Source organism: Marinobacterium aestuarii (assembly GCF_001651805.1).
GTDB classification, from domain to species: Bacteria; Pseudomonadota; Gammaproteobacteria; order Pseudomonadales; family Balneatricaceae; genus Marinobacterium_A; species Marinobacterium_A aestuarii.
Genome location: NZ_CP015839.1, coordinates 4,248,350 through 4,363,692, shown reverse-complemented (window position 1 = coordinate 4,363,692; position 115,343 = coordinate 4,248,350). Strand labels below are relative to the sequence as shown.

The 115,343-nt window shown below is 58.8% G+C and carries 98 protein-coding genes (2 of these 98 running past the window's edge); 67 read left to right on the top strand and 31 right to left on the bottom strand.

The genetic code is table 11. The annotated features are described in order from the left end of the window. Positions 1 to 19, bottom strand: partial view of a tetratricopeptide repeat protein gene (locus A8C75_RS19095; protein WP_067385910.1) — the 5' portion only. 1,685 nt of this gene lie to the left of the window's left edge; the window shows 19 of its 1,704 coding nt (coding positions 1–19); the start codon lies at positions 17 to 19; the stop codon falls past the left edge of the window. A 181-nt stretch (positions 20 to 200) separates the two neighbouring features. On the opposite strand from A8C75_RS19095, the gene hemA reads away from it, so the two are divergent. From hemA to A8C75_RS19060, 7 genes are all read left to right on the top strand, one after another. Then, positions 201 to 1,469, top strand: coding sequence for a glutamyl-tRNA reductase (gene hemA / locus A8C75_RS19090; protein WP_067387524.1), 1,269 nt, complete (start codon positions 201 to 203; stop codon positions 1,467 to 1,469). Positions 1,470 to 1,579: 110 nt separating this feature from the next. Then, the gene (gene prfA, locus A8C75_RS19085) at positions 1,580 to 2,665 is read left to right on the top strand and encodes a peptide chain release factor 1 (protein ID WP_067387522.1); all 1,086 of its coding nucleotides are present in this window, start codon (positions 1,580 to 1,582) and stop codon (positions 2,663 to 2,665) included. A 6-nt stretch (positions 2,666 to 2,671) separates the two neighbouring features. Continuing rightward, entirely contained in the window at positions 2,672 to 3,556 is an 885-nt protein-coding gene (prmC, locus tag A8C75_RS19080) for a peptide chain release factor N(5)-glutamine methyltransferase (RefSeq protein ID WP_067385909.1), read from the top strand. Further along, positions 3,557 to 4,315, top strand: coding sequence for a molybdopterin-synthase adenylyltransferase MoeB (locus A8C75_RS19075; protein WP_067385907.1), 759 nt, complete (start codon positions 3,557 to 3,559; stop codon positions 4,313 to 4,315). A 5-nt stretch (positions 4,316 to 4,320) separates the two neighbouring features. Next, positions 4,321 to 4,731: a CoA-binding protein gene (locus tag A8C75_RS19070; protein WP_120785215.1), complete on the top strand. Its 411-nt coding sequence runs from the start codon at positions 4,321 to 4,323 to the stop codon at positions 4,729 to 4,731. A gap of 138 nt (positions 4,732 to 4,869) precedes the next feature. Continuing rightward, positions 4,870 to 5,223 carry a RidA family protein gene (locus tag A8C75_RS19065; protein ID WP_067385904.1) on the top strand — a complete coding sequence of 118 codons (354 nt, stop codon included), beginning with the start codon at positions 4,870 to 4,872 and terminating at the stop codon, positions 5,221 to 5,223. A gap of 59 nt (positions 5,224 to 5,282) precedes the next feature. Next, positions 5,283 to 6,500 carry an MFS transporter gene (locus A8C75_RS19060; protein ID WP_067385902.1) on the top strand — a complete coding sequence of 406 codons (1,218 nt, stop codon included), beginning with the start codon at positions 5,283 to 5,285 and terminating at the stop codon, positions 6,498 to 6,500. A gap of 29 nt (positions 6,501 to 6,529) precedes the next feature. On the opposite strand, the gene A8C75_RS19055 is transcribed toward A8C75_RS19060, so the two are convergent. Further along, entirely contained in the window at positions 6,530 to 8,239 is a 1,710-nt protein-coding gene (locus tag A8C75_RS19055; protein ID WP_067293892.1) for a potassium/proton antiporter, read from the bottom strand. 191 nt (positions 8,240 to 8,430) lie between these two features. Here A8C75_RS19055 and A8C75_RS19050 point away from each other — a divergent pair, with 191 nt between their 5' ends. Next, positions 8,431 to 8,946, top strand: coding sequence for an MOSC domain-containing protein (locus tag A8C75_RS19050; RefSeq protein ID WP_067385900.1), 516 nt, complete (start codon positions 8,431 to 8,433; stop codon positions 8,944 to 8,946). A gap of 21 nt (positions 8,947 to 8,967) precedes the next feature. Here the strand turns inward: A8C75_RS19050 and ansA are convergent, their stop codons facing one another. After that, the gene (gene ansA, locus A8C75_RS19045) at positions 8,968 to 9,978 is read right to left on the bottom strand and encodes an asparaginase (RefSeq protein WP_067385898.1); all 1,011 of its coding nucleotides are present in this window, start codon (positions 9,976 to 9,978) and stop codon (positions 8,968 to 8,970) included. Between the two features lie 96 nt (positions 9,979 to 10,074). Then, positions 10,075 to 10,707, bottom strand: a complete 633-nt coding sequence (locus tag A8C75_RS19040) for an ankyrin repeat domain-containing protein (RefSeq protein WP_067385896.1) — start codon at positions 10,705 to 10,707, stop codon at positions 10,075 to 10,077. A 106-nt stretch (positions 10,708 to 10,813) separates the two neighbouring features. Between A8C75_RS19040 and A8C75_RS19035 the strand changes: the two genes are divergently transcribed. The 21 genes from A8C75_RS19035 to A8C75_RS18935 all read left to right on the top strand — a co-directional run bounded on the left by A8C75_RS19035 (position 10,814) and on the right by A8C75_RS18935 (position 36,546). Beyond that, positions 10,814 to 11,749 (top strand): LysR family transcriptional regulator, encoded by a 936-nt coding sequence (locus A8C75_RS19035; protein WP_067293903.1) that lies wholly within the window; start codon positions 10,814 to 10,816, stop codon positions 11,747 to 11,749. Between the two features lie 363 nt (positions 11,750 to 12,112). Further along, positions 12,113 to 13,165 carry a LacI family DNA-binding transcriptional regulator gene (locus A8C75_RS19030; RefSeq protein ID WP_067385895.1) on the top strand — a complete coding sequence of 351 codons (1,053 nt, stop codon included), beginning with the start codon at positions 12,113 to 12,115 and terminating at the stop codon, positions 13,163 to 13,165. 411 nt (positions 13,166 to 13,576) lie between these two features. Next, on the top strand, positions 13,577 to 14,623 hold the full coding sequence (locus A8C75_RS19025) for a type 2 periplasmic-binding domain-containing protein (RefSeq protein ID WP_067385892.1): 1,047 nt from the start codon (positions 13,577 to 13,579) through the stop codon (positions 14,621 to 14,623). A 127-nt stretch (positions 14,624 to 14,750) separates the two neighbouring features. Continuing rightward, positions 14,751 to 15,194, top strand: a complete 444-nt coding sequence (locus tag A8C75_RS19020) for a tripartite tricarboxylate transporter TctB family protein (protein WP_067385891.1) — start codon at positions 14,751 to 14,753, stop codon at positions 15,192 to 15,194. A gap of 18 nt (positions 15,195 to 15,212) precedes the next feature. Then, the gene (locus A8C75_RS19015) at positions 15,213 to 16,724 is read left to right on the top strand and encodes a tripartite tricarboxylate transporter permease (protein WP_067385889.1); all 1,512 of its coding nucleotides are present in this window, start codon (positions 15,213 to 15,215) and stop codon (positions 16,722 to 16,724) included. A 63-nt stretch (positions 16,725 to 16,787) separates the two neighbouring features. After that, positions 16,788 to 18,365: a galactarate dehydratase gene (gene garD, locus A8C75_RS19010; RefSeq protein ID WP_067385888.1), complete on the top strand. Its 1,578-nt coding sequence runs from the start codon at positions 16,788 to 16,790 to the stop codon at positions 18,363 to 18,365. 332 nt (positions 18,366 to 18,697) lie between these two features. Then, complete coding sequence (gene kdgD, locus A8C75_RS19005) at positions 18,698 to 19,609, top strand: 5-dehydro-4-deoxyglucarate dehydratase (RefSeq protein WP_067385887.1); 912 nt, start codon at positions 18,698 to 18,700, stop codon at positions 19,607 to 19,609. A gap of 75 nt (positions 19,610 to 19,684) precedes the next feature. Continuing rightward, entirely contained in the window at positions 19,685 to 21,010 is a 1,326-nt protein-coding gene (locus A8C75_RS19000) for an enolase C-terminal domain-like protein (RefSeq protein WP_067385886.1), read from the top strand. Between the two features lie 59 nt (positions 21,011 to 21,069). Beyond that, on the top strand, positions 21,070 to 21,834 hold the full coding sequence (locus A8C75_RS18995) for a FadR/GntR family transcriptional regulator (protein ID WP_067385884.1): 765 nt from the start codon (positions 21,070 to 21,072) through the stop codon (positions 21,832 to 21,834). 136 nt (positions 21,835 to 21,970) lie between these two features. After that, on the top strand, positions 21,971 to 23,548 hold the full coding sequence (locus tag A8C75_RS18990) for an aldehyde dehydrogenase (NADP(+)) (RefSeq protein WP_067385881.1): 1,578 nt from the start codon (positions 21,971 to 21,973) through the stop codon (positions 23,546 to 23,548). Positions 23,549 to 23,751: 203 nt separating this feature from the next. Next, positions 23,752 to 24,702, top strand: coding sequence for an AEC family transporter (locus A8C75_RS18985; protein ID WP_067385879.1), 951 nt, complete (start codon positions 23,752 to 23,754; stop codon positions 24,700 to 24,702). An 849-nt stretch (positions 24,703 to 25,551) separates the two neighbouring features. After that, the gene (locus A8C75_RS18980; RefSeq protein WP_227819967.1) at positions 25,552 to 27,024 is read left to right on the top strand and encodes an ABC transporter substrate-binding protein; all 1,473 of its coding nucleotides are present in this window, start codon (positions 25,552 to 25,554) and stop codon (positions 27,022 to 27,024) included. Positions 27,025 to 27,118: 94 nt separating this feature from the next. After that, positions 27,119 to 28,033 carry an ABC transporter permease gene (locus A8C75_RS18975; protein ID WP_067385875.1) on the top strand — a complete coding sequence of 305 codons (915 nt, stop codon included), beginning with the start codon at positions 27,119 to 27,121 and terminating at the stop codon, positions 28,031 to 28,033. 3 nt (positions 28,034 to 28,036) lie between these two features. Beyond that, positions 28,037 to 28,981, top strand: coding sequence for an ABC transporter permease (locus tag A8C75_RS18970; RefSeq protein WP_227819966.1), 945 nt, complete (start codon positions 28,037 to 28,039; stop codon positions 28,979 to 28,981). Then, entirely contained in the window at positions 28,971 to 30,620 is a 1,650-nt protein-coding gene (locus A8C75_RS18965) for an ABC transporter ATP-binding protein (protein ID WP_067385871.1), read from the top strand. The genes A8C75_RS18970 and A8C75_RS18965 overlap by 11 nt, the downstream gene beginning before the upstream one ends. Positions 30,621 to 30,674: 54 nt before the next feature. Then, positions 30,675 to 31,619 carry a 2-hydroxyacid dehydrogenase gene (locus tag A8C75_RS18960; RefSeq protein ID WP_067387520.1) on the top strand — a complete coding sequence of 315 codons (945 nt, stop codon included), beginning with the start codon at positions 30,675 to 30,677 and terminating at the stop codon, positions 31,617 to 31,619. A 22-nt stretch (positions 31,620 to 31,641) separates the two neighbouring features. Further along, positions 31,642 to 32,289, top strand: coding sequence for a YjbE family putative metal transport protein (locus A8C75_RS18955; RefSeq protein WP_067385870.1), 648 nt, complete (start codon positions 31,642 to 31,644; stop codon positions 32,287 to 32,289). Positions 32,290 to 32,314: 25 nt separating this feature from the next. Continuing rightward, on the top strand, positions 32,315 to 33,052 hold the full coding sequence (locus A8C75_RS18950; protein ID WP_067385868.1) for a sulfite exporter TauE/SafE family protein: 738 nt from the start codon (positions 32,315 to 32,317) through the stop codon (positions 33,050 to 33,052). A gap of 69 nt (positions 33,053 to 33,121) precedes the next feature. Further along, on the top strand, positions 33,122 to 34,063 hold the full coding sequence (locus A8C75_RS18945; RefSeq protein WP_067385866.1) for a 2-hydroxyacid dehydrogenase: 942 nt from the start codon (positions 33,122 to 33,124) through the stop codon (positions 34,061 to 34,063). 41 nt (positions 34,064 to 34,104) lie between these two features. Next, on the top strand, positions 34,105 to 35,121 hold the full coding sequence (gene yiaK / locus A8C75_RS18940) for a 3-dehydro-L-gulonate 2-dehydrogenase (RefSeq protein ID WP_067385864.1): 1,017 nt from the start codon (positions 34,105 to 34,107) through the stop codon (positions 35,119 to 35,121). Positions 35,122 to 35,205: 84 nt separating this feature from the next. Continuing rightward, a complete protein-coding gene (locus A8C75_RS18935; protein ID WP_067385862.1) occupies positions 35,206 to 36,546 on the top strand; it encodes an enolase C-terminal domain-like protein in 1,341 nt (446 codons plus the stop codon). 119 nt (positions 36,547 to 36,665) lie between these two features. Here the strand turns inward: A8C75_RS18935 and A8C75_RS18930 are convergent, their stop codons facing one another. From A8C75_RS18930 to A8C75_RS18910, 5 genes are all read right to left on the bottom strand, one after another. Next, positions 36,666 to 37,295 carry an SGNH/GDSL hydrolase family protein gene (locus A8C75_RS18930; RefSeq protein WP_067387518.1) on the bottom strand — a complete coding sequence of 210 codons (630 nt, stop codon included), beginning with the start codon at positions 37,293 to 37,295 and terminating at the stop codon, positions 36,666 to 36,668. Between the two features lie 123 nt (positions 37,296 to 37,418). Next, on the bottom strand, positions 37,419 to 38,222 hold the full coding sequence (locus A8C75_RS18925; RefSeq protein ID WP_067385860.1) for an NAD-dependent epimerase/dehydratase family protein: 804 nt from the start codon (positions 38,220 to 38,222) through the stop codon (positions 37,419 to 37,421). Between the two features lie 8 nt (positions 38,223 to 38,230). Beyond that, positions 38,231 to 39,511 (bottom strand): TRAP transporter large permease, encoded by a 1,281-nt coding sequence (locus A8C75_RS18920; protein WP_067385859.1) that lies wholly within the window; start codon positions 39,509 to 39,511, stop codon positions 38,231 to 38,233. A gap of 1 nt (position 39,512) precedes the next feature. Next, positions 39,513 to 39,998 carry a TRAP transporter small permease gene (locus tag A8C75_RS18915; protein WP_067385857.1) on the bottom strand — a complete coding sequence of 162 codons (486 nt, stop codon included), beginning with the start codon at positions 39,996 to 39,998 and terminating at the stop codon, positions 39,513 to 39,515. Positions 39,999 to 40,080: 82 nt separating this feature from the next. Further along, a complete protein-coding gene (locus A8C75_RS18910) occupies positions 40,081 to 41,061 on the bottom strand; it encodes a TRAP transporter substrate-binding protein (RefSeq protein ID WP_067385855.1) in 981 nt (326 codons plus the stop codon). Between the two features lie 475 nt (positions 41,062 to 41,536). On the opposite strand from A8C75_RS18910, the gene A8C75_RS18905 reads away from it, so the two are divergent. Next, complete coding sequence (locus A8C75_RS18905) at positions 41,537 to 42,670, top strand: mandelate racemase/muconate lactonizing enzyme family protein (RefSeq protein ID WP_067387516.1); 1,134 nt, start codon at positions 41,537 to 41,539, stop codon at positions 42,668 to 42,670. A 48-nt stretch (positions 42,671 to 42,718) separates the two neighbouring features. Continuing rightward, positions 42,719 to 43,570 (top strand): amidohydrolase family protein, encoded by an 852-nt coding sequence (locus A8C75_RS18900; protein ID WP_067385854.1) that lies wholly within the window; start codon positions 42,719 to 42,721, stop codon positions 43,568 to 43,570. Between the two features lie 38 nt (positions 43,571 to 43,608). On the opposite strand, the gene A8C75_RS18895 is transcribed toward A8C75_RS18900, so the two are convergent. The 3 genes from A8C75_RS18895 to A8C75_RS18885 all read right to left on the bottom strand — a co-directional run bounded on the left by A8C75_RS18895 (position 43,609) and on the right by A8C75_RS18885 (position 46,068). Continuing rightward, positions 43,609 to 44,334 carry a FadR/GntR family transcriptional regulator gene (locus tag A8C75_RS18895; RefSeq protein WP_067385852.1) on the bottom strand — a complete coding sequence of 242 codons (726 nt, stop codon included), beginning with the start codon at positions 44,332 to 44,334 and terminating at the stop codon, positions 43,609 to 43,611. 194 nt (positions 44,335 to 44,528) lie between these two features. Further along, complete coding sequence (locus A8C75_RS18890; RefSeq protein WP_067385851.1) at positions 44,529 to 45,491, bottom strand: AEC family transporter; 963 nt, start codon at positions 45,489 to 45,491, stop codon at positions 44,529 to 44,531. A 76-nt stretch (positions 45,492 to 45,567) separates the two neighbouring features. Beyond that, entirely contained in the window at positions 45,568 to 46,068 is a 501-nt protein-coding gene (locus A8C75_RS18885; protein ID WP_067385850.1) for a SixA phosphatase family protein, read from the bottom strand. 298 nt (positions 46,069 to 46,366) lie between these two features. On the opposite strand from A8C75_RS18885, the gene A8C75_RS18880 reads away from it, so the two are divergent. Then, complete coding sequence (locus A8C75_RS18880) at positions 46,367 to 48,148, top strand: autotransporter assembly complex protein TamA (RefSeq protein WP_067385849.1); 1,782 nt, start codon at positions 46,367 to 46,369, stop codon at positions 48,146 to 48,148. Further along, complete coding sequence (locus tag A8C75_RS18875; protein WP_067385848.1) at positions 48,145 to 51,924, top strand: translocation/assembly module TamB domain-containing protein; 3,780 nt, start codon at positions 48,145 to 48,147, stop codon at positions 51,922 to 51,924. Before A8C75_RS18880 ends, A8C75_RS18875 begins: the two co-directional genes overlap by 4 nt. Before the next feature lie 410 nt (positions 51,925 to 52,334). Here A8C75_RS18875 and A8C75_RS18870 read toward each other — a convergent pair whose 3' ends face one another. From A8C75_RS18870 to A8C75_RS18860, 3 genes are all read right to left on the bottom strand, one after another. Further along, positions 52,335 to 54,350, bottom strand: coding sequence for a tripartite tricarboxylate transporter permease (locus tag A8C75_RS18870; RefSeq protein ID WP_067385846.1), 2,016 nt, complete (start codon positions 54,348 to 54,350; stop codon positions 52,335 to 52,337). 224 nt (positions 54,351 to 54,574) lie between these two features. Then, entirely contained in the window at positions 54,575 to 55,702 is a 1,128-nt protein-coding gene (locus A8C75_RS18865) for a tripartite tricarboxylate transporter substrate-binding protein (protein ID WP_067385845.1), read from the bottom strand. 114 nt (positions 55,703 to 55,816) lie between these two features. After that, positions 55,817 to 56,920, bottom strand: coding sequence for a 4-oxalomesaconate tautomerase (locus A8C75_RS18860; protein WP_067385843.1), 1,104 nt, complete (start codon positions 56,918 to 56,920; stop codon positions 55,817 to 55,819). Positions 56,921 to 57,494: 574 nt separating this feature from the next. Between A8C75_RS18860 and A8C75_RS18855 the strand changes: the two genes are divergently transcribed. From A8C75_RS18855 to A8C75_RS18840, 4 genes are read left to right on the top strand one after another with little or no spacing between them, the layout of a single operon-like run. Continuing rightward, positions 57,495 to 58,412: a transcriptional regulator GcvA gene (locus tag A8C75_RS18855; RefSeq protein WP_067385842.1), complete on the top strand. Its 918-nt coding sequence runs from the start codon at positions 57,495 to 57,497 to the stop codon at positions 58,410 to 58,412. A gap of 6 nt (positions 58,413 to 58,418) precedes the next feature. Then, on the top strand, positions 58,419 to 59,090 hold the full coding sequence (locus A8C75_RS18850; RefSeq protein WP_067385840.1) for a response regulator transcription factor: 672 nt from the start codon (positions 58,419 to 58,421) through the stop codon (positions 59,088 to 59,090). Next, the gene (locus A8C75_RS18845; RefSeq protein ID WP_067385839.1) at positions 59,065 to 60,489 is read left to right on the top strand and encodes a sensor histidine kinase; all 1,425 of its coding nucleotides are present in this window, start codon (positions 59,065 to 59,067) and stop codon (positions 60,487 to 60,489) included. The genes A8C75_RS18850 and A8C75_RS18845 overlap by 26 nt, the downstream gene beginning before the upstream one ends. Next, on the top strand, positions 60,489 to 61,631 hold the full coding sequence (locus tag A8C75_RS18840) for an ABC transporter substrate-binding protein (RefSeq protein WP_084784162.1): 1,143 nt from the start codon (positions 60,489 to 60,491) through the stop codon (positions 61,629 to 61,631). The genes A8C75_RS18845 and A8C75_RS18840 overlap by 1 nt, the downstream gene beginning before the upstream one ends. Here A8C75_RS18840 and A8C75_RS18835 read toward each other — a convergent pair. Beyond that, the gene (locus tag A8C75_RS18835; protein ID WP_067385837.1) at positions 61,625 to 62,371 is read right to left on the bottom strand and encodes a DUF4124 domain-containing protein; all 747 of its coding nucleotides are present in this window, start codon (positions 62,369 to 62,371) and stop codon (positions 61,625 to 61,627) included. The genes A8C75_RS18840 and A8C75_RS18835 overlap by 7 nt on opposite strands. Before the next feature lie 390 nt (positions 62,372 to 62,761). Between A8C75_RS18835 and aroE the strand changes: the two genes are divergently transcribed. Together aroE and A8C75_RS18825 are read left to right on the top strand one after the other, a co-directional pair. Beyond that, positions 62,762 to 63,619 (top strand): shikimate dehydrogenase, encoded by an 858-nt coding sequence (gene aroE, locus A8C75_RS18830; RefSeq protein WP_067385836.1) that lies wholly within the window; start codon positions 62,762 to 62,764, stop codon positions 63,617 to 63,619. 320 nt (positions 63,620 to 63,939) lie between these two features. Then, entirely contained in the window at positions 63,940 to 64,518 is a 579-nt protein-coding gene (locus A8C75_RS18825) for a DUF4124 domain-containing protein (RefSeq protein ID WP_084784161.1), read from the top strand. A gap of 80 nt (positions 64,519 to 64,598) precedes the next feature. Here A8C75_RS18825 and A8C75_RS18820 read toward each other — a convergent pair whose 3' ends face one another. Further along, entirely contained in the window at positions 64,599 to 65,162 is a 564-nt protein-coding gene (locus A8C75_RS18820) for a hypothetical protein (protein ID WP_157890333.1), read from the bottom strand. Positions 65,163 to 65,437: 275 nt separating this feature from the next. Continuing rightward, positions 65,438 to 66,094, bottom strand: a complete 657-nt coding sequence (locus A8C75_RS18815) for a peroxiredoxin (protein WP_067385831.1) — start codon at positions 66,092 to 66,094, stop codon at positions 65,438 to 65,440. A 204-nt stretch (positions 66,095 to 66,298) separates the two neighbouring features. On the opposite strand from A8C75_RS18815, the gene A8C75_RS18810 reads away from it, so the two are divergent. Together A8C75_RS18810 and A8C75_RS18805 are read left to right on the top strand one after the other, a co-directional pair. After that, positions 66,299 to 67,429: a DUF294 nucleotidyltransferase-like domain-containing protein gene (locus tag A8C75_RS18810; protein ID WP_067385830.1), complete on the top strand. Its 1,131-nt coding sequence runs from the start codon at positions 66,299 to 66,301 to the stop codon at positions 67,427 to 67,429. Between the two features lie 187 nt (positions 67,430 to 67,616). Next, on the top strand, positions 67,617 to 68,630 hold the full coding sequence (locus A8C75_RS18805) for an IS110 family RNA-guided transposase (RefSeq protein ID WP_084784160.1): 1,014 nt from the start codon (positions 67,617 to 67,619) through the stop codon (positions 68,628 to 68,630). Between the two features lie 650 nt (positions 68,631 to 69,280). On the opposite strand, the gene A8C75_RS18800 is transcribed toward A8C75_RS18805, so the two are convergent. From A8C75_RS18800 to A8C75_RS18760, 9 genes are all read right to left on the bottom strand, one after another. Next, the gene (locus A8C75_RS18800) at positions 69,281 to 72,061 is read right to left on the bottom strand and encodes an ATP-binding protein (protein ID WP_067385828.1); all 2,781 of its coding nucleotides are present in this window, start codon (positions 72,059 to 72,061) and stop codon (positions 69,281 to 69,283) included. Positions 72,062 to 72,139: 78 nt separating this feature from the next. Continuing rightward, complete coding sequence (locus A8C75_RS18795) at positions 72,140 to 72,340, bottom strand: hypothetical protein (protein ID WP_067385826.1); 201 nt, start codon at positions 72,338 to 72,340, stop codon at positions 72,140 to 72,142. Continuing rightward, positions 72,337 to 74,376, bottom strand: coding sequence for a 3'-5' exonuclease (locus A8C75_RS18790; protein ID WP_067385825.1), 2,040 nt, complete (start codon positions 74,374 to 74,376; stop codon positions 72,337 to 72,339). Before A8C75_RS18790 ends, A8C75_RS18795 begins: the two co-directional genes overlap by 4 nt. 1 nt (position 74,377) lies before the next feature. Further along, entirely contained in the window at positions 74,378 to 74,749 is a 372-nt protein-coding gene (locus A8C75_RS18785; protein WP_067385823.1) for a response regulator transcription factor, read from the bottom strand. A gap of 305 nt (positions 74,750 to 75,054) precedes the next feature. Then, positions 75,055 to 75,756, bottom strand: a complete 702-nt coding sequence (locus A8C75_RS18780) for an ABC transporter ATP-binding protein (RefSeq protein ID WP_067385821.1) — start codon at positions 75,754 to 75,756, stop codon at positions 75,055 to 75,057. A gap of 1 nt (position 75,757) precedes the next feature. Next, positions 75,758 to 76,525, bottom strand: a complete 768-nt coding sequence (livG, locus tag A8C75_RS18775; RefSeq protein WP_067385819.1) for a high-affinity branched-chain amino acid ABC transporter ATP-binding protein LivG — start codon at positions 76,523 to 76,525, stop codon at positions 75,758 to 75,760. Then, the gene (locus A8C75_RS18770; RefSeq protein WP_067387511.1) at positions 76,525 to 77,775 is read right to left on the bottom strand and encodes a high-affinity branched-chain amino acid ABC transporter permease LivM; all 1,251 of its coding nucleotides are present in this window, start codon (positions 77,773 to 77,775) and stop codon (positions 76,525 to 76,527) included. Before A8C75_RS18770 ends, livG begins: the two co-directional genes overlap by 1 nt. Then, the gene (livH, locus tag A8C75_RS18765; protein ID WP_067385817.1) at positions 77,775 to 78,701 is read right to left on the bottom strand and encodes a high-affinity branched-chain amino acid ABC transporter permease LivH; all 927 of its coding nucleotides are present in this window, start codon (positions 78,699 to 78,701) and stop codon (positions 77,775 to 77,777) included. The genes A8C75_RS18770 and livH overlap by 1 nt, the downstream gene beginning before the upstream one ends. A 132-nt stretch (positions 78,702 to 78,833) precedes the next feature. Continuing rightward, positions 78,834 to 79,955: a high-affinity branched-chain amino acid ABC transporter substrate-binding protein gene (locus A8C75_RS18760; protein WP_067385815.1), complete on the bottom strand. Its 1,122-nt coding sequence runs from the start codon at positions 79,953 to 79,955 to the stop codon at positions 78,834 to 78,836. 359 nt (positions 79,956 to 80,314) lie between these two features. Between A8C75_RS18760 and A8C75_RS18755 the strand changes: the two genes are divergently transcribed. The 11 genes from A8C75_RS18755 to fadA all read left to right on the top strand — a co-directional run bounded on the left by A8C75_RS18755 (position 80,315) and on the right by fadA (position 95,129). Next, entirely contained in the window at positions 80,315 to 81,421 is a 1,107-nt protein-coding gene (locus A8C75_RS18755) for a WD40/YVTN/BNR-like repeat-containing protein (protein ID WP_067385813.1), read from the top strand. Continuing rightward, positions 81,418 to 83,799 (top strand): efflux RND transporter permease subunit, encoded by a 2,382-nt coding sequence (locus tag A8C75_RS18750; protein ID WP_067385811.1) that lies wholly within the window; start codon positions 81,418 to 81,420, stop codon positions 83,797 to 83,799. Before A8C75_RS18755 ends, A8C75_RS18750 begins: the two co-directional genes overlap by 4 nt. 46 nt (positions 83,800 to 83,845) lie before the next feature. After that, complete coding sequence (locus tag A8C75_RS18745; RefSeq protein WP_067385809.1) at positions 83,846 to 84,679, top strand: universal stress protein; 834 nt, start codon at positions 83,846 to 83,848, stop codon at positions 84,677 to 84,679. A gap of 321 nt (positions 84,680 to 85,000) precedes the next feature. Beyond that, positions 85,001 to 86,800, top strand: a complete 1,800-nt coding sequence (locus tag A8C75_RS18740; protein WP_067385808.1) for an acyl-CoA dehydrogenase C-terminal domain-containing protein — start codon at positions 85,001 to 85,003, stop codon at positions 86,798 to 86,800. A gap of 104 nt (positions 86,801 to 86,904) precedes the next feature. Next, positions 86,905 to 87,222, top strand: a complete 318-nt coding sequence (locus tag A8C75_RS18735; RefSeq protein WP_067385806.1) for an SCP2 sterol-binding domain-containing protein — start codon at positions 86,905 to 86,907, stop codon at positions 87,220 to 87,222. A 161-nt stretch (positions 87,223 to 87,383) separates the two neighbouring features. Next, positions 87,384 to 89,048, top strand: coding sequence for an AMP-binding protein (locus A8C75_RS18730; protein WP_067385804.1), 1,665 nt, complete (start codon positions 87,384 to 87,386; stop codon positions 89,046 to 89,048). Positions 89,049 to 89,071: 23 nt separating this feature from the next. Further along, positions 89,072 to 89,626: a DUF2889 domain-containing protein gene (locus tag A8C75_RS18725; protein WP_067385802.1), complete on the top strand. Its 555-nt coding sequence runs from the start codon at positions 89,072 to 89,074 to the stop codon at positions 89,624 to 89,626. Between the two features lie 63 nt (positions 89,627 to 89,689). Continuing rightward, positions 89,690 to 90,652: an NAD(P)H-dependent flavin oxidoreductase gene (locus A8C75_RS18720; protein ID WP_067385800.1), complete on the top strand. Its 963-nt coding sequence runs from the start codon at positions 89,690 to 89,692 to the stop codon at positions 90,650 to 90,652. Between the two features lie 9 nt (positions 90,653 to 90,661). Then, positions 90,662 to 91,411, top strand: coding sequence for an enoyl-CoA hydratase (locus A8C75_RS18715; RefSeq protein ID WP_067385798.1), 750 nt, complete (start codon positions 90,662 to 90,664; stop codon positions 91,409 to 91,411). Positions 91,412 to 91,786: 375 nt separating this feature from the next. Next, positions 91,787 to 93,934: a fatty acid oxidation complex subunit alpha FadB gene (gene fadB / locus A8C75_RS18710; RefSeq protein WP_067385796.1), complete on the top strand. Its 2,148-nt coding sequence runs from the start codon at positions 91,787 to 91,789 to the stop codon at positions 93,932 to 93,934. A 16-nt stretch (positions 93,935 to 93,950) separates the two neighbouring features. Then, positions 93,951 to 95,129, top strand: a complete 1,179-nt coding sequence (gene fadA, locus A8C75_RS18705; RefSeq protein WP_067385794.1) for an acetyl-CoA C-acyltransferase FadA — start codon at positions 93,951 to 93,953, stop codon at positions 95,127 to 95,129. A gap of 189 nt (positions 95,130 to 95,318) precedes the next feature. Here fadA and A8C75_RS18700 read toward each other — a convergent pair whose 3' ends face one another. The 3 genes from A8C75_RS18700 to A8C75_RS18690 form a co-directional block, all read right to left on the bottom strand. Further along, a complete protein-coding gene (locus A8C75_RS18700; protein ID WP_067385792.1) occupies positions 95,319 to 95,831 on the bottom strand; it encodes a DUF1993 domain-containing protein in 513 nt (170 codons plus the stop codon). 224 nt (positions 95,832 to 96,055) lie between these two features. Then, entirely contained in the window at positions 96,056 to 96,865 is an 810-nt protein-coding gene (locus tag A8C75_RS18695; RefSeq protein ID WP_067385790.1) for an ABC transporter permease, read from the bottom strand. Further along, complete coding sequence (locus A8C75_RS18690) at positions 96,862 to 97,569, bottom strand: ABC transporter ATP-binding protein (RefSeq protein WP_067385788.1); 708 nt, start codon at positions 97,567 to 97,569, stop codon at positions 96,862 to 96,864. Before A8C75_RS18690 ends, A8C75_RS18695 begins: the two co-directional genes overlap by 4 nt. Before the next feature lie 206 nt (positions 97,570 to 97,775). Here A8C75_RS18690 and A8C75_RS18685 point away from each other — a divergent pair, with 206 nt between their 5' ends. The 10 genes from A8C75_RS18685 to A8C75_RS23230 all read left to right on the top strand — a co-directional run bounded on the left by A8C75_RS18685 (position 97,776) and on the right by A8C75_RS23230 (position 110,278). Next, positions 97,776 to 98,168, top strand: a complete 393-nt coding sequence (locus A8C75_RS18685; RefSeq protein WP_067385786.1) for a DUF2089 domain-containing protein — start codon at positions 97,776 to 97,778, stop codon at positions 98,166 to 98,168. Beyond that, the gene (locus tag A8C75_RS18680) at positions 98,165 to 99,118 is read left to right on the top strand and encodes a LemA family protein (RefSeq protein ID WP_084784159.1); all 954 of its coding nucleotides are present in this window, start codon (positions 98,165 to 98,167) and stop codon (positions 99,116 to 99,118) included. The genes A8C75_RS18685 and A8C75_RS18680 overlap by 4 nt, the downstream gene beginning before the upstream one ends. Positions 99,119 to 99,124: 6 nt before the next feature. Further along, positions 99,125 to 100,822, top strand: coding sequence for a TPM domain-containing protein (locus A8C75_RS18675; protein ID WP_067385783.1), 1,698 nt, complete (start codon positions 99,125 to 99,127; stop codon positions 100,820 to 100,822). Positions 100,823 to 101,006: 184 nt separating this feature from the next. After that, the gene (locus A8C75_RS18670) at positions 101,007 to 101,534 is read left to right on the top strand and encodes a DUF3750 domain-containing protein (RefSeq protein WP_067385781.1); all 528 of its coding nucleotides are present in this window, start codon (positions 101,007 to 101,009) and stop codon (positions 101,532 to 101,534) included. A gap of 237 nt (positions 101,535 to 101,771) precedes the next feature. Then, positions 101,772 to 102,419, top strand: coding sequence for a hypothetical protein (locus A8C75_RS18665; RefSeq protein WP_157890332.1), 648 nt, complete (start codon positions 101,772 to 101,774; stop codon positions 102,417 to 102,419). Between the two features lie 47 nt (positions 102,420 to 102,466). Further along, positions 102,467 to 107,566, top strand: a complete 5,100-nt coding sequence (locus A8C75_RS18660; protein ID WP_084784158.1) for an RHS repeat-associated core domain-containing protein — start codon at positions 102,467 to 102,469, stop codon at positions 107,564 to 107,566. Positions 107,567 to 107,571: 5 nt separating this feature from the next. Beyond that, on the top strand, positions 107,572 to 107,883 hold the full coding sequence (locus A8C75_RS23705) for a hypothetical protein (protein ID WP_157890331.1): 312 nt from the start codon (positions 107,572 to 107,574) through the stop codon (positions 107,881 to 107,883). A gap of 141 nt (positions 107,884 to 108,024) precedes the next feature. Then, positions 108,025 to 109,107 carry an IS630 family transposase gene (locus tag A8C75_RS18655; protein WP_067385774.1) on the top strand — a complete coding sequence of 361 codons (1,083 nt, stop codon included), beginning with the start codon at positions 108,025 to 108,027 and terminating at the stop codon, positions 109,105 to 109,107. A 238-nt stretch (positions 109,108 to 109,345) separates the two neighbouring features. Beyond that, positions 109,346 to 109,783: a hypothetical protein gene (locus A8C75_RS23700; protein WP_157890330.1), complete on the top strand. Its 438-nt coding sequence runs from the start codon at positions 109,346 to 109,348 to the stop codon at positions 109,781 to 109,783. Positions 109,784 to 109,807: 24 nt separating this feature from the next. Then, on the top strand, positions 109,808 to 110,278 hold the full coding sequence (locus A8C75_RS23230) for an RHS repeat-associated core domain-containing protein (RefSeq protein ID WP_227819965.1): 471 nt from the start codon (positions 109,808 to 109,810) through the stop codon (positions 110,276 to 110,278). Here the strand turns inward: A8C75_RS23230 and A8C75_RS18650 are convergent. Further along, complete coding sequence (locus A8C75_RS18650) at positions 110,242 to 111,276, bottom strand: IS630 family transposase (protein WP_067378797.1); 1,035 nt, start codon at positions 111,274 to 111,276, stop codon at positions 110,242 to 110,244. The genes A8C75_RS23230 and A8C75_RS18650 overlap by 37 nt on opposite strands. Positions 111,277 to 111,534: 258 nt before the next feature. On the opposite strand from A8C75_RS18650, the gene A8C75_RS23765 reads away from it, so the two are divergent. From A8C75_RS23765 to A8C75_RS23695, 5 genes are all read left to right on the top strand, one after another. Beyond that, complete coding sequence (locus A8C75_RS23765; protein ID WP_162272107.1) at positions 111,535 to 111,861, top strand: hypothetical protein; 327 nt, start codon at positions 111,535 to 111,537, stop codon at positions 111,859 to 111,861. Between the two features lie 41 nt (positions 111,862 to 111,902). Next, complete coding sequence (locus A8C75_RS24195; protein WP_084784156.1) at positions 111,903 to 112,748, top strand: RHS repeat domain-containing protein; 846 nt, start codon at positions 111,903 to 111,905, stop codon at positions 112,746 to 112,748. 563 nt (positions 112,749 to 113,311) lie between these two features. After that, positions 113,312 to 113,620, top strand: coding sequence for a hypothetical protein (locus tag A8C75_RS18640; protein ID WP_067385769.1), 309 nt, complete (start codon positions 113,312 to 113,314; stop codon positions 113,618 to 113,620). A gap of 928 nt (positions 113,621 to 114,548) precedes the next feature. Beyond that, positions 114,549 to 114,869: a hypothetical protein gene (locus A8C75_RS18635; RefSeq protein ID WP_067385767.1), complete on the top strand. Its 321-nt coding sequence runs from the start codon at positions 114,549 to 114,551 to the stop codon at positions 114,867 to 114,869. Between the two features lie 349 nt (positions 114,870 to 115,218). Further along, positions 115,219 to 115,343, top strand: the 5' portion of a protein-coding gene (locus A8C75_RS23695) for a hypothetical protein (RefSeq protein WP_157890329.1). It continues 202 nt past the right edge of the window; 125 of the gene's 327 nt are visible here — the first part of the coding sequence; the start codon lies at positions 115,219 to 115,221; the stop codon falls past the right edge of the window.

Below are 115,343 nucleotides of genomic sequence, written 5' to 3'. Positions count from 1 at the left end.
CGAGCAGGGTTTTGTTCATGGGGCTTCAGGTCAGGTCCCTTGGGGTGTTGGCTCACTATAGAGGAAGCTTGGCGCTATTGTCATGCGTCAGTTTGGCGGCTGTTTGAATGGAAAGTTCCGGCGGGCGGATTTTCTTCTTGGCGCCAAGAAGGTGTATTATGGCGCGCCTGAATATTTCGCTGAGGTTCTGCAACGTCTCCATGGCTCTATTGGCGTTAGGTATCAACCACAAAACCGCCCCGCTCGAGGTGCGCGAGAAGGTGGCATTCGCGCCGGAGCAGCTGGTTGATGCCCTGGAGCATGCCCGTGCCTCCGGCCGCCTCAGGGAAATCGCCATTCTGTCGACCTGCAATCGCACCGAGCTGTATTGCTCGACCGACACCGCGGGGCTGGAGTCTCTGCTGCAGTGGCTGGGGGACTATCACCATCTTGCCCCCGCGATGCTGGCGCAGTGCATCTATGCCCACTGGGACCAGGACGCTGCGCGCCACATGATGCGGGTGGCCAGCGGGCTGGACTCCCTGGTGCTGGGCGAACCGCAGATTCTCGGTCAGCTCAAGTCCGCTTATGTCCTGTCCCAGGGGCAGGGGCTGGCGGGGGCAGAACTCGGCCGGCTGTTCCAGCAGACCTTTGCCGTTGCCAAGCAGGTGCGCACCGATACCGCTATCGGTCAGAACCCGGTGTCGGTGGCCTATGCGGCGGTTAGCCTGGCCCAGCACATTTTTTCGGACCTTGGCAGCAGCCGGGCGCTGCTTATAGGCGCCGGTGAAACCATCGAACTGGTGGCGCGTCACCTGAGTCAGGCCGGTGTGCGTTCCATGATCGTCGCCAACCGTACGCTGGGGCGGGCCCAGGCGCTGGCGGACTCCGTCGGCGGCCGCGCCATAGTGCTGGCGGACATTCCGCAGGTGCTGGCCGAGGCCGATATTGTGATTTCCTCCACCGCCAGCCAGTTGCCGATTCTCGGCAAGGGTGCGGTGGAAGATGCGCTGAAAAAGCGCAAGCACAAGCCGGTGTTTATGGTGGATATCGCAGTCCCGCGGGATATCGAGCCCCAGGTGGGCGAGCTGGACGATGTCTATCTGTACAGCGTTGATGATCTGAAAGATGTGATCGAGGAAAATCAGCGCTCGCGTGAAACCGCAGCCCTTGAGGCGGAAGAAATTATTGCCCGCGGCGCCCTGGCCTTTATGCGCCAGCTGCGCGAACTCGATGCCGTGGATACCCTGACGGCGCTGCGTTCGCGCGGCGAAACCCTGCGGGACGAAGCGCTGGCGCAGGCCATGAAACTGCTGCGCAACGGCAAGCCCGCCGACCAGGTACTGGAGCTGCTGGCCAACCGCCTGACCAACAAGCTGCTGCACTCGCCCACCATCCAGCTGCGCAAGGCCAGCGCGGATGGGCGTGAAGAGATGCTGCAGCTGGTGCAGGAACTGTATCAGCTGTCCGACAGCGCTGACGCCAAATAACATGAACGCATTCGGGTGCTCCATGCCAGACCGGCTCACCAGGTGCCCTAACACTGATGCAGCTCGTGCAGGAGCTCTATCAACTGTCCTTACGGTTGACTCTGAATAACATGAAAACCTCTATACGCAACAAGCTGGAAAGACTCGTCGATCGCCATGAGGAAGTGGCAGCCCTGCTGAGTGATCCGGGCACGCTCGCCGATCAGAACCGTTTCCGCGAACTGTCGCGCGAATACGCCGAGCTCGAACCCGTGGTGGAAAGCTTCAATGCCTACCTGGGCGCACTGGATGACCTGGCGGAAGCCGAGCTGATGCTCGATGACAGCGATGCCGAGATGCGCGAAATGGCGCGCGAGGAGATCGGCGGGGTTCGCGGACGGATCGAAGAACTTGAGGCGCAGCTGCAGATATTGCTGCTGCCGCGGGATCCGAACGACAGCCGCAACGTCTTCCTCGAAGTGCGCGCCGGTACCGGCGGCGACGAGGCGGCTATTTTTGCCGGCGATCTGTTTCGCATGTATTCGCGCTACGCCGAGCAGCAGGGGCTGCGTATTGAAATCATCAGTGCCAGCGATGGCGAGCACGGTGGTTACAAGGAAATCATCAGCCGGGTGGTGGGGCAGGATGTGTACTCCAGGCTCAAGTTCGAATCCGGTGCGCACCGCGTGCAGCGGGTGCCGGAAACCGAGTCCCAGGGGCGCATTCATACCTCGGCCTGTACTGTGGCGGTGATGCCGGAGCAGGACGAAGTGGCCGAAATTGCCATCAACAAGGCGGACCTGCGGGTGGATACCTTCCGTGCCTCAGGCGCCGGTGGTCAGCACGTCAACAAGACCGACTCGGCCATTCGCATTACGCATATTCCCACCGGCGTGGTGGTGGAATGTCAGGACGAGCGTTCGCAACACAAGAACCGCGCCCGTGCCATGTCGCTGCTGGCGGCGCGCTTGCAGTCGGCTGAACAGGAACGCCATGCCGCCGCCCAGGCCAGTACGCGCAAGAGCTTGGTGGGCAGCGGTGACCGCTCCGAACGTATCCGTACCTACAACTATCCCCAGGGGCGGGTAACGGATCACCGTATCAACCTGACGCTCTACAAGCTGGGGGAAGTCATGAACGGCGAGCTGAATGCCATCATTGATCCGCTGCAGCTGGAGTACCAGACCGAACAGCTGGGCGCGCTCTCGGAGGAATAAGATCGGATGAATAACGCCAGATCACACGAGTCAGCACAGGTGAGTCTGACCATCGCCAAAGTGCTGCAGAGCGCCGCGCAGCTGGTGGACAGCGACAGCCCGCGGCTGGACCTGGAGCTGCTGCTGTGTCATCTGCTGGACTGCGGCCGCACCTACCTGTTCACGCACCCCGAGCGAGTGTTGTCTGTGCAGCAGGCGGCGGACTTCGATGCGTTGCTGCAACGGCGCCTGGCGGGGGAGCCGGTGGCGCACCTCACCGGCCGGCGCGGTTTCTGGACCCTGGATCTGGAGGTGAGCGCCGATACGCTGATACCGCGCCCCGATACCGAAACCCTGGTGGAGCAGGCCCTCGAGTTGCTGCCCGATGGCGATTTCCGGGTGGCGGACCTGGGCACCGGCACCGGCGCCATCGCCCTGGCGCTGGCCAGTGAACGCCCCGGCTGGACACTGCAGGGCTGTGACCGGGTGGCGGGTGCCGTGGCGCTGGCGCAACGCAACGCGAAGCGTCTGGGACTGAGCAATGCTCGCTTTGTGCAGGGCAGCTGGTTCGAGCCGCTGGACGGGCGTTTTGCGATGATTGTGAGTAATCCTCCCTACATAGACCCCGCCGACCCGCACCTGGGGCTGGGGGATGTCCGCTTTGAGCCGCGCAGTGCGCTGGTGGCAGATGACAAGGGACTGGCCGATATTCGCCATATTGCCAAGGGCGCGCGTATCGTGCTGGAGCAAGGTGGCTGGCTGCTGTTCGAACACGGCTATGATCAGGCTGAGGCGGTACGGACCTTGCTGGATGAATTGGGCTATTGCGATACTGCCACGCGGCCTGATCTGGGGGGGCGTGATCGTGTCACCCTGGGGCGCTGGCTACAGGAACCTGCAAGGAGTGACTGAATGCTGACAGATGAGCAGTTGTTGCGTTACAGCCGGCATATCATGTTGCCGGAGGTCGAAATTGATGGCCAGGAAGCCTGGCTCGGCGCCCGGGTACTGATTATCGGCCTGGGCGGGCTGGGGAGCCCCGTGGCCATGTATCTGGCGGCGGCGGGGGTGGGTGAACTGGTGCTGGTGGATGACGATGAGGTCGACCTGAGCAACCTGCAGCGCCAGATCCTGCACAGTACGCCACGTATCGGTGAGACCAAGGTCGAGTCGGCGCGCCAAACACTGATGGCACTTAATCCGGATATCCGCATCCAAGCGCTGTGCGAACGGCTTTCGGATGAGCGTCTTGACGAGCTGGTGGCCAGTGTGGATCTGGTGCTGGATTGCTGCGACAACTTTGGCACCCGCTTTGCTGTCAACCGCGCCTGTGTCCGTCACAAGCGCCCGCTGGTATCGGGTGCCGCCATCCGGATGGAAGGCCAGGTCACGGTGTTTGACGCCCGCCAGCCGGACTCGCCCTGTTATCAGTGCCTGTACCGTGATGGCGAAGATGAAAATTTGACCTGTTCAGAATCAGGCGTACTGGCACCGCTGGTGGGCATTATAGGTTCTGTGCAGGCGATGGAAGCGTTGAAGGTGCTGGCCGGTATCGGTCAGCCGCTGGTAGGTCGACTGCAGCTGCTGGATGCCCGCAGCATGGAGTGGCGTACCTTGAAATTGAAGCAGGATCCCTCATGTCCGGTCTGTGGTCAGGCCGGCAAGGAGTAAAGGTTTTGAACGACGATAAAATAATTCGAAAGATTCTTGAGAGCAGTAAAACCATCGCCCTGGTGGGTGCCAGCCCAAGGCCGCACCGCGCCAGTCATCAGGTGATGGGGTACCTAATCGCCAAGGGTTATCGAGTGATTCCGGTCAACCCGACTGAAGTTGGCGCCAGCATTCTGGGTCAGCCGGTGCGGGCTTCGTTGTCTGAAATTGATGAGCCCATCGACATGGTGGACATTTTCCGCAACTCGGTAGATGCCGGCGATGCGGTGGATGATGCCATCGCCGTGCACGCCAAATCGATCTGGATGCAACTGGGCGTGGTGAACGAGCCCGCCGCCGAGCGCGCCCATGCGGCAGGCATGGACGTCGTGATGGATCGTTGCCCGGCACTGGAAATTCCGCGGCTGAATCTGTGACCGGCGAATTTTCGCTTTTAGTGCTGTTTACGCAGCATTTGCCTGCATAAGGCGGTTTTATAGTGGATTTTGCCTGGTTGTGTATGGCCGGGGCCGTAAAATAGGGGCTTTAATTCAGCCCAACGACAGGATAGACCGATGAGCCTTACCCGTATGGAAACCGGCCAGCGCATGAGCCGTATCGTGATTCACAATGACACTGTTTACCTCTGCGGTCAGGTTGCGGCCGATGCCAATGCGGATATCCGCGAGCAGACCAGCACCATGCTGGAAAAGGTCGACACCCTGCTGGCCCAGGCTGGCAGTGACCGCGAGCACCTGCTGTCCGCTACCCTGTACATCCGCGACATGAAAGACTTCGCCGCCATGAATGAAGTCTGGGATGCCTGGGTACCGCAAGGGCAGGCCCCGGCGCGCGCCTGTGTTGAAGCACGCATGGCGCGGGCTGAACTGCTGGTTGAAATCTCGGTGGTTGCGGCCCTGAAGAAGTAATTCTTTTATCCTGATCCACTGAAAGCGCCCCAGGGCGCTTTTTCTTTTTAAGGCCCTGAATGCAGCCCTCGATCCTTCACGAACGCAATTACCTTACCTACCTGTGCGGCAGCCTGTTTTCGACCCAGGGGGTCTGGATTCAGCGCATGACGCTGGGCTGGAAGATGTGGGATATGACCCACTCGGAAACCTGGCTGGGTCTGCTGGCCTTTTTGATGTTTTTCCCGGTGGTGCTGGTGGGGCCGCTGTTCGGGGTGCTGGTGGATCGTATCAACCGGCGCCGGGCGGCGGTGGTGATCAGCTTGGTGCTCAGCAGCCTGGGGGGCGGCCTGGCCGTGCTGGTCGGGGCCGGCCTTATCGAGCCTTTGGGGGTGCTGCTGTTTGCCCTGGTGATCGGCATGACCAACAGCGCCTATCAGGCGGTGCGGCTGTCGCTGGTGCCGGAGCTGGTCAGCGTGGCCAATATGTCCAGAGCGGTGGCGATCAATGCCATTCTGTTTAACAGCGCCCGTTTTATAGGTCCTATGATCGCCGGTGTGCTGATCAACCTCTATGGCGGTGCGGCGGCGCTGGCGGTGAGTGGGGCCTGCTATCTGCCCCTGACGCTGGTGCTGCTGTGCCTCAAACTGGACGAGCAGGCCCGCAGGGATGCCCGGGGGCCGCAGCGGCGCTTTCTGGCGGATCTGCTGGCCGGCGTGCGTTACGCCCGCAGCGAGGCGCTGATTGTGCGCCTGCTGCTGGTGATCTGCTGCTCGGCGATACTGGGCCGGGGTCTGCTGGAAATTCTGCCGGCGGCGGTGGATGTGCTCTACAGCCGTGGTGTAGAGGCGCTGGCCATGCTGACCTCGGCAGCGGGGCTGGGCTCTATCGTCGCAGGGCTGATCCTGTCGGCGCTGCCCCGTGCGCGCTTGCTGTCGGCGTTACGCCTTGCCGCCATCGGCGCCGGTGTGGTGCTGGTGCTGTTTGGGCTGAATGCGCGTTTCGAGGCGGGTCTTGCGCTGGTCATGCTGCTGAGCTTTTGCGCTACCGTCTGCGGGGTGGCGACCCAGTCGCTGATACAGGTTTCACTGGATGGGGCCTATCGCGGCCGGGTGATGAGTCTGTGGGGCGCGCTCAATGTCGGCGGCGGCGCTGTGGGGGGCCTGCTGTTTGGTCTGCTGACCGAGCACGGTGGCTACGGCCTGACGCTGGTGCTGCTGGGAGCCCTGAATGTGCTGTTGGCCGGGTATGCCACCCGCGGGCTAGCTGCCCTGGCCAGTCGCCAAGACTCGCAATAGGCCTCGGCGGCAGGTCAGGACTGTACATATCAGTGCAGTTTCAGACCAACTTTGGTGACAACATCGCCTTCCACTGCCTTGACCACCAGAGTGACCGGGCCCAGCATTAGGCTGTCGCCTACGACCGGATGGCCGTGCTGGTGGCGTGCGATGCAGGCGGAGAGCGTCTGGGTCGAATCTTCCTGCTCGACCTTGATGCCGTAGGCCTGCTCGACATCGGCCAGCTGCGCCTCGCCATTGAGTACAAACTCGCCGAAGAAGGCCATTTCCGCCAGGTGTTTGGGGCCATGGGGGGCGTTGAACTGATGCCCCAGGGCATCGATCATGTCCGGGCGCGCCATTACGGCCAGCAGATCGCCATCCTGCAGGGCGGTCTTGGCCTGGGGGCGCAGATAGCGGCCTTGACGAAACACCGCCGCTATCCCGGTATCCGCCGGCATGCGCAGATCACCCAGCGGGGCAGGGCGCTGCCAGCGCTGGCCCTGCAGCCGGAACAGCAGTAACTCGTGTTCGCCTACCGCCGGTACGTCTATGGGGATGCGCCGGTGCGCCTGCTCATGCCCCGGCACTTCAAGTTTCAGCCAGCGGGCCACCGGTGCCAGGCTGCTACCCTGAATCACCAGCGACACCATGACGACGATAAAGGCGATATTGAAGAACAGCGGTGCCTGCTCCACGCCGGCCATGACCGGAAACAGCGCCAGCACTATGGGCACAGCGCCGCGCAGGCCCACCCAAGCGATAAAGCCTTGTTCACGAGGCTTGAAACCGAAGGGCCAGAGGGTACTGAAGGTCGCCAGCGGACGGGCGATCAGAATCAGTACCGCCGCCAGCAGCAGCCCCGCTGGCGCGATCAGCAGTAGCTGGGATGGATCCACCAGCAGGCCCAGTATCAGGAACAGGCACAGTTGCGCCAGCCAGGCGAGGCCGTCGTGTACCTGCAAGATGGCCGGCATCATGCGTACCCGGGCGTTGCCCAGCAATACGCCGGCCAGGTAAATCGCCAGAAAGCCACTGCCGCCCAGGGCGTTGGTGCCGGCAAATATCACCAGCCCGCTGGCCGTGACCAGCAGCGGATAGAGCGCCGTCACCAGTTCGACCTTGTTGATCAAAAGGACCAGCAGCTTGCCGCCAAACCAGCCGAAGGCGACGCCGATAACAATCTGCTGCAGCAGCATCAGCGGGGCCGACCACAGCGAGGTGCCGCCGTCCTGAGTGATCAGCTGCAACAGTATCAGGGTGAGGAATATCGCCATGGGGTCGTTGCTGCCGGACTCTATTTCCAGGGTGGCGCTGACGCGGGCGTTGAGGTTCAGGCCGCGGCCCTGCAGCAGCGCGAAGACGGCGGCGGCGTCGGTGGAGGATACGATGGTGCCGATCAGCAGGCCGTCGAGCCATGAGAGGTCAAAGATAAAGATCGCGGCCACCCCCGTGACCAGGGCGGTGATCAGGACGCCCAGGGTCGCCAGTACCAGTGCGGGCCTGAGGCCAACCCGGAAGGTTTCGCCCCGGGTGCGCATGCCGCCATCCAGCAGGATGATGGCCAGTGCCAGGTTGCCCACCAGGAAGGCGGTTTCAAAATCGTCGAACTGGATATGGCCCAGGCCGTCTTCGCCGGCGAGCATGCCAACGCCCAGAAACAGCAGCAGCACCGGCATGCCAAGCCGGTTCGACAGCGGGCTGAGCAGGATGCTGAGCATCAGCATCAGGGCGCCGACCAGCAGAAACAGGGAGGTCATGACATCGATCCTTGAAGTTGCCGTGCGAAGTCCCGGGGGCCGTCATAGCGCTGGGGGCTTTGCAGGGTTAAAGCGCTATTATAAGGGCGCCCCCGGTGGCGGCCAATGCTCATTCGCAGCTAAAGCGAGCGTTGGCCTGAAGCTCAGGGCCATAACAGGGGGCTACAGGAGACTCATCAGGAGGCAGGCGAATGCGAGGTCAGATGGCGAAACTGCTGGGCACATTACCCCAGTGCGGTGTGCTGGAGCAGATACTGCTGCGGCCTTCCCGGCAAGAGCCCATGCAAAGCGTTACTGAGGCCAGCGTAGAGCTGGGGCAGGGCTTGCTGGGTGATCGCTTTAGCGGTCGGGTCGACAGCAAGCGTCAGATCACTCTGTTTCAGGCTGAGCACCTGGCGGTGCTGGCGTCCCTGTTGCACAGGGAATCGCTGGATCCTGCGTTGCTGCGGCGTAATCTGCTGGTGCGTGGCATCAGCCTGCATGCCCTCAGCGGGCGGCGCTTTCGCATCGGCGAGGTGCTGCTGGAGGGGGCGGGGCAGTGTCACCCCTGTTCGCGCATGGAAGCGGTGCTGGGGCCCGGTGGTTTTAACGCCATGCGCGGTATAGGCGGGCTCTGCGTGCGCATTATCGAAGGTGGACGCATCCGGGTGGGAGACAGAGTGCAGGCTGAGCCAGAGCCAGAGCCAGAGCCGCTGGCCAGGCTCTGAGTCTTGCCCTGTGTTGCTGGATCAGCTTTGCTCGCCACAGATGGATGTTTGCATCAGCTCGCGTATCCGTATGGGCGACTCCCCGGTGGCGACAAGAAAATGCAGCTTGGTGAAGGCCGCCTCTACGGTGAGATCGCTGCCCGGCACTACGCCTATATCATTCAGCTTGCCACCGGTGGCATAGGCGCCCTGGCTGACCTTGCCCTGCAGGCACTGGGTCAGGTTGACTACCACCTGGCCTCGGGCCGAGGCCTGTTCCAGTGCCTGCATCAGTTCACGGTTTTCATCGGGCGGGTTGCCGACGCCAAAACTGCGGATCAGCAGCCCCTTGAGTTGCGAATCCTCCAGCAGCTGGGCGGCGATGCGCCCCGGCATGCCGGGATACAGATGCAGCAGCGAGACGGCGCCGGGGTCGAAATGCGGTGCTTCAAAGCGCGGTGCGCCGCGTTCGAGTAGCAGGTGTTCCTGCAGCTCTATATGGATGCCGGCCTGGCCAAGCCAGGGGCAGTTGGGCGTATCGAAGGCATCGAATCCAGTCGCGCGCAGCTTGCAGGCGCGGTTGCCCCGCAGCAGTCGGCCATTGAAGTAAATGCAGACTTCGGGCACCGCATAATTACCGGCCAGAATCAGCGCCGTGATGAGGTTGTCCAGGGCATCGTTGCGTGGCTCGATCAGCGGAATCTGTGAGCCGGTCAGGATCACCGGCTTGTCCAGACCCTGCAGGATGAACGACAGCGCGGACGCCGTGTAGGCCATGGTATCGGTGCCGTGCAGCACCACGAAACCCTTGTAGTCGTCGTAATGCTCCATCAGGGTTTTGCCCAGGCGGGTCCAGTCGGATGGCTGGATGTTGGAGCTATCGATCAGCTGGGCGAATTCCAGTATTTCAAAATGCGGCAGGTTCTGTTGCGCCTGCTTGCTGAGCTTTTGCTGCAGCAGTTCGTTAAAACCCGGCACCGGGACATAGCCCTGATCCGAGGGGTGCATGCCGATAGTGCCGCCGGTGTGAATGATCAGAACTTTTGATTTCATTATTGTTGGCCTTGGGCGGTCTGGATGTGGGCGGCTAGCAGCCTGTCGGGCTTGGTCGCGGTAGATCAGTGTTCAGTCCGACAGGCTGCCGGGGTTTCAGGCGCCGAGAAATTGCTGGCGGATGCGGTAATCCTGCTGGCAGCGCTGGGCATAGCGCTGCGTCTCCTCGCTGATGTCTGCTGTGAGGCTGTCCGGCAAGAGGGCGCCTGAGTGAATCAGAAACTGGATCAGCTCGCGTCTGTCGCTGCGCAACGCCAGCAGCAGGATGCTGTCTCCAGCGCCATCCAGGCTATCGATGCGGGCTCCGGCTTCCAGCAGGCGACTGAGGTGCAGCATCAGCCGGACCGGTTCGCAGTGCGCAAAGCTGGCGTGCAACAAGGGCGTACCGGCATCATTAATGCTGTTGGGGTCGGCACCTGCGCGCAGGAGGGCTGCGAGCAACTCCAGGCTTTTGCCCGCCAGGCCATGGGTTGTCAGGCTGCGCCAGCTCAGTGGCAGGCCCTGGGCGCCGACGGCATTGGCATCGCAGCCTGCATTTAGCAGCAGCGTCAGCAGTTTGGGACTTTGTGCGTCTATCGCCAGTTCCGTTGCCAGGTGGCCGCTATCCACAGGCTCTGACAGCAGCGCCGGGGTTGCCTTGCGCAGCAGCTTGGCCAGGCCATCGGCATCATCGCGTTCGATTGCCTGGGCCAGCCGGGTAGCGGGGGAGCCGGTAAATAGCTTGAGCATATCTATTCAATCTCTGGGCACAGTGGCATCTATTTTGGCATTTATTCTGGTGTCTAGTCGTTTAGAATCATAGGTTCTGGAATAATTCATTACGCAGGAGCGGCGGATGCCGGCGCAGATATCCCTGGATGCACTCAAGGTGCTGGATGCCATCGATCGTCACGGCAGTTTTGCCGCCGCCGCTGAAGCGCTGTTTCGGGTGCCCTCGGCCATCACCTATACGGTGCAGAAACTCGAGGAAGAGCACCGCATCAAGGTGTTTGAAAAGCGCGGCCGGCGCATGGTGCTGACGCCGGTGGGGCGCATGCTGTTGCAGCATGGGCGACAGATTCTGCAGGCCACCGAGTCGCTGTCCGAGATGGCGCAGCGTATGGCCCATGGCTGGGAAGCGCAGCTGACCATTGCCATCAATGCGCTCTTTCCGGTTGAAGTGATCTATCCCCTGGTGAAACGCTTTCAGCAGGTACAGCCCGATATTCACATATTGCTGCGCTACGAAACCCTGGCGGGTACCTGGGACTGCCTGCACGATGGCCGCGCTGATCTGGTGATAGGCGCGCCGGGCCTGCCGCCTGAGGGGCGCTCCTACGATCTGCTGCCGCTGCCACTGATGACGGACAACGCCTTCTGCTATGTGGCGGCACCGGAGCATCCGGTCTGTCAGCTGGAACAGCCGGTCAAGCGGGAGTCACTGCGTCGCTTCACCTCGGTGGTCATTCCCGACAGCTCCCGCCGCCTGCCGGCCCTGACCTATGGTCTGCTGGAAAGTCAGCCGCGCATTTTTGTGCCGGATACCGATGCCAAGCTCAAGGCCCATCTGGCAGGCCTGGGTATCGGTTTTCTGCCGCGCTTTCGTGCCGCGCCCTACCTGGCACGGGGGGAGCTGGTGGAGATCGAGGTTGATATCACGCGCACCGACCATACCCATCACCTGGCCTGGCACAGCAGTAACCAGGGCCGAGCACTGCACTGGTTTATCGATGCGCTGCGTGAAGAAAATCCCTTCGCTGAAATGATGGAGCAGGGTCAGGCACTGCGTTAGACGGGACTGCGGTATACGGCGCCCTGGATGAGCTGTTCTCATCCAGGCCCTCCCTGTTGCATGTCTGGTTGTATCCGCTATTGGTGCCTTGTACTCGTGAATGGCACTGGCATCATTTTGTGCTCCCTTCGCGGCCGTGTCCGGCCATTCCTGATAGAGGTAAGAGGGGTGTGCATCTTATTTTGTACGATGTATGATTATTTGCGGTCATAGTGCCGCTACATTACCGATGTAGCCAAGACATACCGGTGGACAGGCTTGCTATTGAGGCTGGCACCGAGGTTTGAGCACTTTGCGCCACACTAGTTTGGTGGTGCTTTGAGCCCTGTTTTCTTTAGCCAAAACCTGCCTGACACCTCCCCCATGCCCAGACGATCCATAGAGAAAGCTCCTGAAGCCCCGCTTGATAAAACCCGTCCGACATCGGGCTTAACACTTATCGATGTGGCCAAAGTGGCCGGCGTTTCCCCGATTACCGTATCCCGGGCGTTGAACCGACCGGAGCTGGTGTCTGATCTGACGCTGGAGAAGGTTCGGCGTGCCGTGGCACTGGTCGGCTATATCCCCAATATGCAGGCAGGCGGGCTGGCCAGCAAGCAGAGCAAGCTGGTCGCCGTTTTCGTTCCCACCATTGCGCATTCTATTTTCTCTGACATGGTTCAGGCGCTCATGGATCAGCTTGGCGAGGCCGGTTACCAATCTATCCTCGGGGTGACCGGGTACTCGCTGGAGAAGGAAGAGTCATTGCTGGGCGCGATATTGGGACGTCGACCTGATGGCATTGTACTGATGGGGACTGAGCACTCTGCGCTGACTCGCCAGCGGCTCGTCTCATCCGGTATACCCGTGGTCGAGACATGGGATTTTTGTGAAGACCCTATTGATATCCTTGTTGGATTTTCCCACGAAGCCGTCGGCAAGGCCGTCGCGGGGCACTTGCATGACAAGGGGTACCGGCGTTTTTCTGTCGTATCTGCAAGTGATGCTCGCGGGATCAAGCGTTGCAAGGGGCTTGTGAGCGAGTTGAGTGAGAGGGGTATCACGGAGGTTCCCCAGGTGATCTTTACGCCACCGGCAACGCTTAAAGAAGGGCGAGCAGGGCTGAGTCAGTTATTTTCTGCAGGCTCAAATCCTGAAGTCGTCGTGTGCAGTTCGGATACGGTCGCGCAAGGGGTGCTGGCTGAAGCCGCCTCACGCGGCCTCAGGGTTCCGGAAGATCTTGCCGTCATGGGGTTCGGCGATATGGGCAGTGCGGCGCAACTCTATCCCGCCCTGTCTTCGGTCAGACTGGATGGCGAACGCGTCGGGGGCTTGATTGCAAAGGTGCTGCTGGAGCGGTTTCGAAACCAGGGTGATCAACAGACCCAGGTGCGTATCGATACGGGCTTCACATTGATCGATCGAGTCAGTGCATGATGGTGTGGGGATGCGTCAATGCATGGAAGGTGGCGCCATCAGGTTGATGCCTGTCTGGCTTTTCGCTCGCAGGGGCCAGCAGAAAGGCCAACAGAATCGAATCCGTATCTGCGATACCCGCGACCTCTTCTGATTACGACACCACTGGGCATGACCCGGCGCTGCTGTCTGTCTGAAGCACGGGCCCGCAAAGCGTGGGGGCTCAGTTGTCGATCAGCAAATAATGATTGCGCAATCATATGTATGATGTATGATTAATTGGGTCTGCTGCAGGGCTGGATCTTTACCGAAAATTCCGGTAGCTGTCTGTCCTGCGTAACAGTCGAATGAGCGGGTAAGCAACGATGGGCGTTCATCGTGGTGAGCGCTGACTTGTCCGAGACAAAACGGGTCATACAGGAATAATAAGATATGAAAGGTTTAGTATTAGGTTTACGTCTGAGCTTATGCGCGCTCACGGCAACGCTGGCTGCGCAGAGTTTTGCGGCCGATATTCCGTCGAATATCCGCGTTGTCATCGGCTCCAAGTCCACCGGTGGTGACACCTACCAGTCCAGCAGCATTGTGGCTGAGGCTCTGTCGGCCAAGCTGGGTGCCAACTTCAAGGTCGATGCAACCGGTGCGCCTTCGGCGTACAAGGCCGTGGAGCGTGACCGCAGCGCCGATGGCAGCACCATCATGGTGTTCCACGACCAGGCCTATCTGGGCGTGCTCTATGAGCAGAAAGGCTACTCAGACCTGTTTGAGAATTACCGTGTGGGGCCGACCTTCGCCATCAATCCGGGCAATGCCTACCTGGTCAGCAAGAACTCACCGTACCAGAGCGTGGATCAGATCATCGATGCGGCGGGCAGCGGCACGACTGTACGCGTAGCTATTCAGCCGGGCGGGGTTTCGGAGATCGGTTACAGCGCGCTGAAAAATGCGGTCAAGCTGAAATACCCGGGTAAGGAAGGCAACCTCACGCCGGTCAATACGGGCTCCCAGGATTCCAAGAACCAGGCAATGTTTGACGGTCTGGCCGATGTCATCAACGGCAGTGTGCAGTCGAACGAGCAGTACACCCGTTTGCCTGCGGACGACCAGAAAGCGATGAGCTTTGTCTGGCTGACCGCGCGTGAGCAGACCATCCAGCAGGCCCACGAGGAAGGTATGGGTAAGACCAGCCGCAATGATCTGCTGAGCTTCGTCGAACCTAACGTCAAGGTGCCGATGGAAGAAGGTCAGGACTTCACCTTCGACAAGGAGTTCTTCTTTATCTACAACAAGGATATCGATCCTGCCTTCGTTGCCGCGATCGACAAGGCGCTGGGCGAGATTTACGCCGAAGGCAAAATCCAGGAAGTGCAGAAGAAATCCTTCTTCATTCCGAACTTCAAGCCCTCCAGCGAAGCTCAGATCTACCTGAAAGAGAAAAACGACCGTATCTCCAAGGTGATCAAGGCCATCAACGGCTAAGGTCCAGGCGGGCGACAGCAATACCAGAGCCGTTCGCATTCAGAGCGGCTCTTCTTCCCCATGACGGGGGTGGTGGCCGCTATATGCTAGTAGGGCCATTACCCTCACTTAACCGTTCGGTGCAGTTATGAGCCAGACACTCACTTCGTTGCTCGAGGTCTCGATCGACTTCGATCAATCGCATCTGTTTTTTCCGAGGCTTGTACTCGGTTTGCTGGCCGGGATGCTGGTACTGATTGTTGCGCTCAATTATGGGCGCCTTGTTGAGATCGTCAGGACGCGGGGCGCAGGCCTGGCGTTCTTTGAAGAAAACGCCGACAAGTTCCGCCTTTTCAGTACCCTGGCGCTGGTGGTGGCGTACTTTATAGCCATGGATTATGTCGGGCAGCTCTTTCCCAATACGGGGCTCGGGTTCCTGTTCAGCTCCATGGCGTTCATGTTTTCCCTGTCTCTGGTGTATGTCCATGAAGTGACGCGCCGGGTGCTGCTGGTTATTAGCGCCAATGCACTGATTGCGCCGCTCGTGGCCTGGTACGTACTGGGCACGCTGTTCAATATCACCTTGCCGTAACGCCCCGGAGTCACTGCGATGGATTTTATTTCCCTGTTATCTCCCGAATATTTTCTGCTGGCGGCTGCGGGCTCGCTGGTGGGTATTATTTTTGGTGCCATTCCGGGCATGACCGCCACCATGGCGGTCGCCGTCTGCCTGCCGCTGACCTATTCACTGGGGCTGCATGAAGGCCTGGCGCTGCTGCTGGGGCTCTATGTGGGTGGCATATCGGGTGGCCTGGTGCCGGCGATTCTGCTGAATATTCCCGGTACGCCCTCGTCCATTACGACCACCTTCGATGGTCACCCCATGGCCAAGCGGGGCGAGGCGGAGCGGGCGCTGAAGATCTGCATTGTCTCGTCGCTGGTGGGCGGGCTCTTCAGTGCCGTGATTCTGTTCCTGTTTGCGCCGGTGCTGTCCGATTTTGCGATCAAGTTCTCCTATGTGGAGAAGTTCCTGATTATCTTCTTTGCGCTGACGGTGATTGCGTCGCTCTCCAAGAACATGCTGATCGGCATCTTCAGCGGCCTGATCGGCGTATTTCTCAGTCTGATCGGTACCTACGATGTGGGTGTCGGTGGCAATGGCGAATACCGCCTGATGGCCGACTTCATGGTGCCTTACCTGGAAGAGGGCTTTGCGCTGTTGCCGGTGCTGATCGGCCTGTTTGGTCTGGCGACCATCTTTCAGGAGGCCGAGAAGGGCATCAAGGAAGAGCACGGCGCGAATCGCATTCAGCTGGAAAATGGCACGCCCTTCAAACTCGATGTGTTTCGTGGCCAGTGGGTCAATTTGCTCCGTTCGTCGTCCATCGGCACCTTTGTCGGCATGCTGCCGGGTATCGGTGGCAGTGCGGCTTCGGTGCTGGCCTATACGCAGCAGAAAAACTTCTCCAAGGATCCGTCGAAAATGGGCAAGGGCGCCCCCGAGGGGCTGATCGCGTCCGAGTCGTCCAACAACGCCCTGACCGGCGGTGCCCTGATACCGCTGCTGTCCCTGGGCATTCCCGGCGACAGTACTACGGCGGTGCTGATCGGAGCATTCACCCTGCAGGGGCTGCAGGTCGGGCCTTTGTTCATCGCTGAAAACCTGGATACCTGGTATTCGATGATGATCGGTCTGGTGTTTGCCAACCTGGTGATGTTCGGGGTCATGTTCTTTGCCATCAAGCATATTGCCAAGGTCGTGATGGTGCCCAAGTACATCCTCTATCCGATCATCATCATGATGTGTGTGGTCGGCGCCTATGCGATCAACTACGGCATCATGTTCGATGTCTGGACGCTGCTGATCTTCGGCCTGGTGGGCTTTGTGGCGCAGAAAATCGGTATCGAGGTCGCACCGCTGGTCATCGGTTTTATCCTGGGCGGCTCGGCCGAGGTGTACTTCGTCAAGAGTCTGGAGTCCTTCGGCACCCTGAGTATCTTCTTTACCAAGAGTCCGATCGCGATTGTGCTCTGGTTGATGATTCTGGCTTCAGTGCTGTTTTCTGTCTTTCTGGCGCTCAAGGCGCGGCGCGACAACAAGGCCCGGCTTGCTGAAGTCTGATTTTTCCTCTGGCCTGGCGGGGCGCAACGCCCCGGCAGGCACTTCGATCTGTTTGAGGGTGCCATGAATACACCAAACGAAACCGCTATCACCATTCGCATGCACGAGGCCGACAATGTGGTCATCGTTGCCAATGCCGGTGGTCTGAAAGCCGGAACCTTGCTGGATGAGGGTACGCGGCTGCTGGACGATGTACCCCTGGGTCACAAGGTGGCGCTGTGTGATATCGCGGCCGAAAGCACCGTTGTGCGTTACGGCGAAGTGATTGGCTATGCGCTGGAGCCTATAGCCCGCGGCCGCTGGATCAACGAAAGCATGGTGCGCATGCCGGATGCACGCCTGCTGAGCGAGCTGTCCACCGAGGTGCGGCCGGCGCCTGAGCTGCCGCCATTGCAGGGCTATAGCTTTGAGGGCTATCGCAATGCCGATGGCACCGTTGGCACCAAGAACGTGCTGGCACTCTCGACCAGCGTGCAGTGCGTGGCCGGTGTTACCGATCACGTGGTGCGCCGGATCAAGCAGGAGCTGCTGCCGCGTTACCCCAATGTTGACGATGTTGTGGCCCTGAATCACAGCTACGGCTGCGGCGTGGCGATCAATGCCCCGGCGGCCATAGTGCCGATTCGCACGCTGCAGAATATAGCCCGCAACCCCAATTTCGGCGGTGAAGTGATGGTGATTGGCCTGGGCTGCGAGAAGCTGCTGCCCACACGCTTGATCCCGGAGGAGCAGGTGTTGCGCCTGGCTGAAAACGCCGCCGAGGCCACCGAAATCCGACCGTCGCCGATCCTGAGTCTGCAGGACGAGGCCTTTAACGGCTTTGGCGAGATGGTGGACGGTATTCTGCAACTGGCTGAATACCATCTGGAAAAACTTAATAGGCGCACCCGCGAAACCTGCCCGGCCTCGGAGCTGGTAGTGGGCATGCAGTGCGGCGGCAGTGATGCCTTCTCCGGCGTTACCGCCAATCCGGCGCTGGGCTTTGCCGCCGATCTGATCGTGCGGGCCGGCGGTACCGTGATGTTCTCCGAGGTCACCGAGGTGCGCGATGCGATTCATCTGCTGACCTCCCGCGCCAAGAGCCCGGAGGTGGCCCAGGCGCTGATTGACCAGATGGACTGGTATGACAACTACCTGAGCCTGGGGCAGGTGGATCGCAGTGCCAATACGACGCCTGGCAACAAGAAGGGCGGCTTGAGCAATATCGTCGAGAAGGCGCTGGGTTCCATTATCAAGTCGGGTACCAGCGCTATTGTCGATGTGGTGGAGCCGGGTGAGCGGGTCCGCAAGCGCGGCCTGAATTTCGCCGCGACCCCGGCCAGCGACTTTATCTGCGGCACGCTGCAGCTGGCCGCCGGGATGAACCTGCAGGTCTTCACCACCGGGCGGGGCACCCCCTATGGCCTGTCGATGGCGCCGGTCATCAAGGTCTCTACCAACAAGACCCTGAGCCGCCGCTGGCACGACCTGATTGACCTTGATGCCGGACGTATCGCCACCGGGGAGGCCACCATCGAGGATGTGGGCTGGGAGCTGTTCCACCTGATCCTGGAGGTGGCCAGCGGCCGTCAATTGGTTGCAGCCGACCGCCTGGGGCTGCACAACGATCTGGTGCTGTTTAACCCTGCCCCTGTGACCTGAGGCCGGCACCTTGCCTTTCGAGGCTGTTGTACGCAGGCCTTGAGTGCCGTGGCGCGTGGGCTGTAGATGCTCTGCTGTCCGGCTTTTCCTGCGGTTTTCAATGCTCGGTATTTTGTACGCGAATCAGTCGATTTAAGGCTTGCGCCTTTAAAAGTATGATGTATGATGAATGACGATTAAGGCGCGCTTTGGCGGCCTTGTGGCTTAACCGGGTGCTGGCCACGACTCCCGCCGCTGCAGCCTGCAGTTCGGGGGCAGGTTGCTCTGCCCTGGTTTGGATGACTTTGCTGAAGGCCCTGCTGCGGCTTTAATGAATGATGAGGATCAACACAATGGCGTTATCTGTAGAACGTATCCGTCAGTCCCTGAGCGATGGTCTGCTCTCCTTCCCGATTACTGATCTGGATGCCAACGGCAAGTTTGATGCTGCAACATACCGTGAACGTATCGAATGGTTCGTGCAGCAGGGTGTATCCAGTGTCTTTGTCGCCGGTGGTACCGGGGAGTTCTTTTCGCTGTCCATGGATGAGTACAAAAACATCTGCCAGATAGCGGTTGATACAGTGGCGGGTCGTGTTCCCGTGATCGCCAGTGCCGGCAAGAGCATTCCGGAAGCACAGGCCTACTGCAAGGCGGCTGAAGCAGCCGGTATCGACGGCATTCTGCTGATGCCCCCGTACCTGACCGAATGCCCGGCGGATGGTGTGGTTGAATACGCCAAGACCGTGATCAACAGCACCAAGCTGCAGGTGGTTTACTACAACCGCGGCAATGGCGTGCTGGATGCCGAAAGCGTCAAGCTGCTGGCCGGGGCCTGTCCGAACCTGGTAGGCCTCAAAGACGGTGTCGGTGATATAGCCGCACTGAATGACACCATCAAGACCGTGGGCGACCGCCTGGTGTACATCGGTGGTGTACCGACCGCCGAAATTTTTGCCGAAGCCTACCTGTCGATCGGTGTAAACACCTATTCGTCGGCGGTGTTCAACTTTATGCCCGAGATGACCATGAAGTTCTACAACGCCCTGCGTGGCGGTGATCAGGCTACGGTCACGGCCATCATCAAGAATTTCTTTATTCCGTTCTGCCGTCTGCGTGATCGCAAGAAAGGCTATGCCGTCAGCCTGATCAAGGCCGGTGCCGACATCGTTGGGCGTCCTGCCGGCGATGTGCGCGCACCGCTGACCATGCCGAGCGCGGCGGAGAAGGAAGAGTTGGCCGCTCTTATCAGCGCCTGCCGCTAAACCCAGGCACCCCGGAGGCTGGGTGACAGCGTAAATGCTGTTATCTGGCCGCTGGTTTACGAATGAGGAGACACTATGTTCACCACCATTAAAAAAATGACCGTGGTGCCGGTCGCCGGTTACGACGGCTTTCTGCTGAATCTCAGTGGTGGTCATGCGCCCTGGTTTATCCGCAGCGTGGTGATTCTGGAAGATACCGCGGGCCGTATCGGTCTGGGCGAAGTGCCGGCCACCCAGGGTATCCTGAATACGCTGGAAAAATGCCGCGAGCTGGTGGAAGGCCAGAGCGTGGGTCATTACAAGGCCATTATCAGTCGTGTGCGCCAGGCCACCTCGGGTCAGGCGGAAGATGTACGCGGCAACCAGACCTTCGACCTGCGCACCGCCGTGCATGTGATCACCGGTATTGAATCGGCATTGCTGGATCTGGCCGGCCAGGCGATGGATCTGCCCGTAGCGGATCTGCTGGGGCAGTTTGGCAAGCAGCGAGATGAAGTTGAAGTGCTGGGCTACCTGTTTTTGCTGGGCGATCCGAAGAAGACGGATTTACCCTACCCAGTCTGCGACAAGCCGCAGGACGACTGGGATCGGGTGCGTACCCAGGAGGCGCTGACGCCCGAGGCTGTTGCCAGCCTGGCCAAGGCGGCTTACGCCCGTTACGGCTTTCGTGACTTCAAACTCAAGGGCGGGGTGCTGGATGGCCGGCAGGAGGCCGAGTGCATCGCGGCCCTGTACGATGTTTTCCCCGACGCACGCCTGACGCTGGACCCTAACGGTGCCTGGACGCTGAAACAGGCGGTCGAATACCTGACGCCCATCAAGCACATGCTCAGCTACGCCGAAGATCCCTGCGGTCAGGAAGGCGCCTGGTCGGGCCGTGAAATCATGTCGGAATTCAAGCGCCAGACGGGCCTGAAGACCGCCACCAACATGATTGCCACCGACTGGCAGCAGCTGCGCAATGCCGTGCGTCTGGACTCTGTTGATATTCCGCTGGCGGACTGCCATTTCTGGACCATGCAGGGCGCCGTCGCCGTGGGCGAGCTGTGCCACGAGTGGGGTCTGACCTGGGGTTCGCACAGCAACAACCATTTCGATATTTCCCTGGCCATGATGACCCATGTTGCCGCGGCCTGCCCGGGTGAGATCACCGCGATCGATAGCCACTGGATCTGGCAGGACGGACAGCGCATAACCCGCGAGCCGCTGCAGATTCGCGACGGCAAGCTGCGGGTGCCGCAAAAGCCGGGTTTGGGGATCGAGCTGGACAGAGCCAAGCTGGAAGAGGCACACAGGCTCTATAAAAGCCTCGACGTCGGTCAGCGCGACGATGCCATGGCCATGCAATACCTGATTCCTGGCTGGCAATTCGATGCCAAGAAACCGTCGCTTGTCCGTTAGCGGATGAATCGGGGATAATAAGGCGATACTTCTTTCCTTGAATGACACCGGATATAGCTATGACCATGCAAAAGCCAGCAGGCGGCAGTGACACTTTTCAGATTGAACCCGTGCGTCAGCGTGGCAGTCTGTCGAGCCACGTGGCCGAACAGCTGGAAAAAATGGTCACCCAGGGGCACATCGATATCGGCCAGAAACTGCCGACCGAAGGTAATCTCTGTGAAATGTTCGGTGTCAGTCGTACCGTTATTCGTGAAGCTATCACGCAGCTGAAGTCACTCGGTCTCGTCGAGACCAAGAGGGGCGTAGGCACCACCGTCGTGCGTAATGTGTTGGCGGAGACTTTTTACGCCCACACCATCAATCCAACCGCGATCGAGGATATCCTGCATATCCTGGAACTGCGTCTGGTAGTGGAAGCCGCAGCGGCGGAATTCGCCGCCCTGCGGCGTGATGACGACGATATGGTACGGCTGGAAAACAGCCTGAACGCCTTTCACGAGGCACGTGCCCAGCACAAGCAGGCGCGAAAAGAAGATTATGAGTTTCACCTCAGTATCGCCATTGCCAGTAAAAACCCGTTTATTCAGAGTTTTTACGAGCAGTTCAACAAGAACATTATCCCCAGAACAAAAATCATTAACGCCAATATCGACCCTGTAGCTTCAGATACTTATCTGAGGCGGGTGGAAGATGAGCACGTGGAAATATTCGAGGCCATAAAGGCTCAGAATGGCGAGGCGGCGCGTGCGGCAATGCATCAGCATTTATTCCGCGCATTTCATTTGTACGAGAAGTACAAAAAAAACCAGTCGTTCGACTGAATATTTAAAGTTTCGGCGGGGTGGAAAACACCCTGCAGTAATGCCTGCTGCCATCTTTTACCGGCGATTTAATTGCTTGCTGGGGTGTATCCGTGCATCCGCGGGGGCGCCCATCGACAATCTCAAGGGGATAATTATGCAGATTAAAGGTGAAATGCTGATCGGAGCCCGTGCTGTACGCGGCCAGGGTCGTGTGATCCGGGGTATCAACCCGGCGACCGGTGAGGCGCTGGAGCCGGCCTTTGCCGGCGGCGCTCAGGCTGACGTCGACCAGGCCTGCGCGCTGGCGGCTGAGGCGTTCGATAGCTTCCGTGAAACCGGGCTTGAGGCACGTGCTGCTTTCCTCGAAACCATTGCCGAAAACATACTGGCGCTGGGCGACGATCTGATTGTGCGTGCCATGGCCGAATCCGGCCTGCCGCGGGCTCGGCTTGAAGGTGAGCGTGGTCGTACTATGGGTCAGCTGCGGCTGTTTGCCGCCGTTGTGCGCTCCGGCAACTGGCTGGATGTTCGCCTTGATCCTGCCATGCCTGAACGTGCGCCCTTGCCCCGTGCCGACCTGCGTCAGCGCCAGATTGCGCTGGGCCCTGTGGCGGTGTTCGGTGCCAGCAACTTCCCGCTGGCGTTCTCGGTGGCAGGGGGGGATACGGCTTCTGCCCTGGCGGCCGGTTGCCCGGTGGTGGTGAAGGCGCACTCGGCGCACCCTGGTACTTCCGAGCTGGTGGGGCGTGCGATTCAGCAGGCAGTGGCCGACGCAGGACTGCCCGAGGGCGTGTTCTCGCTGCTGTTTGGCTCCGGTACCGAAGTCGGTGCCAACCTGGTAGCCCATCCCGCCATCAAGGCGGTGGGCTTTACCGGTTCGCGCAGCGGCGGTACCGCGCTGATGCAGATCGCCGCCAACAGGCCCGAGCCAATTCCGGTCTATGCCGAAATGAGCAGCATTAACCCGGTGTTCCTGCTGCCGGCGGCGCTGGCAGCCCGCGGCGAGTCCATCGCCAAGGGGTTCGTGGGGTCGCTGGCGATGGGAGCGGGGCAGTTCTGTACCAACCCTGGGCTGGTGATTGCACAGGAAGGCGCCGCGCTGGATGCCTTCGTGCAAACCGCTGCTACGGCGCTGGCCGAGGTCGCAGCCCAGACCATGCTGACGCCCGGTATCCACCAGGCCTACAGCCAGGGCACGGATCAGCTGCAGCAGCACGCTGCGGTAAACCAGGCCGGCGTCGGTATTGCGGCCGCAGGGCCGAACCAGTGTCAGGCCGGGCTTTATGTCACCAGTGCCGAGGCCTTTCTGGCGGATGAACGTCTGGCGGAGGAGATCTTTGGCGCCAGTTCGCTGTTGATCAAGTGCCGCAGCACCGATGAGTTTGCCCGCGTGGCGGAGCATCTGGAAGGTCAGCTGACCGCAACCTTGCTGCTGGATGAAGCCGATACCGAGCTGGCTCGCGGCCTGCTGCCGGTGCTGGAACGCAAGGCGGGCCGCATTCTGTGCAATGGCTACCCGACCGGTGTCGAAGTGTGCCAGGCCATGGTACACGGCGGGCCTTTCCCTGCGACCTCCGATAGCCGCACCACCTCGGTGGGCAGTGCCGCGATCCTGCGTTTCCTGCGCCCGGTCTGCTACCAGGATCTGCCACCAGCGCTGCTGCCAGAGGCTCTGCAGGATAGCAACCCGCTGGGCGTGCGCCGTCTGCTGGACGGTCGCAATGGCGGCTGAGGTGCCGGCTGTTTTGCGGCAGGCTCTGCGGCATAGTTGCGCAAAGGTGGTCGGTTAATAGCGTTTGCACGGTGCTATAGATCAGCCACGAAAAAGGCCTCGCAAATGCGGGGCCTTTTTGTCGGTGCCGTCCGACGCTGGATATACAAAGCGCATTCAGACCTGCTTGCATACTGCGAACAGAGCCAAGGAGCAGGTGCCCGATGGAAACGTCCTTTACCCTATTGAGTCAGATTTTCGCCGTTACAGGTCCCGTGTTTATCATGGTGCTGGTGGGCATGCTGCTGAAGAAAATCGACCTGATCGATGATGCCTTTATCAATACCGCCTCGACCCTGACCTTCAGGGCCACCATGCCGACGCTGCTGTTTCTGGGCATTATCAAGGCGGACCTGGCGACGGCGCTGCAACCGAGACTCATCGGCTATTTTTGCCTGGCAACCCTGCTGAGCTTTGCCGGGGCCTGGCTCTGGTCGTTGCGGTTTGTCGCCGGGGAGGATCGCGGTGTCTATGTGCAGGGAGCCTTTCGTGGCAACTGTGGCATTGTCAGTCTGGCGCTGGCCGCCAATCAGTACGGCGCCTATGGGCTGTCCACCGGCGGCGTGATGTCCGGGCTGGTGATAGTGCTGTTCAACATACTCTCGACCATAGTGTTATCCATTTACAGCAGCAGCTACGAGGCCAATCTGCGCACTGTGCTGCGGGATCTGGCGAAGAACCCGTTGATTATCAGTGTAGCGGCGGGGTTGCTGATGGCCTCGCTCGAGCTGTCGCTGCCGCCCTGGCTGATGGTGTCGGGGGAGTATTTTGGCTCGCTGACATTACCGCTGGCCCTGGTCTGCGTCGGGGGATCGCTGTCGCTGGAAGCGTTTCGAGACTCCGGGCGGGTTGCCGTCAGTGCCAGTCTGCTCAAGGTGCTCTGGCTGCCGCTGATTTTCACGGCGCTTGCCTGGGCATTGGGGTTTGAGGGCCGGGAACTGGGGCTGCTGTTTCTGTTTCTGGCGAGTCCCACTGCGGCGGTTAGCTATGTGATGGCGCGAACCAGTGGCAGCAACGCCCGCTTGGCCGCCAATATCATTGCGCTATCCACACTGCTGTCCGTCATTACCATCATGGTCGGGCTCTATCTGTTGCAATACTGGCAACTTATTTAGTTCTGCTTGCAGGGCAGTAGATATTTGTCATGCAGGCAAGCCGATTCCCTGCTCAGTGGCCTGGCATTTAACGATTAACCTGGCGTGCAAATAGGTTCCCTACCTATTTTCCCGTTATGTACAGGAAGCACTGTCCCTTCACTTTTGCTCCTGCAGCGTAACGGTTTCCGCCACCGTCTATTTAATCTAAGAAATGGACGCAGGTGGGCGGACGTGCTGGATTCTTGCGGGAGGGTAGGTGGCGTTCGCATTGGCCCCCTGGTTTCAACGAAAGGCCAATGGTGAAGTATGCATGCTTCATGTATTAACCTGGCGGATTGAACAGGTTTTTTACATGGATTAACCCACAGTTATTAATAATAGTATCGTTCAACGGCCCTTAATTTTTTGGGTTTTTTCGGCTACTGCTGTTCTTAATAATTCTTTTTAGTATATAAATATACTTATATATCAGAAGGTTATGTGTTTGTTAAGAATGATTTCCATTGTTTTAATTTATTGAGTCAAAGGCTTGTTATTATGGTTGTATGATGTAATATCTATTGGCGGGCAAGCGATATGAGCAACCCAACTTGGCCGGTAAAGCGTATCTCTGGTGGGTATGGCGACAGGGTTTATCAGCCATTAGGTGATTTTCCTGTTCTGCTGCCGGTCACTTTTTATTGTGTGAATTAATCTCGCTTAGCCGATGTTTTATTGATCGATTTACATGCATTTCCCGTTTCACTATTGAACAACCCGGACCTTGCCTTGCTGGAAAGGGCTGAACTGTGACAATAAGTTTTTATAAAAATAACTTGGGGGTTTCAAATGCGACACGTTTTTAAAACGATCATAGGCGCTTCACTTTTGAGTGCAGCTGTTTCTTCCGCATACGCCGCCGGTGAGCACGACGTGCGTATAGTGCTGAACGAAGAGCTCGATGTTGTTGAGCCCTGCATGGCAGCCAGATCCAATGTTGGCCGAGTTATTCTGCAGAATGTTAACGAGACGCTGACCGAGTTCGATGCCCAGCAGGGCGGTCTTAAGCCACGACTTGCGACGGCCTGGGAACAGGTAAACGAGTCCACCTGGCGTTTCAAGCTGCGCGAAGGCGTAAAGTTTCACAATGGCGAAGCCCTTGATGCCAACGATGTTAAATTTTCTCTCGAGCGCACCGCTGACAAGTCCATGATCTGTGAGGTTGGGGTCAAGTATTTCGGTGGCACCGAAATGACGATCAATGTTATCGATGACCAGACGCTGGAAGTCATGACATCGCCGGCGCAACCCATACTGCCGCTGCTGTTTTCTACCGTGCCCATAGTCCCGGACTCAACACCCCGCAATGAATTTACCCGCGCTCCGGTGGGTACCGGGCCCTATAGCTTTGCCCAGTGGAACGTAGGCCAGAACATTGTGCTTGAGCGTAATGGCAACTACTGGGGCGAGCAGCCTGTTGTGGATACGGCGACCTACCTGTTCCGCTCCGACTCTGCGGTGGCTGCCGCCATGGTTCAGACCGGTGAGGCGGATATAGTGCCGAATATTGCGGTCCAGGATGCGACCAACAAGGACACTGATTTCAGTTATCCCAACTCGGAAACGGCCCGCCTGCGCATTGACGTTCAGATCAGTCCGCTGGATGACCGGCGTGTGCGTGAAGCCTTGAATCTTGCCATCGACCGCCAGGCGCTGCGCGGATCCATTCTCAGCGCGGACGTGATCCCGGCCACTCAGCTGGTGGTGCCCACGACCAGCGGTTACAACAAGGATCTCCAGGTCTGGCCCTATGACCCCGAGCGGGCCAGGGCGTTGCTAGCCGCCGCCAAGGCTGACGGCGTGCCGGTTGATGCCGAAATCAAGATGATCGGCCGCACCAATGTGTACCCCAATGCGACCGAAGTGATGGAAGCGCTGATGGCCATGTTGCAGGACGCGGGCTTCAATGCATCGCTGCAGATGTACGATGTCGCGGAATGGAACGGGTTGTTTATCAAGCCCTTTCCTGAAAATCGCGGCCCGACGCTGCTGCAGGCTCAGCACGACAATGCCAAGGGCGATGCGGTCTTTACGGCCTACGGCAAATACCATTCCCAGGGTGGCCAGAGTGTACTGGACAGCGTCCGGGTGGATGCACTGATCGGGGAAGCGACAGCGGCGTCCGGTGACAACCGCACCAGCCTGTGGCAGCAGCTGTTTGCCGAAGTCAATGACACCATTATTGCGGATATTCCGCTCTTTCATATGGTGGGTTACACCCGAGTGAACCCGCGGCTTTCGTTCAAGCCAACCATTGCGACCAACAGTGAACTGCAACTTTCGCAGATTTCCTTCAAGTAATACCTCAGCCTGAAGGGGCCGCTCGGCGGCTCCTTCATAACGACAATGTATAGCCGTTGTGTCCTGTTCAGGGCATGCATGAGGAGGTTCTGCGATGAACTCATTTATCGGAAGACGCAGTCTGTCCAGCGGGATTTCCCTCATCGGGCTGATCGTGCTGATCTTTTTTCTCTCCCGTCTGACCGGGGACCCAACCGGGCTTTATTTGCCGCTGGATGCCTCGCTGGAAGCCCGGGACAATTTTCGTGTCGTTCATGGTCTCAATGATCCGCTGATTCAGCAATTCGGCCGCTACCTGGTTGATATCCTGCAATTCGACTTTGGCGATTCGATCCGCAAGGCGCGGCCGGCACTGGATGTGGTGCTCGAGGCCTTCCCCTGGACCTTGTGGCTTGCCGCGGTCACCATGATTTGTGTGACGATTGCCGCCATTGTGATCGGCTCCCTGGCGGCCTTTAACGTCGGCGGCCCCTTTGACCGCCTGTCCGGCATGCTGTCCCTGGCTGCGGCCAGTGCGCCTGATTTCTGGATCGCTATCCTCGGCATCTTTTTCTTTTCGGTGTATCTGGGCTGGGTGCCAACATCCGGTACCGGCACCCTCTGGCACTGGGTGCTGCCAGTGTCCGTGCTCTTTATTCGGCCCTTCGGGCTCATCCTGCAGGTCGTGCGGGGATCCATGATCAACGCGCTTTCCTCCGCCTACGTCAAGACCGCCCGGGCTAAGGGCGTGCGCGAACGCAGCATCATCTTCGTGCATGCACTGCGCAACGCCATGCTTCCGGTAGTGACAGTCATTGGTGATCAGGCGGCCGGCATGCTTAACGGCGCGGTGGTCGTGGAAACCATTTTCGGCTTTCCGGGCATCGGCAAGCTGATGATTGACAGCATTCTGCAACGGGATTTTGCCGTTGTGCTGGCGGCCATCATGGTGACTGCCCTGGCCATCTTTCTTATGAACCTTCTGATCGATCTGCTTTATGCAGTGCTCGATCCCCGGATCAGGTACTGAGCCATGGTTACTTCTATTCTAAAGTGCGCACAGGCCCCTGCAACGGTACTGGCTGCGCCCCGGCACCCGGCCGCGGCCATGTTGCGGATGCTCTGGGCCGACAAGTTCGCGCTGGTTGCGGCAATCTTCCTGCTGTTTGCGGTGCTCTGTTCCGTTTTCGGCGCCGGATTTATGGAAGAGGCTGCCACCAAGCTGAATCTGCGCGGCCGCAATGCCCCTCCGTTTGATCTGGAGCAAGGCTGGCTGTTTATTCTGGGCGCTGACTCGCTGGGACGCAGCATTCTGGCCCGTATCGTCGTTGCGTCACAGAACACCCTGCTGATTGCGGCGGCGTCGGTTGTGTTCGCCATGCTGGTGGGGGGCACGCTTGGGCTGATCGCGGGCTATTCGGGGCGTCGTCTGAGCGATGCGATCATGCGTTTGGCCGATGTGATCATGAGCTTTCCGTCGCTGTTACTGGCGGTGATCGTGCTCTACATGCTGGAGCCGAGCATCACCAATCTGGTTTTTGTGCTGGCGATTACCCGCATCCCTATTTATCTGCGCACCACCCGCGCCGAAGTACTGGAGATCCGTGAGCGGATGTTTATCCAGGCGGCTCAGGTCATGGGGGCCTCTTCGGCCCGCATCATACTGCGGCATATTCTGCCGATCGTCGTGCCAACACTGGTAACGATCGGCACGCTGGACTTCGCATTCGTGATGCTGGCCGAGTCCTCGCTGAGCTTTCTGGGAATCGGTATTCAACCGCCGGAGATTACCTGGGGACTGATGATCGCGCAGGGCCGCGCCTATCTGAATCAGGCCTGGTGGCTGGCGTTCTGGCCAGGCATCGCCATCATTCTGACCACCATGTCGCTGAACCTGTTATCAGGCTGGCTGCGCATCGCGCTGGATCCATTGCAGCGCTGGAGACTGGAAATGGGAGCTAACAACAATGCCAACTGAATCAGCGCACGTGCTTGAGGTAAAGGACCTGGCTGTTGAATTTCATACGGTACAGGGGCGGGTCAAGGCGGTACGGGATGTCAGCTTTTATCTCGATCGTGGCGAGACGCTGGCGATCCTGGGCGAGAGTGGCTCAGGCAAGAGTGTCTCAGCATCCGCCATCATGAATCTTATCGATACGCCGCCTGGCTATATTACCCAGGGCTCCATTCAGTACCGCGGTCAGGATCTGTTGGGTATGAGTGCCGCGAAGCGGCGCGAAATAAATGGCTGCAAGATCGCGATGATCTTCCAGGACCCGCTGGCACACCTTAACCCGGTGTACCCGGTGGGCTGGCAGATCGCCGAGTTGCTGCGGGCCCACGGCGTTGACAAGGCCACCGCCAATGCCAAGGCGCTGGAATTGATGCAGCGCGTAGGTCTGCCCAATGCAGAAGAGCGCTTTGATGCCTATCCGCATCAGTTTTCCGGTGGCCAGCGTCAGCGCCTGATGATCGCCATGGCGCTGGGTCTTGAGCCGGACATTCTTATTGCCGATGAGCCGACCACGGCGCTGGATGTCACCGTGCAGGCACAGATTCTGGAACTGCTGCAGCAACTCCAGGCTGAAACGGGCATGGGATTGCTGCTCATTACCCATGATCTTGGGGTTGTCGCGGATATCGCCGACCGGGTGGTGGTCATGAATGGCGGCGAGATTGTGGAAGCGGGTAGTACTCGCGATGTGTTCAAACATCCGCGCCACCCGTACACGCAGAAGCTGATTGCCGCCGCGCCTGGGAAGGGCGAGCTGCACACAGGGGCGCCGCTGGATACAAACCAAACGCCGCTGCTGCAGGTGGACAATGTCGTTAAGTATTATGGCGGCCTGAAAGCGCTGAAAGGTGCCAGTTTCAACCTTATGCCGGGTGAAACCCTGGCCATTGTCGGTGAGTCCGGTTCCGGCAAGTCCACCCTGGCACGCACGCTGCTTCGGCTGGAAGAGCCCAACAGCGGGCGCGCGCTATACAAGGGCCGGGACCTGTTCGCGATGTCGCCCGCTGAGCTGTTTGAAATAAGGCGCGAGATCCAGATGGTGTTTCAGGATCCGACCCAGTCACTCAATCCGCGCATGCGGGTGGAGCAGCTGATCTCCGAGGCCTGGGCCATTCACCCTGACCTGCTGCCCCGGGCGCAGTGGTCTGAGCGGGTCGCCCAACTGCTGGTGCAGGTGGGGCTTCTGCCGGAGCACGCGCAGCGCTATCCACATCAGTTCTCCGGTGGCCAGCGTCAGCGTATCGCTATCGCCAGGGCGCTGGCCATGAGCCCTGAACTGATTATCTGCGATGAGGCGGTCTCCGCGCTGGATGTGTCGATCCAGGCCCAGGTCGTTGAGCTGCTGGATGATCTGCGGCGCAACCTTAACCTCTCTTATATCTTTATCGCCCATGACCTGCCGGTGGTACGGGACTTTGCCGACCGGGTCATAGTGATGCAGAACGGTGAAATCGTCGAAATCGGCACGGTGGAGCAGATATTCAATAACCCGCAGCAGGCTTATACCCGCGATCTGCTGGCCGCGAGCCTGGAGGCGGACCCCGATATTCAGGCCGAACGCCGGGCAGAGCGTGCCGCCACCCGTGCGACCTGTGCCGTGTAACCCCGCGTTGTCCCCCTTAATCCGCCGCAGACTGCGGTCAGTTGGAGAATGATGATGGATAAGCCCGAAGTGTTGGTTGTGTGGCCGAATCGGCCGGAGCAAATGCAGATCCTGGAACAGACCTATAGCCTGCACCGGCTCGATCAGGCGGAGGATCCGGAGGCCTTGCTGCAGCAGGTCGCACCGCGTATTCGTGCGGTTGTGACGTCCCATGGTGGTGGGCTAAAGCAGAGCCTGGTGGAGCGTCTGCCGAAGCTGGAGATTGTGGCGTCGTCGGGCGTGGGGGTCGATACCCTCTGTGTTGATTTCTGTCACAGCCGCGGTATCCCGGTGACCCATACCCCGGGTGTACTGACCGAAGATGTCGCCGATATGGGGATGCTGCTGCTGCTCGCCACAGTGCGACGATTGGTGCAGGGGGAGCGCTGGGTGCGAGGCGGCCACTGGCAGAGCAAGGGCATGATGCCGCTAAACACCAGCATTCGGGGCAAGAAGCTCGGTATCGTCGGCTTTGGTCGTATCGGCAAGGCGGTTGCCCTGCGGGCCGAAACTTTCGGTCTGGAAGTGAGCTATTACGGCCGTCGCCAGCAGCAGGATATCGCCTATCCCTACTACGATAGCCTGCCTGCTCTGGCCCGGGATGTGGACATTCTGCTGCTGGCCCTGCCCGGCGGCGATGAGACCCAGGGCATATTGGATGGCGCCGTGCTTGAAGCGCTGGGGCCGCGTGGATACCTGATCAACGTGGCTCGCGGCTCGGTGGTGGATGAACCTGCGCTGGTGGCTGCGTTACAGCAGGGCACTATCGCCGGCGCTGGGCTGGATGTATTCGCCGATGAACCCCGGGTACCGCCGGCACTGCTCGACATGGAAAATGTCGTGCTACAGCCACACTGCTCCAGCGGTACGGTTGAAACCCGCGGTGCCATGGCGCAGCTGGTGGTGGATAACCTGGCGGCACACTTTGCCGGGCGGGCGTTACTGACGCCGGTGTCCTGAACGAGGCGGTGGAGGCTGCACCATGTTTGAAATGATTACCCCAGATGTAATGTCGGCGTTTTTTCAGGTCGTGATGATTGATGTGGCACTGGCCGGTGATAACGCCATCGTCATCGGCCTGGCGGCTGCAGGTTTGCCTGCGGCGCAACGGGGCAAGGCGATCCTGGTGGGCATTATTGTCGCTACGGTACTGCGTATCCTGTTTGCAACTGTCACGACCCAGCTGCTCGAAGTGATTGGACTGCTGCTGGCCGGGGGAGTGCTGCTGCTCTGGGTGTGCTGGAAAATGTGGCGCGAGCTGCAGGAAATGCGACAGGCACAGCTGCTGCAGGCAGAAACCGCGAGTGGGGTGGAAGCCCCGGCGCCGGCTGCGAGCAAAACCTTTCCCCAGGCTGCCATGCAGATCGTTATTGCGGATCTGTCAATGTCGCTGGATAACGTGCTGGCCGTGGCGGGGGCCGCCCGGGAACACCCGACCGTTCTGGTGTTCGGTCTGGCGCTGTCGATCGGTCTGATGGGGTTTGCCGCGAACTTTATTGCACGGCTGCTGCAGCGCTATCACTGGATCGCCTACCTCGGCCTGGTGATCATTCTGTATGTGTCGCTGGACATGATCTGGCGCGGCAGTCTCGATGTGCTGCCCTACGTTGCAGCGGCAACACAGGGTTAACACTGCCGAAGAAGGAGTTTGCTGCATGGACGTTAGCGTACTGATGTATCCCCCGGCGATGCTGGTGGCGATCTTCGTGATTGTCACCTTCGGCACCATAGTGCAGTCCGGGCTGGGGATGGGCTTTGGCCTGGTGGCGGCGCCTTTTCTGGCGCTGATCGATCCGGTGATGGTGCCGGTGCCGGCGTTGTTCCTGGGCATGCTGACCTCGGTCTGGGCCGCGCTGCAGGAGCGTCCCTCGATTCGCTGGAACGAAGTGGGGGTTGGGGTGGCCGGGCGCTTTACCGGGGTGCTCGCGGCAACCCTGGTGCTGACCTGCGTGGCTGACCCGAAACTCTTCATGCTGGTATTTGGTGCCCTGATTCTGGCGGCGCTGTTGCTGTCGCTCAGTGGCTGGCAGCTGGCGTTTAGTCGCCGCAACCTGTTTGGCATGGCTAATCTGTCCGGTTTCATGGCCACCATCACCTCGGTTGGCGCGCCGCCCATGGCAATGTTGTACCAGGGGCGCCTGGCAGGTGAGGCCCGACCGACGCTGTCGGCCTTCTTCGCTCTCGGCGGCATCGTCTCCCTGGCGGGGCTCTATTTCAGTGGCTGGGCGGGGTGGCGAGAAACTCAGACGGCCGCGCTGATGGTGCCACCCATGTTGCTGGGGCTCTATATAGCGCGGCGCCTGAGAGGGCGTTTTGACAGCCGCTACCGCGGGGCATTGCTCTGGATGTCTGGTTTTGCCGCCCTGCTGCTGATTTTCCGCGGACTGAGCTAGAGCGTTCCAGATTGAACCGCGGCGACGACACTTTCGCGGTAACGAAATCGCATAACTTCGAGGTGACCTATGAACAAACCCACACTGCTGCAAATGGGCCCCCTGACCGACGCTTTCAATGATCGACTGAGTTCACTGCATAGAACACACCGCATCTGGGAGCAGCAGGACCGCGATGCCTTCCTGGCTGAGAATGGGGCCGAGGTGGACATTATTGTGACCTCGGGCCGTTTTGGCTGCAGCGCCGATGTCATGGCGGCCGTGCCCAAGCTCAAGGCCATCATCAGCTTTGGCGTTGGTTACGATCCGATCGATATAGATGCGGCCCGCGCCCGCAATATCCGCGTCAGCAACACGCCGGACGTGCTGAATGACTGTGTCGCCGATCTGGCCATGGGGCTGATGATCGCGTCGGCCCGGCGCATCGCCGAAGGTGATCGCTTTGTTCGCAGCGGACACTGGGGGCAGCAGCCGTTTCCTCTGGGCAGTCGCGTCAGTGGCAAGCGACTGGGGATTCTGGGTCTGGGGCGTATCGGCAACTGTGTTGCCCGGCGCGCCTCGGGCTTTGATATGGAAATCCGCTACCACAATAGGCGCGAGGATCCGACGGTCAGTTACGGCTATGAGTCTTCCTTGATTGATCTGGCGAGTTGGGCCGATTACCTGGTGCTGACCTGTGTTGGCGGCCCCTCCACCGAGGGGCTGGTCAACCGCGAAGTGCTGCAAGCCCTGGGGCCCAAGGGCACCCTGATCAATGTCGCCCGTGGCTCAGTGGTGGATCAGCCGGCGCTGGTGGAGTTACTGCAGGCCGGGCGTCTGGGCGGCGCGGCCCTGGATGTGTTTGCCGAGGAGCCGCAGGTACCGGCCGAACTGCTGGACCTGCCACAGCTGGTGCTGTTGCCCCATATCGGCAGCGGTACCCAGGAAACGCGTCAGCAGATGGAAGCACTGGTGTTTGATAATCTGGCGAGCTTTATCAGCCGTGGCGAGCTGATGACCCCGGTGCTCTGAAAGACCGCGGCTTACATTATCCAAATCTATGGATGCAGAGAATGATCAGAATACAGTTGGACGAGCTGGAACGCACAATTGAGCAGGCTCTGTTAAGGGCCGGGCTCAGTCCGCAAAAGGCACTGCAGTGCGCCCGGGTGCATGCATCCAGCAGCTGTGATGGTGTCAATTCCCATGGCCTGAATCGCGTGCCCCGTTTTGTCGAATACGTCGGTAAGGGCTGGATTGATATAGCCGCCGAGCCAACCCCTGTCAGTACCCTGGGGGCCATCGAAGTGTATGACGGCCACCAGGGCGTTGGTGTCACCAATGCGCTTTTTGCCACAGGGCGGGCGATGGAAATGGCCCGGGCCCAGGGGGTCGGTATCGTTGCGCTGCGCAACACCACACACTGGATGCGCGGCGGCAGTTACGGCTGGCACGCAGCGCAGCAGGGCTTTGCATCCATTTGCTGGACCAATACCGAATCCTGTATGCCGGCCTGGGGCGCGGCAGATTGTCGAGTGGGGAATAACCCGCTGGTGATCGCCGTACCCCGAGCAGAAGGCCCACTGGTGCTGGATATGGCCATGTCCCAATACTCCTACGGCAAGCTGCAAAGCACCCGGTTGCAGGAGCAGCAGCTGGCCTACGCCGGGGGCTACGACAGCGCTGGGCGTCTGACGCACGATCCCGGTGCCATCGAGGTCTCGCGGCGTATTCTTCCCACGGGCTACTGGAAGGGCTCCGGCCTGACCATCATGCTCGATGCCATGGCGGCCTTACTGTCCCAGGGGATGGCAACCAATCAAATCGACCAGATAAAGCAGGGCAGCGGCACCGGCGCCAGCCAGGTGTTCATGCTGTTCGATCCGCGTCAGCTTGGCGGTGCCGCCGTTGCCGAACAGATCGCCAACAGTGTGGCTGACTATGTGCAGGCCTCGCAGCCGGCCGAGGTCGACGGCAGGGTTTTGTATCCGGGCGCCTCCACCTGGCAGCGGCGGGAAGACAACCGGCAGCACGGAGTGCCGGTGGACGAGGCTGTCTGGGCGCAGGTGCAGGCGCTGGCTGAAGCCTGAGCCGGATCCCCCCGCAGGCTGTGCCACGCCGTTTGGCAGCGGCATGCGTTAATTCGAACTCAAACAACAAGCAAGAGGTGAAGGATGGTAGCGCAATGCGAGCAGACGCCGAAGATCGTCGATGTGAAAGTGATACCGGTGGCGGGGCAGGACAGCATGCTGATGAACATAGGGGGAGCTCACGCCCCCTACTTTACCCGTAACATCCTGCTGATTACCGATAGCTCGGGCAATATCGGCGTTGGTGAGGCGCCCGGTGGCGCCACCATTTTGCGCTCCCTCGAAAGCTTTGAGCCCCAGCTGATGGGCCAGTCGATCGGGAAAATGAATGCGATGGTTACGGCGGTACAGTCGGCCAGCCAAAACGCTGATTTTGAAGCCTTTGGCAAAGGTGCCTGGACCTTCGAGCTGCGCATCAATGCGGTGGCGGCGCTTGAAGCGGCTCTGCTGGACCTGCTGGGCCAGCACCTGGGCGTGCCGGTCGCTGAATTGCTGGGTAACGGCAAGCAGCGTGACCAGGTTGAGGTGCTGGGCTATCTGTTTTTTGTGGGTGATGCGAGCAAGACGCCGATTGACTATCGCACGAGCGCGGATGGCAAGCATGAGTGGTATCGCCTGCGTAACCAGGTGGCGCTGACGCCTGCAAGCATTATCGAGCAGGCCGAAGCCACCCGTGACCTCTACGGCTTCAAGGATTTCAAGCTCAAGGGCGGGGTCTTGCCGGGTGAGCAGGAAATCGAGGCCGTTACCGCGCTGGCAAAACGTTTCCCCGACGCCAGGGTCACCCTTGACCCGAACGGCGCCTGGTCCCTGCGGGAGGCGATAGAACTCTGTTCCGGTCTCAAGGGAATACTGGCCTATGCCGAAGACCCCTGCGGCGCCGAGCAGGGCTTTTCCGGCCGGGAAATCATGTCCGAGTTTCGGCGCGAAACTGGCCTTGCGGTGGCAACCAACATGGTGGCGACAAACTGGCGTGAAATGGTCCATGCCGTGGCGCTACGCGCGGTCGATATACCCTTGGCGGATCCGCATTTCTGGACGCTGTCCGGTGCCGTGCGTGTTTCCCAGATGTGCAAGGAGTGGGGCATGACCTGGGGTTCCCATTCCAATAACCATTTCGATATTTCACTGGCCATGTTTGCCCACGTTGGGGCAGCCGCAGTGGGCAAGACCACGGCGCTGGACACGCACTGGATATGGCAGGATGGCCAGCAGCTGACGCTGGAGCCGCACCGTATCGAAGGTGGCAGGATCACCGTCAGCGATGCGCCGGGACTGGGTATAGCGGTGGATATGGAACGCATTGCCAAGGCACACGCACTCTACAAGGCGCTGCCCTCGGGCGATCGCAATGACGGTGTGGTCATGCAGCATCTGATTCCTGGCTGGAAGTTCGACCCCAAACGTTCAGCGCTTGTGCGTTAGGACTGCGCAGGCTCGGGTTTAGGCGATGCCCTGGCGCCGCTTAGTCTCTGTTGCTTCTAATGACCCCATGCCCGCGCCTCTGGCGACGGGCATTTTTGCGTGTTGTCGGCTGCAACATCTCAGCTGAGCAGGTTACGCACCTGGCCGGCGACGACTGCGCCGAGAGTTCGGTGCGCCTCCAGGTCCAGATGGATACCATCGACGGGCGAGATTTCGATATGGCGGCCTGCATCCAGGAAGTGGCACTGCAGTTCTGCCGCTACCCTGGCATAGGTAGTCTTGAATTGCTGGGACTTGTGCTGCCCGCCGCTAAAGCGGGTGCCCGTCGCGCCGACTTCCCGTATGGGGGGCGGCGCGATCAGCAGCACGGCGGGGGCGCTATCCTGTAATCCGGCGTCGCTTTGCTGTACCTGCTGCACCAGTTTGCCGGCGGCGCGGGCGATATCATCCGGCAATACGCCGAAGCGGTGTTTAAGGTCATTGGTGCCCAGCATGATGATGACCAGGTCGATCGGCTTCTGGGATGCCAGGCAGGGCGTCAGGTAGTTCAGACCATTGAGGTGTGCGCCGTCGATGGGGTCGTTGAACAGGGTGGTGCGCCCACCCAGACCTTCCACCAGAACGCGCCAGCCTGCGCCCAGTTCGGTGGCCATTACCCCGGGCCAGCGTTCATCAAGCGCATGGCGCCCGGGGCCATCCGGGCGTTGTCCCCAGGTGTTGGAGTCTCCATAGCACAGCACAGTTTTCATCAATTCGGTCTCTTCAATCATTGCGTGCCGGCTAAGCTTTACGCCTACAGACGTACGCCTGTCGCAGCAGGGTCTTGAAACGTAAAAACCCCGCCGCAGGGGGCGGCAGGAGAGAGGTGACGCTCAGCTTTTCGTAATTAGCGCAGCCGTTGCAAAGGCTCCGCCCTGAAACTGGGGCTGGCTGTCCGCTTCCCCGCCTTGCGCCGTCGCCCTGGCTTCCACTTGGGCGCGGTATGCCTCTGAACTGTCTTTTGGTTTCCAGCCGAGATGATCGATTTCATGGTTGTCCCACCAGGCGTCCCTGTTGGCGGATACGCCGTAGATCACCGGGCAGCCGAGTGTGTCTATGGTGAACACGCGTCTGATCAGCGCCAGAAAATCATCCGGGCTGAACCAGGTGCTCAGCATGCGAACATCCTGGGGCTCGGGAAAACAGGAGCCAATGCGCACTATGGCGGTTTCCTGCCCTAGCTTGTCGTAATACAGGCTCGCCACGGCTTCCCCAAAACACTTGGATACGCCGTAATAGCTGTCGGGGCGCGTCACCGAGCTGGCGTCCAAGCGTGTTGATGGCGAATGGAAACCGATGGTGTGGTTGGAACTGGCAAACAGGATGCGTGGCTGGCCGTGTTGCTGGGCGGCACTGTAGAGGTTATGCACACCAATAATATTGGCGCTGAGAATCGCCTCGAAGTGATTCTCGACCGAGACGCCGCCCAGGTGCAGTATGCCATCGCAGCCTTCGACCAGCTGGCTGACGAAGGCCGCGTCGCTCAGGTCGCCGCACATGATTTCTTCCTGTGGCGATGTCGCCTGCAGCGGGCTGATATCGCTCAGCCGCAGGTGCTGCGCCAGGTCGCCCAGGTTTTCACGTGCCAGCTGGCCCAGGCCGCCGGCGGCGCCGGTAATAAGCAGTCGCTTTAACATTGGATCTCCTACAGGAACAGATTGGGCAGAGTGAGCGAAATGGCCGGCACATAGGTGGTGAGCAGCAGGGCCACCAGAATCGCCATATAGAAAGGCCAGATCGTCTTGAGCACGCTTTCAATACGCACCTTGGCAACGGCGCAGCCGACAAAGAGGCAGCCCCCCACCGGTGGCGTCGTCAGCCCCAGCCCAAGGTTCATCATCAGCACCATGCCGAATTGGACGGGGTCCATGCCGTATTCCCGTACCACCGGCAGGAATATGGGCGTGCATATCAGTATCAGTGCCGCCATATCCATGAACATGCCCAGAATCAGCAGGGCAATATTCACCATCAGCAGAATCATGATCTTGCTGTCCGAGATCGACAGCATGAGCTCCATGATTTTTTCCGGCACCTGGTAGAGCGCCAGGAAGTAGGCAAAGGCGGTTGCGGCACCGACCAGAATCATGACCAGCGAAGTGGTGCGAATCGACTGCGTCAGGCTCGTCCTGAAGGCCTCCCAGCTGAGGGAGCGGTAGATGATCAGCGTGACCAGCAGGGCCCAGATAGCCCCGATCGCGGCCGACTCGGTTACGGTAAAGATGCCGGATAGCACACCACCGATGATCACTACAGCGGTCATGAATCCGGGCAGGGCGGATGCCGCCGAAATCAGTACCAGGCGCCATCCCGGAAACTTGCTCGACGGGTAGCCTTCACGCACGGCGATCACGTAGGCCGCGAGGGCCAGAATGACGCACATCAGTATGCCCGGCACTATGCCGGCCAGGAAGAGCGCGGGAATGGAGATACCGCCACCGGCGGCGAGGGCGTAAAGAATCATGTTGTGACTGGGCGGAATCATGATGCCGGCAATCGACGAGGTGACGGTCACATTGACCGAGTAGTCGTCTGGATAACCCTTTTCGCGCATCATCGGGATCATCACCGATCCCAGTGCCGAGGTATCTGCGACCGCCGAGCCCGAGATGCCGCCGAACAGCATCGAGCTGAGCACATTGACGACCCCAAGGCCGCCGCGCACCTGGCCTACCAGGGTTTCTGCAAAGCGAACCAGGCGCAGTGCTATGCCGCCGTGCATCATCAGTTCACCGGCGAACACAAAAAAAGGAATGGCCAGCAGGGTAAAACCGCTCATGCCGGACACCATGCGCTGAAACACGATCAGCTCAGGCAGCCCTTCCATCAGGGCGGCGGCAAAGGCGGCAATGCCCAGCGCAAAAGCGATGGGTATGCCGGTGAGCATTGCCAGCATAAACACGCCCAATAAAACCAGCAAACCCATATCAGCTTTCCTCGTTCGAAGCGCGGGCCTTGGATAAATCCGCCAGGCGCTCGAGCATAAACAGAACAATCAGGACGCCGCAGATTACCAGCGGCAGGTATTTGAGGCCTTGGGGTAATCCCAGTAGAGGGATCTGACGGTTCCAGGTGCCGATCACCAGGTCCGTCGAGTACCAGGCCATGGCGCCGCCAAAGGCACACAGAATCAGTGTGTTGCTGTATTCGACGTAGCGCTTTAATTTGGGCGAGAGCCTGTCCAGGACAAAGGAAATGCCAAGGTGAAAGTTCTCGCGCAGCCCCAGGGCCGCAACCGGCAGTGACACCATCAGTACCAGTAGCAATGCCAGGCTTTCGGCCCAGGTGGGCGAGTCGTTCAGGACGTAGCGCCCCCACACCTGGTAGCCGATCAGGCCAACAAGGCCGACCAGCGACATAGCGCCTGCCACGACCACCGCCGCGGCGATACGGTCATTGAATTTCCAGCTCATAGCGGGTCACCTCTGTGCTGAAAGGTTTGCCGGGCGGCGAAGGCTGCCCGGTAAACCAGGGAGTGAATTTTGACACAGGGCTTTATTCGACCGCCTGAATCCTGTCGAGAATGCTGCGTACCTTAGGGTCGCTGGCGAACTGCTCGTAGACCGGCTTCATGGCATCAATAAAGGCGCTCTTGTCCTCAAGCTCGACGATGGTATTACCCGCTGCACGCACGAGTTCTTCGGACTTGGCTTCGCGTTCGGCCCAGAGTGTGCGCTGCAGCTGGGCACTTTCGAGTGCCGCTGTGCGGACAATTTCCTTGTCCTCAGCACTCAGCTTGTCCCAGGTGCCTTTATTAACCACAAAGACCTCGGGCACGATGGTGTGCTGGTCGAGGATATAGTGTTTCGCCGCCTCGTAGTGGCCACTGGACTCGTAGGAGGGCCAGTTGTTTTCGGCGCCATCCACCACACCCGACTGGATCGCCGTGTAGACCTCACCGTAGGGGATGGGCGTTGCGTTGGCGCCCAGCGCTTCGACCATGGCGACGTTGACGTCGGAGTTCTGCACGCGAATCTTCACGCCCTTGAGGTCCTGAATCGAGTTCAGTGGCTTGTTGGCATAGAAGGAACGGGCGCCGCTGTCGTACCAGGCCAGCCCCACCAGGTTGGCCGACTCCATGGCTGCGGCTATATCGGCGCCAACCGGGCCATCCATAACGCGGTGCATGTGCTCAACGGATTTGAAGGCGTAGGGTAGGGTGGTCGCCTGGGTTTGCGGCACTATGTTGTTCAGCGGCACCAGGTTAAAGACAGCGAAATCGATACCCCCGAACTGAATCTGCTCGATGGCGTCATCCTGTTCGCCCAGCTGGGCCGAATGGTAGGTTTTGACGCCAATGCGTCCGTCGGTGCGCTCGGACACCAGCTTGCCGAATTGATCCATGGCAACGGACACAGGGTAATCCGGTGGATGGCCGTTCCAGCCCTTAAGGTCGGCCTGAGCCGCACTGGTGAGAAGAAGGCCGGACATCAGCGTGGTGAGGCAGACGGCTTTGCCTGCAAAGCGTTTTATCATTGTTCTTGCTCCGGGTGAGAGTCGGTCGGGAAATCCGGCGCCCAAGGGGCATTTTGGTGCCCGCTGGTTGCGCCTGATCTGTTGCCATTATGTTGTAGCATGTAGTTGTATGATGAACAACAGTTATGTGATGTCATATTAACTTTATTTTCCGACTTGTTTAATTGTAATAGAGTGTTTTTATATGTTTGTTTTTATATAACTGCATGATTTTTATTTATTTAATGGGTTTTATGATGCGTCGGCTGATGTGATCTGGCCATTGGTAGTTATATTTTTGTTGTCATACAACTATTGACTGTTATCGGTGTTGTCGTAGGATGTCGTATGTCTTTGGTCTAACTCAACAACCTGTAACAGCGAGAGAGAACAGCATGACACACCCGAATCTTTCGACATTAGGACGCCAGGTCTGCCATGGCTGCAGGGCGCTTCGCGTTGCTGGCCAGGGGCTGGAAAACCGGTGGAACCACTGATGCGTATTACCGCCATCAAAACGCACCTGCTGGAGCATCCGCTGGAGCAGCCGTTCGAATCCTCCGCCATGCGGTTTGATGTACGCCGGCATCTGCTGGTCGAGATCCGCTGTGACAATGGCCTGGTCGGCTGGGGCGAGTGTCTGGGCAATGCGCAGATCAATGCCGGCATAGTGGCGGCGATGACGCCACTGCTGCTGGGGCGCTCGGCGCTGGATATAGAGCCGATCTGGCTGGAGCTCTACAACCAGTTCCGTGATCAGGGCCAGCGCGGGGCCACCATCAATGCCATCAGCGGCATCGATATAGCCCTCTGGGATCTGAGTGGCAAGTATTACCAGGTGCCGGTCAGTCAGCTGATGGGCGGTGCCTTTCGTACCTCGGTGCCGGCCTATGCCACCGGGGGCTTCAGGCAGGTCGGGCAGGATCGCATCAGCAGCCTCAAGCGCGAGGTGCAGGGCTTTGTTGATGCAGGTTTTGGCGCCATCAAGATCAAGATCGGCTTTGGCATTGCGCTGGATATAGAGTCTATCGCCGCTGTACGTGAGCTGATTGGCCCCGATATCAAGCTGATGATCGATGCCAATCACGGCTACGATGCCGTTGCTGCCAGCCGTATTATTCAGCTCGCGCAAGGATACGGTATCGACTGGTTTGAAGAGCCGGTGGTGCCGGAAGCGCTCTCAAGCTATCGCCGCCTGCGTTCGCTTAACAGCATACCGATTGCTGGTGGCGAAACCTGGCATACCCGCTGGGGCATTGCTGAGGCGCTGCGCGAGGAAGCGGTGGATATACTGCAGCCGGATGTGGCCGGTGTCGGCGGCCTCAGCGAGGCGCGGCGGCTGCTGACGCTGTGCGATATTTACGGCGTGCGCTGCGTGCCTCATATCTGGGGAACCGACGTAGCCCTTGCGGCGGGTCTGCATTTTCACGCCATACTGCCGCCTGCGCCGCCCGCTTTTGAAGCCGAGTGTGCACTGCTGGAGTTTGATCAGAGCAGCAACCCGATGCGGGACTGCCTGCTGGTGAATCCCATCCGTCTTGAGAGTGGACGGGTGCGGATACCGGATGGGCCTGGATTGGGTATTGAGATCAATCTGGATGCGCTGGAGCGTTTTAGTGCTAAATCCTGATTTAACCCTGCCGCGCTTGTCGGCCTTTTAGCAGCAAAGGAGTTTTAAATGCCACGCCAACTTGAAGGTTGCGCACCGCTAGTCCGCCTGCCGGCGAACAGTGTTGATACGCATATGCATGTTTATTCGCCCTTATATCCACAACAGACGCCGGGCCCGTTGATTCCGGCCGATTGTCCGGGGCTTGATGACTATCGCCTGGTGCAGCGCAGGCTGGGGCTGCAACAGGTTGTGATAGTGCAGGCCAACGCCTATGGCAATGACAACCGCTGCATGCTGGATGCGCTGGATATTTTGGGGGCTCAGGCCCGCGGTGTTGTTGTGGTGACGCCCGATACGCCTGAGTCGGAACTGGTCTCCATGCATGAGCTTGGTGCGCGGGGCGCGCGCATTATGCAGCTGACCGGCGGGGCGGTCGGCCTTGAGCACCTGCTGGCGGTGAATGCCCGCATCCGTGAATTTGGCTGGCACTGCATCGTGCAGTTCGATGGACGCGAGATACTGGGTCATGTCCCCTTGCTGGCACAGGTCGATAACCCCTTCGTTATCGACCATATCGGTAAATACCTGGGGCCTGTGACGCCCGAAAGTGCCGAGTTCAAGGCGTTGCTTAAACTGCTGGACAGGGGCAATTGCTACGTGAAGATTGCGGGTTGCTATGAGTCTTCCCATACCGGCGGGCCTGACTATGCCGACACGGCGGCGCTGACCCGGGCATTGATCGCCCATGCGCCCGAGCGTGTGCTCTGGGCCAGCAACTGGCCCCATGTGAGCCAGACTGTGGAAGGGGCACCTGATGATGCCGCGCTGCTTGATACCGTTTGTGGCTGGATGGGGGATGACGAGACGCTGCAGCGCGTCTTTGTACAGAATCCAAGGGAGCTGTACGACTTCAGCTGAGGGGATTGGGCGGCGGTGGTGCGCGGCACACTGATGATTCAGGCGTCGCGCGCGCCCCGATTCAGTTTCAGAAAACGTTCGCGGCTGTTGGTCAGGTGCAGGCGCATGGCCGCCCTTGCCGCGTAGGAGTCCTTGCGCGCGATCGCCGTTACCACCTCTTCATGCTCATGGTTGACGCGATCGGTTTCGATGCGCTTGCGCGGCACCAGGGAGCCGCCCAGGTGAAGCATGATGTCGCCAAAATAATGATTCCCTGCGGCTTCGGCAATGCGCAGATGGAACTGGAAATCGGCGCTGCTGGCCCCGCTTTCGTCCTGCTGTTCGCAGTTTTGCAGTGTCTGTAGCGCTTCCCTTATTGCCGTTAGCTGTGCGTCGGTGCGACGTTCCGCCGCGAGCCCCGCGGCTTCTATTTCCAGGCTCAGGCGTAACTCCAGTATTGCTACAGCGTCACGAATCGGATCGACCGTGACATCGAGCAGGGGAGCGGATTCGCCGGGTTTGGCGATAACAAAGGTGCCAACACCGTGGCGCGTCTCAACCAGGCCTGCGGCCTGCAGGCGCTGCAATGCCTCACGCACGACTGTCCGGCTGACGCCATGCTGCGCCATGATGGCGGACTCAGTGGGCAGTTTGGTGCCCAGTTGCAGTTCCCCTGTCGCTATCTGCCCGCGCAATTGCTGCACCAGTCCCTGGGCGAGGTTACGCGAACGCTTGCGCGGTTGAGTTCTGGTATCGGCATTGTCGGGTTGTTGCGGGCTGCTCACGGTGCTGTCTCACTGCTGAATTCCTCAGAGATCGTATCACACCCGCAAGCGTCGATTACACGTGATTAGTCACAAACGCTTGATATAGCGCTGTAATTGATCAGTGTGGCAGCCTGGATGTCGCCCGAGGTGCCACGGCTGCCCTGCCTGGGTTATGCGATGACATTGCAGTCTTTGGCTGGTGGCCCGCATGCTCAGATCACCGCCAGCAGGCGCAGTACGAAAATGCCGGCGGACAGGGTCAGGATTGAGCCCAGGGTGGTGGTGAGGATGATATTGGCAGTGAGCTGGGCGTTGGCGCCCATCGCCCGGGCCATGACGAATGCGGCGGCGGCGGTGGGGCTGGAGAAGAGCACGAACAGCAGGGTCAGTTCCGTACCACTGAAACCCAGGGCGGCTGCAACGGGTACCATCAGCAGTGGCAGAATCAGCAGCTTGGTGAAGGTGGCCCAGAATGCGGTCATGGAGCTGTTGCGCAGGCTTTTCAGGTCCAGTGCGCCACCTATGGCCAGCAGTGCCAGCGGCAGGGTGAGGTTGGCGAAATACTTGCCGGTGGTATCCAGCGCCGCCGGCAGGTGCAGGCCGTAGTAGGAAAACGGCAGCGCCAGTACCACGGCGATAATCAGCGGGTTCAGTGCGATGGCGCGCAGGATGCCGAGCAGGCTGACGCCGCTTGCCGTGCCCTGGTTTGCGGTGACGGTCAGCACCACCACAGACAGCACGTTATACATGGGAATCACCAGCGCCAGTATCATAGCCGCCTGGCTCAGGCCGCTGTCGCCAAACAGGTTGTAGCTCAGCGCCATGCCGATAATGCCGAAATTGCTGCGAAAAGCGCCCTGGACAAAGGCGCCCAGGTCCGCTGGATCGGTGATGCGGCGTGCCGCCAGCCACCAGATGACGAGGAAACTCAGCAGGGTGCCAAGAAAGACGAATCCCAGCAGAGCCGGGTTGAACACCGCCTGAAAATCCGTGCTGGCGATGGACATGAACACCAGCGTCGGCAGGGCCACCATAAACACCAGCCGTGACGAGGTATTGATAAAGGCCTCGTCGATCAGGCGTTGTCGGCGCAGCAGGAAACCCAGCAGCACTATTACAAAAATGGGGGTGACGATGCCGGCGGTGAACTGCAGCGATTGCAGATAGAGTTCCACTCTAAGCTCCGGATGGGTGGCGGGGCTTTAGTGTACCTCAGCAGCCTTGTGTATATAAGTTGCTGCACCTGCGTGATCAGTGGGCTTGGTGAAGTTTGGGGTAGTCGAACAGTTCCCTTGTACCGCAGGATTCGGCCAGCTCACACCAGCGGGTAATGCTCAGGTGAATGTGCAGTACGGCAGACGTCGGGAATTTTTGCAGCGCTTCGTGGGTCAGGTAGTAGGCCAGGCTGTCGAGGCCCGGGGAGTGGCCCACCAGCATCAGATGATGACAGTGATCGGGCTGCTGTTGCAGCACATGCAGCAGGGTTTCGCTGCAGGACTCGTAGAGGTCCGGCAATTCGTACAGCGCTTCGGAATCGAGTTCCAGGGTGTCGGCCAGGGCCTCTGCGGTGGTCAGGGCGCGGAGCGCGCCGCTGGTCAGGATACGGTCGGGGAAAAGGCCGAAATCGCGCACCCGCTTGGCCATCAGCGGCAGATCGCTTTCACCGCGCTTGTTCAGCGGGCGGTCGATGTCGTTCAGCAAGGGATCGGCCCAGCTGGACTTGGAATGCCGGATCAGCGTGAGCTTTCTCATGGTGATTGCCAGGTGGCGGGACTTCGTAGCAGTATTGGTCGAAAGTGGTGGAAATACCAGTCAGCCAGGGTGGTCTGAGGCCGGCCGGGCTGCGTATGAATGCGTTCGTGTTGCTGTGCTGGCACTTATGCCTGTAATTGCGCCGGTTGTTGTGCCCTCTTTCGGGGCGGTTTTTGCACAGCAAGACCCGTCGGGCGTTACCCCCACCGGCAAAACTCGGTAAGCTTGGACTCCTGTATAGTAGGCGCGGGTTTTCGCGGCGCGGCTTGAGTGAAAGATGACGATAAAGGCTAATCGAGTGATCACTAAAAAATTGCCAGGATGGCTGCTGCATAGCCTGCTGAGCGCGCTGTTGTACACGCCTGCACTGGCGACAGCGGCCCAGCATGAACAGGTTGTGGCAGAACGCACCCTGGCTGTGGAAGTTGAGGGGCTGAACGGGGATTTGCCCGGCGAGCTGGCCGACAATATCCGTGCCTTTCTGGCGATTGAGCGTATCAAGGGTGAAGCCGCGCCCATGGCAAGCCGGCTGCAGTATCTGCACCGCCAGGCCGAAGAGCAGATTCGTACTGCTCTGCAGCCCTTTGGCTACTACCAGCCCAGCATCAAGACCGAATTGATCGATGAGCCCAAGCAGTGGCTGGCGCGCTACCAGGTGGATCCCGGCGAGCAGGTGCGACTGGAAAATGTCAACGTCGTCGTCACCGGCGAAGCCGAAACCGACCCGCAGTTTGTGCTGGCGCTGGCGGATAACCGGCTGCAAAAGGGGCAGCCGCTGCGCCATGCCGATTATGAAGCTCTAAAAAGTCGACTGCAGTCGCTGGCCTCCGAGCGGGGCTATTACGAAGCGGTGCTGAGTCGGCAGCAGTTGCTGATCAACCCCGAACTGAATCAGGCCAATATAGAGCTGGTGCTGGATTCGGGCCCGCGCTATCGCATAGGCGCGGTTAATTTTTCCGAGGCGCCGGTGGGCGAGGCCTTGCTGTCACGTTATGTTCCCTTCAAGGAGGGCGACCCTGTTTCCAGCGGCCGGCTGCTTGAGCTGCAGCGCGGGCTGACGGAGAGCGACTATTTCAGCCGGGTGGAGGTGCAGCCGAGCTGGGACAAGGCGGTTGATCAGGTGGTGCCTATTGCGGTGGATCTCGAGCCCAACAAGCGCACCGCCTACCGCTTTGGCGCCGGGTACGGTACCGATACGGGGGCGCGTCTCAGTGCCAGTATTAACCGGCGCTGGATCAACCAGCGGGGCCACAGTTTCACGGGTGTGGCACAGTTGTCGGAAGTGGAGTCCACTGCGGCGGTGCAGTACAACATCCCCGGCCAGAAGCCGCAGACCGACAGTTACAGTGCCCGTCTGGCGTGGGAAACCGAGCTGACCGATAGCACCGACAGTGAGATTCTCAGCCTGGGCGTACTGTGGAAAAAGCAGCTGGGCCCCTGGCAGCGGCTGCTGTCGGTCGACTGGGAGCAGGAACGCTTCACCCTGGATGATGAGACCAGCAGTACCAGTTTTCTGATCCCCGGCATGCGCTGGTCGACCACTAATACCGATAACCCTCTCAATCCGACGCGCGGTTACCGGCTGTCGCTGGAACTTGATGCCGCCAGCGAAGTGCTACTGTCCGAGGCGGACTTTGTGCAGGCCCAGGCCAAGGGCAAGCATGTGCTGACGCTGAATAACCGCACCCGCCTGCTCACCCGGGCAGAAATCGGTGTAACCGCCATGGATAACTTTGACCTGATGCCCTCGTCGCACCGTTTCTTTGCCGGTGGCGACAACAGCGTGCGTGGGTACGATTACAAGCAGCTGGGGCCGACGGGCAGCAATGGTGATGTTGTCGGCGGACGCTATCTGCTGGTGGGCAGTGCCGAGGTGGATTATCGGGTTGCCGAGAGCTGGCGGGTGGCGGCCTTTTACGATGCCGGCAACTCGCTGGATTCTCTGTCCGAACCGCTGAAAAACGGGGTCGGGGTCGGGGTGCGCTGGCAGTCGCCCATAGGTCCTGTGCGGGTGGATCTGGCCAAGCCGCTGGATGATTCGGGCTTTCGCATTCACTTCACCCTGGGGCCTGACCTATGAAGCGCTGGATGCTGCGTATTCTGTTAGGTCTGCTGTTAGTACTGCTGTTATTGATAGCCGCCATCGCCGCCATAGGTCTGACCGAAAAGGGGACTCGCACGTTGTTCACTCAGCTGCAGCCCCTGATTCCAGGCCAGCTGAGTTACAGCTCGCTTAATGGTGCCCTGCTGAAGCAGCTCGAAATCCGCGATCTGAAATACCAGCTGGATGAGTTGCGCGTTGCAGCGGGGCGTATCGAGTTCGCCTGGCGTCCGGCGGCGCTGCTCAGTGGCCGGGTCGAACTGAACCGCCTGGGCGTGGAGGAGCTGGATCTCTGGCTGCCAGCCCCGGCTGAAGAGGAAGCCCCGGTTGAGCCTGCGGGCCCGTTCTCCCTGCCGGATTCGGTACGGCTGCCGCTGGCGATACAGATAGGTGAGGTCTATGGCCACGGACTGCGGATTCATCCTGCAGGCAGTACCGAACCCATCCTGATCGAGGCCGTGGCGCTGGGGGCGCACAACGAACTGGAGCGCGTGATACTGGATAGTTTCAGTATCAAGGCGCCCCAGGGCGAGGTGACACTCAGTGGTGAGCTGACCGCCGCCGGCAACTATCCGCTGGCGTTTCAGCTTGACTGGAGCGCACAGATTCCCGAGCGCGGTGCGATCAGCGGCAGCGGCACCCTGGGCGGTGAGCTGCTGGGTGATGCTGCAGTGCTGACGCTGGAACAGCAGCTGCAGGGGCTGGCGGATGCTGGGCTGCAGGCCCGGGTGTCCCAGCCTTTGGGTGAGATCAGCTGGCAGCTGGCGCTGGATCTGGCCCGTTTCGATCCGGCGCCCTTTGCCGCCGAGCTTGGCGGTCATCTGGTGAGCGGTACGGTTAACCTCAAGGGTGACCTGGCCTCGGCCGGCGGTGATCTTGCCCTTGCCGGCAGCCTGCCGGATGTAGGTCCGCTGACGCTCGACAGCACGCTGGCGGCCACCACAGAACAGTTAAATCTTGCGCGGGCGCAGATACAGCTGCCGCAAAGCGGCACGGACCTGAGCCTGTCGGGCACTGTGCTGGCGTTGCAGCAAACGCCAGAGCTGGATTTGACGCTGGGCTGGACAGGCCTGCGTTATCCGCTGTCGGCGCAACTGCCGGCACAGTTTGCCAGCGAAAGCGGCACCCTGAAAATCAGCGGCCCGCTGAGTGACTACAGACTCAGGCTGGATGGCAAGGTCAGTGGCGAAGGTCTGCCGGCCACAGGCGTGGCGCTGACAGGCGAAGGCAGTCTGGAGAGCATGCCGGCCCTGGCGCTGACCCTGGATACCCTCGGTGGCCAAGTGGTATTGGAGGGCAGCGCCGGCTGGACGCCGCAACCTGTGTGGGATCTGCAGGTGCGTGCCGACAAGGTCAACCCGGGATTGCAATGGCCCGACTGGAAAGGCGCCGTTGGGCTCAACCTTAAAACCCAGGGGCAGCTGGTGGATGGCGAGCCCCGGGCGCAGCTGGATATCACTGCGCTCTCGGGCAGCCTGCGACAGCAGGCGCTCAGTGGCAGTGGCCAGGTCAAGATCAAGGGCACGGCGCTGGATATCCGTGAACTCGTGCTGGGTTGGGGTAACGCCAAATTGAACGTGCAGGGGCAGGCGGCGGATAAGCTGGCGCTGGACTGGCAGCTGCTGGCCAGCGATCTGGCGGCGCTGCTGCCCCAGGCGGCGGGTTCCATCAAGGCCGGCGGCACCCTGGGCGGTACGCCCCAGGCACCCCAGGTGAATGCCAGTGTGCAGGGCAGCCAGTTGCGTTTCAGTGAATACCAGCTGGAAAAAATCGGCGGCACAGTGGCACTGGATCTGGGCTGGAAAACACCGGCCAAAATCGACCTCAAGGCCGAGGATCTGCTGCTGGCCGGGCAGCCGGTACGCAGCCTGAGTCTGCAGGGCAGCGGGCTGGAGAAAGATCACCGCCTTACACTGGATGTGGACGCCAAAGCCGCCCAGCTCAGCCTGGCGCTTAAGGGCGGGCTGCAGGACAAGCAGCAGTGGCGCGGCAGCCTCACGCAGCTGGATCTAACCCAGCCCGATGCTGGCGCCTGGGGCTTGCAGGCACCGGTGCCGCTGGAACTTGCCGCCAACAAGGCACGCGCTCAGGCGCTCTGTCTTGCGGCTAAAAGTGGCCAGGGTCAGCTCTGTCTGGATGGGCTCTGGCTGGCCGAGGGCAACAGCGAAGGCGGGCTGACGCTGCAAGGCCTGCCGCTGACGCTGCTGGCGCCCTGGCTGCCGGCCACCACCGAGATCACCGGGCAGATCAATGCCAGGGCCAGCGGCAGCCTGTCGGCCAAGGGTGCGCTGGCCTATGACGCCCAGGTATCACTGGATCAGACCCGCCTGACCCTGCCCGATGAAGGCCTCAAGCTGAGCTTTACCGATGCCCGCGTCAGTGCCAGCGGTACGGATAAAAAAGCGGCGCTGGATCTGAACCTGCTGATGGATGAAGTCGATGGCCGCGTGCAGGGCTCGGTAACGGTGGGTGATCTGGCCGGCGCCGGTTTGATCAAGGGACAGCTAGCGCTCGCCATCGAGGATCTCAAGTTTCTCTCCCTGCTGGTGCCGGACATGAAGGTGCGCAGCGGCAAGGTGCAGGGCAACCTGGCGATCGGCGGTAACCTGGCAGCGCCGCGGATTCAGGGTGAGCTGAACCTCAACAACGGCAATATAGAACTGCCGGCGGCGGGTATCGCCCTGGCCGATCTTAGTGTGCGGTTGCGGGATGACCCGGCCCGGCCGGAATACCTGTTGCTGGATGGCAGCATGGCCTCAGGTGGCGGCACTCTTACGCTTTCGGGCGAGTTTGAACCCCTGGCCCAGACCGGCTTGATCAGCATTAACGGTGAGCGCTTCCAGGCCGTGGGTACGCCGGAAATTCAGGTGTTTATCTCCCCCGACATGCAGATCAGCATGACCGAAGGTGCTATTTCCGTGGGAGGCGAGCTGAAGGTGCCGGAAGCGCTGATCAAACCGCCCAAGCTGAGCAATGCGGTGTCCGTCTCCCCCGATGCCCTGGTGGTGAATGCCGCCGGCGTGGGCGAGGCGCCGCTGGCAGGCCCAGGGCTGGATCTCAAGCTGCGGGTCACCCTGGGCGACAAGGTGCTGGTGGATGCCTTTGGTTTCAACGGGCGTTTGACCGGCGGCCTGGCGCTGCAGGAAGACAGCCGCCGTGGCACCCGCGCGACCGGCAATATAGGTGTGGCCGCGGGCAAGTACGAGCTCTATGGTCAGGAACTGGATATCTCCCGCGGCAGCTTCATCTATACCGGCGGCCCTGTGGATAACCCGGGTCTGAATATGCGGGTACAGCGCGAGGTGGATAACGTCACTGTCGGCGCCCGGGTGACCGGTACGCTGCGCGTGCCCAAGCTGACGCTGTTTTCCGAACCCGCCATGCCGGACACCAGCCTGCTGTCCTACCTGATACTGGGGCGGGCGCCGGGTACGGCCTCGGCCAGTGAGCAGGAGATGCTGGTCAAGCTGGCCCTGGCCATGGGACGCAAGGGCGGCAATGCTGTGGGCGAGCGCCTGGCCGATGCACTCAATGTGGATGAAGTCGGCGTCGGTGGCGGCGATACGCTGGACGACACCTCCTTCTATATCGGCAAGTATCTGTCCCCCAGGCTCTATGTGAAATACGGCGTGGGCCTCTTGTCGCCAGCGTCCAGTTTCCTGCTGCGCTACAAGCTCACCGACCGCTGGTCGTTCGAGTCCAACACCGGCACCGCCGGCAGCGGCGCCGATATCTTCTATCAGCTGGAGCGGTAACGGCAGGTGAAAGGTTCAAGGACAAAGGTGCGAGCTAAACGGAGCAAGGAGCAGGTGAAAGGGGCGAGGTAAACGCCAGTGCCAGCAACCTTCAGGTGGGAAGTGAGCGAAGAAAATTCCGGCATCCGCAGGTTAGCGCCTGGAACGCACATCAACGCTGCCAGGCCTGATGCCGCTACCAATCACCAATTACGAATAGCGAATAACGGCTCTTTAGCCTCCAGCCCAGCCTGTGCCACAAATAGTTGGCCCCGCAGAAGCGGGGCCGGTGCCAATCAACAATCACTCATACAACCATTTACGTTTTCAATGCGGTTTAAGGGTGGTTTGCCTCCTTGGGTTTCAGGTTGATGGCTCTTTAGCCTTTTACTTTCACTTGTCCCTTTCAGCTTTCAGCTCGCCCCTCGCCCTTAGCTCAGCGGCCAGGGGAGCTGCACCATTTCCTGTAGCAGTCCGCGAGGCATATCCAGCACCATCAGGTGTGACAGCATCACCAGGAAGGCCAGGGCCGCACCGGTCAGTGACAGGGTTCTGATCATCGAGGTGCGGGCTTTGAGCAGCAGGAAGATGACGAAGAACAGGCCAATGGCGATCAGGTAACCGAACAGGTAGCAGCCCAGCACCAGCCCGCTCAGCCAGTAAACATAGTGGGGCAGGCTGGTGATGCTGTTGTCGGTGCTGTAGCCCGCTTCCACTTCGTTGTCGAAGTTCACCGGGTCTTCGAGTCGACCGCGCAGCAGTTTGACCAGCACGATCAGCGACATCAGGAGCATGAAGGCGCACAGACCTGCGGTGAAAACGCCGCCCAGGAATGAATGCTGCAGCGCATCGTAGAGACCGTAGCCAAAGAGGCCGACCACGGCGATGGCGAAGACGATCTGCGGGCGCAGGTTGCTGGCGCGACGACGCGGAGCTTCGGGTGTGGCCCCAGTCTCGGTGTTTGCGTCTGTGTCATCGGTTTTGTCCGCAGGCTTGGTGCGCACGGCGAAGCAGATCGAAGCGACGGTAATCGCGGCAATGATCAACACGCCGGGCTTGGTCAGGAAAGACCAGCCATCAAACTGCACCGCCTGATACAGGTAGGTTTCCATGCCGCCGGCCAGTACGAAGCCGATCAGGAAGGCCGGGCGCGGCCAGTCAAAGCGTTTCATCACGACACCCAGCACGCCAATGGCCAGCAACGCGACCAGATCGCCGAGGCTGCGTGTCGCCTGGAAGGCGGCAAAGCAGATGACCATCAGCATGAAGGGCGCCATCAGCGCATAGGGAATCAGCGTCAGGCGAGCAACCCACTTGGACAGCAGCAGGCAGGAGCCAGCGCCGATGACGTTGGCCAGCGCCAGCGACCAGACGATGGTGTAGGTGGTGCCAAGCTCGGCACCCACCATGGCGGGGCCAGGTTCCAGGCCGATCAGTACCATGCCGCCGAGGAACACCGCCATGCTGCCGGAGCCGGGGATACCGAACAGCAGAGTCGGAATCAGACCGCCACCTTCCTTGGCATTGTTAGCCGATTCAGGCGCGATAACGCCGCGCACGTCGCCGTTGCCGAACTGGGGGTTATCCTTGGCCTTGGTGGTTTGCACCGCATGGCCATAGGCAATCCAGTCCACCACGCTGCCGCCAAGGCCGGGCAGGGCGCCAACCAGGGTGCCGAGTATGGCGCAGCGGATCGACAGCCATTTGTGCTTGATCACATCCTTGAAGCCTTCAATCCAGCCACTGCCAAGAGCAGCGGTTTCGGCGATGGCGCGGTTCTGGCGCAGCAGGTCGATAATTTCGGGAATGGCAAAAATACCCAGCCCCACCACAACCAGCGGGATGCCATCCATCAGGTAGGTATTGTCGAACGACATGCGGTATTCGCCGGTGGCGGGGGCTGCACCCAGGCTGCCCAGCAGCAGACCGATACCGCAGGCGCTGATGCCTTTCACCAGGCTGTTGCCGGCCAGCACGCCCACCATACTCAGGCCCAGCAGGGTCAGCATGAAGAGTTCAGCCGAGCCAAAGGCGAGAATCAGCGGCCGTGCAATCAGCACGAATACCGTCAGCATCAGGGCGCCAAACAGGCCACCGAACAGGGAAGCGGTGAAGGCGGCCGCCAGAGCGCGGGCTGCGTGGCCGCGCTTGGCCATCGGGAAGCCATCCAGCACCGTAGCCTGGGAGGCGCTGGAGCCGGGAATACCCATCAGCACCGAGGTAAAGGTGTCGGAGGTCGGGATGACCGCCACCAGACCGACCAGCATGGCCAGCGCGGAGATGGGGTCCATGCCGTAGAGGAACGGCAGCAGCAGGGACAGGCCGGCGATACCGCCAAGGCCCGGAAAGATGCCGATCATCAGGCCGAGAAAGACACCGCCGGCGAGGTAAAGAATATGTTGCATGCTGAGTACGGTCAGCAGCGATGTAATCAGAGTGTCGAGCATGGGAGTCACCACTTGGCAGGGTGCGAAAAGGGCGGGGTTAGCCGCCCTAGCAGCCTGTCGGGTTTAACATTAATCTACTGTGGAAAAGCCGATTTTGGTCATTTTTCGCGCTCTTTTTCGTTAAATAGAACCACTATTCGTCTCAAAAGAGCTCAAAAACTGCCTCAAAACGGACTTTCCCTCGCTACGATTGGTCAAGTCCGACAGGCTGCTAGAAGGTCCGCTTATTCTTGTGCTTCAAGACCGGCGCTGTATTTGGAGTTGAGCCAGTCGATGACCCAGGTTTTGGCGGCGTCATCCATGCTCACGGCTTCGGCGAACATCATGCTGGCCTCATCGCCAACGGCCTGTTCGTAGTCACCCAGCACGTCCTGCGCCTTTTCCTTGAAACCGGGGACGGCAATCACCTTGGCGGCGGATTCGCGGTACGCCTGGACAACATCGTCTGGCGTGCCCTTGGGCAGGAACAGGCCTTTCTGGGCGGCATAGCCGGCTATGAAGAAGGATTTCCAGGCGCGGAAACGTTCGCTGTCCGGCGTCTTGCCGTGCACCATTTCATAGGCTTCCACGAAGTGCGGCAGATCCGGGAAAGAGGGGTCGCGCTGGATCTTGCCATCCTTGCCCAGCACGCCCCAGCTGAACAGCGGTACGGCCTTGCCTTCGTCGACCAGCGGCTGCACTTTCTTGATAAAGCCGGAGGTGGTCTGGTCGTCGATATTGACCTCGCCGCGCTCAAACGCCAGGCGGGCTTCGCCGCGGCCTTTCATGCCAAACACGGCTTTGACATCCAGCCCCAGTACTTCGAATGACAGCAGTGTGATCAGGTCGAGACTGGTGGCACCCTGGCTGGCGTACTTGAGATCGGCATCCTTGAGCTTGACCAGGTCGGCGACGTTTTTCACACCCAGGTCGGAGCTGATATAGACCACGCCGCCGGTAGGAGACGCCAGAATTGCGGTCCAGTCCTTGTATTCATAACGCACGCGCTTGTCGCCCAGAATGTAGGGGAACATGGTGGAGCCGGATGAGGCGAAGATATCGCGGCCGTCGCTTTTGGCGCGCATCTGAAACTGGTTGGCACCGCTGGTGGAGCCGCCGCCGGGAATGTTCTTGACCACGACTATCGGCTGACCAGGCAGCTGCTCGCCAATCAGGGGGGCGTAGAAACGGCCCCAGGTGTCGGTGCCGCCGCCTTCCTTGAAGGGCATGGTCATTTCAATGCGGGCACCATCGAACTCCACCGCCAGGGTGGGCGTCGTTACGCTCAGTGCGCTGGCACAGGCGATGGCGGCAACCAGCGGGCGAATGGCGCGGGCGGAAAGGTTGAGCAGGCTAAGGTGGGTATTTTTCATTTTTATGGTCTCTTTTATTGTGATCCCGAATCCGTGCAGGCCCGGGTTATGAGTGAATCTATGCCCCCAAACTGTCACCAAGCTGTCATGGGAGTATTTTGAAAACTGTGCGTCTCAGGAGACTCTGGCGCGGGGGATACCGCTCCAGATGAAGCTCGGTACGTACAGCTCGCCGCTGATCAGCTTGCGGGCGGTGCGGATGACACCGGCGCTGCGCACATCGATGCCTTTGGCCGCGGGCTGAATATCCAGCACGATTTCGATCTGGCCGCTGGGGTGTTCGATGTGCAGGGTCGAGTCGCCAAAGACAGTGCCCAGGAAGGGCGCTGCTACTGAGCCCGGCACCATGGCACAGGTGCTGACGCAGATTGCGCCTGTAACGGCATGGCTGGCGTGGCAGTTGTCGGGCACAAAGTAGCGCGAACAGATGCTGCCGCCCTTGCGCGGTGCCGACACCAGCGCCACCTTGGGTATGACCTTGCCGCTGGCATCGCCCAGGCCCATCTTCCAGGAGGCCGCACGGCGGATGCTTTCGATGCGCGCCATCATGTCGGTGTCGCTATCCAGTTCTGCCTTGGTTTCGGCGCCGTCCTTGCCCAAAGACTCGGCGGCGATAACCACCATGGGGACGGCGGCGTCGATGCAGGTGACCGGCACACCGTCGATCATGTCCCAAGCATTGCCGGTGGGCAGCAGGGTGCCGGTCTTGCTGCCGGCCACGTCGAGAAAGTTGAGCAGCACAGGCGCTGCGGTACCGGTGACGCCGTCGATGGCGGTGTCGCCTTCGTATTCAACCTGGCCGTTGGGGGTTTTTACCCGCACTTCGATCAGCTTGCGGGTGTTGACGTTGAACACCCGTACCACGGTTTCCTCTGCGCCGGCTTTTACCAGGCCAGACTCGATGGCGAAGGGACCTACGCCTGCCAGAATATTGCCGCAGGAGGGCGCTATATCGACGGACAGCGTATCAATGCCGACCTGGGCAAAGAGGTAGTCGACATCGGCGTCTGGCCGAGTGGAGGCCGAGATGATGGCTGTCTTGCTGGTGAGGGAGGTACCGCCGCCAATGCCGTCGATCTGCTGGGCGCTGGGGGAGCCGAGTGCCGCCAGCAACACCTTCTCCTGGGTGGGCCAGTCTTCAGGCAGACTGGTTGCCAGGAAATAGGGGCCGCGGGAGGTGCCGCCGCGCATGATGGTGCAGGGGATGGATGTCTGCATGCTTGCTCTCCTGGTGGATGAAGGGAAAGTGGATTTAATTTTTCTATGTCATTTGTTATCGAGCCAGGCTTGTCTGGCTGATTTGTGAGCAAGATACGCCCGGCAGTTTTGCGCGACAAACCATATAATTTCGATTCTTGGTATAGAAAAATTAAACCTGTTATTTTTGTTGTTTAAAAATATGGCGGAATTTCATGCAGCTTTTATCTGTTCGTACTGGTGTTAAAAGGCGTTGAATACTTTGGTGAGCTAAAAGTGTTTTTAAGTTAAATATTTGTTATTTATATTTTTTAATTTAAATCCCCGACCCTTTTGAAGACCTTGTGCGAGTCTCATCAAGCGTTGATGTCGCACAGCCAGGCTTGCTCTAAATACGACGGGGGCTGGGCTATGAACGAGGCTAAGATGCTTCAGAATTAGAATATCTAAAACTTTCAGGTGCCGATTTTTTCGTGTTTTTATACGTCGGGTGTTTTGCAGCTATTGAAATAGTCGCTATTTGATATAGATAAACTACACTAAATGGCAATTGGCTCCGCTGGAGCTTAGTACTACCGGATCCAGGATCAGCATCATGCGACGATTACCTCCCCTTAAGGCGCTGCGCGCGTTCGAAGCCGCCGGGCGCCACGAAAGCCTGAAACAGGCGGCGGACGAGCTGCATGTCACCACCGGTGCCGTGAGTCAGCAGGTCAAGTTGCTGGAGGAGTTTCTGGGGGTGGATCTGTTCAAGCGCCTGAACAAGTCCGTGCGCCTGACGGAAGCCGGCCGGGCAGCGCTACCGCTGATCGAAAGCGGCTTCGAGCTGCTGAACCAGGCAGTGACGCGGGCACAGGAATTTGGCAACCAGAACCTGATTACCATCAGTGTGGCGCCGTCCTTTGGTGCCAAGTGGCTGCTGCCGCGTCTGGAGTTGTTTCGCAAGGCGCACCCGGATATAGACCTGCGGGTGGATGCCTCGACCCGGCTGGTGGATTTTTCCTACGAGGATGTGGATCTGGCCATCCGCTACGGGCCGCCGAAGGAGCGGGGCATGCACCTTGAGGCCCTCACCGATGAAATTGTTTTTCCGGTCTGCAGCCCGCGCCTGCTGGAACGCGGCAAGGTCTTCCGGCAGCCGCAGGATCTGGCCGGCCAGACGTTGCTGCACTTCGAGGGCCGGGCGGATGACCGTGAATTTCCCGGTTGGGGGCACTGGCTGGGGGCCGCAGGTGTAGCCTCGCTGGAGGTGGTGAACGGGCCGCGTTTTAGCATGTCGAGCATGGTGCTGCAGGCGGCGATGGACGGCCAGGGCATAGCGCTGGGCAGCAGCGTGCTGGCGGCGGATGACCTGCGCGCCGGGCGCCTGGTGCGGTTGTTCGATGTCAGCGTGCAGGCGCAGCACAGCTATTATCTGATCTGCACGCGCAATACTCTGAACCGGCCCGATATTCAGCGCTTTGTGCAGTGGATCAAGCAGGAAATGACTGCCGGGCAGCGTGACAGCAAGTGAGGCAGCATGCGAATTCTGATCGTAGAAGATGATCTGACCCTGGCCGAAGCCATAGGCCGGCGCCTGCTCAAGCAGGGCCACGCCGCCGATGTGGCGCCCGACGGCCGCCAGGCGGACAGCATCCTCAGGCATCAGGCGTTTGATCTGATTATTCTGGACCTGAACCTGCCGGGGCTTGGAGGGGAGCAGGTACTGGCGCAGCTGCGCCAGCGTGGCAGCACCACACCGGTGCTGGTGTTGACCGCCCGTGGCCAGATAGAAGACCGCATCAGCCTGCTGGATCTGGGGGCGGATGACTATCTCAGCAAGCCGTTTGATTTCGGTGAGCTCGAAGCGCGCAGCCGCGCCCTGTTGCGGCGCAGTCAGGGCCAGGCGCAGGACCGGCTTTGCATCGGCAATACCGAGCTCGACCGCCACGCCTGCACTGTTACCGTTGCGGGCGCTGCGGTAGAGCTGAAGCAACGCGAGTTTCGCCTGCTGGAAATTTTCATGAGCCGCACTGGCCGGGTACTGAGCAAAGAAGAGCTGCTGGATCATCTGTATAACTTCGATGAAACGCCGGGCGCCAATGCCATCGAGCTCTATGTGGCGCGCCTGCGCAAGAAGCTGCCGCACAGTTCAGTGCAGATACGCACCCTCAGAGGCCTGGGCTATGTGGTCGAAAATACGCCTGCCTGATGTCGGGCGCTGGTCGATCCGGCGCCGGTTGCTGTGCATGACCAGCCTGCTGCTGATTGCTGTGTCGCTGCTCGGCGTGCGCGCCGCCCAGAGCTATGCCCAGCGCTCGGCGCAACTGTCCTACGACCGCCTGCTCACCGGTGCCGCGCTGCAGATTGCCGAACAGATTTCACTGCGCCAGGGCCGGGTGGTGGCAGACCTGCCCCGCGCCGCCTTTGAAACCCTGGCGCTGGCGCCGGACGACCGTGTCTATTACCGCATCATGGGGCCGGGGGATGCGCACATTACCGGTTATGACGACTTGCCGGCGCCGCCCATTGGGCAGACCGCAGACAGCCATGCTGGTGATGCCTTCAGGAAGCAGTTTTTCGATGCCGATTACCGGGGTGAAGCGGTGCGTTTTGTGCTGCTGGAGCGGCTGCTGACCGAAACAGATTTTAGCGGCTATATTCGCATCCAGATCGGTCAGACCAGGCTAGCGCGCACGAGTCTGGCTGACGAAATCAGCCTGCGGGCGCTGCAGCTGATCGGGCTGCTGTTTGGCGTTGCCCTGCTGCTGGTTTCCTTAGGCATCTGGATGACGCTGCGGCCGCTGGATCAGCTCGACCGTGCCCTGGCCCGGCGCTCCTCCGTGGACCTGAGTCCGCTGGATATGGCGGTGCCACGGGAGATCTCGAAACTGGTACACACCATCAATCATTTCATGCAGCAGCTGGGCGGCACCCTTAATGGGCTGCAGCGCTTTACCAGCGAGGCGGCGCATCAGATTCGCACGCCCCTGGCAGGCTTGCGTTCCCAGGCGCAGAACGCGCTGGACGAAGAAGACACAACCCTGCGCCAGCAACAACTGGGCCGGGTACTGGAGTCGGCCGACCGCCTCAGCGATACGGTGAACCAGCTGCTCAGCCAGGCGGTACTGGCTCATCGCCTGCGCAGTCAGCCGGCGGAATCTGTGGCACTGGATTCGCTGGTACGCGATCTTTGTCGCGAGCTGGCGTTGCCAACGCTGGAGCAGGGTGTGGAGCTGGGGTATGAGGGTGATGCCAGCGTGCAGCTGCAGGGCAATGCCTTTGCACTGCGCCAGATGGTGCAAAATATCCTCGAAAATGCCATTCGCTACAGTAATCCGGGCAGCGAGGTGCGGGTGCAGTTGCAGCAGGATGAGCGCTCTATCAGCCTGGCGGTGGCGGATAAGGGCCCCGGTATCCCGGATGCGGAAAAGCCGCTGGTGTTCGAGCGCTTTTACCGCAGCCCCGGCAACAGCCGCACCGGCTCAGGCCTTGGGCTTGCCATTGCCAAGGAGGTGGCCAGTTACCATCGCGCCTCGCTTAAACTGAGCGACAATGAGCCCGCGGGCCTGGTGGTCACGGTGCGCTTTCACCGCCGGAGGGCTACCTGATGCGGTTGTTAAAGAGGTTGCCAGGCTATTTTTTGAGTTTGTTGCTGAGTCTGCTGCTGAACCTGTTTTTGAGTGTGTTTTTGGTTGGCACAGCGACGGCGCTGCGGGCCGAAACTCTGTGGGATCTGCCGTCCCGTGGGGCTGAAACATCGGTGCTGCAGGTGTATGGCGGCGCCGACTTTGTCGCCATAGCGCCGCTGCTTGAAGCCTATCAGGCGCAGTATCCATCGGTGCGGCTGCAATACAGCGAGTTCGGTACCCGGGAGCTGTATAACCGTTTCCTCGCCGACTTGCCTAAAACGCCGGATCTGGTGATGAGTTCGGCCATGGATCTGCAGTTCAAGCTGGTCAATGATGGTTACGCCCAGGCCTACAGTTCGGCCCAGACCCAGGCGCTGCCCGACTGGGCGCGCTGGCGCAACGAGATCTTTGGCATCACCTACGAACCTGCGGTGATGGTGATCAACAGTGGCTTTCTGGATAACGAAACGCTGCCCTCGAGCCGGGCCGAGCTGATCGACCTGATCCGGCGCAAGGGGGATCAGGTGCGCGGGCGTATTGGCACCTTCGATATTGAAAAGGTCGGTATCGGTTACCTGGTCTGGTCCCACGATAATCTGCGTACCGCCAGCAACGGCCGCCTGCTGGAGTCCTTCAGCCTGCACGACGCCAGGCTGTTCTCCAGCAGCGCCGCCATGCTGCAGCAGCTGGCCCAGGGCAATATCGTTATCGCCTACAATGTGCTGGGCTCCTATGCCCACGCCTGGGCGCGGCAATATCCGGTGCTGAGCGTCATCAAGCCCAGCGACTACACCACAGTGATAATGCGCAGCGCCTTTATCCCCGCCGCCGCCGCCAATACCACCGATGCCAAGCGCTTTCTCGACTTCATGCTGTCGCTGCAGGGCCAGCAGGTACTGGCCGACCAATCGAGCCTCTACCCCATTCGTGACGAAGTCTCCGGCGAAACCAGCGCCCAGGGCCTGCGCTTGTCCAATAACAGCCCGCTGCGCCCCATCCCGCTGGGTGTCTCCCTGCTGGTGCAGACCGATGCCATGAAACGCAGCCTTATTCTGGAAGAGTGGCGCCGGGCCTTCGGAACGTCCCCTGGGGCAGAGGCATCGTCTGGAGACGATCAGTAGTCCTGCAGGGGGCGGTCATCGAAATCCGCCACCCGCAGCACGGCTGCGCTGTGGTCGAGGATGAAGACCTGATCCAGCGCAACAGGCTGGCCCAGGCCGTTCTTTGCCTGGAATCTGAGCCTGACCCGATACTCCTTCCTGGAGCTGAAATCCTGACTGTCGATTTTTATCACCTTTAGCACGGGGCCCCATTCGATCACCTCAAGCGAACCTGGGTTGTGCAGGTTTTTCTTCAGGAAAGCGGCGACCTGTTGTACCGAGGCATCGCCTGGGTTATTGCTTACCGGGTCGAAGGTGCTGCCGGGCTCAACGTCAAAGGTGAGTCCCTGTTCCATGTTCCGCACCAGTTCGCCAGCCAGTTGCTCGGCGCTGGACTCTGGCTGTGTTACTGCGCTTGCCCCGCTTAGCGGGGCCGCCGTGCGGTAGACCCGCCCGGCCAGCTTTTGCATGAGCTTGTCATACGCATTCTGCGGTGTGGCGGCTTCGCCCTGGCCCTGTGCTTCGCGTTGCTGGCGGCCCTGTGATGCCGCCGCTGCTTTTTCCTCGGCGAGGCGGCGTTGCTCCCGTTCCTCGGCGGAAAGGCGCAGGTCGATCTGCTGCTCTTGTGCCGGGCAGGGCAGGCTGGAAAAGCTGAGTCGGCCATCCGGCCCCTGGCACTTGTAGATGCCGGCCTGCGCCTCAAGGGCCAGCGTCAAAATCAGGGCAGGAATCAGAGCCGGGATCAGGTGATAGGGTTGCATAACGGAAATCCTGTTTGCAGCTATCAAACAGTGTAGTTGCCCAGAAACTTGAGCAGCCACTGCGGTGCGATATCCAGGCACAGGTTTTCTGGTCACGCGGTACGACAGGTTGGATTCCATCAACTTAAGCCGCATAGGCAGCTTAGTAATAACTCCTACATTGTTGGCGTTATTCCGGGCCACCCACACGCTGCAACAATTGAAATTGGCTTAGTCGCTGCGCTTGCTAGGATGCGAGTAGCGTTTTTTATGGATAGATAGGTGCAGCGATAGTGGCAGCGTTTTTTATGGGTTTGAGGGCCTGGTGCTCCTGTGCTGGCCCGGTATTGGCTGTCTTTTGCCGACTGTTATTTGTTGGCTGTCGTTTATCGGATAGGGGGGAGTCTGTAAATGAGTGCCAATTTTTTGAGTGAGCTGACCGGGTCTTTCTCACAGCCGTCGGCGGAGAATCCGACGGTGGCGATGGTGGAGGCGGCGTACCGTCATCATGGGCTGGACTGGCGCTATATCAATTGCGAGGTGGCGCCTGCGGATCTGGAGGATGCGGTGCGTGGTGCCAGGGCCATGGGCTGGGCGGGCTTTAACTGTTCGATTCCGCACAAGGTGGCGGTGATCGAGCATCTGGATGGGCTGGGCGAGTCGGCGCGCATTATTGGTGCGGTGAATACGGTGGTGCGTCGGGGGGATCGTTACGAGGGCGAGAATACCGATGGTCGGGGTTTTGTCGAGGCGCTGCAGCCGGTGCTGGATCTGCGTGGCAAGCAGGTGGTGCTGCTGGGTGCGGGGGGCGCTGCACGGGCGGTGGCGGTTGAGCTGGCGCTGGCGGGTGTGGCGCATGTTACGGTGCTTAATCGAGACCCCGGGCGAGGCGAGGAACTGGCGCAGCTGGTGAATGACAAGACCCAGGCCAGGGCGGACTTTGTACCCTGGGATCGCACTTTTGTGGTGCCCGCCGGCACCGATTTGCTGGTCAATGCCACCAGTATCGGACTTTACCCGGACGTGGGTGCCTGCCCGGATATTGATCTGGATTCACTGAATGCTGCCATGGTGGTGGCCGATGCGATTCCCAACCCGCCGCGCACGGCGCTGATCCGGGCCGCCGAGGCCCGTGGCTGCACAGTGCTGGATGGCCTGGGCATGCTGGTGAACCAGGGGCGTATTGCGATTCACTACTGGAGCGGCATCGAGGTGGATGCCCAGGTGATGCGTGATGCTTTGATACAGGCGCTTGAGCTGGATTGTTAGCCGCCAAACAGACGTTGCTGGACGTCCTGCACACTTTGTGTCGTGTGACTGCTTTCATGTACTAACCCGAGGGGATAATGCATGCAGCAGGAATGCTGAATCATTGAGCGTCCTTCATTTCAGGACCATGGCGATCGCCGCCCCTTTCCCTAAAAGTCCTGCATATCCGCGTATCTGCGCTTGCGTCTGTAACGTGACAGACGAAGTGGCAGGGAATCTGTTTGTCTGCCAAGTTAATAACAGGCGGCACGAATGTGGCTGAACCTGGGGCAGGCTCAAGCTGTGCCATCCGCGGCCGTCACCCGTCCGAGAATGGGAGCATGGCGATGGTTTTATGGCGATTGTGTGTCCTGTCGCTAGTGCTATGCGTGTGTACCGCAGCACTGGCTGAATCCGTGTACCGCTGGCGGGACGAGAAGGGTGTGCTGCACTTCAGCGATATCCCTCCCAAGGGAATCCAGGCTGAGCAGGTGAACCTTTCGAAAATCTCGGTAGTGTCGATGCCGAAAGTCGAAGTTCCCGATGAGGCGCTGTCACCGGAATGCGAGGAAGGGCCCGACGGTGAGCAGGTCTGTAAGGAGGCTGACAGGTCGTCTGCAGCAGCGTCTGGATCGGGCCAGCCCGGGGCCGGGCAGGATGCTGCAGCAGCGCCGGTCGTTTCGGGAAAGCAAGGCGCCGAGCGCAAGGACACGTTGGAAACCGGTTTGCAGGAAATCAAGGATTACGACAAGCGCAAGCGGATCGAAGAGATTGAAAAGGAACGCGATATTAAAAAGGTCCGACGGCTGACACCGGGTGAACGCAAACCGAAAGACCCGGATATGGATCCGGTGAGGAGGATTCCGAAAACCGTGAACGAAAAGCTACGGGAAAAAAACGTCGGGAAATCGGAAAAATAGCCTGGTGAACGACAGCCCCTGACCGACACTCAGGCATCCTGCCTGGGTGTCGGTCAGGCGACTATCAGCTGATCAGGCTGCTACATGCCGTGCTTGCGAATGGTGCGGGCAATGCGCGTCGCGTAGCGGTCGACGGAGTGTTCGACCAGGGCGGCGTTGTGGTCCAGAAAAGCCACCTTGTATTTCAGTTCCCTCAGCACGAAGGCCAGGGTGAAAAGCCCGTCGCGGCCGTTGCCGAAATCCCCGCGCTCAAATGCCTGCATGACGCGCTTGAGGCCGGGGTCTGCCGGCGTCAGCCGAAAGTCCAGCAGGGAATCGGTCTTTATAAGTAGCCTGGTAACAGCGGTCTGCACCAGCGGCATGATGATGGCGCCGGCCACGCTGAGGTTGGGAATATTCAGTGTCAGGCTACCATCATCCTGCAGGCTGATATCGTTGAGTGGGCGGTGGCCATTGGCGGTAAGGCTTTTATAGCGGTTGGCAGGACGGGCCTGGGGGCCGAAGTAGCGTTCCAGCGGTTCCTGATCACCGGACTCCAGCAGGTCGGAGAATTCGATCAGTCGATGTATATCCGTGGCGATCCAGCCAAGACTGTGCAAGTTGGCGAGATCGCCACCCAGGCAGAGACTAACGTGTTGATCCATCATGTTTCTCTAATGGTAAGCGACCTGCGATCAGGCAATGGCGAAGTGCAAGCTGGCGGTCGGGGCCTGTGCTTGAACGTTTTTGCCCTGCGTTGCATCCCGATGAACTCGGGTACGAAGTTTCTTCAGCAAGGATGAATACAATCACATTGGCTGGCTGCGGGCAACCGCTGCTGCATCTGCGTGGGGCAGGGAATGGGCAAAAGATGCGATTGTATTGGAACAGGTCCGAGGGTGCAGACACTGTTGGTCTGCACCTTTTTCGAATCAAGCTGTTATTTGGGTTGTGGCACTATGCGCAGATAGGGTTTGGGCGCTTTCCAGCCATTGGGGAATTTGGCTTTGGCGTCGGCATCGGATACGGCCGGCACTATGATCACGTCTTCGCCCTGTTTCCAGTTCACCGGTGTGGCGACCTTGTGTTTGGCGGTGAGCTGGCAGGAGTCGAGCAGGCGCAGGACTTCGTCGAAATTGCGGCCGGTGCTCATGGGATAGGTGAGCATGGCCTTGACCTTCTTGTCGGGCCCGATCAGAAACACCGAGCGGATGGTGGCGTTGTCGGCCGCGGTGCGAGCCTTGTCGCCGCTGGCATTGGGGTGAATCATGTCGTACAGCTTGGCGATATGCAGGTCCGGATCACCAATCATGGGGTAGTTCACGGCATGGCCCTGGGTCTCTTCTATATCGCCCATCCAGGCGTGGTGATCACTGACGGGGTCTATGCTCAGGCCTATGACCTTGCAGTTGCGTCGCTCGAACTCGGGTTTGAGTTTGGCCATGTAGCCAAGCTCGGTGGTGCATACAGGGGTAAAGTCCTTGGGGTGGGAAAATAGAATGGCCCAGCTGTCGCCAATCCAGGGGTGAAACTGCAGTGTGCCCTCGGTGGTGTCGGCTGTGAAGTCCGGGGCCTCGTCGCCAATTCTAACGGCCATGGTAATGCTCCTTGGCTTGGGGTTGATGGATAGGAATTGATGGGTACGGGTTTTAGTTAGCAGTGTTAGTTATAGCCGAGAGTCCGGCTGCGGCCCCGGTGCCGAAATAGGCTTTATGGTTATATCGATAGAAGTGGCGTTGCGGGGTGAGCCCGGCTCCCGGCGGCTTATACTCAGGGTACTTTGGCCGCCGGAGTGATTGGCATGCCCGATAATCCGAATGCGTCAGCCTGGCGCGAGCTCTTCGCAACCGATACCTGGCCCGATAGCCGCGCCTGGCCCGGGGTGCTGCTGCCGCTGCAACAGGCGTTTGCTGCGCTGGGTACGGACCCTGCGCCGGCACAGACCAAGGCCTGGCAGCCGCGCCTTGCCCGGGCACTGCTGCAGCTCGATCTGCCTCCCTGGCGTATCAGCCAGCTGCTCAGTGATCACAACGACTGGCTCTACAGGCGCGCCATAGGGGATGCGCTGGCGGAAATGGCGCAGCAGGGCTGGGGCGCACCGCCCTGCGGTTTCTGTGTGCTGTGCCTGGGCTCAGGGGCGCGGCATGAAAGCCTGCTGGGGCCGGATCAGGACAACGCCATGATCATCGAGGATTATCCGGATGCGCGTCATACGGCCATCGACACCTGGTTTCAGTCCCTTGGCGAGCGTTTTACGGCCCGCTTGCATGAATACGGCATCCCGCTGTGCAACGGCAATGTGATGGCGCGCTGGCCGTCGTGGCGCAAGCGCAGCCACGAGTGGCAGCAGCAACTGCAGCTCTGGACGGGCCGCCGGGTCGTCAAGCTGGTGCAACTGTCCAATATCCTGCTGGATTTTGCCCCTGTGTACGGTGATGCCGCGCTGGCGAGCGGCCTGCGCAGCCAGGCGCTGGCGCTGATGCCCCGAGCCGGGCTCTTTCTGCACGAAATGGCGACGCTGCTGGATGAAACACCGGTGGCGCTGGATCGATTTGACCGGCTGCACGGTGATGGCAGGGATGCGCCCCATGCTCGTGCACTGAACCTCAAGGCGCAGGGGTTGCTGGTGCTGCAGGGGGCGGCCCGCTTGCTGGTGCTGTTGCATGGCATCGCTGCGGTGGATACGCGCTCAAGGCTCAGGGCACTGGCCGAAGCCGGCGTACTGGATTTGGCGCAGGCGCAGCGCCTGGTCGAGGCGCTGAACCAGCTGCAGGCGCTGCTGTTGCGGGCACAGCTGGAGGCGGTGGCGGCCGGGCGGGCGCCGGATGCCTGGATCGACCAGGGGCGCTTGAATGAGGCAGATTGCAGCCGGCTGCGCCAGAGTTTGCAAGCCATTAGAGATTTTCAGCGCCAAGCTGTTGCCGCGATTTAGCAAAATCCCAAAGGGCAAGCTACAGAGCCCAATCTAACCCGTAGGAGCCCAATCTAACCCGTAGGAGATGCAATAAAGCGGCGGGTGCGTGGTCCAGCCACGTCAGGATCAGCCCCTCCAGCTGGTTGAGTGTCTAAGCACACAAGGTCGCTGAACGCGCCTTAAACCAAAAACAGGAGGGGCTGACATGAACTATTGTGGCATTGATCTGGCGAGTAGAGAAAGTGCTGTCGTCATCCTGGATAGTTCCGCTCTGGCGTTGCGTCGCGTAACTGTCGAGACGGATTTAGTAGGGTTTCGCAGAGCCTTTGAGGGGGTGGGCCCGTTAAGGGTCATTATCGAAGCCAGCCCATTGGCCGAGATGGTGGCGAACTATGTCGAGACACTGGGTCACGAGCCGGTGATCATCGACGCCCGCGCTGCGAAAAACTTGATGAATGCGAAGAAGAAAACCGACCCGCGGGATGCCCATACCCTGGCGGAGATCGGCCGCTGTGGCTGGTACATCGAAGTCCACCGCAAAAGCCCGGAAGCCCGGGAGCTGCGTAGCTTGTTGAAAGCGCGTCAGGCTTTGCAGAAGACCAGCAAGGCCCAGCTCAACAGCATCCGCGGTCTGTTGCGTGCCCAGGGGCTCCGCCTGGGCAAGGTCAGCAACGGCCAGTTTGAGGATACGGTCATGACCCTCGTTAACAGGGAGATACCCGGCTTGAGCGACGCCTTTGCCGGTATGCTGCAGGTCTGGGCGTTGGCGCGAGTAGAGGCGGCACGGCTCGAGAAGCACATCCGCCAGCGCAGTCGAACTGATCAGGTGACCCGGCGATTCGAACAGGTGTACGGGGTGGGCCCGCTGACCAGCGTGCTGTACCGGGCGACGCTGGATGATCCGCACCGGTTCCGGCACGCAGAAGAGGTGGCTGACTATCTGGGACTGGCACCGCGCGTCTCCCAGTCGGGTGATACGGCCTATCGCGGGCGGATTACCCGGGAGGGAGATCACTTGCTGCGCTGGCACCTGGTGGAATGTGCGCACGTTCTGCTCACGAAGGGCAGAGACTGCGCCCTGAAACAATGGGGCTTGCAGCTGCAGCGTCGCAAGGGCAGCGCCAAAGCCAAGGTGGCCGTGGCACGAAAACTGGCGGTTCTGCTCTGGCGGCTGTGGAAAGAGGAGAAGGACTTCGAGGCCTTCCCCCAGGCGGCATGATAGCCCGGTGTCTACCAGAGAGGCAGCATACCTGCAGCTCGGAGAACAGAATACAGAGAGGTTGAAACCTGCAACTGAGTTCGGTCACGCAGACCACGAGCGCGACTTGGGGCGAGAGTGCCGAAAGGCTCACAAGACCCCGTGTAGGAGGAGATGACAGGCTGCGTGCTCCGATTACATCCTGTCGGCGCCTTGAGCGACCCCGTAGAGAAGCCTGAAACTCAGTGGCAGTCCTACCGAGGACAACCAATTTGGTGGTTGACTTGGGATGCCGCTTTAGAGAAGGCGCGCCCCGCGACGAATGCCCCGAGGCAAATGGTTGCTGCCCCGGAGAACCCAGCCATCGTCCCAAAAGCTTCGCAGCGGGGTGCCGCTCCTACGGGCAGGGTGCCCGCCTGTCGGCTTTAACTTGCCCCTTTCACCTTTCACCTTGCCCCTTTAATCTCGCACCTCGCACCTCGCACCTCGCACCTCGCACCTCGTCTGTCGGCACGCCGCACGACGGAGCGCCGCCCGGAACAATTCGCTGTGGTAAACGGTGCGATTCGCTGCGCTCATCAGCACCCTACGGACACCCCACAGGCACCCTACAAAAGCACGTGCTCCGCACCAGTCCAGTGTCCGACAGGCTGCTGGGGCTGAGCCTGCAATTAGCTCGCGGTGAGCCACTCGTTGCCGTTATTCTGCTCCGGCGCCCGGGGCAGCTCGATCACGAAGCGGGCGCCTGTGAGGGTGCTGCCCGATTCTATCCACAGGCGTCCGCCCAGGTGGGCGATAATGCCACGGCTGATGGGCAGGCCCAGGCCCGTGCCCCGGGGGCGGCCACTGGCATCCTGACCGTTGTTTTCCAGCTGGTGAAATTTCTCGAACACCCGCTCGCGTTCCGACTCGGCAATACCCTCGCCGTTGTCCTCCACCGACAGGCGCCAGTGATCCTTGAACGGCTCCAGACAAAGCCGTGCCTGGCCCGCCTCAGGGGCGGCGAACTTGCTGGCGTTATCCAGCAGGTTGATGATGACCTGCTGCAGCCGGTCGGGATCGGCGGTGACGGCTGCGCTGTCTTCGGGCAGCTCCAGCTCCAGCTTCAGGCCCCGCTCGCTGCACAGATGACTGACGGCTTCGGCCGACTGGCGTGCCAGGCGGGTGAGATCCAGCCGCTGGGGTTTTAGCGTCATGCGGCCGGATTCGAGGCGCGCCAGATCGAGAATTTCCTCGATCAGGCGCGACAGCCGCTCGCTTTCGCGCACCACTATGGAAAGAAAATGACTGCGCTTGTCGCTGTCCATGTCTGGCGTGTCGCGCAGGATTTCGGCGAAGGCCCGGATCGAGGTCAGGGGCGTGCGCAGTTCATGACTCACCATGGCGACGAACTCGTCTTTGAGGCGATCCAGCTCGCGCAGTTGCTCGTTGGCGTGGCGCAGCTGTTCGCCAATGGCCACCAGCTCGGTGGATTTCTGCTCCAGCCGGCGGTTGTACTCCAGCGCCTGGGATGTGGTGTCCAGCAGGCTGAGCACCGCTTCCAGATCCAGGGCTTCGCCGCGCACCACCGAGTTGATCAGAATGCGGGCAGAAGCGCCCCCCAGGGCGCCTGCCAGGGCGTGTTCGGCCTGGCTGATCAACTGGGGTGATGCCGGCGTGGCGTCGTCCGCCGGGTTAGTGGCCGACGTCTCTGCCGGGCCCGGCGCACTTTGCAGTACACGCGCAGTTGCGCCGGCGCCCAGGTAGCGGTGCAGCAATCGGCGCAGCTCGCCGCGGCTGGTCTGGCCCAGCCAGAGCGGGGTCTGGATCAGGCCATCGTGCAGCGCGCCGGTAAAGAGTGCCGCCTGGGTCTGCTCCAGCCGGCTCTGGCGGCAGAACAGCGACACCAGCACCAGCAGGCCTATATTCACCAGCAGGCTCCAGAAAAGCCCGTGGCTGTAGATATCCCAGCCGTCGAGACCGAAGAGGGCATAGGGCCGCAGCCAGTGAATGCCCCAGGGGCCGTCGCTCAGCAGGCTGGCATCGAGCCAGCCGGATTGGGCAAAGCCCGGCAGCAGCAGGGTATGCAACCAGACGACAAAGCCCCCCAACATGCCGGCGGCGGCCCCCAGGCGTGCGGCGCCGCGCCAGTAGAGGCCGATCAGCAGCGCAGGGGCAAACTGGGCCGCGGCGGTGAAGGACACCAGACCTATGGTCACCAGGCTGTAGGATTCACCAATCAGGGCGTGGTAGAGGTAGCCCAGCAATAAAATCAGCACTATGGCGATGCGCCTGATGCCCAGCAGGGTGCCGCTGAAATCCTGGTAGTTTTCGATCTGCAGACGGCGCAGGTGTAGCAGGAGCGGCATGATCAGGTGGTTGCTGACCATGGTCGAGAGCGCTATGGTCTCGACAATCATCATGCCGGTGGCGGCGGAAAGACCACCGATAAAGGCCAGTGCCGGCAGCCAGCTGGAGCCGCCGACAAGCCCGACCGTGAGCACGAAGCTGTCCGGGGTCTGGGCGCTGTCACCCAACAGGGTGCCCGCCAGGGCAATCGGCAGCACGAACAGGTTGATGGCCAGCAGATAGAGCGGAAACAGCCAGCTGGCGCGCCTGATATGGCGCTCATCTACATTTTCCACCACCAGCACCTGAAACTGGCGCGGCAGCGTTAAAAAGGCCAGCGCTGCCAGCACCAGGGTGCTGACCCAGCCAATGCTGCCGCCGGGAACCGCCTCCAGCCCGAAATTGTCCGCCAGCCCCGGCACCTGTGCGGCGCGCTGCAGCATATGGCCGGGGCCATCAAACAGCCAGAACACCACAAAGAGGCCGACGGCACAGAAGGCCAGCAGCTTGATCACGGACTCGAAGGCGATGGCGGCCACCATGCCCTCGTGGCGCTCGCTGGCGTCCAGCTGGCGGGTGCCAAACAGGATAATGAATACCGACAGCACCAGCGCGACCCAGAGCGACTTGTCGGTCCAAAAGGGGGCTTCGGCCAAGTGCAACACCGGCGAGGCGGGAAACTGTGTCAGCACCGCGTAGCTGTAGGTGATGGCTTTAAGCTGCAGCGCGATATAGGGCATGATGCCGATCACGGCGATCAGTGTCACCAGGGCGCCGAGCCAGCCGCTCTTGCCGTAGCGGGCGCTGATAAAGTCGGCAATGGAGCTAATGCGCTGGGCGCGGGCGATACGCACCATGCGCCTGATCAGCAGCCAGCCCAGCAGCATCACCAGGGTCGGTCCCAGGTAGATGGTGAGAAAGGCCGGCCCGTACTGGGCGGCGCGCCCGACACTGCCGTAGAAGGTCCAGGCGGTGCAGTACACCGCGATCGACAGCGTATACACCAGCGGTGAGCCAATAACCGAACGCCCGGCCCCGGCGCGCCTGTCCGCCCAGGCGGCAATTACGAACAGCAGCCCCAGGTAGCCAAAAGCCACGGACAGCAGCACCCATTCGGACTTCATCGGTGGGCCCCGCGGCTGTGGCACGCCGGCCGACGGTGTTCGCCGCGCGTGGGCCAGCCGATCAAAAGCGCGGCGGTTTTAATCGTCATCGCTGAGCTCCAGCGTCAGCGCCGCGAGCAGAATAACAAAGGCCCAGGCCCCGAACAGGTACAGCGGCAGCCACGACAGGCCGCTGTCGCCGGCTTGATCAAACAGCCCCAGCAGCGGGGGCGTGAACAGCAGTGCGGCCAGCAGGGTAACGGCGATCAGGCGCGGTGGCAGGGGAGAGGGGCGCATCATGGGGCTGTTCTCCCGCGTTGGCCGCTGGCCTGGAACTGCAGCGCCTGCTCCAGACTGTGCACGCCGCGTGCCTGCAAACGTGGCAGCAGCTGCAACAGCAGCTCGGCGGTCACCCTGGCATCACCCAGCGCCGAGTGGCGGGTGCCGGGGGCAAAACTGAGCTGAAAGCGCTCGGCCAGGGCATCCAGACCGTGGCCCTCCAGGGTCGGGTCCAGGGCACGGGACAGCAGCAGCGTATCCAGCACCGGCATCTCAAAGCTGACACCGGCGGTTTGTGCATGCAGGTTGATGGCCAGCAGGTCGAAGGCCGCATTGTGGGCCACCAGCACGGCGTGGCCGACGAAGTCGCGAAACTGTGGCAGCACTACCGCGGCGGGCGGCGCCTCGGCCACGTCGCTATCGCCAAGGCCGTGGATCTGTGTGCTCTGGGGCGGCATGGGGCGGCCTGGGTTGATGAGCTGATCGTAGGCCTCCTGCGCCAGCAGCCGGCCATTGATAATGCGACAGGCACCTATGCTCACCAGGGTATCGCCCTGGCGCAGCTCCAGCCCGGTGGTTTCGGTGTCGAACACCACCATCTCCAGTTGTCCCAGCGGCCTGGCGCCGAGTTCTGCATCCGGTGGCGGCAGGTCGGCAATACTGAAATCGTGAAATTCGGGTCTTGTCTGGCGCGCCTTGGGCGGTGCGCCGACCCGCTCCAGCGCGGGCAGTGGCAGCCGCAGTCGGGCATGCAGGCCATCCTCGTCGGCCAGGGACCAGCAGTCGCTGTCGTGGCGGCGCAGTACATCCAGCAGGCAGGGAAAGGCACTGGCATCGGTCAGCGGTTGCTGCAGCCAGCGGGCGATGCGGCCCTGATCAATCGGCTGGCCGGGCCAGATAAGATCCAGATAAACGCGCTGATTGCCCAGGCGCAGCTCGGCCTCGAAGCGGCGCTCGCCGGTGGCTTCATGCAGCTGACCTAACAGTCGACACAGCAGTTCAAGCAGGGCGGGCCCATCGCTCCTGAGCCAGGCGGGAATGCCAATGGCCAGGAGTTCAAGCTGCTGGCGCTGCAGGCGTTCACTCAGCGCGCTCCAGAGATCGTTGGACCAGGTGTCCTGCAGCAGGCCCGGGTCCTGTTGCAGGCTGTCGAAGTGCCGGGCCAGCTGGTCTACCAGCGCGCCCAGGGCCTGGCTTTCCTCGCGCACAATGGTCTCGAGCCGGCCCTGCAGCTCGGGGGTGGCCTGGCCGCTGGCCAGCACTTCGCTGCTGCTGACAAGGCTGGCGCTGCGCCGTCGCAGATCCGGCAGCAGGTGTGCCAGCGGGGCGTGCCAGCGCTGATCCGCCGCCTGCTGCGCTGTGCTGTCCTGCAACGTGATCAGCGCCTCGCCCTGGTTGGCGGCGACACGGCGCAGATCACAGCGCAGCCAGTGTTGACCCCAGGGCAGCAGCAGCTGACGAGCGCGGCCGTCGCGGGGCAGGTCTTGCAAGGCATCCTGCAGGCCGGGCAGCGGCAGCAGCTCGGACAGGCGTCGTCCGAGGCCCAGGGCGGGCGACTGGGCAAAGAGTTGCTCTGCGGCCGGGTTAAACAGCAGCAGGCGCTGGTGCTGATCGCACAAGAGCAGCGGGGTGTGCAGCACCTGCAGCACGGCTTCCAGTTCGTGGCGAATCTGCAGGGCCTTGTGGGCGCCCTGTTCCGCAGCGTTGTGTAGCGCCTGGCGATCTTCGCGCCAGCCGTCGCGCAGGCGTTCGAAGTCCGCTGTCAGCGGGCGCAGCCAGCCTTCGGGGGCAAAATCACGGGTGGCATCGGGGTTGGCGGCCAGCCGGGCCAGCTGTACCTGCAGATGGCGCAGCGGCGTTAGCAGACGGCGCTCCAGTGCCGCACCTAGCAGCAGTATCAGTGCCCCTGGCAGCAGTGCCAGCAGCCAGAGCCCGGCGCGTTGAGCTCCAGCCGGTTGCAGCGTGCTGTCGAGCCAGAGGCCCAGAAAGATACCGCTGAAAAGGGAGGTGCCACTGAGCAGAAGCCAGCGACCCAGCAGAGACTGGAACGAAGGCACTTCAGTTGCCTTCCGTCAGCAGCGCCTGAACCTTTTCCACCAGCAGGCGGGTTGAAAAGGGCTTGGTGATATAGTCGTCGGCACCCAGTGCCAGGCCTTTCTCGCGCTCGACCTCGCGGCCGTGGGCGGTGAGCATGATAATCGGCAGGCGGGCATGTTCGGGCTGAGCTCGCAGCTGCTCGAGCACTTCAAAGCCGCTGAGGCCGGGCAGGCTGATATCCAGCAGAATCAGGTCGGGCCTTTGCTCGGCAACCCGCAGCAGCGCCGTTTCACCGTCATTGGCGGTGATCACCTCGAAGCCGGCCTGCTGCATCAAAAACTCCAGCGACAGCACTATGTTGGGTTCATCATCGACCACCAGCACAAGGGTCATAAGCGCCTCCTGATTGCTAGAGTCTGCAGGACCTGAAGTGGGTTCAGGACTGGCAAAGACCGGCAGGCTTTCAAACCGCTGTATGAGTTTAGCAGCCTGCCGGACTTAACACTGATCTGCTCGGCTTGGGCACGGCGTAACCCAACAATGAGCCGCTGCCTGTTGATGGGTTTCGCTGCGCTGCAGCGTATCCTGGGCGGTTAAAGTGGTTTGACAGGGGCGGTACAGCAGACATGAAAAAAGGGCGCTGCCGGTGGCAGCGCCCTTTTTATGGCGGCAAGTCATGTTCCTGCGGGGCTGGCGGATCAGCCGCCCAGATAGGCCTTGCGCACGTTTTCGTCGTCGAGCAGGTCGGCACCGCTGCCGCTGAGGACAACGCGGCCATTTTCCAGCACATAGCCACGGTCGGCGATTTTAAGCGCCTGGTTGGCATTCTGTTCCACCAGAAAGATGGTCACGCCATCATCACGCAGTTTTTCAATGATCTTGAAAATCTGCTGGATGATGATGGGCGCCAGGCCCAGCGAGGGTTCGTCGAGCAGGATCATGCGCGGCTTGCTCATCATGGCTCGGCCAATGGCCAGCATCTGCTGCTCGCCGCCGGACATGGTGCCGGCGCGCTGGGTAATGCGCTCGCGCAGGCGCGGGAAGAGCAGCAGCACTTCTTCCAGGGTTTCCTCGTACTCGGCCTTGGTGCGAAAGTAGGCGCCCATGTGCAGGTTTTCCTGCACCGTGAGACGGGCGAAGACCCGCCGCCCTTCTGGCACTATGGCCAGTCCCTGACGCATGATCTGCGCGGTGGGCATCCCGCTGATGGGCTGGCCATCGAACAGAATCTCGCCGCTGGTGGCCTGGGGATCACCACAGATGGTCATCATCAGGGTGGTCTTGCCGGCACCGTTGGCGCCGATCAGGGTGACAATTTCGCCCTTTTTGACCTCGACGGAGACATCATGCAACGCCTGTATGGGCCCGTAATGGGTGTTTACATTGTGGATTTGCAGCATGTCATTCCTCTCCGAGGTACGCCTTGATGACGTCGGGGTTATTCTTGATCTCATCCGCGTTGCCATCGGCCAGGGGCGTGCCCTGGGCGATAACGTAGATGTGATCGGAGATTCCCATCACCAGGCTCATGTCATGCTCGATCAGCAGCACCGAGATTTCATGTTCGTCACGCAGGCGCACGATCAGTTCATCCAGCTGCTTGGTCTCGTTGGGGTTGAGTCCGGCCGCCGGTTCATCGAGCAGCAGCAATTCGGGCTGGGTGACCATGCAGCGGGCAATTTCCAGCCGGCGCTGCTGGCCGTAGGACAGGTTGCCGGCTTCGCGGTTGGCGAAGGCCAGCATGTCGACCTCTTCGAGCCAGAAGGCGGCACGGTCCATGGACTCCTGTTCCAGCCGGCGGTAAGAGGCTGTTTTCAGCAGACCCGACAGCAGGTTGGTATTGAGGTGACGGTGCTGCGCCACCAGCATGTTTTCGATCACCGTCATGTTGGAGAACAGCCGTACATGCTGAAAGGTGCGCACCAGTCCCTTGCGGGAAATGTGGAAGTCTTTCAGCCCGGCGATCTGCTCGCCCTTGAACAGCACACTGCCATCGGAGGGAATATAAAACCCCGACAGACAGTTGAAAACGGTGGTCTTGCCGGCGCCATTGGGGCCGATCACGGATACGATCTGGCGGTTCTTGATCTTCAGATTGACGCCATTAACTGCTACCAGGCCACCAAAGCGCATGGTCAGAGCATTCACGTCCAGCAGTAACTGACTCATTACTTCAACTCCATGTGCGGACGCTTGCTCGGTAACAGACCCTGCGGGCGCCAGCGCATCATGAGCACCATCAGCAGTCCGAACAGCAGCATGCGGTATTCCTGAAATTCGCGGGCAAGCTCGGGCAGTATGGTCATCACTATGGCCGCCAGTATGACGCCAAGCTGTGAGCCCATGCCGCCGAGCACCACGATCGCAAGAATGATCGCCGACTCGATGAAGATGAAGGATTCGGGGCTGATAAAGCCCTGCCGTGCGGCAAAGAAGCAGCCGGCGAAACCGGCGGTGGAGGCGCCGATGGTAAAGGCCGAGAGCTTGATCACGGTGCGGTTCAGGCCCAGTGAACGGCAGGCGATTTCGTCTTCGCGCAGCGCTTCCCAGGCGCGGCCCACCGGCATGCGCATCAGTCGGTTGATGACATAGAGCACGGCCAGCACCAGCACCACGGCGATCAGGTAGAGGAAGATCACCTTGTAGCTGCTGGAATAGTCGATACCCATGAACTCATGGAAGGTGGTACCGCCCTCGCTGGCACGGCGGTTGAACTCCAGCCCGAACAGCGTGGGTTTGTCGATGCCGGAAATGCCGTTGGGGCCGCCGGTGATGGAGGTCCAGTTGTTCAGCAGGATACGAATGATTTCGCCGAATCCCAGCGTCACTATGGCCAGGTAGTCACCGCGCAGGCGCAGCACCGGAAACCCCAGCACAAAGCCGAAGAGCGCCGCCATCAGGGCTGCGATCGGCAGGCAGATCCAGAACGAGAGTCCGAAGTAGCTCGACAGCAGGGCGTAGGTGTAGGCGCCTATGGCGTAGAAGGCCACGTAGCCCAGATCCAGCAGGCCGGCGAGGCCGACCACTATATTGAGACCCAGCCCCAGCATGATGTAGATCAGCGTCAGGGTGGCCAGATCGACGGATCCGCGGGATACCATGAAAGGCCAGATGAGCAGACCGACAATGACCGCGGCGATCAGCCAGGGTTTGAGGCGCGTGCGCACGGACTCGGCGGGCAGTATTGCACCCAGGTTGGGGCGCGGAATGCCGGCGGTGGCGGCGCTGATCTGCTCACGGAACAGCTGCGATAGAAAAACGATGGCGATGCCACCGAATATCCAGGTCCACTGGGCGGCGGTGGCGCCGACCACGCGCAGCTCGGTGCCTTCGGAGGTGAGTTTCACGCCCACCATCAGGCAGGTGAGGATCAGGGTAATGCCGGCGGCGAAAAAGGCAGTGTAGAAATTCTGTCGCATCATACTTTCTCCACTTCCGGTTTGCCCAGCAGGCCGCTGGGGCGGAACAGCAGAATCAGTATCAGCAGACCGAACGACACCACGTCCTTGTATTCAGAGGGGAAGTAGGCGGAAGTAAGGGCTTCGGTAACGCCCAGAATCAGGCCGCCGAGCATGGCGCCGGGAATGGACCCTATACCGCCGAGCACCGCTGCCGTGAAGGCCTTGAGGCCGGCGATAAAGCCGACAAAGGGGTTTACCACACCGTAATACAGGCCCAGCAACAGGCCGGCCACGGCGGCCAGGGCCGCACCAATGATAAAGGTCATGGCGATGGTGCGGTTGGTATCAATACCCAGCAGGTTGGTCATGCCCTGGTCTTCAGAACAGGCGCGACAGGCGCGACCCATGCGCGAGCGGGATATGAACAGCGTCAGCGCGGTCATGCAGACGAGGGTCACAGCCCAGATCAGCAGCTGCATATAGGACAGCGACACTTCGAACAGCTGCGGATCACCGAAGGTCCAGCTGCCGCTGATCTGCGGTGCCAGGGCTACATCACGGGAACCCTGGGCCAGAACCACGTAGTTCTGCAGGAAAATCGACATGCCGATGGCGGAAATCAGCGGAATAAGCCGGTTGGAGCCGCGCAGTGGGCGATAGGCCACGCGTTCAACAGCCCAGCCGTAGGTGCTGGCCATGAAGACCGCAATCACCAGGGCGATAATCAGAATAACCGGGAGTGCGACCATCCCCATGCCGAGCAGGCCGGCGATGACGATGAATGAAATATAGGAGCCGATCATGTAAATCTCGCCGTGGGCGAAATTGATCATGCCGATGATGCCATAGACCATTGTGTAGCCGATGGCGATCAGGGCATAAGTGGACCCGATCGTCAGCCCGTTTATGAGCTGTTGCAGGAAATAGAGCGATGCTTCAGACATAGTAAAAACCAGGTCAAAGGATACCCGGGGCGTCGGTTAAACCATCAACAGACGCCCGACCCCGGATCGCGGAGCTGGGTATCGTGGGCAGCGACGGGCGCGGAGCCCGGGCTGCCTGATTATTGTAATTATTTACTGGGGAGCAGGTGTCTTGGAGCCATCTTTGTGCAGGCTGTAAACCAGGAAGGTGGACTCGGTCAGGTCCCCTTTCTCGTCATAGGTCACCTTGCCGATAGAGGTATCGAATTCGTTCTTGCGGATATAGTCGGCCAGTTTGACCGGATCGGTATCACCGACAGCCTTGATGGCGTCGCCCATCACCTGAACGGCGGCGTAGGCGGTAAAGACGAACGGGCCTGAGGCATCTTCGCCCTTGGCCGTAATGGCTTCAACGCGGGCCTTGTTTTCCGGGTTCTGATCGAAGCTTTTCGGTGCCGTTGCCAGCACGCCTTCGGTTGCATCGCCGGCGATCTTGGCCAGATCGGCGTTGACGATACCTTCAGGACCCATGAACTGGGCACTGAAATTTTTCTCCGAGGATTGACGCAGAATCAGCCCCAGTTCCGGGTGATAGCCACCGTAATAAACGAAATCGACGTTCTCTTTCTTCAGTTTGGCAATCAGCGCCGAGAAGTCCTTGTCGCCCGGCGTCACACCTTCAAACATCACCGCGGAAATGCCCTTGGCTTCCAGACCGTCCTTGACGGTCTGTGCCAGGCCTTCGCCGTACTGCTGCTTGTCGTGAATAATGGCCAGGGTCTTGGGCTTCACGGTGTTGGCGATGTAATCCGCCGCCATGCTGCCCTGCAGGCTGTCCAGACCTATGGTGCGGAAGATCAGCTGGTGACCTTTTTCGGTGATGGACGGGGAGGTGGAAGCGGCGGTAATCATCAGCACGCCTTCTTCTTCGTACACATCAGCCGCAGGTTCAGTGGAGCTGGAACACAGGTGACCGACCACATGGGTGATGCCGTCGTTGACGATCTTGTTGGCCACGGCCACGGCCTGTTTCGGGTCGCAGGCGTCGTCGTAAATAACGCCTTCAAGCTGCATGCCATTCACGCCGCCCGCCTTGTTGATATCGTCAATCGCCGCCATTACGCCGATTTTCTGCATGTCGCCGTACTGGGCAACCGGGCCTGTTGCCGGGCCTGCCAGTGCGATTTTGAGTGTTTCAGCCTGAACTGCAGCAGCTGAACCCAGAATGGCCAATGCGGTACCAATACTGAGCAGTGTTTTAGAAAACTGTTTCATTGCAGAGATTCCCCTTCGATTATTTTTCGTCTGGCGAGGGCCAGGTAATTCTTGTTATAGCTCGCCGCCTACGTTTACTTTGTCTGCGGCATAAAATCAATTGTAGACCGCGCAAATCGTACAGATGATCGATATTGTCAGGATATGTGGTGTCGATTGTTATTGAGCCAATGCGGGCAATCGCTGATGCTTCGATTAACTGCGGTCTAGAATGCATGGGCGACCGGGGTTGTAGTCTGGCACGTTGAACTGTCACTGCACCTGAACCTTCTGGTTCGGCTTCCCAGCATAATAAAGATAAAACGCGGAACGCTGTCAATCTGCCGCTGCGGCAGATCGGCGGACTGGAAGGGAAAACTATGGGATTCAATATTCAGGGCCGCAAGTGGCTGCTTTGTCTGCTGCTGGGTTATAGCCTTATCACGGCGCCGACATTCGCGGCGACCCCATTCGATCGTTTGCAGGTGCCGGCTCAGGTGACTGAGCGGGCGACTCAGTCGCTGCTGCTGGATATCGCCCGTGCCGGCGGGCGCCTGGTGGCGGTGGGCGAACAGGGGCTGGTGCTCTTGTCCGATGATGGCGGCGATCACTGGCGTCAGGCCGAGGTGCCGGTCAGCGTATTGCTGACCGCCCTGAGTTTCGCCGATGAGCAGCAGGGCTGGGCGGTGGGGCATGATGGCACTGTACTGCACAGCACCGATGGCGGTGCCCACTGGAGTCTGCAGCTGGATGGCAACCGCATCAATGCACTGCGGGTGGAACAGCTTGAAGCCGAGCTGGATGCCCTGAGCCTGGAGGCCGAGGCGGACCCGGTGGTGCAGGAAAATCTCGAATACGCGCTGGACGATGCACTCTTTGCGCTGGAGGATGGCCCCAACATGCCGTTGCTGGATGTCTGGTTCGCCGATCCGCTGCACGGCTTTGTGCTGGGCGCCTACGGTCAGCTGCTGCAAACCCGGGACGGTGGCAACAGTTGGCAAACCCTGGGTCACCGCCTGCCCAACCCCGATCGTTTTCATCTCAACAGTCTGCTGGCAACAAGTTCCGGTGATCTCTATATCGCCGGCGAAGCCGGGCTCTTGCTGCGCTCCAGCGACAGTGGCAATAGCTGGGAAGCGCTGGAATCCCCCTATGAGGGTTCACTCTTTGCCATGGCCGAGCTCGATGGCCTTTGGCTGATGGGGCTGCGCGGCAATCTGTTCCACAGCCCTGATGGCGAGCACTGGCAGGCGCTGGAACTGGATGCCACGGCGACCCTTAACGGCGCCCTGGCGGTGGACTACAAGTTGCTGCTGCTGGGGCAGGGTGGTCTGCTGCAGGTGGGTGGTCCCGCTGGCTTTGCGCCGCTGTTGCAGCAACGTTCGCGCCAGAGTTTGAGTGCGGCCCTGGTGGTCGGCTCGCAACTGCTGCTGGTGGGTGAAGGTGGTATTCAGCGCAAGGCCTTGCCAGCGGGAGCTGCACAATGAAAACACTGACCCTGTCGATGCTGGGCCTGGTAAAAAGCAGCGAGCATCTGATCGAGCGGGTGCTGTTTCACCGTCGTCGCACGCTGCTGGCACTCTTCGTCCTCGTCACCCTGGTGCTGGGCTGGCAGGCCAGCCAGATCAGGCCTGATGCCAGCTTCGTCAAGATGATTCCCACCGAACATCCCTACGTCGAGAACTATCTGACCTACCGCGACGACTTGGCGGGGCTGGGTAACAGCCTGCGGGTGGTGGTGGCCGCCACCGAGGGCGATATCTTCACACCGGAATTTCAGGACAGCCTGCGCAAGGTGACCGACGAGCTGTTTTTCCTGCCGGGGGTTGATCGCTCGGCGCTGGCCTCGATCTGGACGCCCAATGTGCGCTGGACCGAAGTCACCGAAGAGGGTTTTGTCGGCGGGCCTGTGATTCCCGATGACTACGACGGCTCGGCCGCCGCGCTGGAAAAGCTGCGCACCAATATCCTGCGCTCGGGGCAGCTGGGGCGGCTGGTGGCCAATGACTTCGGTTCGGCCATAGTGCAGGTGCCGCTGTTTGACCGCGACCCTGAAACCGGCGCCGGGCTGGATTATCAGCAGCTGTCTCATCTGCTTGAAAGTCTGGTGCGCCAGCCCTACGAATCCGACCAGATTAATATTCACATCACCGGTTTTGCCAAGGTGGTGGGGGATCTGATCGATGGTGCCCGTGATGTGGCCCTGTTCTTTGCGGTGGCCTTTGGCGTCACCCTGGTGCTGCTGTATCTCTACTCTGGCAGTGTCAGCGGCACCCTGATCCCGCTGGCCTGCTCGCTGGTGGCGGTGATCTGGCAGCTGGGCCTGCTGCGGCTGCTGGGTTTTGGGCTGGATCCCTACTCGATGCTGGTGCCCTTTCTGGTGTTTGCCATCGCCGTGAGTCACGGCGTGCAGATCGTCAATACCGTGGCCCAGGAAGAGGCGGAAGGTGCTGGCAGTCTGCTGGCGTCCCGCCGCGCCTTCCGTGCGCTCTATATTCCGGGCCTGACGGCGTTGCTGTCGGACGGGCTTGGCTTCGTGACCCTGATGGTGATCCAGATTCAGGTGATTCAGGATCTGGCCATAGCGGCGTCGATAGGCGTGGCCGTTATCATCCTGACCAACCTGTTGCTGCTGCCACTGCTGATGTCCTGGGCGGGCGTGGGGAAACGGGCCATCGCCCGGGCGAAGCGCAGCCAGGCGGCGGTGAGCTCGCGCTGGGCTATTCTCACGGTTTTTGCCCGTCCTCGTGGCGCTATTGTGGCGCTGCTGGTGGCGGCAGGCCTGGCACTGGCGGGGCTGCAGGCCAGTTCTGAGCTGAAGATCGGTGATTTGGATTCCGGTGCGCCTGAGCTGCGCAAGGATTCGCGTTATAACCTCGATAATGCCTTTGTTACCGGCCACTACTCGACATCCAGCGATGTGTTCGTGGTGATGGTGACCACCGAGGCCGAGCAGTGCGCCAGCTTCAGGACGCTTGAGTTGGTGGATCGCTTCCAGCAATACCTCACCAACGTGCCGGGGGTGCAGTCCAGCCTGTCGCTGGCGGATGTGTCCGAACGTGTCACGGCGGGGCTGAACGAGGGCAGCCTGAAATGGCGTTCGGTGAGTCGCAACCAGTTTGTGATCAACGCCTCCCTGGCCTATGTGCCCGGCGGGCTGATGAACGGCGACTGCTCTTTGCTGCCGCTGATCATGTTCCTGGATGATCACAAGGCGGCGACCCTTAGCCGGGTAACCGACAGCGTGAAGGCGTTCGCGGCACAGCATGACAGCGAGCAGATCCAGTTCCGCCTGGCGGCGGGCAACTCCGGCATAGAGGCGGCCACCAATGAAGTGATCAGCACCGCCCAGTACAAGATGCTGCTCTGGGTCTACGGGGTGGTGAGTTTGCTCTGCCTGCTGACCTTCCGCTCGCTGCGCACGGTGATCTGCATCATCCTGCCGCTGGCGCTGACGTCCCTGCTGTGTCAGGCGCTGATGGCCAAGATCGGCATAGGCGTAAAAGTGGCGACACTGCCGGTGATCGCACTGGGCGTCGGCATAGGGGTGGACTACGGTATTTATATCTATACCAAGTTGAACAGTTTCCTGCTGCAGGGACAGTCATTGCCTGACGCCTACCTGGCGACCCTGCGCACCACCGGCAAGTCGGTGGCCTTTACCGGCCTGACGCTGGCGATTGGCGTGGTGCTCTGGGTGCTTTCGCCCATCAAGTTCCAGGCTGATATGGGCATCCTGCTGACCTTCATGTTCCTGTGGAACATGCTGGGTGCGCTGATTCTGCTACCGGCACTGACCTGTGTGCTCTATCGCCATACCGGCTCCAAGGTGGAGCAAAAGGAAACCAGCGACCTGCTGTCCTGAGTCACTGCATAGGCGCGATTCGCGTCAACTAAAAGAGGATAGGCCAATGCCATTGGCGCCGAACAGAATACTGGTCCTGCTGGATGGCGGATCCCATTGCCTGGAGGCGTTAAATCGCGCCGGCCTGATTGCCGAGGTGACCGATGTGCCGCTTGATCTGCTGTGGTTTGGCAAGCGCCCGGCCTGGGAGGGCATGGATGATGCGCTGGCGCAACTCCACGTTGACCGCACCGTGCATCTTCTCGACCCCACGACATCGCTGTTTGACAGCCTGCGCAGCGAGTGGGCGCGTGAGCCTTACTCTCTGGTGGTCAAGGGCTGCGACCCGCGACACAGCAAGCCTGCGCTGACGGCACCGCTGGACTGGCGTCTGCTGCGCGAAGTGCCGGCGCCGGTATTGCTGGTCAAGCGCCTCGAGTCCTGGGTCGGCAAGCGGATACTGGCGGCGATCAACCCGCTGCATGATGCTGAGGTTCAGGGGGCGCTGGATGAGTCGGTGCTGCGCGCCGCCCATCTGGTCAGTTCCCTGGCGAAGGCCCAGCTGCATACGGTCATCGCCACCGAGCCCCCCATGCTGGGTGCGGCGGCAGAAGATCAGGTTGCCAGCCTGATCGACGCCAGGGCCAGTGCAGCGGCACAGGCGCTGTGTCAGCGGTTGGCGCTAAGCCCGCAGCAGCATCATATAGGCGAGGGGCCGGCCGAATTCTGGATCAGCCAGGTCAGCAATAATCTGAGTGCCGCGCTGCTGGTTATCAGTACCAGCGCCCGCGGCGGTGTTAGTGGCGCGCTCTACGGCAATATGGCCGAGGATATTCTGGATAGCACCAGTACCGATGTGCTGGTGATGCGCGCCGGTGGCGTGATGGTGGATCACAGCTAAGTATTGCTTTGTGTGCATTGGCAAGTTGTGCGCCCGTAGCCCGTGTACGGGCTTTTTATTGCCTGACTGACCGTAAATGTTATTTATTTATCAAGCTCTGATCACGGTGATATGGGTTTTCTTGTGGGGCTGGTAATTTTTGTCACTAAAACTGAGGGCATTTGTTATTGGTCGGGCGGGCGAATTCGGTGATCCTGTGGACTGCAGAATAACGAGAGCGTCCGGTGTGGCAGCCTGTCGGACTTACCACTGATCTAGTGCGGAAAAGCCCGACAGGCTGCCAGCCGGATGCCTGTGAATAGCCAGTTGAGGATAGAAATCATGCCAGAGTACAAAGCCCCGCGACGCGAGATGCACTTTGTGCTGAACGAGCTGCTGGATGCGGATGCGCATTACCAGGCGCTGACCGGTGCCGAGGATGCCACACCGGACATGATTGAAGCGATTATTGAAGAGGGCGCCAAATTTTCCGAACGCGTGCTGGCGCCACTCAATGGCGTGGGCGACCGTCAGGGTTGCCGCCTGGAAGGTGGTGAGGTGATCACGCCTGAAGGTTTCAAGCAGGCCTACAGTCAGTTCATCGACGGTGGCTGGTCTTCACTGGCGCACGACCCGCAATGGGGCGGTCAGGGTCTGCCGGAGTCCGTCGGCATTGTGATCAATGAAATGGTCGGCACCGCCAACTGGGCCTGGAGCATGTATCCCGGCCTCAGCCACGGCGCCATGAATACCCTGGAAGCCCACGGCACCCAGGAGCAGAAACAGCAGTATCTGACCAAGCTGGTGAGCGGCGAGTGGACCGGCACCATGTGCCTGACCGAATCCCATTGCGGTACAGACCTGGGGTTGCTGCGCACCCGCGCCGAACCTGAAGCCGATGGCAGCTACCGCATCAGCGGTACCAAGATCTTTATCTCCGCCGGTGAGCACGACATGGCCGAGAATATCGTCCATATAGTACTGGCGCGTCTGCCGGATGCACCCGCGGGCACCAAGGGAATTTCACTGTTTATCGTGCCCAAATTTCTGCCCGACGCCCAGGGGGCTGCCTGCGAGCGCAACAGCCTTGAGTGCGGTTCGCTGGAACACAAGATGGGCATTCACGGCAACGCCACCTGCGTGATGAATTTCGATGGCGCGACCGGCTATCTGATAGGCCCTGCCAACAAGGGTCTCAACTGCATGTTCACCTTCATGAACACGGCACGTCTGGGCACGGCGCTGCAGGGTCTGGCACACGCCGAGTGGGGCTTTCAGAACTCGCTCAGCTATGCCCGCGACCGGCTGCAGATGCGGGCGCTGTCAGGCTCCAAAAATCCGCAGGGCGCCGCTGACCCGATTATCGTGCACCCCGCGGTACGCAATATGCTGCTGACGCAGAAGGCCTTTGCCGAAGGTGGTCGGGCACTGATTTATTACTGTGCCCAGCTGGTGGATCGCGGCAAGCAGGGCGCTACTGAGGAAGATCGTTCAGAGGCCGATGCGCTGCTGGCCTTCCTGACGCCCATCGCCAAGGCCTTCCTGACGGAAGCCGGCTATGAGGCGGCCAACCACGGCATGCAGATTTACGGTGGTCATGGTTACATTGCCGAGTGGGGCATGGAACAAAACGTGCGTGATAGCCGTATCTCTATGCTCTATGAGGGTACAACCCAGATCCAGGCGCTGGATCTGCTCGGGCGCAAGGTGCTGATGACCCAGGGTGAAGCGCTCAAGGGTTTCACCAAGATAATGCACAAATTCTGCCAGTCTCAGGCCGATGATGCCGCCATGGCGCCCTTTGTGACACCGCTGGCGGAGCTGAACAAGGAATGGGGCGAGCTGACCATGAAGATCGGCATGAAAGCCATGCAGGATCGGGAGGAAGTGGGGGCCGCTGCGGTGGATTACCTGATGTACTCGGGCTACGTTGTGCTGGGTTACTTCTGGGCCCGCATGGCTCAGGTGGCACAGGCCGAACTGGCAAAGGGCACAACGGACAGCGCCTTCTACGAAGCCAAGCTGCAATGCGCCCGTTTCTACTTCGAGCGCCTGCTGCCCCGTACCCGCAGCCTGAGTGTCACCATGTTGTCCGGTGCCGACAATCTGATGTCACTGGATGCCGAGCACTTCGCTTTCTGATGTGGCTACTAAAATACAAACCGGGACGCGCTTTGGTGTCCCGCTTGCTGAAATTGCGCGCCAGGCGTTACAACAAACAGACGACAAACCCGGAGACAGGCAGCATGAGCGATATAAACGCACTTTTTTCCAAGATGGAACAGCAGTTTGATGCCACGGCGGCGGCGGGTGTAGAAGCCGTGTTCCAGTATCAGCTTGACGATGGCGGCCCCTGGTTTGTGGCCATTGCCGACGGTAGCTGCACTATTACCGAAGGTGAAAGCGCGGCCCCGACAGTCACGCTGTCGATGGACAGCCAGACCCTCGGCGAGATCATGAGCGGTGAACTGGACGGCATGAGTGCCTTTATGGGTGGGCGGGTTCGTGCCGATGGCGATATCATGGTTGCCACCCAGCTGGCGAAGCTGTTTCCGCCGGCCTGATGTTGGGAGGCAGATGGCTTACACTCACTGCATTCAGCTATTAACCCGGCGGGTTAATAGCTGAAGCATGGGGGCTTCATCATTGGGCCTTGCGTTGGATCTAAGGCCCGATGCGAATATTAGGTTAAAAACCGAAAACAATAACATTCAAAGGTAACGGCATGGCTCAGGCAAGAGGGCATTCAATTCCGCAAGAGCTCAATCCGCAGCAGCACGCAACGGTGCTGGATGTGGTGGCGCGGGCGTGCCGCGATTATCCGGAGCGTCCGGCTTTCACCAGTTTTGGTCGTACCCTTAATTATGCAGAGCTGGATCGCCTGGCGGATGCCTTTGCGGTCTATCTGCAGCGCAACACGGATCTCAAGCCCGGTGATCGTATCGCCGTGCAACTGCCCAACCTGATTCAGTACCCGGTGGTGTTGTTTGGCGCCCTGCGGGCAGGCCTGGTGGTGGTCAATACCAACCCGCTGTACACACCCAGGGAGATGGAGCACCAGTTCCGTGATTCAGGCGCAAAAGCCCTGGTGATCCACAAGAGCATGGCTCATAACGCCGAGAAGATTATCGGCAATACCGATATTAGCCATGTGTTTGTGACCCAGATCGGCGATCTGCACGGCTTTCTCAAGCGCACCCTGCTCAATGCCGCCATCAAGTACATCAAGAAGCTCGAGCCATCCTATTCGCTGCCGGGTTCCGTGTGCCTGCGTCATGCGCTGGACACGGGGCTGGGTCTCAAACCCGAGCCGGTTGAGCGGGCAACCGCAGACCCTGCGGTGCTGCAATATACCGGGGGCACCACTGGGCTTGCCAAGGGCGCGGTGTTAAGCCACGGCAATCTGGTCTCCAATATGGTGCAGGGCTGCGAGCTGATCAGCCGGGCAGACGGGCACTGGAGCCAAACGACGGTCGCGCCTCTGCCGCTCTATCACATCTACGCCTTTACCATCTCGCTGATCGTGATGGAAACCGGCGGCCATACCGTGCTGATTCCCAACCCCAGGGACATGGATGCCTTTGTGCGCGAACTCAAGCGCTGGCAGGTGTCCTGCTTTATCGGCCTCAATACGCTTTTTGTGGCGCTGTGCAACCGGGCGGATTTCCGTGCGCTGGACTTCAGTCATCTGATCGTTACCATTTCGGGCGGCATGGCCCTGACCCACGATGCCGCCGACAAGTGGCGTGAGGTGACGGGCTGCGAAATCATGGAAGGCTACGGCCTGACCGAAACCTCGCCGGCGGTCTCCATCAATCCGCCCGGGGGCGTGCGTGTGGGAACTATCGGTTGCCCGCTGGCGGGCACCGAAGTGCGCATTCTTGCCCAGGATGATACTGATGCGACACCGGGAGAGGCGGGTGAACTCTGTGTGCGCGGTCCCCAGGTGATGGTGGGATACTGGCAGCGGGAGAAGGAAACGGCGGATGCCTTTACCGCCGACGGCTACTTTCGCACCGGCGATATAGCGATTCAGGAGCCCGATGGCTATCTGCGCATCGTTGATCGTGCCAAGGACCTGATTATTGTGTCCGGTTTCAATGTCTACCCCAACGAGATCGAGGATGTGGTGGCGTCTCACCCGGACGTGGTGGAATGCGCCGCGGTGGGGGTTGCCGATGAAAAAACCGGCGAGTCGGTGCGCCTGTTCGTGGTGAGTCGCAACGATGCACTGACCGCTGCGGACATCAGGGTCTGGTGCAAGGAGCGCCTGACCGGATACAAGATTCCCCGTGAGGTCATGTTTACCCATGACCTGCCCAAATCGAACATTGGCAAGGTCCTGCGTCGCAAGCTGAAAGAAACCGACCAGGACGCCGAAGTAGCCTGAATCAAGGATTGGAGCAAGTCAGTATGCCGTTACCCAAACCCGCTCGTCGTACCCAGCAGCATCATCGCGTCGTCAATTGTGTGGGTTTCCTGCGCGCAGACGGCCTCTGGGATATAGAGGGCCGCATGACGGATATCAAGACCTGCGACGTCGACAACGAGGAGCGCGGCGGCTATGTGGCGGCGGGCGAAACCTTTCATGACATCAGCATGCGTCTGACCATCGATCAGAACTTTCTGATTCACCAGGTGGAGTGTGCCATTGATGCGGCGCCTGCACGCATGTGTGCCGGTATCGTCGGCGTGTTCAAGCGTATTGAAGGCACCCGTATAGGCCCCGGCTGGTTGCGCGAGACCCGCGAACGGGTCGGCGGCGTCAAGGGGTGTACGCACCTGAACGAGCTGCTGCAGCCACTGGCGACCACGGCGATACAGACGCTCTGGCCGGCGAAAAGCGGCGATGCAAAATCCGAGCGTCGCGGTGCCATTATCAATACCTGTCATACCTGGGCGCAGAATTCCGAGGTGGTGCAGCGTGTGTTGCCAGAATTCTATACCCCGGATCCCCCCTCGACCTGATGGCCTCCGGACGCCCGGCCTGATGGCACGGGCGGCCCATAACTATAAAGCCTGGAGAACAGCATGAGCTTACCCGAGTCCTTCCACGGGCGACTTCGCCTGCCCCTGATTGCCGCGCCCATGTTCCTGGTGTCGGGCCCGCAGCTGGTAATCGAGACCTGCAAGGCCGGTGTTATAGGCACCTTCCCGGCGCTGAATCAGCGCAGCAGCGAAGGCTTCGAGCAGTGGCTGGAGGAAATTAACGCGGCCCTGCAGGCCCATGAACGGGACAGTGGAGTGCCGGCCGCGCCCTTTGGTGTCAACCTGATCGTGCATCCCTCCAACCCGCGTCTCAAGGCCGACCTGATGCTGTGCGTGAAGCACCGGGTGCCGCTGGTGATTACTTCGCTGGGGGCGGTCAAAGAGGTGGTGGATGCCGTACACAGCTATGGCGGGCTGGTGTTTCACGACGTGACCAATATCCGCCATGCCAAAAAGGCCGCGGCGGCCGGTGTGGATGGCCTGATTGCCGTCTGCGGCGGTGCCGGCGGTCATGCCGGGACCCTGAGCCCCTTTGCCCTGGTCAACGAGATCCGCCAGTTCTTCGACGGTGTGGTGATATTGTCCGGTAGCCTTTCCAGTGGCCAGGATCTGGCTGCCGCCCGCATGCTCGGGGCGGATCTGGGGTACATGGGTACGCGCTTTATCAACACCCGCGAGAGCATGGCGGCGGATGACTACAAGGACATGATTATCGGCAGCCGTGCCGCCGACATCGTCTATACACCCAAGGTGTCCGGCATTCCCGCCAGCTTTATGCGCCAGAGCCTGGAGGCCGCCGGCCTGCTGGACACGGAGCACGATGCCTCCAAACCGGTGGATATGAGCGACGAAGCCAAGGCCTGGAAAACGGTCTGGTCGGCGGGCCAGGGCGTGGGCTCCATCGAGGATGTGCCAAGCACCGCCGAACTGGTGGCACGCCTGAAACATGAATATACCGAGGCCGGCCAGCAGTTTGCGGCCGACAGCCTGCAATATCGGGATTGAGGATTTGCCATGTCTGACTTGATTACACAACGGTGCCACGAGGGCGTGCTGGAGCTGACCCTTAACCGGCCACAGAAAAAAAATGCCCTGAACCGGGAAATGTACCTGGGCCTGACCGACATGCTGCAGCAGGCGGATAACGACGATGCCGTGCGGGTTGTGCTGCTCAATGGCGCCGGCGACAGCTTCTGTGCGGGCAACGATATCGCCGATTTTGTCAGCAGTGGCGGCAGTGCCGAGGCGGCCAGGGTGCCGCTGCGCCTGCTGCAGACCCTGGCAGGGCTCGAAAAACCGCTGGTCGCCGCGATCCATGGCCATGCGGTAGGTATAGGCACAACGCTGCTGCTGCACTGTGACCTGGTCTACGGCGCCGACAATACCCGCCTGCAGCTGCCCTTTGCGCGCCTGGGGCTGGTGCCGGAAGGCGGCAGCAGCCTGCTGTTGCCGCAACTGGCGGGGCACCGCAGGGCATTCGAACTGCTGGTGCTGGGGGAGGCCTTTGATGCCGACTGCGGCCTCAGCATAGGCCTGATCAACGAAGTGATCGCCGCCGATCAGGTGCTGGCGCGGGCGCGGGATCGAGCCTGTTCGCTGGCGGCGCTGCCGCAACAGGCGCTGCGCAAGAGCAAGCAGATGCTGCGGGCGCATCAGCAGGATTTGCTGCAGCAGGTGCTGGTGGAAGAAATTGATGCCTTCCGCGAGCGGCTGAATTCGGCCGAAGCCCAGGGCGCGCTTATGGCATTCATGCAGCGCGGTTAAATGCGCAGGCGTTCAGCCCCTAGTGCCGGCACTTGTGCCGGCCCTGTTGTATCCGGCGTTTGAACTCGCTGCCTGTTAGCTGCCGCACAGCGATGGGCAGGCGGCGGGCAGGGGGTTTCAAAAAGCTGATTTCAAACGTAGTGTTATTGAACGGTTTGTTTTTAATATTTTTAACTTATTGAAATATATAAATAAAAATTTTACTGAAATAAATTGTCAGTAATGCGGGCTGATTTTGTCATTGTTGCCAAGGCTGCTGAGACTACTATGGTCAACAGTAGCAAGATGTTTGAAGCCAGGGACTGCAACCCTGGCCCCGGCTTTCAGGCGGGACCGACTAAAGACTCCGGACAGATTCCGGTGGGGAGAACAAGAATGCAGTATGCAGGACAGGCGGTCAGCGTACGGGACGCAGGCGACGGTCTTTATGAGGTTGTTTTCGATCTCGCAGGCGATTCGGTTAACAAATTCAACCAGGCCACCCTGGCCGAGCTGCGCGATGCCGTAGCTGCAGTGCAGGGCACTGCCGGTGTGCAGGGTCTGTTGTTCAGCAGCGCCAAGGATGTCTTTATCGTCGGCGCCGATATCACCGAATTCACCCAGATGTTCGAGCGCAGCGAAGAAGAGATCGCTGCCGGCCTGCTGGAAATGAATCAGGTGTTCAACTCTATTGAGGATCTGCCGTTCCCTACCGTCAGCGCCATTAACGGCGTGGCCCTGGGTGGCGGCTTCGAGCTTTGCCTGGCCACCGATTACCGGGTGGCGAGCACGGCGGCCAAAGTTGGCCTGCCGGAAGTGAAGCTGGGTATCTATCCGGGCTGGGGCGGCACGGTACGGCTATCGCGCCTGTTGGGCGTGGATAACGCCAATGAGTGGGTCTGTGGCGGTGCTGAACACAAGGCAGAGGCGGCACTGAAAGCAGGGGCGGTGGATGCGGTGGTAGCCCCAGCCCAGCTACGCGAGGCCGGTCTGGACCTGCTGCGCAACTGCGTCGCCGGCAAGTTTGATTATCTGGCGCGCCGGGTCGAGAAGCAGAGTGCCATCAAGCTGAACCAGGTTGAGCAGATGATGGCCTTTGAGTCCGCCAAGGGCGTGATAGGCGCCCAGGCCGGGCCGCATTATCCGGCGCCCATGGCGGCACTGAAAACCATGCAGAAACACGCCAACCTCAAGCGCGATGCCGCCCAGGCGGTGGAGGCCAAAGGCTTTGCCAAACTGGTCAAAACTGATGTTTGCCGCGCGCTGATAGGCCTTTTCCTGAAAGACCAGCAGGTCAAGAAGGTGGCCCGCAAGCATGCGGCCGGTGCTGCGCCCGTGCAGCAGGCGGCGGTGCTGGGTGCGGGTATCATGGGGGGTGGCGTGGCTTATCAGTCGGCGTCCCGCGGGGTGCCGATCCTGATGAAGGACATCAACGAAAAAGCCCTGCAGCTGGGGCTGGATGAAGCCACCCAGTTGCTCGGCGGCCAGCTCAAGCGCGGTCGCCTGGATGCCGCCGGTGTTGCCAAAACCCTGACCATGATTCGCCCGACCCTGAGCTACGGCGACATCGCCAATGTCGACCTGGTGGTTGAGGCGGTGGTGGAAAACGTCAAGGTGAAGCAGGCGGTGCTGGCGGAAACCGAGCAGTACCTGAAGGACGGTGCCATTCTGGCCTCCAATACCTCGACCATCTCGATCACCGAACTGGCAAGGGCACTGAAAAAGCCGGAAAACTTCTGCGGCATGCATTTCTTCAACCCGGTGCACAAGATGCCGCTGGTGGAGGTTATCCGCGGCGAGAAAACCTCCGATGCCGCCGTGGCCCGTACCGTGGCCTATGCCCAGACCCTGGGCAAGACGCCGATCGTGGTCAACGACTGCCCGGGCTTTCTGGTGAACCGGGTGCTGTTCCCCTATTTCGGCGGCTTTAGCCTGCTGCTGCGCGATGGTGGCGATTTCCGTCGTATCGACAGGGTGATGGAAGGCTTCGGCTGGCCGATGGGGCCTGCCTACCTGCTGGATGTGGTGGGCATCGACACGGCGCACCATGCCGATGCGGTGATGGCGGCGGGTTTCCCGGATCGCATGACCCACGAAGGCGAGAATGCCATCGATCGCATGTACAGCCTGGAGCGCTTTGGCCAGAAAAACGCCAAGGGCTTTTATGCCTATGCGCCGGACCGTCGCGGCAAGTTGAAGAAGGCGCCGGATGAGACCGTAGCCGCAGCGCTGAAGGGTGTTGTGGGCGCGGCCCGGGATTTCAGTGATGAGGAAATTATCGAACGCATGATGATTCCGTTGTGCATCGAAACCGTGCGCTGCCTGGAAGACAACATAGTGGCTTCGGCCGCCGATGCCGACATGGGGCTGATATACGGCATCGGTTTCCCGCCGTTCCGTGGCGGTGCGCTTTACTACCTCGATCAGCTGGGCCTGGCGAACTTCTGCGCCATGGCGGCCAAATATGCCGACCTGGGGCCTTTGTACCAGCCCACCGAACGCATGCAACAGATGGCCGAGCGCGGCGAAACCTACTACGGCTGATAAGGAGGATACCTGGATGAGCCTGAAACCCAATGACGTGGTTATCGTCGATGCGGTGCGTACCCCCATGGGACGCTCCAAGAACGGATCCTTCCGCAATGTGCGTGCCGAAGCGCTGTCCGCTGCCGCCATGCAGGGCCTGCTGGCCCGGCATCCGCAGATCAACCCGGCCGAGATCGAAGATGTGATCTGGGGCTGTGTTAACCAGACCCTGGAGCAGGGCTTCAATGTTGGCCGCAACGCCGCCCTGCTGGCGGGTATTCCCCATACAGTCGCGGCCCAGACCGTCAACCGCCTGTGCGGTTCGTCCATGGCGGCGCTGCATACCGCCGCCCAGGCGATTTCGAGCGGCAACGGCGATCTCTTTATGGTCGGTGGCGTGGAGCACATGGGGCATGTGGCCCTGACCCACGGTGTGGATGTGAATCCGCAGATGTCCAAGCAGGTGGCCAAGGCCGCCATGATGATGGGCGTGACCGCCGAGATGCTCGGCAAGATGAACGGCGTATCGCGCGAGCAGCAGGATGCCTTTGGCGCCCGCTCGCACCAGAGGGCCCATGAGGCGACCCTGGCGGGTCGATTCAGTAACGAGATAGTGGCGGTTGAAGGTCATGATGAAAACGGCTTCAAGTCACTTCTTGAAACCGACGAAGTCATTCGCCCCGAGACCACCGCTGAATCCCTGGCGGCCTTGCCACCTGTGTTCGTACCCAAGGTCGGCACCGTGACCGCCGGCACCTCGTCCGCCTTGTCCGACGGTGCCAGCGCCATGCTGCTGATGTCCGCCGAACGCGCCCAGAGCCTGGGTCTCAAGCCCAGGGCGCGCATTGTCAGCATGGGTGTGGCGGGCTGTGATCCGTCCATCATGGGCTATGGCCCGGTGCCGGCGAGCCAGAAAGCCCTCAAGCGTGCCGGGCTTGGCATCGATGATATTGACTACTTTGAACTCAACGAAGCCTTCGCCGCCCAGGCGCTGTCGGTAATGAAGGGGCTGAAGCTGACGGACAAGATGGACCAGAAGGTCAATCTTAACGGTGGCGCCATTGCCCTGGGTCACCCGCTGGGGTGCTCCGGTGCGCGCATCACCACCACCTTGTTGAACGTGCTGGAACAGCAGAATGGCACCCTGGGCCTGGCCACCATGTGCATCGGCATGGGGCAGGGCATAGCCACTGTGATCGAACGGCTTGAATAGCTGACTGCGAAAAAGACTCTAGCGAGTAAAGCCCCTGGTTGCAGATACTGCAGCCAGGGGCTTTTTTGTGGGCTGGATGACGTACCGATGCGTTTAACTTGGACAATCATCGGGATGGGGTGCTTATCTCCCTGGACTCTCCGCTTGGAAAGCGCGTTTGTTGCGCACAGGGGCCAGCCTTAGATAAAACTACGACTTGTAGGGCAGGCTGCCCAGGTAGTCCTTTTTACCAATTTCCACGCCATTGTGGCGCAAAATGGCATAGGCGGTCGTAACGTGGAAGTAGATATTGGGAACTGCGTGCTGCAGAGCAAAATCCCGGCCGGTCAGGTACTTTTCCTTCCAGCGGGGCTGAGTGATGGTTTGGGTTTCAGCCGCGGCGAAGTCTTCGGGAGTAAAACCAGACAGATAATCCACTACAGACTGAATCCGTACCTGTAATTCCGCCAGTGTTGTTTCGTCATCTTCGTGTTTGGGGGCCGACTCTGCTTTGCCTGCCAGGCGTGCTACAGCCAGTTTGGCCGTATCGCAGGCAATCTGTACCTGACGGGTCAAGTTGAACTGATCGGGTGCCAGGCGTGAACTCAGCAGAACGGCAGGGTCAATTTTCTTTGTTTCAGCAAAGGCTTCTGCTTTATCAAGAATGGCGCTCAGGTTTTGTAGCATTTTACTGAATTGAACAACTGTTAAATCATACAGCATGGGGTATACCTCTATTAAAAACCGCTGGAAAACCCAGCTGACAGGGAGCGCATTTTCAAAATTAAACTGTCTTTTTTGCGACTAAAAAGCCATCGGGATCATCGTCAAGGGCCGGTCTTGCCGTTTCTGCTACCTGAGGGAGTCCGACAGGCTGCTAGTGTAGTCCAAAGTGATGCCACATTTTTACAAGAATTCCGTAGGCGCGGCGCCCCGCCGCGAACGGTCTAGCGCTTTATCAGCAGGTGCTTTAGAAACTGATGGCGGGCATTGAACAGGCGCCGGTACGCCAGAAGAATGGCGCCGAGCGAGCCCAGGGCCGCGGCCGAGGTAATCATGAAAATAATCACGATTTGATAACGCACCGCATCCACCGGGGCTGCGCCTGCGAGGATCTGGCCGGTCATCATGCCGGGCAGGCTGACCACGCCCATGACCAGCATGCTGTTGATGGTGGGTGTCAGGGCTGTGTTGAGCGCCTCGCGGATTTCTGTGCGTGCGGCTTCCCAGCGGGTCGCGCCCAGTGCCAGGCGGCTGTCGATCAGGGCGCTGCGATCGAACAGGCTGGTGGTGAAACGGTCGAGCCCCAGATTAATGCCATTGAGAATATTTCCCAGCACCATGCCGAGCATGGGAATCAGGTATTGCGGGTTGTACCAGGGTTCCACCTGCACTATGCCCGCCAGTGCCGCCCCGGTGACTATCATGGCGGCGCCCAGCACGGACACCAGGCTGTCCCAGTAGATACCGGCAAAGCGCAGCCGCGTGCGCCCGGCGGCGGTGATTCCGGCCAGGCTTGCCATCACCAGGGCGATACCGAGCACCGGCAGCGGCGAACTGAGCGCAAACACCCATTCCAGAATCAGCCCGACCAGCAGCAGCTGCACCGTCATGCGTGTACTGGCGATTAGCAGGGATCGGGTTAGCCCCAGCTGCAAGCCGATGGACAGCGCAACATTGACCAGTAACAGCAACGCGGCCAGCCCAACCTGGGTCATGCTCAGGGAGTAGTAGCCCTCCGTTGCCAGGCTGTTCATGGCAGTGTTATCCGGCGTGCGCACATGCGTGTGATTTGGTCGCTGTCATGGCTGCTCCACAGCCAGGCGCGGCCGGGTGTGTCCCGTTGCCAGGCGTCCAGCAGCTGTTCAACCGCGAGCGCGGCCCTGGGATCGAGTGCGGCCGTGGGCTCGTCAAGCAGCAGCAGGGCCGGCTGCAATGCAAGCAGGCGCAGCAGCGCTGTAATCTGCTGCTCACCGCCCGAGAGCGTCCCCACCGGGCGCTGCAAAAAGCCAGAATCGTGCCCCAGTTGGTGCAGTGCCTGCTCAATCAGACTGTGCGGGTAGTCTTGATTACGATGACAGCGGTAACTGAAAGGGGCGGACAGCACAGCCTGTACCGTATCACCATCACCCAGTTCCGGCCGCTGCGCCAGATAAGCGATACGGCTTCGATACTCCGGCATTGACCAGTGCTGCAGCGGGCGCTGCTCCAGCACCAGCTCCCCTTCGGTTAGTGGCACCAGGCCTGCCAGGGCCCGCATCAGGGTGGTTTTGCCACTGCCCGATGGCCCCGTCAGCGCGACCCGTTCGCCTGCGGCCATGGCCAGCTCAAGCCCGCGCCATATCCAGCGCCCCTGACCCTGTAGCCCGAGATTGCGGCCCTGCAGCAGGGCCGCTGGGCTTTTTGTTAAGGGGACTGTGTCTGCGGTGCGCGTGGCGGCGCTGGTAGCTACTGGCTTCACTCATCCTCCTTCGGGCACAGCTTTGATTGCTGTATCACTGTAGTACGCGCTTTGGATCCGCAGCGAGTAGAGCCAATAGCAGCGTCTGCGTTATTGCCCAGCGAAGGTATTCTGAGCACACAGGCATAGTTTTAATTTCTACAAGGTTTCGGCTTCAGTTTATTGACTATTCTTACCATTATTGATGGCTAGCTTGAGAATCATTGATGAAAGCAGAAGCGACGCGGGTGCTGAATCCGGCCCACTGTCTGTGCTGTGGCGGTGCTCTAAGCATCACGCGGCTGAGCTGCGCGGGCTGCGGTCTGGGGTACGAGGGTGAATTTCATCGTCCGCGCCTCGCCAGGATGGAGCCTGAGCAGCGGCGTTTCGCCGAGCAGTTTATTCTGGCCGGTGGCAACCTGCGCAAGATGGAGGAGCGCCTCGGTCTGTCCTATCCCACGGTGCGCAGCCGGCTCGACAAGCTGATGGACAGCCTGCAGCTGGAGCTGCAGCGCGACGACAGCCGCCGGCGCGAAATTCTGACTGCGATAGAGCAGGGCGATCTGAGCGCCGATCAGGGTATGCGCCTGCTGGATGCGCTGGAGGGGAGTGCCGCATGAACAGCCAGGAAGAAGACATTGCGCGCCTGTTGCGCGAGGGCAAGCTCACCCCGGCCGAGGCCGCACGACTGCGGCGGGTCTTTGCCCTGGCCGGCGATGCCGATGCAGCAAATGTGGCAGCAGGGCGCGCCGGGCGCAGTACATCGGCAGCGGGTGGCAGGCGGCGCTGGCCAAGGCTGATCTGGCTGCTGCCGGTCGTTGTGCTCTGTATCGCACTCTGGTTGATGGCGACCAACAATGCCGGCGATGTGCCCGCGGCGCTGCAAACGACCGATGTTACCAGTCGCCCGATTGATCTGGGTCAGCTCGATCAGGAAAGGAGTGAAAGCATGCAACGTACTGTTTCGGTATCTTTTGTGACATTGGGCCTGATTGTAGCGGCGCTGCTGATGGCGCTAATGGCCTGGCTGTACAACGGCCTGGTGGGGGCGAGGGAGCAGGTTAATGCCGGTTGGGCGCAGGTTGAAAATCAGTACCAGCGCAGGCTCGATCTGGTGCCGTTGCTGATCGACAGCGTTCAGGCCTATATGGACCACGAGCGCGAGACCCTCAGTGCGCTGACCGATGCGCGCGCCCGTGCCCTTGGAATTCTGGCCTCCGGCAGTTCTGCCGATACCCCGGATGAAACCGAGTTGCGGGCGCTGCAGCAGGCGCAGGGCGAAGTCCAGGCGGCCATGACGCACCTGCTGCTGGCGGTAGAAGCCTATCCGGATCTGAAGGCGTCACAGAATTTCCGCACCCTGCAGGATCAGATTGAGGGCACCGAAAACCGCGTGGCCATTGAGCGGCGCAGCTATAACGAGTTCGCCCGCTACTACAACACTCGCCTGCAGACCTTCCCCGCCAACATGGTGGGAAGCCTGGCTGGCTTTCGTTTCAAACCCTATTTCGAGGCCCAGATCCAGTCCTATGAGGGCATTCGTGATGCCTTCAAGCGCGAGCAGGAGTAAGGCGGGGTGGCCCGGCTCGCACGGCTGCGGCCATGGCTGCTACTGGTAGTGCTAACTGCAGCCCTGGGGCTGTTGTGGCAGCAACACCGCGCCGATCAGGCGGATCCGGCCTTTGCGCCGCTGGCTGAATTCAGTCTGGAAGCCAGGCCCAGGTCGGGGCAGTATCTGTTCGACTACGCCGGTCGCCTTGAGTATTACCGCGAAGGTGCCGAGCGCTACCTGGAGGCGCTGCGCCGGCAGCACGGCATTGAGGCCATGATCGTGACCTTGCCGGATCTGCCCCAGGGCTATGGCCTGGATACGCTGGCGGTCGATCTGGTGAATCGCTGGCGCATCGGCAGCGATTCCGGCGGGCGCGGCCTGCTGCTGTTGCTAATCGACAGTCGTCAGCAGGCGCGGCTGGAAGTGGGTTATGCGCTTGAACCCCTGTTTACCGATGCCTTCAGCGGCTATATCGAGGATGTGCAGCTGGGGGCCTATTACCGCGCCAATGATCTGGGCACCGGGCTGGTTGCCGTGATGGAGGAAATCGAGGCCCGGGCGCAGCTGCAGCCCATAGCCGATGAGGGCGCTACCGTTGCTCTGGCGGATAGCGCACTGCTCAGTGGCGGTGCCGGGGCACAGCGTGATCTGAATGCCTATCAGGATGATGCGAGGGTGACGCCCGCGGCGGCGACACTGGTACCGCCAGGCTCCGTGGGCGAAGCGGGTGCCGCAACACCGGATGACGCCTGGCAGTCGATGCTGCGTCAGTGGGCCGGCAAGCCCAGGGCCCGGGAGCCCGATATCTACAGCGCCATGACGCGCCTGGCGATGGGCGATCCGAAACATCCGGACCCGCGTGTCATTCAGGCTCTGGCACATTGGCAACAGGCTGACTACGAGGTGCTGCAGGACGACGACCATGCGCTGATCTGGTTTGGCCAGCGCAAGGGTTGGGACAATGCGCCTTTCCTGTTCTGTCGCGGCGCGACGGGCTGGCAGTTTGATATAGTGCATCAGCGCATTCTGGTGGTGATGGGTTCGGCCCCCGACTGGTATGTCGTAGCCGGGGACTACCCCTATCTGAACCTGTTGCCGGCGGTGAGTCTGTCGAGTCGCAAGGACATGCCGCCGCTGCCTGCGCTGCGTTATCGCTGTAGCGACGATAGCGCCATACTGTCGCAGATGGAGCAGTTGCAGCAGAGGCTGAAGCTCGCTCCCAATGATCCAGCCAGCCTGCTGGAATTGCTGCGCCTGCGCATCAGCACGGCGCAGCGACCCAACCTCGTGCAGCCCCTGCTGCAACGCCTGCTGGCGCTGGAATCGATACCGCCAGATGCGCTGCAATATGCAGCGGTTTATCAGATAAACGCCTTTCTGCAATACCGCACGGCACTGGATTTCGCCGAGCGTTATAGCGCACAACGCCCTGAGGACAGCTGGGGCTACAACATGCAGGGATTTCTGCATTATCGGCTGTCCCAGTTTGAGCAGGCTTTGCAGGCTCACCGGCAGGCGCTGGCGCTGGAACCGGCCAGCGGTTATGCCCACGCCCAGCTGGCGCGCATCTATACTCAGCTGTACCGCCGTGGCGAGACACAGGTGCAGCGCGAGCGTTATCGCCGCCTGGCCGAAGCTGCCCTCGGGCAGGCTCTGGTGACGGGGGAGGCGGGCCCTGTGGCGCGACTGAGCCGTTGGGTGCAGGCGAGACTGGGCTATTAACCTAGCGGACAAATAGGTTCCCTCCCTATTTGTCCGTCACGCCAGAAAAACGGGCACAAGTGCGTGGACATGCTGGTTTCTCTGGCGTTCGCATTGGCCTGCGGCCAATGATGAAGCATCCCTGCCTCATGCATTAACCCGCTGTGTTAATAAAACCTGGCTGAAAATACCGGAGTGCGGTTCGATGAATATCCGATACCTGCTGTTGTGCATGGTGCTTTTGACAGGCTGCAGCCAGAACGACTGGCGCAGCGCCAGCCGGGCATCCTCTGGCCTGGCACCTGATCCCGCGACCACGCCCGAGGCGGTGCTGCAGGTATACGGCGCCAGCGCCTACGGTTGGCGCGGCTGGTTTGCCATCCATACCTGGATCGCCGCCAAGCCTGCCAATGCCGAGCGCTATACGGTGTATGAGGTCATTGGCTGGCGCGAGCGTCGCGGCCTGCCGGTGCTGCGTATCGAGGCTGTCGACAGCCCCGACCGTTACTGGTTCGGTGCCAAACCCGAACTGCTGCTGGACAGGCGCGGGGCCGGCGTACAGGAACTGATCCTGGCGGTGGATCAGGCCGCCAGGGATTATCCGTGGAAAAACGAATACCGTGTCTTTCCCGGCCCCAACAGCAATACCTTCCCCGCCTGGGTGGCACAGCAGGTACCGGATCTGGAGCTGGAATTGCCCTTTAGGGCTATTGGCAGCGGCTGGGCGGATTGAATGGTTTTCTTTGTGGCCGAGGGATGAATTCAGAGTTATATCAATCCATAGGGTGGATTATTTAAAGGGTTTGTTGAAAAAAAAGACGCTAAATATTTCCAGTATTCACGGATGTTATCTATTTGACAGGGGTGTTTTCTGCGCCTATATATAATCTTTACCAAGGTTGGTAAGAACGCTAATCGTTCTTGAAGCAGGCGCCTGGTTATACACTCGTAAGGACACGAGGATAACCTTATGTATTTATTGTCATATGCGCGAGTTATCTGGCGTATCTCTATTTCATCTAAACTTCCACTGCTACTTCTATGTGGTGCATCGTCTATTGCCTCTGGCGCATCGTTTGATTGTGCAGGTAACCTCTGTGGTTTAAAGGGTGACGGCTCTTATCCGCATCTGGTGCTGGGGACCGTGAAGGCTGTGGCCAGTGATACGGATACAGAGGCTGTATATCGCTGGGCAAGGGACTACGGCTACTGGGCGGAACTTCCTGAGGATGAGTCGACATTTATTAAAACGATCCAGATAATGTCGATTGAATTTGATGGTGGAAACGGCAATGAAGAAATTACCGTTTTAATGAGTCGAACCGACTACGATGCCATTGCAATAAAACCAGGCGACCTGGTTCGTTACATCCCTCATGAATCGGACAACCCGCTACCGTCATACGCACAAGGTGTCGCTCAGCATTTCTGGAACCTGTTTGGTTGCATCGCTGTGCTCTGTCGTGAGGACGATATTAAGTGTAGAAAGCGCTATGTAACAGGTATCTATCGAGTTGCTGACGGTGTTGAACTGAATAGTCACGGGGATCAGTCTGAAGAGTTGGCTAAACGTATCGATCCCATAACCTATTTGCCACTTCAATCAAGGACGTATTGAGAGGCGAATAAAATTGGCGAGTATTAGGTTCGCAGGGAGATATTTCCATGGAATGGAAAACTTTAAGATTATTGTTGGGCGTGGTTTTTATTGTTCTGCCATCGATTTCTTATGCGAGTGAAAAATATAATAGTGATCAGAACGCTGCTGCGCCGCGCTACGGGGTTTTTCAAGAACCCCTGATAGCGTTTGAACAGGCTGCCCGCGAACAAAGTCTGACAATGGAAAAAGCGGTTACGGCCTACGCCTCTACCGGGATTCCATCAGAGATTGGGCCCTTGTCAGGCTATCTGAGCCGTTTCCCAGATTCGCCTTGGCGTGCGTCACTGCTACTCAATATGGCATTGGCCAAAGTACGGGCCGGCTACTTTTCTGATGCCCTAAGTCTGCTTGAGCAAGCTCGTGCTGCGTCTGAAAAAGCCGATAATCCGACAGAAAAAGCCGTTGCCGCTCGGGTATTGGGCGAATTACTTGAGTTACACACCCGTTTCGGTCATCGCGATGCCGTTGAGGCTCTGCTGGAGTCTGTAAGTCGATCACCGATAAATGGTTCTATCACTGAGAGCGTTACATTGGCGCGTGCCGGGCTTTGGCAGATGCAGAATGAGCCAGAGAAAGCACTGCGGTGCGGGATTGTAGCACTTGATGCACTGTTGGCGGTTTCGGTGCCAGAAGGGCAGGCAGGGCCTGGGCTCGAATACATTGACGCCGGTACCCATGGAACAACCTTGGCGCAACTGGAAGCGCTTGCTGCTGCTCATGGAACAGCGGCTGTGGCCATCCTGCGTCGCGCAGGCCAGCCGGTACCGGTGCCCTCTCTGGTTCACTGGCGCGTGGGGCACTACGCTACCATTCTCGAGAAGCAGGATGGGCGCTATCGGATTAAAGATCCGGCCTATGGTCAGGATTTTTGGATCTCACAGGCGGCGCTGGATGCTGAATCGAGCGGGTATTTTCTGGCGTTGAATGATGCGGACAGTGCTATGTCCTGGCTGCGGCTGGAGGCTGGCGAGGCCGGTCAGGTGCTTGGGAGCGGTTACACGTCTACCAACGAGCCTAACAACACCTCGAACGATGATCTTACCGAGTGCGATAACCCCTGCAGTACTCACAAAGGCATGCCGCAGTACCGTGTGCATTCGATGCTGGTCAGTCTGAATATCCGCGATACCCCGATAGGTTATACGCCGCCTGTTGGGCCAGCCGTGCCGATGACTCTTACCTATAGTCAGCGGGAGGTTAATCAACCAACGCACTTCACCTTCTCGAATTTGGGCCACAAGTGGACATTCAACTGGCTGTCCTACGTGCAGGATGATCCGCAGCGGGCCGGCAGCCGGGTGATGATCTATCTGCCCGGTGGTGGAAGTCGCAATTATGGGGGTTATAGCGCCGGTAACGGAGCCTTCTCGCCGGAACAGCGTACCGGTGCTCAGCTTGTTCGGGCATCAACGATGCCACTGCGTTACGAAAGGCGTATGCCAGATGGCAGACGCTACGTTTACGGGGAGTCTGATGGGAGTACCTACTATCCACGGCGTGTAATGCTAACCGAAGTCGTCGATCCTGCGGGAAATGCCGTTACGCTGCAGTATGATGCCCGCCAGCGCCTGATCAGCGTGACGGACGCCCTTCAACAAGTCACTCTTTTTGAATATGACCACATCTCCAATCCGCTGCTGATTACCGGTGTCGTCGACCCTTTCGGTCGCAGTGCGATCATCGGCTACGACGCAGTTGGTCGTCTGAATCGCATCACCGACAGCATCGGCATGACGTCCACATTCGCGTATGACAGTGGCACCTTTGTAAACGCAATGAACACAGAGTACGGCACCACCACGTTCAATTATGGTGAGAGCGGCACCCGCCGTTGGCTGGAAATTACCGATCCCCAGGGTGAGCGAGAGCGGGTAGAGTTTGCGCACGGTGCATCCGGGATACCGTACAGTGACGCACCGACGCCCGCGGGCATGAATCTGTTTAACCGCTACATCAATGGCCGCAATACCTTCTATTGGGACAAAGAGGCTATGAAGCGTGCTGCGGGTGATTATACGCAAGCACGCATTCGCCACTGGTATCACCTCAGGACCAACACCTCTTATACCGCTGCTGTGCTTGAAAGCGTTAAAAATCCACTCGAAAGGCGCGTCTGGTTCAATTATCCGGGGCAAAGCTGGGCTGGGGCAGAAGGTACTCTGGATAAGCCGTCCGTTGTCGGCCGGGTATTGCCGAATGGCACTACCCAATTAGTCCGCAAAAGCTATAACGTCTTTGGCAAGCTGACCCGGATTATTGACCCTGAAGGCCGTGAGCTGACATTCGATTATGCAGCTAATCAGATCGATCTGGTGAGTATCAAACGCAAGAGTGCATCGGGTTACGATGTGCTGGCGCACTTTACCTATAACGATCAGCATCAACCGGTAACCTACACGGATTCTGCTGGACAGGTGACAGAGTATGATTACAACCCGCTTGGGTTGTTGACTCAGGTGGCTAATCCGCTGGGCCATGTGCGACAGTACGAATACGATGAGCAGGGCTATCTGGTCGGCCTTATCGATCCGAATGAAAACAGGGTCTTAATTTACAGCTACGATGCCTATGGGCGCATCGCCAGCGCAACCAATGCCCAAGGGTACCGGCTGGAATATAGCTACGATGCTCTCGACCGGCGTATCCAGACCCAGTATCCGGATGGGACCGATGAGTTTTTAGACTGGGATCGTCTGGACCTGGCTCGCAGTGAAGACCGTTATGGCAATGTCACTCAATATGCCTATGATGCCGTGCGGAATTTACTCAGTGAGATCAATCCGTCCGGTCACGAAATGCAATACGGCTACTTTGCCAATGGGGCTTTGGCCAGCCGGCTAGATGGCATTGGCAATAGCATCACGATGGAGCGGGATATTCAGCGTCGCGTTACGCGTACGATACAAGCCGACGGCAGTGACAGCCGCAGGGATTTTGATTCCTCTGGGCGTTTGCTGCGAGAAATTGATGCACTGGGCGGTGAAACCGATTTCGGGTATGCAGCGGATGATCGTCTGGCAAGCGTCACCGATCCCAACGGTAATTCAACTCTATACCGCTACAGCAGCTATACCGGCGAACTGGCCGAACGAGACAGTCCGGATAGCGGCGTGACTGCATACAGCTACGACAGTGCCGGTAATCTGACTACCCAGGTTGATGCCAATGGTCAGACAACCGCCTATGCGTATGACGCGCTTAATCGCTTAACCCGAATCCTCTACGCCGACGGACAGGCAGTGGAGTATCAATACGACACTGCGCCCAATGGGATCGGGCGTCTGGCCGAAATTCGGGAAGCGGCCGGAAGCATCGTACTGGCGTATGACGTTGAGGGTAACCTTGTCAGCCGCACCCAGACATCGCCGGATGGCGTCGAGCTCAAGGTCAGTTACGCCTATAACGAGGCCAATCAGCTGGTTCGCGTGATTTATCCCTCAGGAGCTGTTGTTGACTACAGCTACGACCGAGATCGTCTGTCTGGGATAACGGCCAATGGCCAGGTCGTGCTGGATAACATTCGCTACGCTGACTTTGGTGCAATCAATGGCTGGAACTGGGGTAATGGCACAAGCAGCAGCCGAAGCTATGATGCGAAGGGCCGACTTGAGCGATTTTCCGTAGCCGCAGAAGAGCGTCAACTCGGCTATGACAAGGTGGACAATATTGTTGCCATTAATGGCGGGAGCCGCAATCGAAGTTTTGATTATGATGCTCTGGGTCGCTTGAGCGCCGCGTTGTCCAGCGACTTTGACCTTGGCTATGCCTATGATGCCAATGGCAACCGGGTGCACGAAAGCAGTGATGGAATATCTCGATACTACGAACTCGATCCTGCAAGCAACCGCCTGGCTGCAGCGGGGGAGATGTCCTATATCCACGATAACAACGGCAATATCCTGGCGGATGGCCGTCATAGTTATCAATTCGACGCCCGTAACCGACTCGAGGCCGTGGATGAGGGCTTTACCGGCTACTATCAATCCAACGCCTTTGGCCAGCGCGTCTATAAACTGGGGCAGCAGTCGTACCGGCTAACCGCCGACCTCAATGGCGACGGACAGGTTACGTCGGCGGATCTGCATGAGTTGAAGAGCTTTGTCCGCAGCGGACAGTCCCCGTTGCAGGCAGACCTGAATCAGGATGGGAATGTTGATATGCATGACAATGCCTGTATCGCTACCCAGATTGGCAGTGAAAAAGACGATCCTGGTCTGCCTAAAGATTGTCGCCTTGGTGAGTGGGTGAACGCCACAACCGAGACCCGTTTTGTCTATACCGGCCCGCAGTTACTGGGGGAGTACGATATCGACGGTTATGTCCGGCAGGAAATCATCTGGATTGGGACAATACCGGTCGCATTGTTACAGGATGGCGAGATCTATTTTATCCACAGTAATCAGATTAATGCTCCAGCAGCGTTGACCGACAGCCAGGGCACAGTGGTGTGGCGCTGGGAACCCAAGCCGTTTGGCGACAGTCTGGCCGACGAAGACCCCGATGGCGATGGTCAACGGTTTACGCTCAATTTGCGTTTTCCCGGACAGTATTTTGATGCCGAGACAGGGCTGTATTATAACTACTTCCGGGACTACGACCCGGCGACGGGGCGGTATATTGAGAGTGATCCGATAGGGCTTCAGGGTGGATTGAATACCTATTCTTATGTGTATTCAAACCCTCTAGTCAGGTTTGATGCGTTAGGGCTATGGTCGTTCAATATGGAGGCCTACTTAGGAATAGGGGGAGGAGTTAGTATCAATTATTCGGATGGGACTCTTGAAGTGCTAGGGAAGATTGGGGTTGGCATTGGAGGTGGTGCTAGCTACGACAAATACGGTATACCATCACCTCATGCAGAAGAGTGTGGATCAGGTTATATTGCACGAACGACCTTCAATGCTTCAGCAGGGGTAGGTGTCGGTCCATTTGAGCTTGGAGCGAATGCTACAGTTGCAACAGGTAATGTTGTAACTCATCCAGAAGGAGGGGGAGGATATACTTCAGTTTCTGATCCAGTGTCGCTCAACAAAGGAGCGGCAGGGGCAGGGGCTAGATTTGGAATTTCGGTAGCGGTTGAGGTTGGAAGCTATACTAACTGGTAGGTTCTATGAAAAAGCTACTAATTGTACTGTTTGTATCCACCCTGTTTATGGAGTTGTTATCTCAGGTTTTTTTTAGGTCTGATCCAATAGTATCTAATATTGAAGAATGGGCTGTTAAACAAGAAGAAGTAATATCTAATATCGGTATGAATATAATTTTTGATACTAGAGGTAAGACTACTGTAAATGCCTCTCGAACGAGACCTGAATATAGAATATATAAATTTTCTATTAGTGGGTCTAAAGGGGATGGTTTTTTGGTGGTCGAGGTGTTCGGCGAGGATAATATGGTAATTAAAAGTCTTATTGTTGATTGAAATAATAAAAATTTCATTAAATAAATAAAATAATAATGCGTACGTTTGAACAGCACTGCCTGCACACTATCCGGTTTTGGTGTGTAGGCTTAAGCTATTAACCCGGCGGACAAATAGGCATAGATAGAGTATAATCCGTGCATGAAAAAATTAGACACACGGAAAGTCTCTTCTGAGCTTCAGCAACACAACCGCGACTTGGCTATCCGGCTGTTTCAGCAAGGTCACAAAAGGGCAGAAATCGCGGAGATTATAGGTGTCCACTATACCGTTGCCTGCAGCTGGATCAGGGCCTGGAAGCTGGGCGGTGAGCAGGCGATAAAGCTTGGACAAAGAGGCCGGAGGCCCGAAGAGCAGCGGCGTCTAATCGGTGCTCAAGAGTCTATTTTGAAGAAGCTGATTTGCGACAAAAACCCGGACCAAATGAAACTGCCTTTTGCGCTCTGGAATCGCAAAGCGATACAGGCGGTAGTCAAGCAAATGTGGAATGTTCGTATTGCAATCCGCACCATCGGGGACTACCTAAAACGCTGGGGGTTCACGCCCCAGAAGCCCGCAAAACGGGCCTATGAGCGTAATCCGAAGGCGGTAAAAGACTGGTTGGATAGCACCTACCCGGGGATTAAAAAACGCGCATCTGTAGAAGGTGCAGAGATCTATTGGGGCGATGAAGCAGGTATCCGTAACGACTGCCAACACAGTCGTGGGTACGCCCCGAAAGGGGAAACCCCGGTCGTCGAAATCAACGCCAAGCGGTTTTCGACGAACATGATCTCAGCGGTCAATAACCGAGGCACCGTCCGCTTCATGATGTATGGAGAGAACATGACCGCAAAAGTGCTGCTTCGGTTTATGAAACGGCTGATTAAGGACGCTGAGCGAAAGGTCTTTCTCGTTTTGGACAATCTTCGAGTTCATCATGCGAAGCTGGTGAAGGCGTGGCTGGTTCGGCATGCAGACGAAATAGAGGTATTCTATTTGCCTACGTACTCGCCGGACCTGAATCCGGATGAGTACTTGAATGCTGACTTGAAAGCCGGGATCCGCAGTGCGGCACCCGCTAGAAATCAAGCGGATTTGGCGGGTAAGGTGCTGAGTCACATGCGGATGCTGCAAAAGATGCCAGAGCGAGTTGCGAAATACTTTGAGCATCCGGCGATCAACTACGCCTCCTGGAGGTATTTGCCCGCCGGGTTAATAGGAGGCGATGGGTTCACCCATTAGCCGACGGTGGTCAGGTCTTGTCTTTTGCGCTTTTTTCTCACCTAAGGGGCAAAAGGAAAGACTTGATAATCATCTAGCTGACTCCCCAAAACAAGTCGTATCGTTGATACGTAACCATCGGCTAACAGCCTGGAGCTCCAAATGGTAGGTTTTATTATATGATGATGAATAAAGAAAAAAATTAATTATTTGTAGAGTGAAATATTATCTTCTGGAGACGTTGACTTGGAGTATATTGATGTCAATTAGAGTATTGATACTTTACGCAATTATTGGTCTGCTAGTCACAGGTTGTGGTGGCGAGCAGTATTCTTTTCAGAAATTTGTTTATCCTGAAAAATATAAGCCACATGAATCCGGTTGGACATATGAAATAACAGTAACAGTGTCTACTAGAGATCGGGGTAGTATGCTTCGCAAAGGTAATAAGAATGTACTAATTGAATTAGTAGATTTAAATGGAGAAATTTTACTTATGGATAAGTATATATTTAACTCTTCAGGAATTAAATCTATAGTAGCGTGGGAATCAGATAAGATATTTTCTATTTCACTTATTGAATATGGTCGCTTAGAGGTTGATAATGAATTTTCAAATAAAATTTATTCTAAAGGGGAGAGGGTTATAAAGATTATTCGCTATTCTTATAATAATAAGACAGGACGATTTGAATGAACTACATATACAATATGTGAGGGGGTGCGGAATTCCGACGAAGCCCTCGATGACGATGGTCAACGGTTTACATTCAATCTGCGTTTTCCCGGACAGTATTTTTATGCGGAGACGGGGCTGTACTATAACTATTTTCGTTATTACAACCCATCAACCGGACGCTATATACTCAGTGACCAGATCGGTCTTGACGGTGGGTTGAATACCTATGGTTATTCTTATAAAAATATAATTTTTAATATTGATCCTGATGGTAATCTTGTTTGGTTTATACCTCCAGTGTATTGGGCTTCAGGTGCTGCTGCAGCGGCGGCAATAGTTTTAATTAACAATAGTATTCTTGGTAATGTCACAGATGATGTATATGTTCCAGGATTCCCTGATCCTATTGACCCGTGGAAAGATACCAGTACGGAAGAACGAGTTCCTATTATTAACCCGGCGGATAAATACATCGATCATGCGGCATACCGAATGTGTCCTGCCCGGAAATAGGTTTTTACCCGTTCTGGCCGACGTTGCAATGTGAGCATGCACGATCGAGTGCGTTTCTTCAGGTCGTCAATCGAACGAACCGCCGGACCGCTGTGCACCATGTTCTTCAAATCGCAGTTCAAGTATTCATCCGGGTTCAGTTCAGGCGAGTACGCGGGCAAAAAGAACACTTCCAGATAGCGCTTCACGGGCTTCTTTGCGAGCCAGCGCTTCACTATCTTGGCATGGTGGACGCGCAGGTTATCCAGAATCAGAAACACTTTGCCGGGCGTAGATTCGATCAGTGCCCGAAGAAATTTGATCAGAACCTTGGCGTTCATCATCGATTCGTACAGCATGAAACGCACGGTCCCCTGGTTGGTGATCGCCGAGATCATATTCAGTGATACGCGCTTGGCCGGCAGTGGCTGCACGGGCGTTTTGCCGATCGGAGCATAGCTACGGCCATGCTGGGTTGTATTCTTGATCCCGGTTTCATCACCCCAGAAAATCTGCGCGTTCTCTGCTTTGGCGCGCGCCTTGATTTGCGGATACTCCTCTTTTAGCCAAGCATCGACCCGGGCCGGGTTCTGTTCCCAGGCTTTCTTTAGCGGCTTCTGCGGCGAGAAGCCCCAGCGCTTGAGGTAGTCTCCCAGAGTCCGAACCGGAATGTCGATCCCCCAGAATTGCTTGATTAGCTGAGCGATAGCACGCCGCGTCCAGAGCGCAAAACCCAGTTTGTACTGATCCGGCATCTGGTCTTTAACCGCCTCAATGACACGCTGCTCCTGCGCCTCGGTCAGGCGACGCGGTTTGTTCTTGGGGCCCCGTTTTTGTACTGTCAAGGCCGCCTTGCCGCCGGCTTCATAACGCTGGTACCAGCGTCCAACAGTATCGGGGTGAACATTGAGCAGCTGCCCGATTTCACGGAAAGTTTTGCCTTTCAAACGGAGTCGAATGGCTTGCTGCCTGAGAAGTTCCTGTTGCTCTGTGCTGAGCTTGCGTGCGTCGGTATTCATGCGCACATTATATCAGACCTAAATTGCCGCCGGGTTAATAACCTACTTCCGCCAAATAGACCTGAACGATGTGAGAAGGATTTTAGGCGTGACCGCAATAGGTGTGATCTTAAGTGCAGTAGCTATTTTACAAAAAAAATATGTATGATAGGTGCGCGATTAAAACAATTTGTTTGTCTTGCGAAGAAACCAAAAGTGGATTGGGATGATTTTGATGATATGGGTGGTGATGGGCCTAATTATATGGGAGGGTTTTAATTGAAGGGAGAAAGTTTCGATGCCGATAAGCTATCAAATCAATTAATTATTGATGGGCGCGTTGAAGTTAAATTATCAATGTTAAAGGGGAGGTTTTTAGATCAGATGATAAAAACAGATTTACGCTTAGCGTATACGATGAATGATGGCCAAATACTAAGGAATATATTGTTAGCTAAAGGTATAGTACTAACGTTGTTCTCCAGTTTTTTTCTTCACGATGTTACGGAAGTGTTCGATTTTTATGTCATGAATAGGAGTAAAATTAACATCCGTAAAGAGCGAGTAGAAAATAGCTGTGCACAGTTCGTATTTGTACTTAAATGATGTGACTGCAGACTAACCTGAATCAGGATGGGAATGTTGATATGCATGATAATGCCTGTATCGCTACCCAGATTGGCAGTGAAAAAGACGATCCGGATCTGCCCAAAGATTGCCGCCTTGGCGAATGGGTGAATGCCACAACCGAGACCCGCTTTGTCTATACAGGCCCGCAATTACTGGGTGAGTATGACATCGACGGTTATACCCGGCAGGAAATCATCTGGATGGGTACCATGCCAGTCGCGATCCTACAGGGCGGGGAGGTCTACCATGTCCACACCAATCAGCTCAGCGCACCTATGGCTGTTACTGATAATAGTGCTGAAGTCGTCTGGCGATGGGAACCCAAGCCGTTTGGCGACAGCCTGGCCGATGAAGACCCCGATGGCGATGGTCAACGGTTTACGTTCAATTTGCGTTTTCCCGGACAGTATTTTGATGCCGAGACGGGGCTGTACTACAATTATTTTCGGGATTATGACCCGAGTGTTGGGCGGTATGTTGAGAGCGACCCGATTGGGTTACAAGGTGGTTTGAATACTTATACGTATGGTGGGGGAAATCCTCTAAGTTATGTTGATCCACTAGGGCTTCTTTGTGGGAAAGGATCTCACCTATTATTTGACTTTCGACGTGGATTTAGTTGTCAACTGGATCCACCACCACCCAACCCTGACGCAAGGTGCATAACCGTTGAGTGTGTAATGAGGAATGGGGATGGTCGTGATACCAGGAAAAGTCCTACATGTCCAATTGTATGCAGAGTCGTCGCTATGCCTTGTCAAATACTTGGTAGTATCATTTCTCCACCAGGTGCAGCTTGTAGAGGAACTATTGGTGTTGTGTGTAGTGCGGTGTGTAATGAAGAAAAAGATGAGTGCAAATGAAAATGCCCAGTTGCCCGGAATGTTCTAAGTCAATAAATATTTTTAAGGTTGAATCGAATGGGGATGTTCGGTGCTCAAACTGTGGGGCGCATCTTAAGGGAAAAGACTATCGTAGAAATAACATGATAGCTGGTTTAATTTTTTTTGTAATATTTACTCCGATAATAACGGCTTTGCTTTGGGGGTCTATATGGATTTGGCCAATAGATTTTCTTGCTGGTTTTTTATTGTATTGGTTTATTGTAAGTAAGGTAAACTTCGAAAGAAAAAAATAGCTTTATGACTAACTTGTTTTCGTATGGGGGAGCCATTTTTATTGGCGATGGTGGTGTGATTTTATGTTATACAAATTTCTATTTTTATCAGGGATTCCGGGGGATGTATACCTAAATCGACGAACTCGTCACTGCCATGTGATTTCGTTCACGAGTTAGCTGGGCTGAGTTACGATCGACGTCGGTAGTGCGTAGGTGGAAATAGGTATACTGTCCCCAAAATTGCCAGCTCCAGCTCCCTGGGAACTGCCTTCAAGCTGTGCATGTCTACTATGGGGGGGCAAGGCAATGAAATTAATAAGCGTCTTTGTTATTGGTTTGGTTGTTGGTGCGCTCAGTTTTTACGGATATTTTAACTATAATATTAAGATGGCTTCTTTTGATATGAATAGGGATGGTACTTCAGATGTACAGTATTTATATCGTTATAACTCAACACTTAAACAGATGAGAATAGATAGAAATCATGACGGAAAAGAAGACTCTGTGATTAATTATGATCGATTTTCAATTCCAGTTTATGAGCACGGCGATGATAATTTTTATGGTGTCTACGATACTGACATAGAGTATGAGGGGGGGGATAAGCAGGGTTAAAATTGATACGGATCAAGATGGTAAACACGACGTTAATCTGATTTATAGGAAGGGTATAATGGATTCAATTATTTATCTTGATGAGTCAGGTGCAGAAGAGTCACGAGATGATTTGATAAGGCTAAAAATTAAATAGCTGGATCGGTAGTGCAAATGCGTACTCATGCATGGCCGGTAATCTATTGATTCTAGTATGTTTTTTAAATTTTCGATTGTTCGTCTTTCTTTTTTGGGCACAATATTCGGGATCCGAGGGCAGTATACCTAAATCGACGAACTCGTTACTGCCATGTGATTTCGTTCACGAGTTAACTTGACTGAGTTGCGATCGACGTCGGTAGTGCGTGGGTTGAAATAAGTATACTGTCCCCGGAACTCCCCCAGAACCGGGAGATCGACGTAAGTGAGTTGCGTCCAACGGTGGCTGCATTTCATGGGTAATCAGGCATATATTTGTCATGTAACCGCTCGCGGACTTACTTGTAACTGAAATATAAGGATGGTATTACGATGAGCGCTAATCAACGTGTTTTTTTGGCTAACCTCACGTTGGCAGTTGTCTATTCCATATATCTTTGTATATTAGACATTTTGTTCGTATTTGAAATGCATGAACAGAAAACGATCATAAATGATCTGAGTATTTTGATTGTTACAATGCCGGTTATTGGTTAAATACTAACTTTAAAACTAACGAAGTTATGATTAAAATCAAGGCTAATTGCCAGTATTATTTCATTCGCGATATTAGCAATCGTTGGTTTTTTGGTTTTTTTTGGGTCGCGACACACTTTCATTCTATGCTGGGTGGGAAGATATAAAATATTTTGAGATGTGATCGGTTACCGTGAGAGATATCTGACACTGTGAATAAAAACACGAGGCTTAGTGCAACGGTCTGGTAAAAATTTCTGGATTAGGAGTGATTATGAATGTTACAGCTAATAAAATAACCAAAGGTTCAGTATTTAAAATTTATTTTATAGGATTGGCTGGTGGATTCTTTGTTATGTTTTTTATTTTCGGTGTTTTGGCAATATTTGGTGCTGAGACAGTGAGGTGGGAGCAGAAACCCATCACAGGTTTTATGGGATTTATACTTTCAATGATCATGTGGCCATTATTTAGCTTTTTCTTTGCTGGATTCATGTGGGTAATAAGCATATTAGGTTTGTGGCTGTATTCGTTAATAAGGCCTATAACCATATCCTTTAAAGGTGCTGTTTCCAATGAGACGGACAATGAATAGCAGTAATTGATTTTTGAACTGGAAGGAAATTTTTCCAGTCATCCTGGAGGTTTATTAAAAATGTTATTGATGCAATTACTTCATTAGATTTATTTCGAAAAACAGGGGTAGAGTTAAATAGGTACGCTGTGTGCGTTTAGCCATTGCAACGGTAGGGTATTTGCTTCGGGCCGGTGTTTGGATATGACGTCTGTGGACGTGATAGGGCTTGGAGGGCAAGAGCACGAAAGCTTTGTGATAAGTTGTTGTTGAATAATGTCCGCTCGGCGGCAGAGACTCTCGTTGCCACTTGGATTACGTCATAGGATGGGGAGCAGTGTTGTTTTTATTTTATTGCTAGCGGGGTTGTATGAGAGGTAATGCTTTAGATGCCAATTTACTTTCCAGTAAATTAATAAATGACGGATTCGTTGAGGTTTGTTTTTCGATCTCAAAAGGGTATCTATTAGATCATATGATAAAAACAGATCTGCG

Bases quoted from the DNA above. Each gene is read 5' to 3' on its own strand.
- hemA (WP_067387524.1), top strand. From the start codon at position 201: ATGGCTCTATTGGCGTTAGGTATCAACCACAAAACCGCCCCGCTCGAG.
- prfA (WP_067387522.1), top strand. From the start codon at position 1,580: ATGAAAACCTCTATACGCAACAAGCTGGAAAGACTCGTCGATCGCCAT.
- prmC (WP_067385909.1), top strand. From the start codon at position 2,672: ATGAATAACGCCAGATCACACGAGTCAGCACAGGTGAGTCTGACCATC.
- A8C75_RS19075 (WP_067385907.1), top strand. From the start codon at position 3,557: ATGCTGACAGATGAGCAGTTGTTGCGTTACAGCCGGCATATCATGTTG.
- A8C75_RS19065 (WP_067385904.1), top strand. From the start codon at position 4,870: ATGAGCCTTACCCGTATGGAAACCGGCCAGCGCATGAGCCGTATCGTG.
- A8C75_RS19060 (WP_067385902.1), top strand. From the start codon at position 5,283: ATGCAGCCCTCGATCCTTCACGAACGCAATTACCTTACCTACCTGTGC.
- A8C75_RS19055 (WP_067293892.1), bottom strand. From the start codon at position 8,239: ATGACCTCCCTGTTTCTGCTGGTCGGCGCCCTGATGCTGATGCTCAGC.
- A8C75_RS19050 (WP_067385900.1), top strand. From the start codon at position 8,431: ATGCGAGGTCAGATGGCGAAACTGCTGGGCACATTACCCCAGTGCGGT.
- ansA (WP_067385898.1), bottom strand. From the start codon at position 9,978: ATGAAATCAAAAGTTCTGATCATTCACACCGGCGGCACTATCGGCATG.
- A8C75_RS19040 (WP_067385896.1), bottom strand. From the start codon at position 10,707: ATGCTCAAGCTATTTACCGGCTCCCCCGCTACCCGGCTGGCCCAGGCA.
- A8C75_RS19035 (WP_067293903.1), top strand. From the start codon at position 10,814: ATGCCGGCGCAGATATCCCTGGATGCACTCAAGGTGCTGGATGCCATC.
- A8C75_RS19030 (WP_067385895.1), top strand. From the start codon at position 12,113: ATGCCCAGACGATCCATAGAGAAAGCTCCTGAAGCCCCGCTTGATAAA.
- A8C75_RS19025 (WP_067385892.1), top strand. From the start codon at position 13,577: ATGAAAGGTTTAGTATTAGGTTTACGTCTGAGCTTATGCGCGCTCACG.
- A8C75_RS19020 (WP_067385891.1), top strand. From the start codon at position 14,751: ATGAGCCAGACACTCACTTCGTTGCTCGAGGTCTCGATCGACTTCGAT.
- A8C75_RS19015 (WP_067385889.1), top strand. From the start codon at position 15,213: ATGGATTTTATTTCCCTGTTATCTCCCGAATATTTTCTGCTGGCGGCT.
- garD (WP_067385888.1), top strand. From the start codon at position 16,788: ATGAATACACCAAACGAAACCGCTATCACCATTCGCATGCACGAGGCC.
- kdgD (WP_067385887.1), top strand. From the start codon at position 18,698: ATGGCGTTATCTGTAGAACGTATCCGTCAGTCCCTGAGCGATGGTCTG.
- A8C75_RS19000 (WP_067385886.1), top strand. From the start codon at position 19,685: ATGTTCACCACCATTAAAAAAATGACCGTGGTGCCGGTCGCCGGTTAC.
- A8C75_RS18995 (WP_067385884.1), top strand. From the start codon at position 21,070: ATGACCATGCAAAAGCCAGCAGGCGGCAGTGACACTTTTCAGATTGAA.
- A8C75_RS18990 (WP_067385881.1), top strand. From the start codon at position 21,971: ATGCAGATTAAAGGTGAAATGCTGATCGGAGCCCGTGCTGTACGCGGC.
- A8C75_RS18985 (WP_067385879.1), top strand. From the start codon at position 23,752: ATGGAAACGTCCTTTACCCTATTGAGTCAGATTTTCGCCGTTACAGGT.
- A8C75_RS18975 (WP_067385875.1), top strand. From the start codon at position 27,119: ATGAACTCATTTATCGGAAGACGCAGTCTGTCCAGCGGGATTTCCCTC.
- A8C75_RS18970 (WP_227819966.1), top strand. From the start codon at position 28,037: ATGGTTACTTCTATTCTAAAGTGCGCACAGGCCCCTGCAACGGTACTG.
- A8C75_RS18965 (WP_067385871.1), top strand. From the start codon at position 28,971: ATGCCAACTGAATCAGCGCACGTGCTTGAGGTAAAGGACCTGGCTGTT.
- A8C75_RS18960 (WP_067387520.1), top strand. From the start codon at position 30,675: ATGGATAAGCCCGAAGTGTTGGTTGTGTGGCCGAATCGGCCGGAGCAA.
- A8C75_RS18955 (WP_067385870.1), top strand. From the start codon at position 31,642: ATGTTTGAAATGATTACCCCAGATGTAATGTCGGCGTTTTTTCAGGTC.
- A8C75_RS18950 (WP_067385868.1), top strand. From the start codon at position 32,315: ATGGACGTTAGCGTACTGATGTATCCCCCGGCGATGCTGGTGGCGATC.
- A8C75_RS18945 (WP_067385866.1), top strand. From the start codon at position 33,122: ATGAACAAACCCACACTGCTGCAAATGGGCCCCCTGACCGACGCTTTC.
- yiaK (WP_067385864.1), top strand. From the start codon at position 34,105: ATGATCAGAATACAGTTGGACGAGCTGGAACGCACAATTGAGCAGGCT.
- A8C75_RS18935 (WP_067385862.1), top strand. From the start codon at position 35,206: ATGGTAGCGCAATGCGAGCAGACGCCGAAGATCGTCGATGTGAAAGTG.
- A8C75_RS18930 (WP_067387518.1), bottom strand. From the start codon at position 37,295: ATGAAAACTGTGCTGTGCTATGGAGACTCCAACACCTGGGGACAACGC.
- A8C75_RS18925 (WP_067385860.1), bottom strand. From the start codon at position 38,222: ATGTTAAAGCGACTGCTTATTACCGGCGCCGCCGGCGGCCTGGGCCAG.
- A8C75_RS18920 (WP_067385859.1), bottom strand. From the start codon at position 39,511: ATGGGTTTGCTGGTTTTATTGGGCGTGTTTATGCTGGCAATGCTCACC.
- A8C75_RS18915 (WP_067385857.1), bottom strand. From the start codon at position 39,998: ATGAGCTGGAAATTCAATGACCGTATCGCCGCGGCGGTGGTCGTGGCA.
- A8C75_RS18910 (WP_067385855.1), bottom strand. From the start codon at position 41,061: ATGATAAAACGCTTTGCAGGCAAAGCCGTCTGCCTCACCACGCTGATG.
- A8C75_RS18905 (WP_067387516.1), top strand. From the start codon at position 41,537: ATGCGTATTACCGCCATCAAAACGCACCTGCTGGAGCATCCGCTGGAG.
- A8C75_RS18900 (WP_067385854.1), top strand. From the start codon at position 42,719: ATGCCACGCCAACTTGAAGGTTGCGCACCGCTAGTCCGCCTGCCGGCG.
- A8C75_RS18885 (WP_067385850.1), bottom strand. From the start codon at position 46,068: ATGAGAAAGCTCACGCTGATCCGGCATTCCAAGTCCAGCTGGGCCGAT.
- A8C75_RS18875 (WP_067385848.1), top strand. From the start codon at position 48,145: ATGAAGCGCTGGATGCTGCGTATTCTGTTAGGTCTGCTGTTAGTACTG.
- A8C75_RS18870 (WP_067385846.1), bottom strand. From the start codon at position 54,350: ATGCTCGACACTCTGATTACATCGCTGCTGACCGTACTCAGCATGCAA.
- A8C75_RS18865 (WP_067385845.1), bottom strand. From the start codon at position 55,702: ATGAAAAATACCCACCTTAGCCTGCTCAACCTTTCCGCCCGCGCCATT.
- A8C75_RS18860 (WP_067385843.1), bottom strand. From the start codon at position 56,920: ATGCAGACATCCATCCCCTGCACCATCATGCGCGGCGGCACCTCCCGC.
- A8C75_RS18855 (WP_067385842.1), top strand. From the start codon at position 57,495: ATGCGACGATTACCTCCCCTTAAGGCGCTGCGCGCGTTCGAAGCCGCC.
- A8C75_RS18850 (WP_067385840.1), top strand. From the start codon at position 58,419: ATGCGAATTCTGATCGTAGAAGATGATCTGACCCTGGCCGAAGCCATA.
- A8C75_RS18845 (WP_067385839.1), top strand. From the start codon at position 59,065: ATGTGGTCGAAAATACGCCTGCCTGATGTCGGGCGCTGGTCGATCCGG.
- A8C75_RS18840 (WP_084784162.1), top strand. From the start codon at position 60,489: ATGCGGTTGTTAAAGAGGTTGCCAGGCTATTTTTTGAGTTTGTTGCTG.
- A8C75_RS18835 (WP_067385837.1), bottom strand. From the start codon at position 62,371: ATGCAACCCTATCACCTGATCCCGGCTCTGATTCCTGCCCTGATTTTG.
- aroE (WP_067385836.1), top strand. From the start codon at position 62,762: ATGAGTGCCAATTTTTTGAGTGAGCTGACCGGGTCTTTCTCACAGCCG.
- A8C75_RS18825 (WP_084784161.1), top strand. From the start codon at position 63,940: ATGGCGATGGTTTTATGGCGATTGTGTGTCCTGTCGCTAGTGCTATGC.
- A8C75_RS18820 (WP_157890333.1), bottom strand. From the start codon at position 65,162: ATGGATCAACACGTTAGTCTCTGCCTGGGTGGCGATCTCGCCAACTTG.
- A8C75_RS18815 (WP_067385831.1), bottom strand. From the start codon at position 66,094: ATGGCCGTTAGAATTGGCGACGAGGCCCCGGACTTCACAGCCGACACC.
- A8C75_RS18810 (WP_067385830.1), top strand. From the start codon at position 66,299: ATGCCCGATAATCCGAATGCGTCAGCCTGGCGCGAGCTCTTCGCAACC.
- A8C75_RS18805 (WP_084784160.1), top strand. From the start codon at position 67,617: ATGAACTATTGTGGCATTGATCTGGCGAGTAGAGAAAGTGCTGTCGTC.
- A8C75_RS18800 (WP_067385828.1), bottom strand. From the start codon at position 72,061: ATGAAGTCCGAATGGGTGCTGCTGTCCGTGGCTTTTGGCTACCTGGGG.
- A8C75_RS18795 (WP_067385826.1), bottom strand. From the start codon at position 72,340: ATGATGCGCCCCTCTCCCCTGCCACCGCGCCTGATCGCCGTTACCCTG.
- A8C75_RS18785 (WP_067385823.1), bottom strand. From the start codon at position 74,749: ATGACCCTTGTGCTGGTGGTCGATGATGAACCCAACATAGTGCTGTCG.
- A8C75_RS18780 (WP_067385821.1), bottom strand. From the start codon at position 75,756: ATGCTGCAAATCCACAATGTAAACACCCATTACGGGCCCATACAGGCG.
- livG (WP_067385819.1), bottom strand. From the start codon at position 76,525: ATGAGTCAGTTACTGCTGGACGTGAATGCTCTGACCATGCGCTTTGGT.
- A8C75_RS18770 (WP_067387511.1), bottom strand. From the start codon at position 77,775: ATGCGACAGAATTTCTACACTGCCTTTTTCGCCGCCGGCATTACCCTG.
- livH (WP_067385817.1), bottom strand. From the start codon at position 78,701: ATGTCTGAAGCATCGCTCTATTTCCTGCAACAGCTCATAAACGGGCTG.
- A8C75_RS18760 (WP_067385815.1), bottom strand. From the start codon at position 79,955: ATGAAACAGTTTTCTAAAACACTGCTCAGTATTGGTACCGCATTGGCC.
- A8C75_RS18755 (WP_067385813.1), top strand. From the start codon at position 80,315: ATGGGATTCAATATTCAGGGCCGCAAGTGGCTGCTTTGTCTGCTGCTG.
- A8C75_RS18750 (WP_067385811.1), top strand. From the start codon at position 81,418: ATGAAAACACTGACCCTGTCGATGCTGGGCCTGGTAAAAAGCAGCGAG.
- A8C75_RS18745 (WP_067385809.1), top strand. From the start codon at position 83,846: ATGCCATTGGCGCCGAACAGAATACTGGTCCTGCTGGATGGCGGATCC.
- A8C75_RS18740 (WP_067385808.1), top strand. From the start codon at position 85,001: ATGCCAGAGTACAAAGCCCCGCGACGCGAGATGCACTTTGTGCTGAAC.
- A8C75_RS18735 (WP_067385806.1), top strand. From the start codon at position 86,905: ATGAGCGATATAAACGCACTTTTTTCCAAGATGGAACAGCAGTTTGAT.
- A8C75_RS18730 (WP_067385804.1), top strand. From the start codon at position 87,384: ATGGCTCAGGCAAGAGGGCATTCAATTCCGCAAGAGCTCAATCCGCAG.
- A8C75_RS18725 (WP_067385802.1), top strand. From the start codon at position 89,072: ATGCCGTTACCCAAACCCGCTCGTCGTACCCAGCAGCATCATCGCGTC.
- A8C75_RS18720 (WP_067385800.1), top strand. From the start codon at position 89,690: ATGAGCTTACCCGAGTCCTTCCACGGGCGACTTCGCCTGCCCCTGATT.
- A8C75_RS18715 (WP_067385798.1), top strand. From the start codon at position 90,662: ATGTCTGACTTGATTACACAACGGTGCCACGAGGGCGTGCTGGAGCTG.
- fadB (WP_067385796.1), top strand. From the start codon at position 91,787: ATGCAGTATGCAGGACAGGCGGTCAGCGTACGGGACGCAGGCGACGGT.
- fadA (WP_067385794.1), top strand. From the start codon at position 93,951: ATGAGCCTGAAACCCAATGACGTGGTTATCGTCGATGCGGTGCGTACC.
- A8C75_RS18700 (WP_067385792.1), bottom strand. From the start codon at position 95,831: ATGCTGTATGATTTAACAGTTGTTCAATTCAGTAAAATGCTACAAAAC.
- A8C75_RS18695 (WP_067385790.1), bottom strand. From the start codon at position 96,865: ATGAACAGCCTGGCAACGGAGGGCTACTACTCCCTGAGCATGACCCAG.
- A8C75_RS18685 (WP_067385786.1), top strand. From the start codon at position 97,776: ATGAAAGCAGAAGCGACGCGGGTGCTGAATCCGGCCCACTGTCTGTGC.
- A8C75_RS18680 (WP_084784159.1), top strand. From the start codon at position 98,165: ATGAACAGCCAGGAAGAAGACATTGCGCGCCTGTTGCGCGAGGGCAAG.
- A8C75_RS18670 (WP_067385781.1), top strand. From the start codon at position 101,007: ATGAATATCCGATACCTGCTGTTGTGCATGGTGCTTTTGACAGGCTGC.
- A8C75_RS18665 (WP_157890332.1), top strand. From the start codon at position 101,772: ATGTATTTATTGTCATATGCGCGAGTTATCTGGCGTATCTCTATTTCA.
- A8C75_RS18660 (WP_084784158.1), top strand. From the start codon at position 102,467: ATGGAATGGAAAACTTTAAGATTATTGTTGGGCGTGGTTTTTATTGTT.
- A8C75_RS23705 (WP_157890331.1), top strand. From the start codon at position 107,572: ATGAAAAAGCTACTAATTGTACTGTTTGTATCCACCCTGTTTATGGAG.
- A8C75_RS18655 (WP_067385774.1), top strand. From the start codon at position 108,025: ATGAAAAAATTAGACACACGGAAAGTCTCTTCTGAGCTTCAGCAACAC.
- A8C75_RS23700 (WP_157890330.1), top strand. From the start codon at position 109,346: ATGTCAATTAGAGTATTGATACTTTACGCAATTATTGGTCTGCTAGTC.
- A8C75_RS18650 (WP_067378797.1), bottom strand. From the start codon at position 111,276: ATGAATACCGACGCACGCAAGCTCAGCACAGAGCAACAGGAACTTCTC.
- A8C75_RS24195 (WP_084784156.1), top strand. From the start codon at position 111,903: ATGCATGATAATGCCTGTATCGCTACCCAGATTGGCAGTGAAAAAGAC.
- A8C75_RS18640 (WP_067385769.1), top strand. From the start codon at position 113,312: ATGAAATTAATAAGCGTCTTTGTTATTGGTTTGGTTGTTGGTGCGCTC.
- A8C75_RS18635 (WP_067385767.1), top strand. From the start codon at position 114,549: ATGAATGTTACAGCTAATAAAATAACCAAAGGTTCAGTATTTAAAATT.